This window comes from Citrobacter sp. 50677481, from assembly GCF_001463265.1.
Lineage (GTDB): Bacteria > Pseudomonadota > Gammaproteobacteria > Enterobacterales > Enterobacteriaceae > Citrobacter_A > Citrobacter_A sedlakii.
This window is the reverse complement of sequence record NZ_LNHZ01000048.1, coordinates 1-115343: the sequence shown is the minus strand read 5'-3', so window position 1 is coordinate 115343 and position 115343 is coordinate 1. Positions and strand designations below refer to the sequence as shown.

111 protein-coding genes and 5 tRNA genes (1 of these 116 running past the window's edge) are annotated in these 115343 nt (G+C 55.3%); 31 read left to right on the top strand and 85 right to left on the bottom strand.

All coding sequences use genetic code 11. The annotated features are described in order from the left end of the window. The 4 genes from rhmD to APU02_RS12070 all read right to left on the bottom strand — a co-directional run. Positions 1–778: the 5' portion of an L-rhamnonate dehydratase gene (rhmD, locus tag APU02_RS12085; RefSeq protein ID WP_060570160.1), read on the bottom strand. Its footprint begins 428 nt before the window's first position; only the first 778 of its 1206 coding nucleotides appear in the window; the start codon lies at positions 776–778; its stop codon lies off the left edge, out of view. Positions 779–790: 12 nt separating this feature from the next. Next, positions 791–1573: an IclR family transcriptional regulator gene (locus tag APU02_RS12080; protein ID WP_042290625.1), complete on the bottom strand. Its 783-nt coding sequence runs from the start codon at positions 1571–1573 to the stop codon at positions 791–793. A 298-nt stretch (positions 1574–1871) separates the two neighbouring features. Beyond that, positions 1872–3068, bottom strand: a complete 1197-nt coding sequence (locus tag APU02_RS12075) for a nicotinamide mononucleotide deamidase-related protein YfaY (protein ID WP_060570121.1) — start codon at positions 3066–3068, stop codon at positions 1872–1874. A 93-nt stretch (positions 3069–3161) separates the two neighbouring features. Beyond that, on the bottom strand, positions 3162–3704 hold the full coding sequence (locus APU02_RS12070; protein ID WP_042290635.1) for a YfaZ family protein: 543 nt from the start codon (positions 3702–3704) through the stop codon (positions 3162–3164). 312 nt (positions 3705–4016) lie between these two features. Here APU02_RS12070 and nudI point away from each other — a divergent pair, with 312 nt between their 5' ends. Next, positions 4017–4442, top strand: coding sequence for a nucleoside triphosphatase NudI (nudI, locus tag APU02_RS12065; protein WP_042290638.1), 426 nt, complete (start codon positions 4017–4019; stop codon positions 4440–4442). 55 nt (positions 4443–4497) lie between these two features. On the opposite strand, the gene APU02_RS12060 is transcribed toward nudI, so the two are convergent. The 9 genes from APU02_RS12060 to APU02_RS12020 form a co-directional block, all read right to left on the bottom strand. Continuing rightward, entirely contained in the window at positions 4498–5103 is a 606-nt protein-coding gene (locus tag APU02_RS12060; RefSeq protein ID WP_042290640.1) for a histidine phosphatase family protein, read from the bottom strand. Between the two features lie 260 nt (positions 5104–5363). Next, positions 5364–6734 (bottom strand): o-succinylbenzoate--CoA ligase, encoded by a 1371-nt coding sequence (gene menE, locus APU02_RS12055; protein ID WP_060570120.1) that lies wholly within the window; start codon positions 6732–6734, stop codon positions 5364–5366. Further along, positions 6731–7693, bottom strand: a complete 963-nt coding sequence (gene menC / locus APU02_RS12050; protein ID WP_060570119.1) for an o-succinylbenzoate synthase — start codon at positions 7691–7693, stop codon at positions 6731–6733. The genes menE and menC overlap by 4 nt, the downstream gene beginning before the upstream one ends. Continuing rightward, positions 7693–8550: a 1,4-dihydroxy-2-naphthoyl-CoA synthase gene (gene menB, locus APU02_RS12045; protein WP_060570118.1), complete on the bottom strand. Its 858-nt coding sequence runs from the start codon at positions 8548–8550 to the stop codon at positions 7693–7695. The genes menC and menB overlap by 1 nt, the downstream gene beginning before the upstream one ends. Before the next feature lie 14 nt (positions 8551–8564). Next, positions 8565–9323, bottom strand: a complete 759-nt coding sequence (gene menH, locus APU02_RS12040; protein WP_060570117.1) for a 2-succinyl-6-hydroxy-2,4-cyclohexadiene-1-carboxylate synthase — start codon at positions 9321–9323, stop codon at positions 8565–8567. After that, positions 9320–10990, bottom strand: coding sequence for a 2-succinyl-5-enolpyruvyl-6-hydroxy-3-cyclohexene-1-carboxylic-acid synthase (gene menD / locus APU02_RS12035; protein ID WP_060570116.1), 1671 nt, complete (start codon positions 10988–10990; stop codon positions 9320–9322). Before menD ends, menH begins: the two co-directional genes overlap by 4 nt. Before the next feature lie 84 nt (positions 10991–11074). Then, entirely contained in the window at positions 11075–12373 is a 1299-nt protein-coding gene (gene menF / locus APU02_RS12030; protein WP_060570115.1) for an isochorismate synthase MenF, read from the bottom strand. A gap of 96 nt (positions 12374–12469) precedes the next feature. Further along, positions 12470–12775 (bottom strand): stress response protein ElaB, encoded by a 306-nt coding sequence (gene elaB / locus APU02_RS12025; RefSeq protein ID WP_042290656.1) that lies wholly within the window; start codon positions 12773–12775, stop codon positions 12470–12472. Positions 12776–12829: 54 nt separating this feature from the next. Then, a complete protein-coding gene (locus APU02_RS12020) occupies positions 12830–13291 on the bottom strand; it encodes a GNAT family N-acetyltransferase (RefSeq protein WP_060570114.1) in 462 nt (153 codons plus the stop codon). A gap of 65 nt (positions 13292–13356) precedes the next feature. On the opposite strand from APU02_RS12020, the gene rbn reads away from it, so the two are divergent. After that, positions 13357–14274 (top strand): ribonuclease BN, encoded by a 918-nt coding sequence (rbn, locus tag APU02_RS12015; RefSeq protein WP_060570113.1) that lies wholly within the window; start codon positions 13357–13359, stop codon positions 14272–14274. Between the two features lie 63 nt (positions 14275–14337). Beyond that, positions 14338–15348, top strand: a complete 1011-nt coding sequence (locus APU02_RS12010; RefSeq protein WP_060570112.1) for a chemotaxis protein — start codon at positions 14338–14340, stop codon at positions 15346–15348. 77 nt (positions 15349–15425) lie between these two features. Here APU02_RS12010 and nuoN read toward each other — a convergent pair whose 3' ends face one another. The 14 genes from nuoN to lrhA form a co-directional block, all read right to left on the bottom strand. Beyond that, positions 15426–16883 (bottom strand): NADH-quinone oxidoreductase subunit NuoN, encoded by a 1458-nt coding sequence (gene nuoN, locus APU02_RS12005; protein WP_042290665.1) that lies wholly within the window; start codon positions 16881–16883, stop codon positions 15426–15428. Between the two features lie 6 nt (positions 16884–16889). Then, positions 16890–18419 carry an NADH-quinone oxidoreductase subunit M gene (gene nuoM / locus APU02_RS12000; RefSeq protein ID WP_042290666.1) on the bottom strand — a complete coding sequence of 510 codons (1530 nt, stop codon included), beginning with the start codon at positions 18417–18419 and terminating at the stop codon, positions 16890–16892. Between the two features lie 291 nt (positions 18420–18710). Then, a complete protein-coding gene (nuoL, locus tag APU02_RS11995; protein WP_060570111.1) occupies positions 18711–20552 on the bottom strand; it encodes an NADH-quinone oxidoreductase subunit L in 1842 nt (613 codons plus the stop codon). Beyond that, positions 20549–20851, bottom strand: a complete 303-nt coding sequence (gene nuoK / locus APU02_RS11990) for an NADH-quinone oxidoreductase subunit NuoK (protein WP_000612644.1) — start codon at positions 20849–20851, stop codon at positions 20549–20551. Before nuoK ends, nuoL begins: the two co-directional genes overlap by 4 nt. Then, on the bottom strand, positions 20848–21402 hold the full coding sequence (gene nuoJ, locus APU02_RS11985) for an NADH-quinone oxidoreductase subunit J (protein WP_042290671.1): 555 nt from the start codon (positions 21400–21402) through the stop codon (positions 20848–20850). Before nuoJ ends, nuoK begins: the two co-directional genes overlap by 4 nt. Before the next feature lie 11 nt (positions 21403–21413). Further along, positions 21414–21956 carry an NADH-quinone oxidoreductase subunit NuoI gene (nuoI, locus tag APU02_RS11980; protein ID WP_042290673.1) on the bottom strand — a complete coding sequence of 181 codons (543 nt, stop codon included), beginning with the start codon at positions 21954–21956 and terminating at the stop codon, positions 21414–21416. Between the two features lie 14 nt (positions 21957–21970). After that, entirely contained in the window at positions 21971–22948 is a 978-nt protein-coding gene (gene nuoH, locus APU02_RS11975; protein WP_042290675.1) for an NADH-quinone oxidoreductase subunit NuoH, read from the bottom strand. Then, complete coding sequence (nuoG, locus tag APU02_RS11970; protein ID WP_060570110.1) at positions 22945–25671, bottom strand: NADH-quinone oxidoreductase subunit NuoG; 2727 nt, start codon at positions 25669–25671, stop codon at positions 22945–22947. The genes nuoH and nuoG overlap by 4 nt, the downstream gene beginning before the upstream one ends. Positions 25672–25700: 29 nt before the next feature. Next, positions 25701–27038, bottom strand: coding sequence for an NADH-quinone oxidoreductase subunit NuoF (nuoF, locus tag APU02_RS11965; protein ID WP_060570109.1), 1338 nt, complete (start codon positions 27036–27038; stop codon positions 25701–25703). Further along, positions 27035–27535, bottom strand: a complete 501-nt coding sequence (gene nuoE / locus APU02_RS11960; RefSeq protein ID WP_012131493.1) for an NADH-quinone oxidoreductase subunit NuoE — start codon at positions 27533–27535, stop codon at positions 27035–27037. Before nuoE ends, nuoF begins: the two co-directional genes overlap by 4 nt. Before the next feature lie 2 nt (positions 27536–27537). Further along, complete coding sequence (gene nuoC / locus APU02_RS11955; protein WP_082636826.1) at positions 27538–29340, bottom strand: NADH-quinone oxidoreductase subunit C/D; 1803 nt, start codon at positions 29338–29340, stop codon at positions 27538–27540. 126 nt (positions 29341–29466) lie between these two features. Further along, a complete protein-coding gene (nuoB, locus tag APU02_RS11950) occupies positions 29467–30129 on the bottom strand; it encodes an NADH-quinone oxidoreductase subunit NuoB (RefSeq protein WP_003028075.1) in 663 nt (220 codons plus the stop codon). Between the two features lie 15 nt (positions 30130–30144). Continuing rightward, positions 30145–30588: an NADH-quinone oxidoreductase subunit NuoA gene (gene nuoA / locus APU02_RS11945; protein ID WP_042317806.1), complete on the bottom strand. Its 444-nt coding sequence runs from the start codon at positions 30586–30588 to the stop codon at positions 30145–30147. Between the two features lie 627 nt (positions 30589–31215). Next, positions 31216–32154 (bottom strand): transcriptional regulator LrhA, encoded by a 939-nt coding sequence (gene lrhA, locus APU02_RS11940; protein ID WP_042290686.1) that lies wholly within the window; start codon positions 32152–32154, stop codon positions 31216–31218. Between the two features lie 926 nt (positions 32155–33080). Between lrhA and alaA the strand changes: the two genes are divergently transcribed. Both alaA and yfbR read left to right on the top strand, forming a co-directional pair. Beyond that, the gene (alaA, locus tag APU02_RS11935) at positions 33081–34298 is read left to right on the top strand and encodes an alanine transaminase AlaA (RefSeq protein WP_042290688.1); all 1218 of its coding nucleotides are present in this window, start codon (positions 33081–33083) and stop codon (positions 34296–34298) included. Between the two features lie 100 nt (positions 34299–34398). Continuing rightward, positions 34399–34998: a 5'-deoxynucleotidase gene (gene yfbR / locus APU02_RS11930; RefSeq protein ID WP_042290691.1), complete on the top strand. Its 600-nt coding sequence runs from the start codon at positions 34399–34401 to the stop codon at positions 34996–34998. Between the two features lie 53 nt (positions 34999–35051). On the opposite strand, the gene APU02_RS11925 is transcribed toward yfbR, so the two are convergent. The 4 genes from APU02_RS11925 to yfbV all read right to left on the bottom strand — a co-directional run bounded on the left by APU02_RS11925 (position 35052) and on the right by yfbV (position 38673). Then, positions 35052–36884 (bottom strand): SLC13 family permease, encoded by a 1833-nt coding sequence (locus tag APU02_RS11925; RefSeq protein ID WP_042290694.1) that lies wholly within the window; start codon positions 36882–36884, stop codon positions 35052–35054. 76 nt (positions 36885–36960) lie between these two features. Next, positions 36961–37620, bottom strand: a complete 660-nt coding sequence (locus tag APU02_RS11920) for a sugar phosphatase (RefSeq protein WP_060570108.1) — start codon at positions 37618–37620, stop codon at positions 36961–36963. 10 nt (positions 37621–37630) lie between these two features. Beyond that, a complete protein-coding gene (locus APU02_RS11915) occupies positions 37631–38125 on the bottom strand; it encodes a YfbU family protein (RefSeq protein WP_060570107.1) in 495 nt (164 codons plus the stop codon). Positions 38126–38217: 92 nt separating this feature from the next. After that, entirely contained in the window at positions 38218–38673 is a 456-nt protein-coding gene (gene yfbV / locus APU02_RS11910) for a terminus macrodomain insulation protein YfbV (RefSeq protein ID WP_042290699.1), read from the bottom strand. Positions 38674–39012: 339 nt separating this feature from the next. Between yfbV and ackA the strand changes: the two genes are divergently transcribed. The 3 genes from ackA to yfcC all read left to right on the top strand — a co-directional run bounded on the left by ackA (position 39013) and on the right by yfcC (position 44165). Next, entirely contained in the window at positions 39013–40215 is a 1203-nt protein-coding gene (gene ackA / locus APU02_RS11905) for an acetate kinase (protein WP_042290701.1), read from the top strand. Between the two features lie 78 nt (positions 40216–40293). Next, on the top strand, positions 40294–42435 hold the full coding sequence (pta, locus tag APU02_RS11900) for a phosphate acetyltransferase (RefSeq protein WP_042290703.1): 2142 nt from the start codon (positions 40294–40296) through the stop codon (positions 42433–42435). 203 nt (positions 42436–42638) lie between these two features. Next, positions 42639–44165 (top strand): putative basic amino acid antiporter YfcC, encoded by a 1527-nt coding sequence (yfcC, locus tag APU02_RS11895; RefSeq protein ID WP_060570106.1) that lies wholly within the window; start codon positions 42639–42641, stop codon positions 44163–44165. A gap of 49 nt (positions 44166–44214) precedes the next feature. Here the strand turns inward: yfcC and APU02_RS11890 are convergent, their stop codons facing one another. From APU02_RS11890 to APU02_RS11870, 5 genes are all read right to left on the bottom strand, one after another. After that, positions 44215–45168: a transketolase family protein gene (locus APU02_RS11890; protein WP_060570105.1), complete on the bottom strand. Its 954-nt coding sequence runs from the start codon at positions 45166–45168 to the stop codon at positions 44215–44217. Beyond that, positions 45161–45991 (bottom strand): transketolase, encoded by an 831-nt coding sequence (locus APU02_RS11885; RefSeq protein WP_060570104.1) that lies wholly within the window; start codon positions 45989–45991, stop codon positions 45161–45163. Before APU02_RS11885 ends, APU02_RS11890 begins: the two co-directional genes overlap by 8 nt. Further along, positions 45988–47379, bottom strand: coding sequence for a PTS ascorbate transporter subunit IIC (locus APU02_RS11880; RefSeq protein WP_042290708.1), 1392 nt, complete (start codon positions 47377–47379; stop codon positions 45988–45990). The genes APU02_RS11885 and APU02_RS11880 overlap by 4 nt, the downstream gene beginning before the upstream one ends. A 68-nt stretch (positions 47380–47447) precedes the next feature. Further along, positions 47448–47720: a PTS sugar transporter subunit IIB gene (locus tag APU02_RS11875; RefSeq protein ID WP_042290710.1), complete on the bottom strand. Its 273-nt coding sequence runs from the start codon at positions 47718–47720 to the stop codon at positions 47448–47450. Between the two features lie 80 nt (positions 47721–47800). Then, positions 47801–48244, bottom strand: coding sequence for a PTS sugar transporter subunit IIA (locus APU02_RS11870; protein WP_060570103.1), 444 nt, complete (start codon positions 48242–48244; stop codon positions 47801–47803). Positions 48245–48493: 249 nt separating this feature from the next. On the opposite strand from APU02_RS11870, the gene APU02_RS11865 reads away from it, so the two are divergent. Then, a complete protein-coding gene (locus tag APU02_RS11865) occupies positions 48494–49513 on the top strand; it encodes a LacI family DNA-binding transcriptional regulator (RefSeq protein ID WP_060570102.1) in 1020 nt (339 codons plus the stop codon). 4 nt (positions 49514–49517) lie between these two features. On the opposite strand, the gene yfcD is transcribed toward APU02_RS11865, so the two are convergent. From yfcD to yfcF, 3 genes are read right to left on the bottom strand one after another with little or no spacing between them, the layout of a single operon-like run. Next, positions 49518–50096 carry an NUDIX hydrolase YfcD gene (gene yfcD, locus APU02_RS11860; protein WP_042290714.1) on the bottom strand — a complete coding sequence of 193 codons (579 nt, stop codon included), beginning with the start codon at positions 50094–50096 and terminating at the stop codon, positions 49518–49520. Positions 50097–50152: 56 nt separating this feature from the next. Next, entirely contained in the window at positions 50153–50704 is a 552-nt protein-coding gene (gene yfcE, locus APU02_RS11855) for a phosphodiesterase (RefSeq protein ID WP_042290716.1), read from the bottom strand. A 56-nt stretch (positions 50705–50760) separates the two neighbouring features. After that, positions 50761–51405, bottom strand: a complete 645-nt coding sequence (gene yfcF / locus APU02_RS11850) for a glutathione transferase (protein ID WP_042290718.1) — start codon at positions 51403–51405, stop codon at positions 50761–50763. A gap of 140 nt (positions 51406–51545) precedes the next feature. Between yfcF and yfcG the strand changes: the two genes are divergently transcribed. The 4 genes from yfcG (at position 51546) to APU02_RS11830 (ending at position 54097) form a co-directional block, all read left to right on the top strand. Next, positions 51546–52193, top strand: a complete 648-nt coding sequence (gene yfcG, locus APU02_RS11845) for a GSH-dependent disulfide bond oxidoreductase (protein ID WP_042290720.1) — start codon at positions 51546–51548, stop codon at positions 52191–52193. Positions 52194–52246: 53 nt separating this feature from the next. Next, positions 52247–52609 (top strand): dihydroneopterin triphosphate 2'-epimerase, encoded by a 363-nt coding sequence (folX, locus tag APU02_RS11840; protein ID WP_042290722.1) that lies wholly within the window; start codon positions 52247–52249, stop codon positions 52607–52609. A gap of 20 nt (positions 52610–52629) precedes the next feature. Further along, positions 52630–53523, top strand: a complete 894-nt coding sequence (locus APU02_RS11835; RefSeq protein WP_060570101.1) for a TIGR01777 family oxidoreductase — start codon at positions 52630–52632, stop codon at positions 53521–53523. 70 nt (positions 53524–53593) lie between these two features. Continuing rightward, positions 53594–54097, top strand: coding sequence for a GNAT family N-acetyltransferase (locus tag APU02_RS11830; protein ID WP_042290725.1), 504 nt, complete (start codon positions 53594–53596; stop codon positions 54095–54097). 59 nt (positions 54098–54156) lie between these two features. Here the strand turns inward: APU02_RS11830 and hisP are convergent, their stop codons facing one another. From hisP to pdxB, 15 genes are all read right to left on the bottom strand, one after another. Then, positions 54157–54930 carry a histidine ABC transporter ATP-binding protein HisP gene (hisP, locus tag APU02_RS11825; protein WP_042290727.1) on the bottom strand — a complete coding sequence of 258 codons (774 nt, stop codon included), beginning with the start codon at positions 54928–54930 and terminating at the stop codon, positions 54157–54159. A 13-nt stretch (positions 54931–54943) separates the two neighbouring features. Then, positions 54944–55651 carry a histidine ABC transporter permease HisM gene (gene hisM / locus APU02_RS11820; protein WP_042290728.1) on the bottom strand — a complete coding sequence of 236 codons (708 nt, stop codon included), beginning with the start codon at positions 55649–55651 and terminating at the stop codon, positions 54944–54946. Further along, entirely contained in the window at positions 55648–56334 is a 687-nt protein-coding gene (locus APU02_RS11815; RefSeq protein WP_060570100.1) for a histidine ABC transporter permease HisQ, read from the bottom strand. Before APU02_RS11815 ends, hisM begins: the two co-directional genes overlap by 4 nt. A 184-nt stretch (positions 56335–56518) precedes the next feature. After that, positions 56519–57301: a histidine ABC transporter substrate-binding protein HisJ gene (gene hisJ, locus APU02_RS11810; RefSeq protein ID WP_042290731.1), complete on the bottom strand. Its 783-nt coding sequence runs from the start codon at positions 57299–57301 to the stop codon at positions 56519–56521. A 246-nt stretch (positions 57302–57547) separates the two neighbouring features. Further along, on the bottom strand, positions 57548–58330 hold the full coding sequence (gene argT / locus APU02_RS11805; RefSeq protein ID WP_060570099.1) for a lysine/arginine/ornithine ABC transporter substrate-binding protein ArgT: 783 nt from the start codon (positions 58328–58330) through the stop codon (positions 57548–57550). 288 nt (positions 58331–58618) lie between these two features. After that, positions 58619–59188, bottom strand: a complete 570-nt coding sequence (ubiX, locus tag APU02_RS11800) for a flavin prenyltransferase UbiX (RefSeq protein WP_042290734.1) — start codon at positions 59186–59188, stop codon at positions 58619–58621. Between the two features lie 94 nt (positions 59189–59282). After that, positions 59283–60800: an amidophosphoribosyltransferase gene (gene purF / locus APU02_RS11795; protein WP_042290735.1), complete on the bottom strand. Its 1518-nt coding sequence runs from the start codon at positions 60798–60800 to the stop codon at positions 59283–59285. A 37-nt stretch (positions 60801–60837) separates the two neighbouring features. After that, on the bottom strand, positions 60838–61326 hold the full coding sequence (cvpA, locus tag APU02_RS11790; protein WP_042290946.1) for a colicin V production protein: 489 nt from the start codon (positions 61324–61326) through the stop codon (positions 60838–60840). A gap of 220 nt (positions 61327–61546) precedes the next feature. After that, positions 61547–62221 (bottom strand): cell division protein DedD, encoded by a 675-nt coding sequence (gene dedD / locus APU02_RS11785; protein ID WP_042290737.1) that lies wholly within the window; start codon positions 62219–62221, stop codon positions 61547–61549. Further along, on the bottom strand, positions 62211–63479 hold the full coding sequence (gene folC, locus APU02_RS11780; protein ID WP_060570098.1) for a bifunctional tetrahydrofolate synthase/dihydrofolate synthase: 1269 nt from the start codon (positions 63477–63479) through the stop codon (positions 62211–62213). The genes dedD and folC overlap by 11 nt, the downstream gene beginning before the upstream one ends. A 192-nt stretch (positions 63480–63671) precedes the next feature. After that, positions 63672–64586, bottom strand: a complete 915-nt coding sequence (accD, locus tag APU02_RS11770; RefSeq protein WP_042290740.1) for an acetyl-CoA carboxylase, carboxyltransferase subunit beta — start codon at positions 64584–64586, stop codon at positions 63672–63674. Positions 64587–64735: 149 nt separating this feature from the next. Continuing rightward, a complete protein-coding gene (locus tag APU02_RS11765; RefSeq protein ID WP_042290742.1) occupies positions 64736–65395 on the bottom strand; it encodes a DedA family protein in 660 nt (219 codons plus the stop codon). A gap of 23 nt (positions 65396–65418) precedes the next feature. Beyond that, positions 65419–66231 carry a tRNA pseudouridine(38-40) synthase TruA gene (gene truA, locus APU02_RS11760; protein ID WP_042290744.1) on the bottom strand — a complete coding sequence of 271 codons (813 nt, stop codon included), beginning with the start codon at positions 66229–66231 and terminating at the stop codon, positions 65419–65421. After that, positions 66231–67244: an aspartate-semialdehyde dehydrogenase gene (locus APU02_RS11755; protein ID WP_060570096.1), complete on the bottom strand. Its 1014-nt coding sequence runs from the start codon at positions 67242–67244 to the stop codon at positions 66231–66233. The genes truA and APU02_RS11755 overlap by 1 nt, the downstream gene beginning before the upstream one ends. 61 nt (positions 67245–67305) lie before the next feature. Then, positions 67306–68442, bottom strand: coding sequence for a 4-phosphoerythronate dehydrogenase PdxB (gene pdxB, locus APU02_RS11750; RefSeq protein WP_042290746.1), 1137 nt, complete (start codon positions 68440–68442; stop codon positions 67306–67308). Between the two features lie 103 nt (positions 68443–68545). Here pdxB and flk point away from each other — a divergent pair, with 103 nt between their 5' ends. Beyond that, complete coding sequence (gene flk, locus APU02_RS11745; protein ID WP_042290948.1) at positions 68546–69547, top strand: flagella biosynthesis regulator Flk; 1002 nt, start codon at positions 68546–68548, stop codon at positions 69545–69547. Here flk and APU02_RS11740 read toward each other — a convergent pair. Together APU02_RS11740 and fabB are read right to left on the bottom strand one after the other, a co-directional pair. Continuing rightward, complete coding sequence (locus tag APU02_RS11740; RefSeq protein ID WP_042290748.1) at positions 69544–70722, bottom strand: MFS transporter; 1179 nt, start codon at positions 70720–70722, stop codon at positions 69544–69546. The two genes, flk and APU02_RS11740, sit on opposite strands and share 4 nt — an antisense overlap. A gap of 103 nt (positions 70723–70825) precedes the next feature. Next, positions 70826–72043, bottom strand: a complete 1218-nt coding sequence (fabB, locus tag APU02_RS11735) for a beta-ketoacyl-ACP synthase I (protein WP_060570095.1) — start codon at positions 72041–72043, stop codon at positions 70826–70828. A 158-nt stretch (positions 72044–72201) separates the two neighbouring features. Here fabB and mnmC point away from each other — a divergent pair, with 158 nt between their 5' ends. Next, entirely contained in the window at positions 72202–74202 is a 2001-nt protein-coding gene (gene mnmC / locus APU02_RS11730; RefSeq protein ID WP_060570094.1) for a bifunctional tRNA (5-methylaminomethyl-2-thiouridine)(34)-methyltransferase MnmD/FAD-dependent 5-carboxymethylaminomethyl-2-thiouridine(34) oxidoreductase MnmC, read from the top strand. A 42-nt stretch (positions 74203–74244) separates the two neighbouring features. Here the strand turns inward: mnmC and APU02_RS11725 are convergent, their stop codons facing one another. From APU02_RS11725 to prmB, 6 genes are read right to left on the bottom strand one after another with little or no spacing between them, the layout of a single operon-like run. Beyond that, positions 74245–74523, bottom strand: coding sequence for a YfcL family protein (locus APU02_RS11725; RefSeq protein WP_042290754.1), 279 nt, complete (start codon positions 74521–74523; stop codon positions 74245–74247). Positions 74524–74555: 32 nt separating this feature from the next. Beyond that, positions 74556–75104: an elongation factor P hydroxylase gene (locus APU02_RS11720; protein ID WP_042290756.1), complete on the bottom strand. Its 549-nt coding sequence runs from the start codon at positions 75102–75104 to the stop codon at positions 74556–74558. Then, complete coding sequence (locus APU02_RS11715; RefSeq protein ID WP_042290758.1) at positions 75104–75913, bottom strand: sulfite exporter TauE/SafE family protein; 810 nt, start codon at positions 75911–75913, stop codon at positions 75104–75106. Before APU02_RS11715 ends, APU02_RS11720 begins: the two co-directional genes overlap by 1 nt. Beyond that, on the bottom strand, positions 75913–76737 hold the full coding sequence (mepA, locus tag APU02_RS11710) for a penicillin-insensitive murein endopeptidase (protein WP_060570093.1): 825 nt from the start codon (positions 76735–76737) through the stop codon (positions 75913–75915). The genes APU02_RS11715 and mepA overlap by 1 nt, the downstream gene beginning before the upstream one ends. A 3-nt stretch (positions 76738–76740) precedes the next feature. Then, positions 76741–77826 carry a chorismate synthase gene (gene aroC / locus APU02_RS11705; RefSeq protein WP_060570092.1) on the bottom strand — a complete coding sequence of 362 codons (1086 nt, stop codon included), beginning with the start codon at positions 77824–77826 and terminating at the stop codon, positions 76741–76743. Positions 77827–77852: 26 nt separating this feature from the next. Further along, positions 77853–78785 (bottom strand): 50S ribosomal protein L3 N(5)-glutamine methyltransferase, encoded by a 933-nt coding sequence (prmB, locus tag APU02_RS11700; protein WP_042290764.1) that lies wholly within the window; start codon positions 78783–78785, stop codon positions 77853–77855. Positions 78786–78950: 165 nt separating this feature from the next. Between prmB and smrB the strand changes: the two genes are divergently transcribed. Continuing rightward, positions 78951–79502 (top strand): endonuclease SmrB, encoded by a 552-nt coding sequence (gene smrB / locus APU02_RS11695; RefSeq protein ID WP_042290766.1) that lies wholly within the window; start codon positions 78951–78953, stop codon positions 79500–79502. A 101-nt stretch (positions 79503–79603) separates the two neighbouring features. On the opposite strand, the gene sixA is transcribed toward smrB, so the two are convergent. The 4 genes from sixA to APU02_RS11675 all read right to left on the bottom strand — a co-directional run bounded on the left by sixA (position 79604) and on the right by APU02_RS11675 (position 84215). After that, a complete protein-coding gene (sixA, locus tag APU02_RS11690; protein ID WP_042290767.1) occupies positions 79604–80089 on the bottom strand; it encodes a phosphohistidine phosphatase SixA in 486 nt (161 codons plus the stop codon). A 194-nt stretch (positions 80090–80283) separates the two neighbouring features. Beyond that, on the bottom strand, positions 80284–82443 hold the full coding sequence (gene fadJ / locus APU02_RS11685; RefSeq protein WP_060570091.1) for a fatty acid oxidation complex subunit alpha FadJ: 2160 nt from the start codon (positions 82441–82443) through the stop codon (positions 80284–80286). Next, entirely contained in the window at positions 82443–83753 is a 1311-nt protein-coding gene (gene fadI / locus APU02_RS11680; protein WP_060570090.1) for an acetyl-CoA C-acyltransferase FadI, read from the bottom strand. The genes fadJ and fadI overlap by 1 nt, the downstream gene beginning before the upstream one ends. Positions 83754–83930: 177 nt before the next feature. Beyond that, on the bottom strand, positions 83931–84215 hold the full coding sequence (locus APU02_RS11675; protein WP_024132813.1) for a YfcZ/YiiS family protein: 285 nt from the start codon (positions 84213–84215) through the stop codon (positions 83931–83933). A gap of 371 nt (positions 84216–84586) precedes the next feature. Here APU02_RS11675 and fadL point away from each other — a divergent pair, with 371 nt between their 5' ends. Further along, complete coding sequence (fadL, locus tag APU02_RS11670) at positions 84587–85918, top strand: long-chain fatty acid transporter FadL (protein ID WP_042290772.1); 1332 nt, start codon at positions 84587–84589, stop codon at positions 85916–85918. A 126-nt stretch (positions 85919–86044) separates the two neighbouring features. On the opposite strand, the gene mlaA is transcribed toward fadL, so the two are convergent. Further along, on the bottom strand, positions 86045–86800 hold the full coding sequence (gene mlaA / locus APU02_RS11665; protein ID WP_042290774.1) for a phospholipid-binding lipoprotein MlaA: 756 nt from the start codon (positions 86798–86800) through the stop codon (positions 86045–86047). 289 nt (positions 86801–87089) lie between these two features. Here mlaA and APU02_RS11660 point away from each other — a divergent pair, with 289 nt between their 5' ends. Both APU02_RS11660 and APU02_RS11655 read left to right on the top strand, forming a co-directional pair. Beyond that, complete coding sequence (locus tag APU02_RS11660; protein WP_042290775.1) at positions 87090–88031, top strand: formate/nitrite transporter family protein; 942 nt, start codon at positions 87090–87092, stop codon at positions 88029–88031. A gap of 75 nt (positions 88032–88106) precedes the next feature. Further along, positions 88107–88178, top strand: a tRNA-Arg gene (locus tag APU02_RS11655). Between the two features lie 188 nt (positions 88179–88366). On the opposite strand, the gene APU02_RS11650 is transcribed toward APU02_RS11655, so the two are convergent. From APU02_RS11650 to APU02_RS11635, 4 genes are all read right to left on the bottom strand, one after another. Then, complete coding sequence (locus APU02_RS11650) at positions 88367–89089, bottom strand: amino acid ABC transporter ATP-binding protein (protein ID WP_042290782.1); 723 nt, start codon at positions 89087–89089, stop codon at positions 88367–88369. Further along, positions 89076–89840 carry an amino acid ABC transporter permease gene (locus APU02_RS11645; RefSeq protein WP_060570089.1) on the bottom strand — a complete coding sequence of 255 codons (765 nt, stop codon included), beginning with the start codon at positions 89838–89840 and terminating at the stop codon, positions 89076–89078. Before APU02_RS11645 ends, APU02_RS11650 begins: the two co-directional genes overlap by 14 nt. 66 nt (positions 89841–89906) lie before the next feature. Continuing rightward, positions 89907–90674 carry a basic amino acid ABC transporter substrate-binding protein gene (locus tag APU02_RS11640; protein ID WP_060570088.1) on the bottom strand — a complete coding sequence of 256 codons (768 nt, stop codon included), beginning with the start codon at positions 90672–90674 and terminating at the stop codon, positions 89907–89909. 415 nt (positions 90675–91089) lie between these two features. Next, positions 91090–91332: a YfdY family protein gene (locus tag APU02_RS11635; protein ID WP_060570087.1), complete on the bottom strand. Its 243-nt coding sequence runs from the start codon at positions 91330–91332 to the stop codon at positions 91090–91092. A 421-nt stretch (positions 91333–91753) separates the two neighbouring features. On the opposite strand from APU02_RS11635, the gene lpxP reads away from it, so the two are divergent. Beyond that, entirely contained in the window at positions 91754–92674 is a 921-nt protein-coding gene (gene lpxP / locus APU02_RS11630) for a kdo(2)-lipid IV(A) palmitoleoyltransferase (protein WP_042290789.1), read from the top strand. A gap of 367 nt (positions 92675–93041) precedes the next feature. Beyond that, on the top strand, positions 93042–93113 hold the full coding sequence (gene ypdK / locus APU02_RS26215; protein ID WP_010723117.1) for a membrane protein YpdK: 72 nt from the start codon (positions 93042–93044) through the stop codon (positions 93111–93113). 156 nt (positions 93114–93269) lie between these two features. On the opposite strand, the gene alaC is transcribed toward ypdK, so the two are convergent. Beyond that, entirely contained in the window at positions 93270–94508 is a 1239-nt protein-coding gene (alaC, locus tag APU02_RS11625) for an alanine transaminase (RefSeq protein ID WP_042290790.1), read from the bottom strand. 385 nt (positions 94509–94893) lie between these two features. On the opposite strand from alaC, the gene ypdA reads away from it, so the two are divergent. Next, the gene (gene ypdA / locus APU02_RS11620) at positions 94894–96588 is read left to right on the top strand and encodes a two-component system sensor histidine kinase YpdA (protein ID WP_120714890.1); all 1695 of its coding nucleotides are present in this window, start codon (positions 94894–94896) and stop codon (positions 96586–96588) included. A 14-nt stretch (positions 96589–96602) separates the two neighbouring features. Then, positions 96603–97337, top strand: a complete 735-nt coding sequence (locus tag APU02_RS11615; protein WP_060570086.1) for a LytTR family DNA-binding domain-containing protein — start codon at positions 96603–96605, stop codon at positions 97335–97337. A 42-nt stretch (positions 97338–97379) separates the two neighbouring features. Here the strand turns inward: APU02_RS11615 and APU02_RS11610 are convergent, their stop codons facing one another. The 7 genes from APU02_RS11610 to glk all read right to left on the bottom strand — a co-directional run bounded on the left by APU02_RS11610 (position 97380) and on the right by glk (position 102150). Then, the gene (locus tag APU02_RS11610; protein ID WP_042290793.1) at positions 97380–97862 is read right to left on the bottom strand and encodes a cold shock domain-containing protein; all 483 of its coding nucleotides are present in this window, start codon (positions 97860–97862) and stop codon (positions 97380–97382) included. Positions 97863–97938: 76 nt separating this feature from the next. Continuing rightward, the gene (locus APU02_RS11605; RefSeq protein WP_060570085.1) at positions 97939–98478 is read right to left on the bottom strand and encodes a DUF2058 domain-containing protein; all 540 of its coding nucleotides are present in this window, start codon (positions 98476–98478) and stop codon (positions 97939–97941) included. A 159-nt stretch (positions 98479–98637) separates the two neighbouring features. Further along, positions 98638–99063 carry a glutaredoxin-dependent arsenate reductase gene (arsC, locus tag APU02_RS11600; protein WP_060570084.1) on the bottom strand — a complete coding sequence of 142 codons (426 nt, stop codon included), beginning with the start codon at positions 99061–99063 and terminating at the stop codon, positions 98638–98640. 12 nt (positions 99064–99075) lie between these two features. Then, positions 99076–100365, bottom strand: a complete 1290-nt coding sequence (locus tag APU02_RS11595) for an arsenic transporter (protein WP_060570083.1) — start codon at positions 100363–100365, stop codon at positions 99076–99078. Between the two features lie 41 nt (positions 100366–100406). Beyond that, positions 100407–100727: a metalloregulator ArsR/SmtB family transcription factor gene (locus tag APU02_RS11590; protein ID WP_042290953.1), complete on the bottom strand. Its 321-nt coding sequence runs from the start codon at positions 100725–100727 to the stop codon at positions 100407–100409. Positions 100728–100840: 113 nt separating this feature from the next. Continuing rightward, positions 100841–101098, bottom strand: coding sequence for a hypothetical protein (locus APU02_RS11585; protein WP_131729040.1), 258 nt, complete (start codon positions 101096–101098; stop codon positions 100841–100843). A gap of 86 nt (positions 101099–101184) precedes the next feature. Then, positions 101185–102150, bottom strand: a complete 966-nt coding sequence (gene glk, locus APU02_RS11580; RefSeq protein WP_060570081.1) for a glucokinase — start codon at positions 102148–102150, stop codon at positions 101185–101187. A gap of 204 nt (positions 102151–102354) precedes the next feature. Here glk and APU02_RS11575 point away from each other — a divergent pair, with 204 nt between their 5' ends. Beyond that, positions 102355–103590, top strand: coding sequence for an ion channel protein (locus APU02_RS11575; protein WP_060570080.1), 1236 nt, complete (start codon positions 102355–102357; stop codon positions 103588–103590). Here the strand turns inward: APU02_RS11575 and APU02_RS11570 are convergent, their stop codons facing one another. Then, positions 103591–105246, bottom strand: a complete 1656-nt coding sequence (locus APU02_RS11570; RefSeq protein ID WP_060570079.1) for a thiamine pyrophosphate-binding protein — start codon at positions 105244–105246, stop codon at positions 103591–103593. A 182-nt stretch (positions 105247–105428) separates the two neighbouring features. On the opposite strand from APU02_RS11570, the gene mgrA reads away from it, so the two are divergent. Both mgrA and ypeC read left to right on the top strand, forming a co-directional pair. Further along, positions 105429–106427: an L-glyceraldehyde 3-phosphate reductase gene (gene mgrA / locus APU02_RS11565; RefSeq protein WP_060570078.1), complete on the top strand. Its 999-nt coding sequence runs from the start codon at positions 105429–105431 to the stop codon at positions 106425–106427. A gap of 127 nt (positions 106428–106554) precedes the next feature. Beyond that, a complete protein-coding gene (gene ypeC / locus APU02_RS11560) occupies positions 106555–106887 on the top strand; it encodes a DUF2502 domain-containing protein YpeC (protein WP_042290806.1) in 333 nt (110 codons plus the stop codon). Positions 106888–106933: 46 nt separating this feature from the next. Here ypeC and APU02_RS11555 read toward each other — a convergent pair whose 3' ends face one another. Next, positions 106934–108172: an Nramp family divalent metal transporter gene (locus APU02_RS11555; RefSeq protein ID WP_060570077.1), complete on the bottom strand. Its 1239-nt coding sequence runs from the start codon at positions 108170–108172 to the stop codon at positions 106934–106936. A 343-nt stretch (positions 108173–108515) separates the two neighbouring features. On the opposite strand from APU02_RS11555, the gene nupC reads away from it, so the two are divergent. Next, positions 108516–109718 carry a nucleoside permease NupC gene (gene nupC / locus APU02_RS11550; RefSeq protein ID WP_042290810.1) on the top strand — a complete coding sequence of 401 codons (1203 nt, stop codon included), beginning with the start codon at positions 108516–108518 and terminating at the stop codon, positions 109716–109718. A 45-nt stretch (positions 109719–109763) separates the two neighbouring features. On the opposite strand, the gene APU02_RS26690 is transcribed toward nupC, so the two are convergent. From APU02_RS26690 to APU02_RS11535, 3 genes are all read right to left on the bottom strand, one after another. Beyond that, positions 109764–111962, bottom strand: a complete 2199-nt coding sequence (locus tag APU02_RS26690) for a sensor domain-containing phosphodiesterase (RefSeq protein ID WP_060570076.1) — start codon at positions 111960–111962, stop codon at positions 109764–109766. Positions 111963–112159: 197 nt separating this feature from the next. Next, a tRNA-Ala gene (locus APU02_RS11540) sits at positions 112160–112235 on the bottom strand. 39 nt (positions 112236–112274) lie between these two features. Continuing rightward, positions 112275–112350: transfer RNA gene (locus tag APU02_RS11535), tRNA-Ala, on the bottom strand. Between the two features lie 221 nt (positions 112351–112571). Here APU02_RS11535 and APU02_RS11530 point away from each other — a divergent pair. Next, positions 112572–112934: a YfeC-like transcriptional regulator gene (locus APU02_RS11530; protein WP_060570075.1), complete on the top strand. Its 363-nt coding sequence runs from the start codon at positions 112572–112574 to the stop codon at positions 112932–112934. 2 nt (positions 112935–112936) lie between these two features. Then, entirely contained in the window at positions 112937–113335 is a 399-nt protein-coding gene (locus APU02_RS11525) for a YfeC-like transcriptional regulator (RefSeq protein WP_060570074.1), read from the top strand. A 66-nt stretch (positions 113336–113401) separates the two neighbouring features. On the opposite strand, the gene gltX is transcribed toward APU02_RS11525, so the two are convergent. Next, complete coding sequence (gltX, locus tag APU02_RS11520; protein WP_060570073.1) at positions 113402–114817, bottom strand: glutamate--tRNA ligase; 1416 nt, start codon at positions 114815–114817, stop codon at positions 113402–113404. Positions 114818–115074: 257 nt separating this feature from the next. On the opposite strand from gltX, the gene APU02_RS11515 reads away from it, so the two are divergent. Together APU02_RS11515 and APU02_RS11510 are read left to right on the top strand one after the other, a co-directional pair. Next, positions 115075–115150, top strand: a tRNA-Val gene (locus APU02_RS11515). Between the two features lie 41 nt (positions 115151–115191). Continuing rightward, positions 115192–115267: transfer RNA gene (locus APU02_RS11510), tRNA-Val, on the top strand. Positions 115268–115343 lie beyond the last annotated feature (76 nt).

The window sequence follows — 115343 nt, the reverse complement described above, 5'->3', positions numbered from 1 at the left end:
GGTAGCCTTCATACTGCTGCGGCGGCAGACACTCTTCAATCCATTTCAGATTGTAAGGCGCACAGGCGTGGGCCAGTTTGGTGGCATAGTTCACGTCCTGGCTCATCCAGCAGTCGAGCATCAGCCAGAAGTCCGGGCCGCACTTCTCGCGCATATCGGCGACCATTGCCGCATCTTTACGGATCCCCGCATCGCCGTCATGCGGCCCCCAGTGGGTCGGCATTTTCCCGCCGATAAAGCCCATCCCTTTCGCCAGATCAGGACGGGCGCCAGTGGCATAGAACTGAATTTCGTCCCGCACTGCGCCGCCAAGCAGTTTGTAAACCGGCAGGCCAACGACTTTACCGAACAGATCCCACAACGCCAGATCGACGCAGGAAATCGTGTTCATGACCAGACCGCCGGAACCGGAATAGTACATGGTCGCGCCAAGCATTTGATCGTGTATCAGTTTGATGTCGCTGACACATTTCCCTTCGATAAACCGATTGAGATGCTTTTCAACGATAAAACAGCCCATCTCGCCCGCCGTGGAGACGGCAAAGCCCGTCTGGCCGTTATCGGCTTCGACTTCCACAATCAGCGTGCCCAGTACGTTGATCCCGAAAGACTGACGCGACTGTTCGTACTCGCGATATTTACTCATCGGCGTGGCGATGTGATCGTCAATCCAGTGATTGGCCCCCTGATCGTGATAGTCACCGCCGCCAGCGCCTTTTTCAGCCGTAGCGCCGCCGGTAAACCAGGCGCGAACATGTTTAATTTTAGGTAGGGTCATGATGTTCTCCATTTATGATGCGAGTGAATCGAAGGGACTTTTCCATCCCAGAAGGCGTGAAATATCCTTCGCGCAGGCAATCGCCTTCCCGGCCAGATAATCACGGTTCTCATCGTTGATTTGTAATCGGGTGCCGACCACCGAAATGGCGGCGGCGGGTTCATTGTTGGCATTAAAAACTGGCGCGGCGACGCAACGCACGTCCGGGTAATCTTCACCGTTGTCAAAGCTCCATCCGCGCTGGCGGATGCGCTCCAGTTCGTCGCTAAGCTGTTGCGGGTCGGTAATGGTCGTCGGCGTCGCCTTTTCCCATACCAGTTGCGCAATGATGGCTTTGCGCACTGGCGCCGGTTGCCAGGCCAGCAGACATTTGCCGATACCGGAACGATAAAGCGAAAGGCTTTTACCTTCGTGGGAGCGAACGCTGATGGTGGAGGAAGATTCCACTTTCAGGATGTAGTAAGCACTCTCGTGATCGATGATCCCCAAATGGCAGAGCATGCCGGTTTCATCCATCAACTGTGTCAGGCGCGGGCGTGCCAGTTCACGCAGATCCATTTTGCTAAGCGCATGCCCGGAAAGCTCCACCAGTTTGGTCCACAGGCAAAAATTCTCCTGATGGTCGACGCTGATAAACCGCTGGCGCTTCAGTTCGTTGAGCAGCAGATACGCGGTGCTCTTGGGAATGCCCAGCGTCTCAATGATCGTCGCCGCGCTGCACGGGCCAATCCTCGCGATCAGATTAAGGATGTCGATGGCGCGGGTAAGCGCCGGCACTTTACTTGATTCCAACATACTGGACTCCAGTCTGAGATACTGGAATCAGTGTGATCGGTACGCGGGGGGAAATTTGTGAAGCACATCAAATCGCGCCTCACTTCCAGCAGAATGGAAAAAAAATGAGGAAAAATGTGAATAAACGCACGGATTTTTTCGGCGGAAGTACAACAGGTTGGACAAGCATGACGGCTTATTGCCGGATGGCGACTGACGCCACGGTGGGCATCTTAAAAAGCGCTATCGCCCAGGCCCGGTATGCCGTAACGCAACCGGGCAGTGTGCCGGAAACTTTTTTACAAGCGAGTCAGCGCGATCACAGCGTAAACGACTCGACCACCTCAATCCAGCCGTGCTCTGTCGCGATCTCCTGATTGTTAAGCCAGCGGCGCAGCATATTCAGCGCCATCATCGCGCAGACTTCCTGACGCACCTGCAGGCTATGCCGTGTGACGCTAAAATGAACCCGTAGCGCCCAGGTGCCGTCTGGCGTGGCCAGGGCAAAATTAAGATGCTCGTTTTCCAGGCCGGATACCGCCAGCGCCAGACCGGCATAATGGTTACCGCGACGCTCGTTCGTCCAGTGCGCGGTTTGCGCCAGCGTTTCTTCCTGAGAAGGCACCACTTCACTGGCCAGAAGCGGCGCGCCCGCCCTTGAAAGTTGCAACGCCACCAGCCCTGCGGTGTACTGCTCGCTGAGCGTCAGGCTAAGCTGCCTTTTCTGCAGTTCACGGGCAATTTGCGCAGGCAGGCCTTCCGTGCCTTCAAAGATCAGGCTTTGTCCGGCAACGCGCTTCACCTCCTGCCACAGGGTTTGCATCGCTTCACGCTGGGCGTATGGGCCAGTGAGCTTCAGCTCGATGATCGGCATTGACGAACGGTACCCCAGCGTCACACCTTCCGGCAACGTCAGCGAGTCAAGGCTTTGGGCAAGATCGCTTTCCGAACGTCCAAAGGTCGTCAGACGCAGACACAGCGGTGCTTCGCTCAGCGCGAAGCGTTCACGCAGGCGCGGCAGGATCTCGTGCTCAATCATCACCTTAAATTCAGACGGCACGCCCGGCGTGAAAAACATCAGGCAGCGATTCAACTGAACCGCAAAGCCGCAGGCGGTCCCGACCGGATTGTTGATAAACTCGGCGCTGGCCGGCAGCTCCGCCTGTTTGCGGTTGCTGGGCGCCATCGCCCGACCGCGCTCGCGGAAAAAACGCGCCATTTCAGCAAGCCAGGGTTCATGTAACACCAGCCCCTCCCCCTTTGCCGTCGCCGCCGCCAGGGCGCTCAGATCATCGCTGGTGGGACCCAGCCCACCATTGACGATCAGAACATCTGCGTGCTGGCTGCGCTCGCGCAAAACGGCGACCAGGTCGTCAAGATTGTCGCCCACCGTGTTGCGACGCGTTAAGGGTAATCCCTGATTAAAGAAAAAATCGGCCAGCCAGGCGGCGTTAGTGTCGACAATTTGCCCATGCAACACTTCATCCCCGGTGGATAGCATCTCCACGTGTAACATCGTGTTCTCCTGCTTTTATGATGCAAACACTATAACGCATGAAGAAGGAGGAGGAGAAAAAAACAGGCGCGGCAGGACGCCGCGCCGAAGCGATTAGAAGCTGGCGTTAACCCCAACATACGGACCGTCAGCAATTGCGTTGTCGCGGTTGCCGTCTTTGCCCGCCAGATTCAGATAGCGATAGCCCGCTTCAATGCTCAGCGGACGCAGAAGGGTCCAGCGTGCGCCAGCGTTAGCTTCTTCATAGCTGTCAATACCGCTGGACAGCGAGTCCGGTGAGTAATAGTACTCGCCAAACAGACGGAAGCTGTCGCCAATCGGCCACTGCAGCCCGCCGCCGACCGCCGCCGCGTAACCTTCTTCACCATCCTTGGGATTGGTATAAATGCCTTTGCCGCCGACCGTTGCCAGCATGGGTCCAAGAGGAATATTTAACCCCAGACCCAGACCTGCGGCGTCGCCGTCGTCATCGTTGTGCATCCAGTTACCGCTCAGCGCCAGGCCGCTGGACTCCGTACCAAATCCAACACCGAGATTGGTGTAATCTTCCCCCGCCTGGCCGCTGATACTCATCGCATTCACGGTCGCGGACACGAACAGCATTCCAGCCAGTCCAACTATTACGCTTTTTTTCATTTTTACCCTTTCCAGCAAGCAATTGCGCAAAACGTCCCAAAACCGCCGGATTGTACTGTCATTAACGCAGGAATCAAGGTGTTAAAAAATGGTTAGTTCAGGGTTTTGTAACTAAATAAGATCGGTCTGGTAAGGGGAAACGGTAACGAAATCCGTATAGCCATTAGGGGCTTGCCCAGGATCAATTTTTTATTGATCAATCTTCCTTACATTAATTCCCGGTTTTGTCTGGAAAAGAGACGTTTTTTACTCGTGTTGTCAGGCGATATGCTTTTCGCTGGCACATTTACCTCTGCTTTAAGGAACATTATCGTGCGTCAAAGGACTATTGTTTGCCCCTTAATACAGAATAATGGCAGTTACCTGTTGTGCCAGATGGCCGACGATCGCGGTGTTTTTCCGGGTCAATGGGCCTTATCAGGCGGTGGCGTGGAGCCGGGGGAGCTAATTGAAGACGCCCTGCGTCGTGAGATCCGCGAAGAGCTCGGAGATGAATTGATACTGAGTGATATTAACCCCTGGACGTTCAGCGATGATATCCGTACTAAAACCTATCCGGACGGTAGTCAGGAAGAGATCTACATGATTTACCTGATCTTTGACTGCATTGCCGCTAACCGTGAAGTGCATATTAACGAAGAGTTTCAGGCCTTCGCCTGGGTCAAACCGGAAGATTTACCGAAATATGATCTGAATATCGCCACGCGAAAAACGTTGGGGCTGAAAGGATTACTTTAACAGAACATGACAGCCTTTATGGCTGTCATTGAGACGCTGATGAGATAAGCTTTTATTATTGAATCATCAGTTGACCATCTAAATAAAGCTTACCGTGATCGGCATGCATCACTAAAGCGTCCAGATATCCCGGATCGTATTTAACGCCGCGCATATTTTCCGCCAGCCACGTCAGACAATGATTATGCGTAAAAATAACCGTATTTTTACCCTGTGACTGTTTGGCGAGGCGTAGAATAGCCCGTTGTGTTCCGCCTCCACATGTACGCATCGCGTTATCCACGGTGAGTTTCTTACCGCCGGAAAACCACGTCGCCGACTGAATAGTGCGTACGGCAGGACTGGCAAATAATGAATAATCGTTAATTTGTGCGGCGAACGTCTCTCCACGCGCCCTGGCCTGATGCGCGCCGTATGCGGTAATACCGGTTTTATCTGACAGACAGGGATGTTCGGAACGATCGCAGCGCTCAGCATGGCGAAACAGAACGATGACGGGGTGCTGCTTTGCCAGCAAGGCGAGCGTCGGGGTATTGATGCGCGGCAAACCGTTGCTGCTCCACGCCACCTTGCCGCTAACACCAATCAGAACAACCAGACTGACGATCAAAATAGCGGCATATTTTCGGGAATGAGAAAAATACTGGAAAAAAGCTGACACGTCACTTTCCACGCAATAAAAATAAATAAAATACGGTCTACCTTTCGGTATACCAGTCGAAAATTCGTGTCGTGAAAATGCCTTAAAATCTGAATAAAAGCAAAGGTTATTCAGGCGAACAATCCCTTTTTCGTCTTTATTTTATTTCTTAAGGTTAAATTAATATTCACCTGCTAATATTGCTTTACCCGCTATTTAATAATTATTTCCCGAAGAGTTTAATGACGTTTTTCGGGGAGATTGCTCCCCCCGCGTATTCATTATCGATCCGCGTAAATCTGTCGCACCCAGTCGGTCAACGCCCGGCGTGAAATTTTGATGCCGCCGTTTTTAAGCGTATCCGGCAGGATCAACCACCCCACCGGCTGCTGGAAACGCGCCAGCTTGTCTTTCACCCATTCGCGAAGGTCCGGAACCGCTTCGCTGGCGTCATATTCCACGACCGCAACGGGACGTTGGCCGAACTCGGCATCCGCCACGGGAACAATAAAGACCTGTTGCACCTGCGGATGGGCGGCAATCACCCGCTCAACCTCTTCCGGTTGGATCCCTTCGCCACCGCTAAAAAAGAGATTATCCAGCCGCCCGAGAAGGGTTAATTTATTATTAGACAGCACACCGCGATCGCGTGTAGCAAACCATCCTTCGTCGTTAACCAGCGGCGCCAGTCTGCCGTTTCGCCAGTAACCTGCCGCCATGCTCGCCGCACGCAGCCACACTTCGTCATTAACAACGTTGACTTCGCGTCCCGGTAACGGCCCCCCGACGTCCGCCTGCCCATCGGCCTCTTTGGCGCATACCGTCGAGGCAAATTCGGTCAGTCCGTAGCCGCACCAACAGCGAATGCCCTGCGCGCGCGCCTGCTCCGTTAACGCAACCGGGATCGCCGCGCCGCCGAGCAGCACCGCCTTCAGCGAAACGGGCGTCTGGTTCATCAGCAACCGCCACAGTTGCGTTGGCACCAGCGACGCATGGGTGCATCCGGCCAGCATCTGCTCCAGCGGCTGTTTTTCCCGTACGGTCATCCGCGCGCCGGCAAACAGCCAGCGCCATAAGATGCCCTGACCGGAGACGTGAAACAGCGGCAGGGAAAGCAGCCAGTCGTCGTCTTTGCCGAAGGGTATCAGCGAGAGGACGCCTTCGGCGCTGGCGAGATGCGCCTTGCAGGTATGCACGGCGGCCTTAGGCAAACCGGTAGAGCCGGACGTCAGCGTCATTGAACTCAGACGCTGTGGTTGCCAGGCCACGCCATGATCGCCCGCCTCTTCCCGCATCGTCAGCGTCGTCAAAAAAGCAAAGGGATTGTCGCCTTCGCGATCCAGCGCAAACTGTAACGTCAGATCCGGCAGCAGCGTGGACAGAAGCGACTGCGGAAGCTGCGGGTTGATCGGCAGAACACGCGCGCCGCACTGCAATAGCGCCAGCCACGCCAACAGCGTCTGAGGATGGTTCCAGGCGCGCAGCATTACCCCACTGCCTTCCACCACGCCCTGCGCGGCAAAGCCGCCCGCCAGCGCGTTAATGCGCTGGCAGAGCGCTTGCCAGGTGAGTACCTCATCATTCAGGCGCAGAGCGGGCGCATCCCCTCTTACCTGCCGCCAGTGACGCCACGGCCAGTCAGAAAAGCTCATTGCACCCGTTCCAGCGCATCAAGTTCTGTACACGGTAGTGTGCTGCCCGGCCAGCGGCGAAGCTGCTGCGTCTGCATCAGGTTCAGGGTGTCGAGACCGGGAATGGTCTGCGGCGTCAGCCACGCGGCAATACGCGCCAACTGCGTTAAACCCAGGCTCGATTCAATGGACGAACTGATCACCGCCGTCAGCCCCAGCGCATGTGCGGACTCAACCTGTTGACGAACCTTGTCCAGCGAGCCGGTCAGCGTCGGCTTGATCACCACCGCGCGGACGCCCTCTTCCGCCTCGAAGGCGAAGTCGGCATCGCGCAGGCTTTCATCCCAGGCGATGGCAATACCGGTCTCACGGGCAAATGCCCGGGAATCGTCGCGGGTTTTACACGGTTCTTCCAGGAAAGCGATGCGATGGCGATAGTCCGGGTTGACGTACTTCGCAAATTGTTGCGCTTTCAGCGGTGTCCAGGCACGGTTGGCATCCAGACGCAGATGCAGCTCCGGTATTGCCTCCAGCAGCAGGTTAACCACCATGCCGTCGCGTACCGCTTCGTACAGGCCGACTTTTATCTTCGCCACTTTTTCGCCAGGCATGTCGGCCAGTTGCAGCACCAGATCGTCCGGATCGCCGGTACACAGCGGCGCGGCGCGATAGTCCGCCGCCGCGGGCAGCATTCCCGTCAGTTCCGCCTGCGCGCAGCTGACGCCAAACGCCACCGACGGCATATCCGGCAGTAACTCGCCGCCCAGCAGCCAGTCGTTAACCCAGGCCAGCAGAGCCACCTGCGCATCTTCAACGGTTTCGAGGCTAAAGCCTGGCAGCGGGGAGATCTCTCCCCACCCTTCCCGTTCGCCGTCACGCAGACAGACATACAGCCCGTCGCGGGTTTTTAACCGCCTGTCACGCAGAACCACCCCCGCGTCCATGGGGATCTGCCAGCGGTATACCTGCGCGCTACGCATTACGGATTCCGTTTGAATTTGCTGAAATCAGGCTGACGTTTCTGGTTGAAGGCGTTACGGCCTTCCTGACCTTCTTCCGTCATATAGAACAGCATGGTGGCATTTCCCGCCAGTTCCTGCAGGCCCGCCTGCCCGTCACAGTCGGCGTTCAGCGCGGCTTTCAGGCAGCGCAGCGCCATCGGGCTGTTTTGCAGCATTTCGCGACACCAACGCACGGTCTCTTTTTCCAGATCCGCCAGCGGAACTACGGTGTTAACCAGCCCCATATCCAGCGCCTGCTGCGCATCATACTGACGGCACAGGAACCAGATTTCACGCGCTTTCTTTTGTCCAACGATCCGCGCCATGTAAGATGCGCCCCAGCCGCCGTCAAACGAACCGACTTTCGGGCCGGTCTGGCCGAAAATTGCATTTTCCGCTGCGATGGTCAGATCGCACATCATATGCAGCACGTGGCCGCCGCCGATGGAATAACCGGCCACCATCGCCACTACCGGCTTCGGACAGGTGCGGATCTGGCGCTGGAAATCCAGCACGTTCAGGTGATGTACGCCGGAGTCGTCCTGGTAACCGCCGTAGTCGCCGCGCACCTTCTGGTCGCCACCCGCGCAAAAGGCTTTGTCACCTTCGCCAGTGAGGATAATCACCCCCACGTTGTCGTCATAACGGGCATCCGCCAGCGCCTGGATCATCTCTTTAACGGTCAAAGGACGGAAAGCGTTGCGCACCTGTGGACGGTTAATGGTGATTTTTGCAATACCGTCGCTGGACCTCTCATAGCGAATATCGGTGTAGCCTTCAGAGCAGTCGTGCCATTCAACCGGTGCGTAAAGCATTGTTTCATCAGGATAGATCATAGTGTGTCCTTTAGTCAGAGACGCAGAATCTGCGCCAGACATGCCACCACGCCAGCGGGATTTTCCCGGTGCGCGTTGTGTCCGGCGTTACGAATCACATGGCTTTCCGCCGCTAATTCCGCCGCTAGCGCGCGAAATTTGCTGTCACGTTCACCACATAAATAATAAAACGGAAATGTCCGCGCGGTGAGCGCCGCGCGTAAATCGGGCTGCGCCGCAAGCGAGGTGGCTTCGAGCATCGCCGCCAGCGTGCCGCCGTTATTGTCGCTTCGCAGGGCAACCAGTTCGGCCCTTTGCCCGGCATTTAACGAGGCAAAAACGGGTTGTTGATACCAGTCGCTGAAAACGTCTCGCAGCGCTTCCTGGCGAAAACGCTGCGCCCAGTGAGCATCGGAACGACGGCGCGCGACGCGCGCCGCCTCACTTTGTAGTCCCGGATGACCGCCTTCAACCACCAGGCCACACAGTCCGGTCATCCCCTGACAGGCTGCCGTCATCGCCACTCTGCCGCCGAGCGAGTAACCCACCAGCCAGTAGTTCAGTATGTTGTAACTAATTAAAGTACTGCGCAGTAATTCGATCACCTGCGCAAATCCGCTTACGCGAATCTCAGCGGAACCGCCGTGGCCGGGCAGATCGACATACAGACGGGAAAACGCCGTCAACTGCTCGCCGACCGCCTGCCATTCCCGGCAGTCGCCGGAAAAACCGTGCAGAAAAACCAGCCAGGGCGCGCCGGGCTGAGCGGGTTTCGCCTGCGCGTGCAGGTTCATAGATGGCTTACCTGCGCCAGCAGTTGCTGCAACGTCCGGGTGCCGTCGGTATCGTTAACTACCAGTTCAATCACCGTCGTCGCGGGTGTTCGCCACGCGCCGGCTATCGCCGCGTCCAGTTCATCCCAGGTTTCCGGACGATAATATTTCAGCTCGAACATCGCGGCAGCGTGTTCAAAATGGACATTTTGCGGCATCAGATAAAATCGCTCGCGTTCGCTCTGCGGCGTCGGCAGTAGTGAGAAAATCTGTCCACCGTTATTGTTGACGACAATCAGTACGAACGGCGCGGATACCTGGCGCAGCAGCGCCAGCGCGTTAAGATCGTAGAGCGCCGAAAGATCGCCGACAATCGCCAGCGTTGATTTGGCGCTGGCGCGCTGTACGCCCGCGGCGGTTGACAATAAGCCGTCAATGCCGCTCGCCCCACGGTTGCTGTATACCGGATATCCCGCGGGTAACTGTGAAAACGCATCGATCAGGCGCACCACCAGGCTGTTACCGACGAACAACTGTCCCTGTTCGGGCAAATAGTCGCGGATGCGGTGCGCCAGTTGCGCTTCGCCAAACGCGTCACGACGCGCCGCCACCGCCTGCCAGGCCTGCTCAGCCAGACGCGGGATCGCCACGCACCAGGGCTTGCGTTTTTCCGCCGGATGCAATGCCAGCCAGTCGCCAATTTTCGCCACCAGACGGCGACCGCGATGATGGGCCGGATCCAGCCGCCCTTCGATATTATCGACAATCCAGTATTCGTCCGGCGTGCAGGTTGCCTGCCACTGCAGCAACCGTTTCCCGGTCAGGCTGCTGCCCAACTGTACGACGATCTGCGCCTGTTCCAGTTCGGTGACCGCCTTCGCGTTCCCGAGCCACAGATCGGCACAGGGCAGCGGTTGTCCGGTTTGCGACAGCACATCGCCAATTAGCGGCCAGCCCAGCGTTTGCGCCCACTCGGCAACCTTTTTACCCTCTTCCGCGCTCATGCGCCCGGCAACGACCACCCCTCGCTTCTGGCGCCAGAAAAACCAGTCGCGCTGCTTTTCACTTTCCAGCCGACGCGCTTCGCGCAGCCAGGGCTTGTCATCCTGCCACCAGTCGCCGAGGCGCTGCTGCCAGGCCAGTCCCGTGTCGTCCATATCGCCATACAACGGTTCGGCAAAGGGACAGTTGATGTGCACGGCGCCAGCATGCAGCGACGCCAGCGCGTTATCGATGGTCGAAACCAGCCAGCTTGCCGGAATATCCTGCGTCGGACGCGGCAGCGAGATCGTTTGCGACGGATGGGACGCAAACATCCCTGCCTGGCGAATGGCCTGATTCGCACCGCAGTCGATCAGTTCAGGGGGGCGATCGGCCGTCAGCAGAATCAGCTTTTCACCGGTCAGCCCCGCTTCAATCAGCGCCGGATAGAGGTTAGCCACCGCCGTACCGGACGTGACGATTACCGCCACCGGCTGTTTGCTCGCCTTTGCCAGTCCCAGCGCCAGATGACCAAGTCCACGCTCATCGAAATGCGTGTGGTGAATAAATGCCGCGTTTTCCGCCGCCACCAGCGTGAGGGGCGTGGAACGCGAGCCAGGGGCAATGCAGACATGCCTGACACCGTGGCGAGTTAATGCTTCCAGAATGACCGCCGCCCAGCGTCGGTTAAATGCGCTTACTGACATGAGTTTGTCCGGTATCAATATTGCGACTCAGTATAAAGAATGGAAAAAATGGATTATTGATATGAATCGGAATTAAGTGACTCATTATCCGTCCATCTGTAACAAAGTTCGCAGACCTGCGGCTTTATTGTTGATTTCCTGCCATTCCTGTTCGGGATCGGAACCGCGAACAATGCCCGCTCCGGCATACAGTCTGACCACGTTGTCGGTGATTTTCGCTGAGCGCAGCGACACGCAAAACTCGCTTTGCTGTAACGACAGATAACCCGCCGACCCGGCGTACCATTCGCGTTCGAACGGTTCATGTTGATGAATGAACATCCGCGCGCGATCCCGGGGGATCCCCGCCACCGCCGCCGTCGGCTGGAGTTGCAGTAAGCACAGCGTATCGTCAGGCTGATTCAGCGCCGTCCAGATGCAGCGGCGCAAATGCTGGACCTTTCGCAGCCTCAGTACTTTTGGCGGCAGCACGTCCAGCGAGTGGGTATGTTGTTGTAATCGCTGGCAGATATCTTCGACCACCAGCATGTTTTCGCGCTGATTTTTATCGTCCTTCATTAACCACTCGCCCAGTTGCCAGGCTTTGTAGTCATCAGGATCGTTAGCGACTGTCCCCGCCAGCGCCTCGGTCCGGAGCGCGGTATCCCGCCGCCGCCAGAGTCGCTCCGGGGATGAGCCAAGAAAAGCGCTGTTCGCGCAAAAGGCCATGTAGAAATGATAGCAGTTCAGATTCAGACGACGGCTTGCCGCCATCATCGCGGCCGCATTCACCGGACGAGAAAATTGCAGATCGCTGGCGCGCGCCAGCACCACTTTTTCCAGTTGGTCTTCGGCAATCGTGCGCGTTGCCTGCTGAATCAGCGTCACCCAGCCTGCTTTTTCCGGCCAGTGCTGCTCGCCAACCAGGGTAAGCCGCAGCGCCGCCAGCGGTTTGACGCTCGCCAGTGAAGCGAGAAACGACAGCGCCCGGTCGGCATCCTCACGCAGCGATCTGTCGCTCCAGACATGCAACCGCAGCACCGCCACGCCCGCACAGCGCCGCCATTCCAGACGGGGCAAAAAGAGTTCGCCCGTTTTCGGGTCGAAGGCGTTCAGTCCCCAGACTCGCAGGTCGCTTTGCTGTGGGTGGTCGCGAAGAAAACGCTGCGCGGCATCAAGCGAGGAAAAGCGGGAAACCGAACCGAGCACCGCGGCTTCTTCATCGCCGTTGCGCTGCTGCCAGTAAAATTGTGGGTAAACAGGCTGGCTCGCAAGCCAGCTTAACGCGTCGAAAGCGTCATTGAGGGGGAAAGGGACATCGAAAACCCGCATGCCCGGCGCGGCGGGTAATTCCTGCGATAAAAGGCGCGTCAGGCTTTCCAGCGCAGTAGTGAGTGAATTCACGCGGACCTCTCCCTGTTAAAAACCTCACATTATACGGGGTACTACAGAAAAAATGCAGTACCCCAGTTTAGGGAGTCGATGCGTTTCCGGTGAGGGTTAACGCCGTGCGAGCAGCAAGCCCAGTACCATACCTACCGCTGCGCCCACGCCGATCCCCTGCCACGGTTTTTCATGCACATAGTCATCAGCGCGATACACCGCCTGTTTTGCGCGATAGTAATAGCTGTCGGACGCATGGCTGACGCGATTTTTTACATCTTCCAGCGCTTGTTCTGCGCGCGCTTTGAGTTCGATATACTTTTGATCGGCAGGGTCACCCGAAGAGCGCAGCACCTCTTCCAGCGTCTCGCTCAGCAACGTCAGGTCGTCATCAATACGCGAATCACCAAACTGATAAGACATTCTCGTTCTCCATTTTAGTAAAACCTGTTCCTAACTATAGACAACGACGCGGATTTACGCCTGAATTGCCTCACGGGCCATACCGATATGGGCAATGCCGTCTTCATCATAGACATCGGTCACGGGCGTAAAACCGAATCGCGCGTAGAAGTTTTGCAGATGCGCCTGCGCGCCGAGATACAGCGCTTTTTGCGGCCAGTGCTGCTGGCAGGCGGCGAGCGTCCGGGACATCAGATGTTGGCCAAGCTTTTCGCCACGCAGGGCTTCGCTGACGATCACCCGGCCAATGACCACCGGCTCCAGCGCGTTGTCACTTTTCAGAATCCTCGCATATGCCACCAGCTCATCGTTATGCCAGCCGAGGATGTGGCGGTTTTCACCCACCAGATCGTCGCCGTCAATATCCAGATAAGGGCAGTGCTGTTCGACGACAAACACCGCGCAGCGCAGTTTAAGTAGCGCGTACAACGCGGGAACCGTTAATTGTGAATGATGCAGATCTTGCCAGGTAATCATCGCGCCCTCCTTTTGCTCAAACGTTTTATACTAGCCAGAATAAGTTGAAAAAGTGTAATGAAATAATGGAATTTATCTTTTTAGGTACCTCGGCGGGCGTCCCTACCCGCGCGCGCAACGTCACGGCGATATTGTTGCATCTGCACCATCCCACTCAGCCCGCGCTGTGGCTGTTTGACTGCGGGGAAGGCACGCAGCAGCAGATGCTGGAGACGGCGTTTCATCCCGGCAAGATTGAACGCATTTTTATCAGCCACCTGCATGGCGATCATCTGTTTGGTTTACCGGGTCTGTTGTGTAGCCGCTCGATGGCAGGCAATCCGCATCCGCTGACCCTTTATGGACCCAAAGGGCTTCGTGAATTCACCGAAACCAGCCTGCGCCTGAGCGGTTCGTGGACCGACTATCCGCTGGATATCATCGAGATTACCGCCGGTGAAATCCTTGACGACGGCTTGCGCAAGGTGACCGCCTACCCGCTTGAACACCCGCTGGAATGCTACGGCTACCGCGTTGAAGAACACGACAAACCGGGTGCGCTTGACGCCAACGCGCTGAAAGCCGCGGGGGTTACGCCGGGTCCCTGGTTTCAGGACTTGAAAGCCGGAAAGACAATTACCCTTAATGATGGCCGCACCATCAACGGCGCGGACTACCTTGCTCCGGCAACCCCGGGCAAAGCGGTGGCCATTTTTGGCGACACGGCGCCCTGCGTCGGCGCCCTTGCGCTGGCGAAAGGGGTTGACGTGATGATTCACGAAACCACCCTGGATGCCTCGATGGAAGAGAAGGCCAACAGCCGGGGTCACAGCTCCACCCGTCAGGCGGCGATGCTGGCGAAAGAGGCAGGAGTCGGCAAGCTCATCATGACGCATATCAGTTCACGCTACGATGAAACCGGCTGCCAGCGCCTTCTGGCGGAGTGTCGGGCCATTTTTCCGCACACGGAACTGGCTGCGGATTTCGCCGTTTTCACGGTTTAACGCTCCACTTTTTGTCCCCGGTGCCGATAACAGTAAAAAGGCAGTATTCACACTGAGGACAGAATGGACAATTTCCAGAAAGATATCGATGACAGGGCGAATCTCACCCTGTCCAACCGCTTTGAGCTGCTGCTGTTTCGTTTGGGAACCTCCCTGCACGAGCAAAAGTCTGAGCTGTTTGGCATTAACGTCTTTAAGTTGCGAGAAATTGTGCCAATGCCGACGTTTACGCGTCCGGCAGGCATGAAGGCGCCGCTGCTGGGGATGGTGAATATTCGCGATCAGGTGATCCCGGTGATCGACCTCCCCGCCGTCGCCGGGTGTCAACCGGAAAACGGGTTGAATATCCTGCTGATCACTGAATACGCCCGCAGCGTCCAGGCCTTCGCCGTCGAGTCAGTGGAAAACATCATGCGTCTGGACTGGCAGCAGGTGCATACCGCCGAGAAAGCGGTAAACGGACGTTACATCACCAGTATCGCCTGCCTGGACGAGGACAAAGAGACCAACAACCTGGCGCTGGTGCTGGACGTTGAGCAGATCCTGTATGACATCGTGCCCGCAAACCATGACCTACGCGCCACGGAACTGAAAACCAGTAAATTCAACATTACCCCCGGAGCGGTGGCCATTGTCGCCGAGGACTCTCGCGTGGCCCGGGCGATGCTGGAAAAAGGCTTGAACGCAATGGACATTCCGCACCAGATGCACGTTACCGGGAAAGACGCATGGGAGAAAATCCAGCACCTGGCGAAAGAGGCCGAAGCGGAAGGCAAAGCCATCAGCGAAAAAATCGCCCTGGTGCTTACCGACCTGGAAATGCCAGAGATGGACGGATTCACCCTTACCCGTAAGATTAAAACCGACGAACGCCTGAAGCACATTCCAGTGGTGATCCACTCCTCTCTGTCTGGCAGCGCCAACGAAGATCATGTACGCAAAGTGAAAGCTGACGGCTATGTGGCGAAGTTTGAAATCAACGAGCTGTCGTCAGTTATTCAGGAAGTGATGACGCGCGCGGTGAAAAGAATTGACGGCCCGCTGGTGAGCAGACAGCGGTTAAGCGGATCCTAATAACGCCAGAGAGGCTGGCCGGTATGTCAGCCCACAAAAAAACCCGCCGAAGCGGGTTTTTTAGGTCTGCGTTTCGCTTACATCAGCGGCATCGCTAACTGCACAATGCTGATCAGCGGCTGCGGCCAGACGCCGAGCACCAGCACCAGCAGCGCGGAGATCAGCACCACAATGCCGCCCGCGCTGTACTGCCAGTTCGACGGCGCATCGCGGTTAAGCTGCTGCGGCGCGCTCAGGTACAGGCTGACCGCAACGCGCAGGTAATAGTACAAACCTATCGCGGAACCGACCACCACGGCGGCAACCAGCCACCACAGGCTGGCCTGCACGCCGACCGCCAGCACGTAGAACTTGCCGATAAAGCCGAGCGTCATCGGGATACCCGCCAGCGACAGCATCATTACCGTCATGACCGCGGCGAGAACAGGACGATGCCAGAACAGACCGCGATAGGAGAACAGTGAGTCAGCATCCGGCCCACGGTACGGGCTGGACATCAGACTGACCACACCAAACGCGCCAAGGCTGCTAAAGAGATAGCCGGCCAGGTAGACGCCCACCGCTTCCATCGACATCTCGCCGCTCTGCAGGGCAATCAGCGCCACCAGCAGATAGCCGAGGTGAGAGATGGAGGAGTAACCGAGCAGACGCTTAATGTTGGTCTGGCTCAGCGCCATCAGGTTACCGAAGATGATAGAGGCAAAGGCGATAATGCCCAGCACCACGCGTACCGCTTCGCTGTCGCCTACTGGCGCATAGAGGAACAAACGCATCACCACACCGAAGATAGCGATTTTGCTCGCCGTCGCCAGGAAGGTCGATACCGGCGCAGGCGCGCCCTGGTAGACGTCAGGCGTCCACAGGTGGAACGGCACCAGAGACAGTTTAAAGCCGAGGCCGACAATCATCATCCCGAAGCCCGCCAGCAACAGTGGTTCGCTCAGCATACCGTCGCCGAGGCTCTTGCCGAGGGCCACGAACGACAGGTTGCCGGACTGTGCGTACACCAGCGCCATACCAAACAGCAGGAAGGAAGACGCGGCGGCGGACAGGATAGTGTATTTGATACTGGCTTCCAGCGAGCGCTTCTGGCGGAAGGCATAGCCTACCAGACCAAACAGCGGCAGGGAGATCAGTTCGATACCGAGGAACAGCGCGGCCAGATGGTTAGCGTTCGCCAGCAGGATCCCGCCCAGAGCGGCAATCAGCACCAGCAGGTAGAACTCTTCCCGGTTGTCGTCATAGCCTTCCAGCCACGGGTAGGCAAACGTACAGGTCGCCAGGCTCGCCAGCAGAACCAGCCCGGTGTAGAGCATGGCGAAACCGTCAACCCGCATCAGCGGCGTGACGTCCATGGCGCCCGCCTGGCCAACAAACCAGAGCGAAACCAGCGCAGCGTTAAGCCCAATGACCGACAGCGTGGCATTGAGAAAGTGATTGCGTCGCCACGCAATGGAGAGCATCACAACCACCACCGTCAAGCCGACGATCAGCAGCGGTAGCAGCGCAATCAGGTGTTGTGGAGTTATTGTCATGGCGATTTACGGCCTTGTAGTAGAAACGGAATTAACAAACCACTGCTGGATGTTGCTCATCGCGGAATGCGACGTATCCAGAATCGGCTGCGGATAGAAGCCAAGCAGTACCAGAAGCACGACCAGCAACAGGATGATAAACAGCTCGCGCAGCGACATCCCTGCCAGTTCCTGATTCGCAATCTGGCTTTTGGCTTTACCGAAGTAAGCACGATGCAGCATCGCCAGCGAATAAACAGAGGCAAACACCAGACCAAAGGTGGAGATGACGGTGATCACCGGAACAACCTGGTAGCTGCCGAACAGGATCATAAATTCACCGACGAAGTTACCGGTGCCAGGCATACCGAGCGTTGCCACTGCGAAGAACATCGACAGCGCAGGCAGCCACTTCATTTTGCCCCACAGGCCGCCCATCATGCGCATATCACGCGTATGCAGACGTTCGTACAGCTGGCCGCAAAGGATAAACAGCCCCGCCGCGGACAGACCGTGCGCGATCATCTGGATCACCGCCCCCTGGTACGCCAGCTGGCTGCCAGTGTAGATAGCAATCAGCACGAAGCCCATATGGGAGACGGAGGTGTAGGCAATCAGACGCTTGATGTCGTACTGGGTAAACGCCATCCATGCACCGTAGAAGATGCCGATCACACCCAGCCACATGGCAATCGGCGCGAACTCCGCAGAGGCGTTCGGAAACAGCGGCAGAGAAAAACGCAGCAGACCGTAGGCCGCGGTTTTCAGCAGAATCCCCGCAAGGTCAACGGAACCGGCGGTCGGCGCCTGAGAGTGCGCATCCGGCAGCCAGCCGTGCAGCGGAACCACCGGCATTTTCACCGCGAAGGCGATGAAGAAGCCCAGCATCAGCAAGTATTCGACGCCGTGGGACATCGGGGTATTCAGCAACGCTTCATAGTTGAAGGTCCAGACGCCGGTTGCATTGTAATGCACGAACACCAGCGCCAGGATCGCAATCAGCATCACCAGACCGCTCGCCTGGGTGTAAATGAAGAACTTGGTTGCCGCCGTGATACGCGTTTTACCGTCGGACGCCTTATGGCCCCACAGCGCGATCAGGAAGTACATCGGCACCAGCATCATTTCCCAGAAGAAGAAGAACAGGAACATGTCGATGGCGAGGAACACGCCGATCACACCGCCCAGGATCCACATCAGGTTCAGGTGGAAGAAGCCCTGGTATTTTTCGATTTCTCGCCAGGAGCAAAGTACCGCCAGAACGCCGAGCAGGCCGGTCAGCACCACCATCAGCAGCGACAGACCGTCGATAGCCAGATGAATAGAGATGCCAAAGCGCGGGATCCACGGCAGGACAAATTCAGACTGCCACTGCGGAATGCCAGCGGATTGCGTCAGTGAATAGCCGCCCTGCAACCACAGCTGCAGGCCAAGCGCAAGCGTCAGTCCCATGGTGATCAGCGCGATCCAGCGCGGCACCTTCACGCCAAAGCGTTCGGTCTGCCAGCACAGAAACCCACCAATGAAGGGAATAAGTATTAGCCAGGGTAATAACATGGCAGTATTTGTTCCTTGTTTAAGTCCGGTTCAGGCTATCTTGCTCGTCATAGCGACCCCGGCTGTGCTCGCAATCCGCACGTACTTAAGTACGCTTCGGTTGCTGTGCGCAGGCGGTGTCCACTCTGACTTCGCCGATAACGCCTGTCCTGTCGGACCTGATTTTCAACGAATTTCAACAAATTCACGTTTGAGTGCGGTTTGTTGTGTCGGGTGGCGCTTTGCTTACCCGACCTACGGTCTTGTAGGCCCGGTAAGCGCAGCGCCACCGGGCAAAACCGCGATCTCAAATCAACGTAAAACCATCAACAACGCCAGCACCACAACCGCACCGATGCTCATGGATGCCACATACCAGCGCAGATAGCCGTTCTCGCTGAACAGCAGGCCTTTACCTGCAAAGCGGGAAAGGATTGCCGGTACGTTCATCAGCGCATTCAGCGGATCGCGCTTCAGCAGCCAGGCCACGCCAAGGAACGGCTTCACGAACACTTTGTCGTACAGCCAGTCAAAGCCCCAGGCGTTGTACCACCAGGTGCCCAGCAGACGGCCCGGCGCACTGTTGGCGATGGACGTCACCAGCGTGCGTTTGCCCAGCCACAGCCATGCGGCAATCAGGATGCCCGCGATCGCCACGACACCAGAGGTAATTTCCAGCGTCATTACGCGGCCATGTTCAAGTTCGGTAGTCTGCGGCAGAACCCCCTGCAGCGGCGGCACAATCAGCGCGCCGACAAAGGTGGACAGCACCATCAGGACAATCAGCGGCAGATGGTGGGTGATCCCCTTCCCTGCATGTGCGTGAATTTGTTCTTTACCGTGGAATACGATGAAAATCATTCGGAAGGTATACAGAGAGGTCATGAATGCACCGACCAGACCTGCCACCATCAGATTGATATGACCGTTCGCCATCGCGCCAGCCAGAATCTCATCCTTACTGAAGAAGCCTGCGGTCACCAGCGGCAGCGCCGACAGCGCCGCTCCGCCCACCAGGAAGCAGAGATACACCAGCGGAATGGACTTACGCAGGCCGCCCATCTTGAAGATGTTCTGTTCATGATGGCAGGCCAGGATAACGGAGCCAGACGCCAGGAACAGCAGCGCTTTAAAGAAGGCGTGCGTCATCAGGTGGAAAATCGCCGCATCCCACGCCTGCACGCCGAGCGCCAGGAACATGTAGCCAATCTGACTCATGGTGGAGTAGGCCAGCACACGTTTGATGTCGGTTTGCACCAGCGCGGCGAAACCGGCCATCACCAGCGTGATTGCGCCCACAATCCCAACCAGATGCAGGATTTCCGGGGTCATCAGGAACAGGCCGTGCGTACGTGCGATCAGATACACGCCGGCGGTAACCATGGTCGCGGCGTGGATCAGCGCGGAGACAGGCGTCGGGCCAGCCATCGCGTCGGCAAGCCAGGTCTGCAACGGCAGCTGTGCGGATTTCCCTACCGCTCCCCCCAGCAACATCAGCGTCGCCCAGGTCAGCATATTGTTGCCCGCGTCGAAATGCGCTGGCGCCAGTTCAACCATTTCGCGGAAGTTCAGGGTACCCAGCTCGTTGTAGAGGATGAACAGCGCGAAGGCGAGGAATACGTCACCCACGCGGGTTACGACGAACGCTTTCATCGCCGCGGCGCCATTCTTCGGATCGCCGTAATAGAAGCCGATCAGTAAGTAAGAGCACAGGCCCACGCCTTCCCAGCCGAGGTACATCAACAGCAGGTTATCGGACAGCACCAGAACAACCATGCTGGCGATAAACAGGTTGGTGTAGGCGAAGAAGCGTGAGTAACCCTCTTCGCCGCGCATGTACCAGGAAGCGAACATGTGGATCAGGAAACCCACGCCGGTAACCACGGAAAGCATGGTCAGCGACAGGCCGTCCAGCACCAGGTTGAAGCCGATATTGAAATCACCGACCGACATCCACGTCCACAGCGGCTGGCTGTACGCCTGCTTGCCGTTCGCGAAGAAGTCGATACCGACAAACGCGGTCACCAGCGCCGCCAGACCGATGGAGCCAACGCCCACGGTCGCGGAGAGATTTTCCGACCAGCGTCCGCGAGAGAACGCCAGCAGTACAAAGCCAATCAATGGCAGAATAATGGTTAAGGCAAGCATGTTCATCCACGCATCTCACTTACTGAATCGATGTTCAGGTTCTGGCGACGGCGATGAAGTTGCAGCAGCAGCGCAAGGCCGATGCTCGCTTCAGCCGCCGCAAGGCTGATGGCGAGAATGTACATCACCTGACCATCGGTCTGGCCCCAGTAGCTTCCGGCGACCACAAAAGCCAGCGCGGAAGCGTTGATCATGATCTCCAGCCCAATCAGCATAAACAGCAGATTGCGGCGGATAACCAGACCGGTTAAGCCCAGAACAAATAAGATTGCCGCGAGGATCAGTCCGTGTTGTAAGGGGATCATGCGTGCTCCTCCGTTTTTCTTTTCGCGCTGTCGTCCTTACGGTTGCTCAGCACTTCCCCGGCGCGTTCTTCACGCCCCACGTGGAAAGCGACAACCAGACCGGCCAGCAGCAGCATAGACGCCAGCTCCACCGCCAGAACGTAAGGTCCGAACAGGGTGATACCGACGGCTTTCGCGCTAATCGGCTCACCGTCAATGCCCTGGTCGTTAACGCCAAGAATGGCGTAGACAATCACCACCAGCATGATGGCCGACAGAACCGCCGGGCCAATCCACACCTGCGGCTTCAGCCATTGGCGTTCCTGTTCAATTTCAGACCCGCCCAGGTTGAGCATCATCACCACGAACACGAACAGCACCATGATGGCGCCCGCGTAGACGATGATTTCCAGCGCACCGGCGAAGTAAGCGCCCAGCGAGAAGAACACCCCGGAAATCGCCAGCAGCGAAATAATCAGGTACAGCAGCGCATGCACCGGATTGGTATGGGTGATCACTCGCAAGGTTGCGAGAATGGCTATCAGGCCACAGATATAAAAAGCGAACTCCATTGCCCCTCTCCTTACGGTAACAGGCTCTTGACGTCGATAGGCTTAGCTTCGTTTTCCGCTTCGCCCTTATCTTTGCCGTCGATTGCCATACCTGCCATCCGGTAGAAGTTATATTCCGGATATTTACCCGGACCGGAGATCAGCAGATCCTCTTTCTCGAAAACCAGATCCTGGCGCTTATACTCACCCAGTTCAAAGTCCGGGGTAAGCTGGATCGCCGTTGTCGGACAGGCTTCCTCGCACAGACCGCAGAAGATGCAGCGTGAGAAGTTGATACGGAAAAACTCCGGATACCAGCGACCGTCTTTGGTCTCCGCTTTTTGCAGAGAAATACAGCCTACCGGGCACGCTACCGCACACAGGTTACAGGCAACGCAGCGCTCTTCGCCGTCCGGGTCGCGCGTCAGGACGATACGACCACGAAAACGGGGCGGCAGGTAGACCGGCTCTTCCGGATACATCTTTGTTTCGCGTTTTGCGAACGCATGCAGGCCGATCATCCAGATACTGCGTACCTGGGTGCCGAAACCTACTAACAACTCTTTTAAGGTCATGGTCTTAGTGCCCCTTATTGCGCCTGCCAGAGAATGACAGCCGCCGTTACCAGCAAGTTGATGAGCGTCAGCGGCAGGCAGATTTTCCAGCCGAAGGACATTACCTGGTCATAACGCGGACGCGGTAACGACGCACGAATCAAAATGAACATCATCATGAAGAACGCGGTTTTCAGCGCGAACCAGATGAATGGCGGTAAGAACGGGCCTTGCCAGCCGCCGAAGAACAGGGTAACCATCAGCGCGGAAATGGTGACGATACCGATGTACTCCCCCACAAAGAACAGACCGAATTTCATACCGGAATATTCAATGTGGTAACCGTCGGCCAGTTCCTGTTCGGCTTCCGGTTGGTCAAACGGGTGACGGTGACACACTGCCACGCCCGCGATAGCGAAGGTGACAAAACCAAAGAACTGCGGGATAACGTTCCAGATGTCAGCCTGGTTGTTCACAATGTCGGTCATGTTGAACGATCCGGCCTGCGCCACCACGCCCATCAGGGACAGTCCGAGGAACACTTCATAGCTCAGCGTTTGCGCAGAGGCGCGCATCGCGCCGAGCAGCGAGTATTTGTTATTGCTCGACCAACCGGCGAACAACACCGCGTACACCGCCAGACCCGCCATCATCAGGAAAAACAGGATGCCGATGTTCAGGTCCGCAACCACCCAACCCGGGCTAACCGGCACAATCGCAAAGGCCAGCAGCAGCGAGGTAAAGGCGATCATTGGCGCCAGCGTAAAGATGACGCGATCCGAGAATTTCGGGATCCAGTCCTCTTTAAAGAACATCTTGATCATGTCCGCCACCAGCTGGAGCGAACCGCCCCAGCCGACGCGGTTTGGTCCATAACGGTTCTGGAACAGACCCAGCAGGCGACGTTCGCCAAAGCTCATGAAGGCCCCGCAGGTCACCACGACCAGCAGGATCACCACCGCTTTGAGGATAGTCAGCAGGATATCGATCAGATCCGGTGTAATCCAACTCATTGTTGTGCCTCCTGCAGATCCTCAAGATGCGCACCGGCCAGCACTGGCGCAATGCCTGGCATACCCATCGGCAGACCGACCTGCCCTGCCGTTAACCCTTCCGCGATTTCAACCGGCAGCGTTACCGTGTTGCCATCGTAGCTAAAGGAGACGCGGGTACCGGCATTGACGCCCAGCTTCGCGGCATCGGCCGGGTTGAGCTTGATGTACGGCTGCGGCATCCGGCTCTGGAACACCGGCGCACGCTGGGACAGCTCGTCGCTACCAAACAGATGGTAGTACGGCGCGATACGCCACTGACCGTCCTGCGGCTGGAAGCTCGCCGGAACGGTGGTGAAATAATCCAGCCCCCCTTCGGACGCTTCAATCAAACGCACGCCCGGATCGCCATGACGCAGTTTACCGCCCACTTCATCCTGGAACTTGTTCCACGCCTGTGGCGAGTTCCAGCCTGGCGCCCAGGCAAACGGAATCTGTGAACGCGGCGCCGACGGCTGGTTGTTCCCCTCCATTGAGAAGGCGAACATGGTGTCTTTATCCTGCGGCTGACGTGGCTCATGCACGCTGATATTGGCGCGCATCGCGGTACGACCGCTATAGCGGTGCGGTTCACGGGCCAGTTTCTGACCGCGAATGCGGAAAGAAGCATCCGGCGCGGCGTCTTTAATACCGGCCAGCTCTGGCATCGCGGCCACGACGGCGTCAATGACGTGGTCAAGCTGCGTCCAGTCAACCTGGCGGTTCTGCACGGTGCTGTGCAGCGAGTGTAGCCAGCGCCAGCTTTCCAGCATCACGGCGTTGCTGTCATAGTACGCCGGGTCATAAACCTGGAAGAAACGCTGTGCGCGGCCTTCGTTGTTAATGACCGTACCGTCGCTTTCAGCAAAGCTGGCGGCGGAAAGGACCAGATGGGCGTTTTCCATGATCGCGGTGCGTTGATGGTCAACCACCATCACCAGCGGCGCTTTTGCCAGCGCAGCGTTAACGCGGGTGGCGGAAGCATGACGATGCAGATCGTTTTCCAGCACCACGACAGCGTCAGCACGCCCGGTTTCCAGCTCGGTCAGCGCGTCGTCAAGCGAACCCCCGCCCATAATGCCGAGACCCATACTGTTTACGGAACGGGCAATCATGGTGATACCGACATCCGCGCCGCGACCTTTCAGCGCTTTCGCGACGTTAGCCGCCGCCTGGATCACGTCACTGCTCCCGGCGTTGGTGCCAGAGATAATCAGGGGTTTTTTCGCGCCAGCCAGAGCCTGAACAATCACGTCGATTTTGCTTTTCAGGTCGCTGCTCAGACCGTCCACCGCAGGCGCGGCGGCGTCGAGCGCATGGGCGATGGCAAAGCCCAAACGCGCCTGGTCTTCTACCGGCGCGCGGTAGGTCCATGCGGCAATATCGTCCAGACGGGTGTTGTCGACGTTGGTGACGAACAGCGGATGTTTAGCGCGCTGGCCAATGTTAAGGATTGCCGCAATCTGCCAGTCAGCCACTTTCTGCGCCGCCGCCATTTCACGCGCTTTCCCTTTCACCGCCTGACGAACCGCCAGCGCAACGCGCGCGCCGGTCTGGGTGATGTCTTCACCGAGCACCAGCACGGCGTCGTAAGATTCAATATCGCGCAGCGCAGGGGTATGAACGCCGCTTTCACGCAGCACTTTTAGCGCCAGTTGCAGACGTTCTTGTTCCGACTGCGCGATTCCGGTGTAGAAGTTTTCCGCACCAACCAACTCACGCAGCGCAAAGTTGCTTTCCACGCTGGCGCGCGGAGACCCGATCCCAATGACTTTCTTCGACTGACGTAGAATATCCGCCGCGCCCTGCATGGCCTGTTCGGCATTGAGGGTAATCAGATCGTTTCCACGACGCTGTACCGGCTGACGCGGACGATCTTTCAGATTGACGTAGCCATAGCCGAAACGACCGCGGTCGCAGAGGAAATAGTGGTTCACGGTACCGTTGTAACGGTTTTCGATACGGCGGAGTTCGCCGTAGCGTTCACCCGGGCTGGTGTTACAACCAATAGAGCACTGCTGGCAGATGCTCGGGGCAAACTGCATATCCCATTTACGGTTATAACGCTCGGAGTGCGTTTTATCGGTAAAGACGCCGGTCGGACAGATTTCCACCAGGTTGCCGGAGAACTCGCTTTCCAGTACGCCATCTTCCGGGCGACCAAAGTAGACGTTGTCGTGCGCGCCATACACGCCCAGATCCGTACCGTCCGCATAGTCTTTGTAGTAACGAACACAGCGATAGCAGGCGATGCAGCGGTTCATTTCGTGAGAGATGAACGGCCCCAGATCCTGGTTACGGTGCGTACGTTTAGTGAAACGGTAACGACGGAAGCTGTGGCCGGTCATCACGGTCATATCCTGAAGGTGGCAGTTCCCCCCTTCCTCACAGACCGGACAGTCGTGCGGGTGGTTGGTCATTAACCACTCCACCACGCTTTCGCGGAACTGTTTCGCTTCTTCGTCGTCAATAGAAATAAAGGTGCCGTCGGAGGCCGGTGTCATACAGGACATGACCAGGCGACCACGCGTGTCTTCCGCGTTCTGGTATTGCTTCACCGCACACTGGCGGCAAGCACCGACGCTTCCCAGCGCCGGGTGCCAGCAAAAGTACGGAATATCAAGGCCGAGAGACAGACACGCTTCAAGCAGGTTGTCCGCTCCGTTCACCTCATATTCTTTGCCGTCTACATGAATCGTAGCCATTAGCATGCTTCCAAATTAAAAAATTTAACTCACCAGCGCTCTTTCAGCAGGTTCGGCTGAATACCACCAATTCCGTGGGTATTGCTGAACGGCTGCTTGATGCCAGCTTCGAATTCTTCGCGGAAATATTTAATTGCGCTCTGCAGCGGTTCCACCGCGCCCGGTGCGTGTGCACAGAAGGTTTTACCCGGGCCCAGGAACCGACACAGTTGCTCAAGCGTCTCGATATCCCCCGGCTGGCCTTCGCCACGCTCCAGTGCGCGCAGAATTTTTACGCTCCACGGTAACCCATCGCGACACGGCGTACACCAGCCGCAGGACTCACGGGCAAAGAACTCTTCCAGGTTGCGCACCAGCGACACCATGCCAATTTTATGGTCCACCGCCATCGCCAGCGCCGTCCCCAGACGGCTGCCTGCTTTACCGATACTTTCGAACTCCATCGGCAGGTCGAGATGCGCTTCGGTCAGGAAGTCAGTTCCCGCGCCGCCAGGCTGCCAGGCTTTGAATTTCAGGCCATCGCGCATACCGCCCGCATAATCCTCAAGGATCTCACGCGCGGTAGTGCCAAACGGCAGTTCCCACAGGCCTGGATTTTTCACGCGTCCGGAAAAGCCCATCAGCTTGGTGCCAGCGTCTTTGCTCTTCGAAATGTTCTGATACCACTCGACGCCGTTAGCGAGAATCGCCGGGACGTTACACAGCGTTTCAACGTTGTTCACGCAGGTCGGCTTGCCCCAGACGCCAGAGGTCGCCGGGAATGGCGGCTTGGAACGCGGGTTCGCGCGGCGGCCTTCGAGGGAGTTAATCAGCGCGGTCTCTTCACCGCAGATGTAGCGCCCTGCCCCGGTGTGCACAAACAGTTCGAAGTCAAAACCGGTGCCCATGATATTTTTGCCGAGCAGACCGGCTTCGGTTGCTTCGGCAATGGCGCGACGCAGGTGAACCGCCGCTTCAATATATTCACCGCGCAGGAAGATGTAGCCACGGTACGCTTTCAGCGCAAACGCGGAGATCAGCATGCCTTCCACCAACAGGTGCGGCAGTTGTTCCATCAGCAGACGGTCTTTATAGGTGCCCGGCTCCATTTCGTCAGCGTTACACAGCAGGTAACGGATGTTCATGGATTCGTCTTTCGGCATCAGGCTCCATTTCAGGCCGGTAGAAAAGCCCGCGCCGCCGCGCCCCTTCAGGCCAGCGTCTTTCACCTGGTTGACGATCTCGTCCGGAGACAGACCGGTCAGCGCCTTACGCGCGCCTTCGTAACCGTTTTTGCTACGGTATTCGTCCAGCCAAACCGGCTGTTTATCATCACGCAGACGCCAGGTCAGCGGATGCGTTTCGGGAGTACGGATAATGTTTTTCATTTATACCGCTCCAGCAGTTCTGGAATCGCTTCCGGGGTCAGATGGCTGTGAGTGTCCTCATCAATCATCATGTTCGGCCCTTTATCGCAGTTCCCCAGGCAACAGGTCGGCAGCAGGGTGAAGCGACCATCGAACGTGGTTTGCCCCGGCTTGATGTTGAGTTTTTTCTCCAGCGCCGCCTGGATCCCCTGGTAACCGGTAATGTGGCATACCACGCTGTCGCAATAGCGGATCACGTGTCGGCCAACCGGCTGGCGGAAGATCTGGCTGTAAAACGTCGCCACGCCTTCGACATCGCTCGCCGGGATCCCCAGTACGTCGGCGATCGCGTAGATCGCGCCGTCCGGCACCCAGCCACGCTGTTTCTGGACGATTTTCAGCGCTTCAATGGACGCCGCACGCGGGTCTTCGTAGTGGTGCTTTTCGTGCTCAATCGCCTCACGCTCTGCCGCACTCAGCTCAAAAGCCTCGGTTTGTGGTTGTTGATTCTCGTGCATAATTAGCGGTCCACATCTGACATAACAAAATCGATACTACCCAGATGGACGATCAGGTCGGACACTAGGCTGCCGCGTACCGCCACCGGGATCTGCTGCAGGTGCGCATAGCTCGGGGTACGGATACGGGTACGATAGCTCATGGTGCTGCCATCGCTGGTCAGGTAATAACTGTTAATACCTTTGGTCGCTTCGATCATCTGGAAAGATTCATTCGCTGGCATGACCGGTCCCCAGGACACCTGCAGGAAGTGGGTGATCAGGGTTTCGATATGCTGCAGCGTGCGCTCTTTCGGCGGCGGCGTTGTCAGCGGATGATCCGCTTTGAACGGGCCTTCCGGCATGTTATTGAGACACTGCTCAAGGATACGCAGGCTCTGGCGCAACTCTTCCACTTTCAGCATTACGCGGGTATAGCAGTCGGAGACCCCGCCGCCCACCGGCACTTCAAAGTCGAAGTTTTCATAGCCAGAGTACGGACGCGCTTTACGCACATCGAAATCGATACCGGTGGCGCGCAGGGCAGCGCCCGTACAGCCCCAGTCCAGCGCCTCTTTCGCCCCATAGGCGGCAACGCCCTGGGAACGGCCTTTCAGAATGGTGTTACGCAGCGCGGCTTTTTCGTACGAGGCCAGGCGCTTCGGCATCCAGTCAAGGAATTCACGCAGCAGTTTTTCCCACCCGCGCGGCAGATCGTGCGCAACGCCGCCGATGCGGAACCACGCCGGATGCATGCGGTAACCGGTGATCGCTTCAACCACGTCATAGATTTTCTGACGATCGGTAAAGGCAAAGAAGACCGGCGTCATTGCGCCGACGTCCTGAATAAACGTCGAGATATACAGCAGATGGCTGTTAATGCGGAACAGCTCTGAGAGCATCACACGGATCACATTGACGCGATCCGGCACGGTGATGCCCGCCAGTTTTTCTACCGCCAGCACGTAAGGCATTTCGTTGACGCAGCCGCCGAGGTATTCGATACGATCGGTATACGGAATGTAGCTGTGCCAGGACTGGCGTTCGCCCATTTTTTCAGCGCCACGGTGGTGGTAGCCGATGTCCGGCACGCAGTCGACGATCTCTTCACCGTCGAGTTGCAGAACGATACGGAAAGCACCGTGAGAAGACGGGTGGTTTGGACCGAGGTTGAGGAACATGAAGTCCTCGTTTTCGGTACCACGCTGCATGCCCCAGTCTTCCGGTTTGAAGGTCAGCGCTTCCATCTCCAGATCCTGTTTCGCTTTGGTCAGCTCAAACGGATCGAATTCGGTGGCGCGCGCCGGGTAATCTTTACGCAGCGGGTGCCCTTGCCAGGTCGGCGGCATCAGCAGACGTGTCAGGTGTGGGTGACCGTCAAACTCAATACCAAACATGTCCCAGGTTTCACGCTCGTACCAGTTCGCGTTCGGGAACACTTTGGTAAATGTCGGCACGTGCAGGTCGTTTTCAGACAAGGCCACCTTGAGCATGATGTCGCGGTTGCGTTCAATGGAAATCAGGTGGTAGAAAACGGAAAAATCCGCGGCGGGTAACCCTTCGCGGTGCGTGCGCAGACGTTCGTCCATGCCGTGTAAGTCAAACAGCATGACGTAAGGTTTCGGCAGTTTCTTTAAGAAATCACCCACTTCCAGTAATTGTTCACGCTTGATCCAAACAACGGGTACCCCGGTGCGAGTCGCCTGAACGGTAAAGGCATCCGGCCCAAAACGGTTGCGCAGTTCGCCAATGACCGGGTCATCAAGGTGGTCCCGGGTCTGCCATACGGCGTCTTGCGCGGTTAAGTCGGTCATATTGTTCACCATTGCAAATGGTCCGTGGTGACTGTCGACAGAGCTTCGCGCGATTTATCCACTCATCTTTCAGACCTGAACGATTTTGTGTCTATCTAATAATTAGCGAAGTCATACGCTGCTGCCGACAGGCGCAAATTAAATCTCGTCTGGTGTACGCAGATTGGTTACTGCAATGCGTTCGCCGCGCTTACGCTCGCGCTCTGACTGCATGTTGGCGCGATAAACGCCCTGATCGCCCACCACCCAGGAGAGCGGACGGCGCTCTTTGCCGATCGAATCCTGTAACAGCATTAACGCCTGCATGTACGCTTCCGGACGAGGCGGGCAACCCGGGATGTAAACATCCACAGGGATAAATTTGTCGACCCCCTGCACAACCGAATAAATATCGTACATACCGCCGGAGTTAGCGCATGCGCCCATGGAGATCACCCATTTCGGCTCCAGCATCTGGTCATAAAGGCGCTGAATCACCGGTGCCATTTTGGTAAAGCAGGTGCCTGCCACTACCATCAGGTCAGCCTGACGCGGCGACGCACGCAATACTTCCGCGCCAAAACGCGCCACGTCATGCACGGCGGTAAACGAGGTCACCATTTCAACGTAGCAGCAGGAAAGGCCGAAGTTGTACGGCCAAATAGAGTTTTTACGCCCCCAGTTAACCATGTCATGCAGTTTGCCCATGAACACGTTTTTGTTGACTTCTTGCTCCAGGGGGTCGGTTACGATCTCCTGTTTTTGCAGGGGGTAACGGTCATTCTCACCGTTAGGATCTATGCGGGTGAGCGTATAATCCATCTTAATGCCTCGCGGTTAGCGTTGACGATTAGCGATACTGTTCGTTTCCGGGTTCATACGCTCGCGGCGTGAACGCGCGGGCGTCCAGTCCAGCGCGCCAATACGCACCAGATAAACCAGACCTGCCAGTAACACAAAAATAAAAATTGCGGCTTCCACAAAGCCAACCCAGCCGCTTTCGCGAATAGAAGTTGACCATGCGAACAGATACAGCGCTTCAACGTCGAAGATAACGAAGAACATGGCCACCAGATAAAACTTGGCGGACAGGCGTAAGCGGGCGGTGCCGACCGAGTCGATACCTGATTCAAACGGGGTGTTTTTTGACCTCGCGCGTGCGCGACCGCCTAAAAACCAACCGCCGATGAGCATCAGGCAGCACAGGCCAATGGCAACAATAAGAAAGATAGCGAATGCCCAGTGATGAGCGATGACTTCAGTGGATGTTGACATACTCATTGCTTACTCATCAAAAGTAGCGCCAAATTCTCTGCTCTTATCGGCAGATGAACGCCACATCGATTCATGGGGAGGAATAAAAAAAACCTTACAATCACTGTAGAAAATCGTTTTACACAGCCAATTGATGGGGTTTTTTACTCCTTTCTATAACCTTTTGTCAACTTTAACAAAAGTTTCCTCACATTAATTTACATGACCACAACAACCTTAACATTTAATGCGTTTTAGCGCCGTGTCGATCGACTCACTGCCTAAAATCGCGGTTGTTGAATCGTGTCCGTAGTGAGGTAAAGGAAAAAAGCGCGCCTATTTTGACAGGAATTAGGGCAAATGCCTTCCCCTAAAAGGGAGTATTTTCTTGATCTGTGACACGCTTTTGTTAATTCACCATAAAAAACAGCAACAATTTCTCGCTTTTTTTAACATGCAAAAACAGCGGTTCGGTTTTAGCGTGTTTTTTGCGCAATGGTTAAGCGTGATTTCTACTCGCTGATTTTTGAGGAATTTTGCCCTTTTTCTCCTGCCCGTTAACGATATTAGTACAAAAAAAGAACCACTGGATGTTTTTTCATCATCAGTGGCTCTTTTTTACAAACACAATTTTTAACCGTTGAACGCAAAGCGTTACTCGAAATCCCCTTCGACCAGCACCGAGTCATCTCCCCCTTCCGGGGTAATCGAACTGTATTGCCAGGGATTTTGCCAGGAATCCATCGCCTGAAAGATAACCTGCGCCAGCTCATTCTGACTGGCCGGATCGCGACAGAGCAGATACTCGGTGTCGGGCAGCGGCGGTAAACCGTCCACGGCGCCAAGCACACGCAGATCCGGGCTCATCATTTCAACCGGACGCGCCGTTACGCCAAGACCGGCCTTCACCGCCGCGCGAACCGCCGGCAGCGTAGAGGCCACATAAGCCAGACGCCAGGGAATGTTCGCGGCGTTCAGGGTCTTTAGCACCACGTCGCGAAAAGGGCTGGGATCGTCCAGTAGCACCAGCGGTACCGGTTCGCCTTTTTGCAACACATATTCCGCCGCGCAATACCAGTGGGTAGGTGAAGTGCGTAACGTCAGAAAGTCCACAGAAGTGGGACGATTGGTGGTCACGATCAGATCGACTTCCTGCGATTGCAGCATGTCGACGACATAGGCATTACGCTTCACCCTGACATCCAGCGCTAATTTCGGATAAACCGAACTAATGCGATTCAGAAGAAAAGGCAGAATGGTGTCGGCAGATTCATCAGAGGCGCCGATTGTTAATACCCCCTGAAGATTGCTGAACATCAAAGATGAGCACGCCTCATCGTTGAAACGTAAGATTTTCCGGGCATAACCCAGAAGCTGAATGCCGTGTTCCGTCAACAGTTTGTTACGACCGTGACGAGCGAAAAGTTCTTTCCCTACGAGTTGCTCAAGACGCTGCATCTGCTGGCTCACCGCCGACTGCGTACGACACACCGCAGCAGCTGCTGCTGCAAAAGTGTTCAGATCGGCAACAGCAACAAATGTTCTCAGCAGATCGAGGTCGAGGTTAATTATCGGACGATTTGCGTTTATCATAATTTTTCACTTACTGGCGGCTCATTTTGAGCTCGTTAATGCTGTGCATACAAAAACAAGCAATTCCTTTTGTAATGCGCTTCCTTAGCAGGATATCCCGATGTAACAGGGTGAAAGTAAATATGTATATCATGTGACGGGTGAAATGCTACTCCCTTTCTTCAGTAATAATACCTGACGCAATTTCTCAGGATATTTCATCAAGAACGGCCTCACCTATTAAGTGAACGCGGATTTCTACCCGAGCTGATGCCAAAATGGTAAGAACAAGAAAAGAGCCGAGCATACATCAACGAGAAATAAGCATATATGGCAGTAAGTTAGCCACATTTATCCGTCCTGAATATTAGCAAATAATGCGGACCGCACGTCATTCGTCCCTTGTATCTTAACCTAAAACCACTTTATTTATAAGCCTTAATGCGAATAATCTGATGCAAAGATTTGTTAGGTTCGGCAAACTACCTCATTAATAATAACGCGTTACGTAAAGCCTTTTTAAATATTAAATAATAATTAATATGAATTGGAGGCAATCATAAACCTTGCTTAACATTAGTTTTACAGCTAACGGTATCACCCGCTGGCCATAAACACGCTTCAGGATTAATCGTTCACTATTTACGAATTATGCAAATAACAGAGACGCAACGTTTTTCCTCTTCACGCCGTCGCGTTATTTTTCAGACAACAGAATCAGCCCCATAACAGCCAACAATTTAGCTTGTAAAACCACATACAAATAAAAATTCAGAATATAAAACCACAAAAACAGGTAATTCCAGTCATTGGCAGTAGATTCTCACTTCACAATTTTGCAAAATCTTCTTCTGCAAAGCCTTCAAAACGCACCGCTGGGGGAGTACATTGTTTCAAGCTGACTTCCACGGCAGGGAGTGGCGATAACAGCTTAAAGGTCAAGATTCATGTCCCCCATAGAAAAATCCAGCAAATTAGATAATGTCTGTTACGACATCCGCGGTCCGGTTCTGAAAGAAGCGAAACGTCTTGAAGAAGAAGGCAATAAGGTTCTTAAACTGAACATTGGCAACCCCGCCCCTTTTGGTTTTGACGCGCCCGATGAAATTCTGGTCGACGTGATCCGCAATTTGCCTACCGCACAGGGCTATTCCGACTCAAAAGGCCTTTACTCCGCGCGTAAAGCCATCATGCAGCATTATCAGGCGCGCGGGATGCGTGACGTTACTGTTGAAGATATCTACATCGGTAACGGCGTCTCTGAATTGATTGTTCAGGCGATGCAGGCGCTGCTGAATAGCGGGGATGAAATGCTGGTGCCCGCGCCGGATTATCCGCTGTGGACGGCGGCGGTCGCGCTCTCCGGCGGTAACGCCGTGCATTATCTTTGTGATGAATCTTCTGACTGGTTCCCGGATCTTGACGACATCCGCGCGAAAATCACCCCGCGCACCCGAGGCATCGTCATCATTAACCCAAACAACCCCACCGGCGCTGTCTATTCGAAAGCGTTGTTGATGGAGATCGTCGAGATCGCCCGCCAGAACAACCTGATCATTTTTGCCGATGAGATCTACGACAAAATTCTCTATGACGATGCAGAGCATCACTCCATTGCCGCCATGGCGCCGGATCTGCTGACTGTCACCTTTAACGGCCTGTCCAAAACCTACCGCGTTGCCGGTTTCCGTCAGGGCTGGATGGTGCTCAACGGGCCGAAAAAGCACGCTAAAGGGTACATTGAAGGACTGGAAATGCTGGCCTCGATGCGTCTTTGCGCCAACGTTCCGGCCCAGCACGCCATTCAAACCGCGCTGGGCGGTTATCAGAGCATCAGCGAATTTATCATGCCCGGTGGTCGTCTTTATGAGCAGCGCAACCGCGCATGGGAACTGATCAACGACATTCCAGGCGTCTCCTGCGTGAAGCCGCGCGGCGCGCTGTACATGTTCCCGAAAATCGACGCAAAACGTTTCAATATTCATGACGACCAAAAAATGGTGCTCGATTTCCTGCTGCAGGAAAAAGTGCTGCTGGTGCAGGGGACCGCATTTAACTGGCCGTGGCCGGATCACGTGCGTATTGTCACCCTACCGCGCATCGATGACATCGAAATGTCGCTAAATAAATTTGCCCGCTTCCTGTCAGGTTATCACCAGCTGTAATCCGCCCGGGCCGGATGCAATGCCTCGTTGAAGAGTATTTGCATCCGCCCCCTTTCTCTGCACACAATGACGTTCAGGTTGTTAACTCGAAAAGGTCGCTATGAAGCAGAGTCATTTTTTTGCCCACCTCTCCCGCCTCAAACTTATTAACCGCTGGCCTTTGATGCGCAATGTGCGTACGGAAAACGTCTCTGAGCACAGTCTACAGGTCGCGATGGTGGCGCATGCGCTGGCGGCGATCAAAAATCGCAAATTTGCCGGTCAGGTGAATGCCGAACGTATTGCGCTGCTGGCGATGTACCATGATGCGTCAGAGGTACTCACTGGCGATCTGCCGACGCCGGTTAAATATTTCAACTCGCAGATTGCGCAGGAATATAAAGCCATTGAAAAAATTGCCCAGCAGAAACTGGTGGATATGGTGCCCGACGAATTGCGGGATATCTTCGCGCCGCTGATTGACGAACACGCTTACAGCGATGAAGAAAAATCGATAGTTAAGCAGGCCGACGCCCTTTGCGCCTACCTGAAATGTCTGGAAGAACTGTCGGCGGGAAATAATGAGTTTCTGCTGGCGAAAACGCGGCTGGAAAAAACGCTTGCGTCCCGTCGCAGCCCGGAAATGGATTATTTTATGGCGGTCTTCGTGCCGAGTTTCCATTTGTCGCTGGATGAGATCAGTCAGGATTCACCGTTGTAAGGTTTGCCGGATGGCGCGGTTATTGACCGCCATCCGGCATGACGGGCTTGCGGTTAAAACGGGAACAGCATGGGGATCATCACCACGCACACCGCCATAACGATAACGGTAAACGGTACGCCGAGCTTCACGAAATCGCTGAAGCTATAGTTCCCCGGTCCTAACACCAGCGTGTTGACCGGCGAAGAGACCGGCGTCATAAATGCCGCGGATGCCGCCATCGCCACCACCATCGCAAACGGATAGGGTGATACGCCCATTGATTTCGCCGCTGCCAGCGCGATAGGCGCCATCAGCACCGCGGTTGCCGTATTCGAGATAAACAGGCCAATGGTGGCGCACAGTACAAACAAGCAGCCCAACATCATATACGGCCCGTAGCCGCCGCCCACGTCCATCAATCCTTTCACCACCAGATCGACGCCGCCGGTTTTTTGCAGCGCCAGCGCGAAAGGCATCATGCCGACAATCAGGATAATGCTTGGCCAGTGAATCGCTTTATAGGCGCTTTCGGCGTCAATACAGCGAAATTTGCCCATCAGCAGACAGGCGATAATCGCCGCGATGGGGTTCGGGATTTCATCGGTCAGCATCAGTGCGACCATCAGCACCAGACAGAAAATAGCGTGCGGCGCCTGGCTGTGCGCGGGCGATGCTTCGCTCACCTCTTCCGGCAGGTTCAGCGCCACAAAGTCTCGTCCCTGCTTTGCCAGCATCCCGATCAGTTTCCAGTTACCGACCACCAGAATAATGTCGCCCATCAGCAGCGGTTCGTCGACCAGCGATCCTTCGATTGCCACGCCGTCACGCTTCAGGCCAACCACGTTCAGCCCATAGCGGGTACGAAAGCCGATCTCTCGTACCGACTTGCCGATCAGCTCCGATTCTGGAATCAGCGAGATCTCCGCCATGCCAACGTCCAGCGCCTGATCGGAGAAATATTCGCCGCGCAGCACCATCGGCTCCAGAAGTTGTTCACTACAGAACTCCCGCAGATCGACATCGGCGGCGGACATATCAATTAACAAAACGTCACGCGCACGAAATTCAGATACCCCATTGACGTTGACGATCACCCGGCGAAAACGCCGCCAACGCTCGACGCCAATCACGTTAGCGCCGTAGCGTTCGCGCAGTTTGAGATCGTCAAGGCGCTGACCAATCATCGGCGACCCGGGGCGGATCGCCAGCCGGCGCGCTCGCCCGGTCAGACGGTACTCTTTGATCAGATCGCGGAAGGTGCGGCGTTTCCAGCCATCACGCTGCTGCGCCTGTGGATCGCCTTTCAGCATGAAGCGCATCAGCAGCATATAGAAAATACCCAGTACCAAGACCACCAGCCCGATGGGGGTGACGCTGAAAAAACTGAATCCGCTAAACCCTTCACGCAGAAGTTCGCTGTTCACCACCAGGTTTGGCGGCGTCGCCACCAGCGTCATCATGCCGCTGATAAGCCCGGCAAAACTGAGCGGCATCATCAGGCGCGACGGCGAGGTTTGCATACGCATGGAGACGCTTAACACCACCGGGATAAAAATGGCAACCACTCCGGTGGAACTCATAAAGGCGCCCAGCCCGGCCACGGTCAGCATCAATAGCACCAGCATTTTGATTTCGCTGCTGCCAGCCATTTTAACCAGCCAGGTGCCCATAACAGTGGCGACGCCGGTACGCACCAGCCCGTCGCCGATAATAAACAGCGCGGCAATCAACACCACGTTCGGATCGCTAAAGCCAGAAAAGGCTTCGCTGAGGGTCAGCGTTCCACTCAAAACAAACGCCACGATGACCAGCAAAGCAACCGCGTCCATACGCACTCTGCCCGTCGCAAATAACACTACGGCAATAGCCAGTAATGAAAGAACCCAAATCAATTCACCGTTCACAACCTATCCTTGTCAGATGAGAAGATGGCATGATTCTGCCATAAAAAAGCCCCGACAAGCCGGGGCGAAATCATGATCAGGTATTGCTGAGTACAACCACATTGCCCTTCGGCTGTTTCGTCACCGAAAGCTGCTCGAGGCTGGTCAGCGCAAAATCGACGTCCGCCAGACGTGGGGTGTCTACCGGAGCATTAACGGCGATAACATGGCAGCCAGCCGCTAAGCCCGATAACACGCCCGCAGGCGCGTCTTCCACCACCGCACATTCATGGGGCGCCAGGCCCAACAGCTGCGCGCCCAGCAGATAGGCGTCCGGTTCCGGCTTGCCGCGTTTGACACGCTCGGCGGTCACAAAAACCTCCGGTGCGGGGAGCCCTGCCACCTGATGGCGGGCGCGGGCAACGGGCATAGAGCCAGAGGTGACAATCGCCCACGGGATCCCGGATTTATTCAGATGGTTGAGCAAGGCAATCGCCCCCGGCAGCGCAGTGATGCCGGCCGTTTCCGTGGCTTCAATTTGCTCCAGACGCGTAAACTCAGCGGCGATTTCCGCTTCAGGCTTACCTGCCATAAAATGACGCAGCGAGGTAATCGCCTGCTTGCCATGAATAAAACCGAGCACCTCATCGTGCGCCAGGCCAAAACGATCGGCCCAGTTACACCATGCTCGCTCGACGGCGGGGAGTGAATCGACCAGCGTTCCATCCAGATCAAACAGAAAGCCTTTACACTGCACGTGTACCTCCTCAGCCGTTGATAATTTGATTAATTTCGTTGGCGCTCAGGTGGTATTGACGCGGGCAGGCGTGCCATGCGCTCAGCATGCGCTGGTACTTCTCCCACATGGGGGTTTGCGCGTTGAAGCCGTGCGTGCCGGCGTCAAAATGGGTATAGCGTCCTTCGACATTGACCATAAAACGAACATAGCCGAGGTAACGCGCCTCTGTGGCGGCGTCGAAGCCGAGGAAGGTCACGCGACGTTCGTCGATGCTTTGCGCATCTTTCAGGTTAGCCCAGGAAACATGCAGCGCGTGGTACATCTCCATGATGTCGATCACCGTGCGGCAGGTCTCTTCTTTAAGCTCGCCAAACTCGCGATCCAGTTCGCGCATTTGCAGGCCATAACCGCGTTCAATAATGGTTTGCAGGCGACGATAACGCTCGGCGTTGGTCGGGTCGAGCATGGTCATCATTTTGTACTGGTTAGACAAAATAAGACGTTGAGCGTTGGTCATTTCCATTTGGGACTCCTGTATCACTCTACTGCGGTGAAAAAAGTGAAAAAAAAGAAGGCATCAATATGCCTTCTTTTATATGCGTAATCCGGGGTCAATTACAAATCATCAAGGAAAGTTTTATCCAGTTGTTTGAAGGCGCGCTTAAGCGTGTCAGCCAGCGCCTGGTAGTCCGGCTTGCCTTCAACCGGGGCCAGCGCCTGTCCGGCTTCCTGTAATTTGCCCCTGACTTCGTAAAACCAGTTCAAAATTGTGGGCGGTAGCGGCGTGACGGAACGTTTACCCAGCCACCACAGCCCCTGCATGGGTAAACTGAGCGCGAACAGCGCGGTGGCGACGGCCGGTCCCAATTGACCGCCGAGGGCGATTTGCCAGCACAGGGTAAAAACGGCAATCGGCGGCATAAAGCGGATGGCGTAGCGGGTCATCCGAATAACGCGATTCTCCACAAAGACGGGCGCAAGGCGCTTTTCCATCGGCCACGTCTTCGAGTAGTGCTGCCCCCGGCGAAAAAGGCTGAAAAAATTTACGGAGCGGTGATCCGGCGTCGACATGGCTTACCTCAACTTCACATATAAAAATTCAAAAAATTGTGCAAAACAACAACTATGAGGGACAACGTTCAAAACATTTTGTCATTGCTACCCACTATCAGGTATCCTGTAGCGGCCTGTCATTGGCCTGTAGTCCAAAAGTATTGAGTCGTCAAATTGACATATAGTATGCCATTGGCTGAAAAATACGCAAAATGGCATAGACTCATAGGTATTTCTTCCATCATGCCAAAAAAGACAACTGCGCATGATGTTAATCATAAATGTCAGCGTCACACTGCGCTACGCTCTATGGCTCCCTGACGTTTTTTTAGCCACGTATCAATAATAGGTACTTCCATGTCGAGTAAGTTAGTACTGGTTCTGAACTGCGGTAGCTCCTCACTGAAATTTGCAATCATCGATGCAGTTAATGGTGAAGAATACCTTTCTGGTTTAGCCGAATGTTTCCATCTTCCAGAAGCCCGTATCAAATGGAAAATGGACGGCAGTAAACAAGAAGCGGCTTTAGGCGCAGGCGCCGCTCACAGTGAAGCGCTGAACTTTATCGTTAATACTATTCTGGCACAAAAACCAGAACTGTCTGCGCAGTTGACTGCAATCGGTCACCGTATCGTACACGGCGGCGAGAAGTACACCAGCTCCGTCGTTATTGATGACTCCGTGATTCAGGGTATCAAAGATTCCGCCTCTTTTGCACCGCTGCATAACCCGGCCCACCTGATCGGTATCGCCGAAGCACTGAAATCCTTCCCGCAGCTGAAAGACAAGAACGTCGCCGTGTTTGACACCGCGTTCCACCAAACGATGCCGGAAGAATCTTACCTGTATGCCCTGCCGTACAGCCTGTACAAAGAACACGGCGTTCGTCGTTATGGCGCACACGGCACCAGCCACTTCTTCGTGACTCAGGAAGCGGCAAAAATGCTGAACAAGCCGGTTGAAGAACTGAACATCATCACCTGCCACCTGGGCAACGGCGGTTCCGTTTCCGCTATCCGTAACGGCAAGTGCGTTGATACCTCTATGGGTCTGACTCCGCTGGAAGGTCTGGTGATGGGTACCCGTTCCGGCGATATCGATCCGGCGATTATCTTCCACCTGCACGACACCCTGGGCATGAGCGTTGACCAGATCAACAAGATGCTGACCAAAGAGTCCGGCCTGCTGGGTCTGACCGAAGTGACCAGCGATTGCCGTTATGTCGAAGACAACTACGCGACCAAAGAAGACGCCAAGCGCGCGATGGACGTTTACTGCCACCGCCTGGCGAAATACATCGGCTCCTACACCGCGCTGATGGAAGGTCGTCTGGACGCTGTCGTGTTCACCGGGGGCATTGGTGAAAACGCCGCGATGGTTCGCGAACTGTCTCTGGGCAAACTGGGCGTGCTGGGCTTTGAAGTCGATCACGAACGTAACCTGGCCGCACGCTTCGGTAAATCTGGCTTCATCAACAAAGAAGGCACCCGTCCTGCAGTGGTGATCCCAACCAACGAAGAACTGGTTATCGCGCAAGACGCGAGCCGTCTGACTGCCTGATACCACACCGCCAGCCACCATGCTGGCGGTGCTGTTTTGTCACCCGCCGATGTCGGCGGTAACGAAAGAGGATAAATCGTGTCCCGAATTATTATGCTGATCCCTACCGGAACCAGCGTCGGCCTGACCAGCGTCAGCCTCGGCGTCATCCGTGCTATGGAACGCAAAGGCGTTCGTCTGAGCGTCTTTAAGCCCATCGCTCAGCCGCGTGCTGGCGGCGATGCGCCAGACCAGACCACCACTATCGTTCGCGCGAACTCCAATCTGCCAGCGGCTGAACCGTTGAAGATGAGCCACGTTGAATCTCTGCTTTCCAGCAATCAGAAAGATGTGCTGATGGAAGAGATCATCGCGAACTACCACGCGAACACCAAAGACGCGGAAGTCGTGCTGGTTGAAGGTCTGGTTCCGACCCGTAAACACCAGTTCGCGCAGTCTCTGAACTACGAAATCGCAAAAACGCTGAACGCGGAAATCGTTTTCGTCATGTCTCAGGGTACCGACACCCCGGAACAGCTGAACGAGCGTATCGAACTGACGCGCAGCAGCTTCGGCGGCGCTAAAAACACCAACATCACGGGCGTTATCGTTAATAAACTGAACGCGCCGGTGGATGAACAGGGCCGTACCCGTCCGGACCTGTCCGAGATTTTTGACGACTCTTCCAAAGCGCAGGTGATCAAAGTTGATCCGGCTAAACTGCAAGAATCCAGCCCGCTGCCGGTTCTGGGCGCGGTGCCGTGGAGCTTTGATCTGATCGCCACCCGTGCGATCGACATGGCGCGTCACCTGAACGCGACCATCGTCAACGAAGGCGATATCAACACCCGTCGCGTGAAATCTGTGACCTTCTGCGCGCGCAGCATTCCGCACATGCTGGAGCACTTCCGCGCCGGTTCTCTGCTGGTCACATCCGCAGACCGTCCTGACGTGCTGGTTGCCGCCTGCCTGGCCGCGATGAACGGCGTGGAAATCGGCGCCCTGCTGCTGACCGGCGGCTACGAAATGGACGCGCGCATTTCTAAACTGTGCGAGCGCGCATTTGCGACCGGCCTGCCGGTATTCATGGTGAACACCAATACCTGGCAGACCTCCCTGAGCCTGCAGAGCTTCAACCTGGAAGTGCCGGTTGACGATCACGAGCGCATCGAGAAAGTTCAGGAGTACGTGGCTAACTACATCAACGCTGACTGGATTGACTCTCTGACCGCGACTTCCGAGCGTAGCCGCCGTCTGTCTCCGCCGGCGTTCCGCTATCAGCTGACCGAACTGGCGCGTAAAGCCGGTAAGCGTGTGGTCCTGCCGGAAGGCGACGAGCCGCGTACCGTGAAAGCGGCGGCGATCTGCGCTGAACGCGGTATCGCAACCTGCGTACTGTTAGGTAACCCGGATGAAATCAACCGCGTTGCCGCTTCTCAGGGCGTTGAGCTGGGTGCCGGCATTGAAATCGTTGACCCGGAAGTGGTTCGCGAAAGCTATGTCGCTCGTCTGGTCGAACTGCGTAAGAGCAAAGGCATGACCGAAACCGTTGCCCGCGAACAGCTGGAAGACAACGTGGTGCTCGGTACGCTGATGCTGGAGCAGGATGAAGTTGACGGTCTGGTGTCCGGTGCGGTTCACACCACCGCGAACACTATCCGTCCGCCTCTGCAGCTGATCAAAACCGCACCGGGTAGCTCCCTGGTTTCTTCCGTGTTCTTTATGCTGCTGCCGGAACAGGTATATGTTTACGGCGACTGCGCGATCAACCCGGATCCGACCGCTGAGCAACTGGCTGAGATCGCCATTCAGTCCGCTGAATCGGCAATTGCTTTCGGTATCGAACCGCGCGTGGCGATGCTCTCCTACTCTACCGGTACCTCTGGTGCAGGTAGCGACGTAGAGAAAGTCCGTGAAGCGACCCGCATTGCGCAGGAAAAACGTCCTGACCTGATGATCGACGGTCCGCTGCAGTACGACGCGGCGGTAATGGCTGACGTGGCGAAATCCAAAGCGCCGAACTCCCCGGTTGCCGGTCGCGCTACCGTGTTTATCTTCCCGGATCTGAACACGGGTAACACCACCTACAAAGCGGTACAGCGTTCAGCCGACCTGATCTCCATCGGGCCGATGCTGCAGGGTATGCGCAAGCCGGTGAACGACTTGTCTCGTGGCGCGCTGGTAGACGATATCGTCTACACTATCGCACTGACCGCGATTCAGTCTTCCCAGCAGGGCTAATCGCTTTCCCCCTCTCGCCACTTAAGCGAGTAACGGGGCTCATACCGTCCGGATGTGCAAGCATCCGGATTTTTTTTGCCTAAAAATCCCCCACTGTGCGGTAGCAAATTCTGAAACCGGCATAAAAAACGCGCTTACAAATTGCATTTATATTCATCAAAATGCATACTTATTCCATTAAAACGCTACATGGAAGGTATGCTATGTCCTCGGTTTCATCCTCTCACCCCACGCAACGCAGAAAATTCGCTATGCCCGATACGCTGGTGATCATTTTTTTCGTGGCGATTTTTACCAGCCTCCTGACTTGGCTGATCCCAGCCGGGCAATTTGACACGCAGAAAATTCACTATCAGGTGGAAGGCGTTGAGAAAAGCCGCCAGGTTGTCGATCCTGCGTCGTTTCGCATCGTGACCGACGCGTCAGGTGAAGCGCAGTATAACCGGGTACAGTTCTTCTCGACCGGCGACGCCGGAGCGGGACTCATGAACTTTCCCTTTGAAGGGCTCACGGCAGGCGATAAATACGGTTCCGCCATTGGTATTATCATGTTTATGCTGGTGATTGGCGGCGCTTTTGGCATCGTCATGCGCACAGGCACCATCGATAACGGTATCCTCGCGCTAATTAACCGGACCAAAGGCAATGAAATCCTGTTCATACCGGTGCTGTTTATGCTCTTTTCCCTCGGTGGCGCAGTGTTCGGTATGGGAGAAGAGGCGGTCGCCTTCGCTATTATCATCGCCCCGCTGATGGTTTGCTTAGGGTATGACAGTATTACCACGGTACTGGTGACCTATGTCGCAACCCAGGTCGGCTTCGCCACGTCATGGATGAACCCGTTCAGCGTGGTCATTGCGCAGGGGATTGCCGGTGTTCCCGTACTTTCCGGCTCGGGGCTGCGCATTATCATCTGGCTGCTGGCGACACTGCTGGCGATGGCCTTCACGCTGCTTTACGCGTCACGGATCCGTAAATCGCCGGAGCGCTCTGCCTGCTGGCAGTCTGACCGTTTTTTCCGCGAACAGCAGCAGCAGATTACACAGCGCAAGCTGGGCGCGGGAGACTGGCTGGTATTAGCGATCCTAACCGCCGCTATCGGCTGGGTGATATGGGGCGTTATCGTCCACGCCTGGTTTATTCCTGAAATCGCCAGTCAGTTCTTCACGATGGGCATCGTTATCGGCCTGATCGGCGTGGTGTTTCGTCTCAACGGCATGACGCTAAACGATATGGCGAACGCCTTCACCGAAGGGGCGAAAATCATGATTGCCCCCGCGCTGCTGGTCGGCTTCGCCAAAGGCATTATGCTGTTGCTGGGTAACGGCGACGCCAGCACGCCGAGCGTGTTGAATACTCTCCTTAACGCTATCGCTGGCGGCATTGGCGAGCTGCACACCGCGGTCGCCGCCTGGTTTATGCTGCTGTTCCAGACGCTGTTCAACTTCTTCGTCACCTCGGGTTCAGGCCAGGCGGCGCTGACCATGCCGCTGATGGCTCCGCTCAGCGATCTGGTCGGCGTTAATCGCCAGGTAGCCGTGCTGGCGTTTCAGTTAGGCGACGGGTTCAGCAATATTATTTACCCTACCTCGGCATCGTTAATGGCGACGCTTGGCGTTTGCCGGGTCGATTTCCGCAGTTGGATTAAGCCCGCGCTGGCCCTGGCTGGTCTGCTGTTTGCCTTCTCCAGCGTGCTGGTGGTTGGCGCGCAGATCATGGGCTACCAGTAACGAAACATGCCGGATGGCGCTGTCGTCATCCGGCATCAACCTCACGCCATCACAGCAGTGATTTTGCGGCTTCGACAATCGCGGCGGCAGTCAGCCCGTATTCCTCCTGCAAAAAATCCTGCGTGCCAACCTGGCCGTAACGTTCTTTTACGCCGACCCGACGCATGGGCACCGGACAGGTTTCCACCAGCACTTCCGCCACCGCCGACCCCAGTCCGTTGTGTATACTGTGGTTCTCGCAGGTCACGATGCGTCCCGTTTTCTCGGCGTAGTTTTTCACCAGCATCCGATCGATAGGTTTCAGGGTGAACATGTCGATCACCGCGGCGCTGACCCCGTTTCTCTCCAGCTGCCGCGCCGCCTCCAGCGCTTCGGCCACCATGATTCCGTTAGCAATCAGGGTGATATCATTACCTTCCCGCAGCACGTTGCCTTTACCGATGGTAAACGTCGAGCCGGGCGCGTAGATACTCGGCGCCTGTTTACGAATGGTGCGGACCCAGTAGAATCCCTCAAGGTCGATGAGCTGACGCAGGATATCCTCAAACATCACCGCATCCGTCACCTCCAGCACAATGGCGTGCGCCAGTCCACGCACGATCCCCATATCTTCAAACGACATGTGCGTACCGCCGTTATGACAGGCGGTGACGCCCGCATCCGAGGCGATCACCTTGACGTTATTTCGCTGGTAGTCCAGCGACATAAACAGCTGATCGAAACAGCGGCGGCTGGCAAACGCAGTGAAGGTATGCACGAACGGCTTGCGCCCGGTTAACGCCAATCCCGCGGCGGTGCCAATCACGTTAGCTTCCATAATGCCGCAGTTAATCACATGCTGCGGGTAATCACGGGCTACGCCATCCATCGCCATTGAACTCATCAGGTCTGCTTCCAGCGCGATGATCGGGCTGCCGTCTTTTATCTGCCGGGCCACGAATCCGGCGTACACCTTGCGCATCTCCACGCGATCTTTTTGTCCTGTGGGCGCGAGATTAATCATGCGTGACCTCCAGTTGGCGAATGGCGTTATTCAGGGTTTGCTTCATGTCCTCTGTCAGGCGCAGGTGATGAGAATTGCTCAACTGTTCAAGACATGGCACCCCTTGCCCTTTAATGCTGTCAAGAATGATTACCCGTGGGCGGGCCTGCGCCTCGGGAACAGGCTGGACGGCAGCCAGTAGCGCCGGTATATCATCGCCCTTCACCGTGATGGTATCGAAGCCAAACGCGCGGAATTTTGCATCAAGGCTGAACGGGCGAATAATTTCATCTAACTCGCCGTCCAGTTGCTGCTTATTCCAGTCAACAAACACCGTCAGGTTGTTGAGGCAATGATGAGCAATAAACTGAAACGCTTCCCAGCACTGTCCTTCGTTCAGCTCACCGTCGCCGACAATACAGAAGACCCGGTTCGGACGCTGCGCCAACTTATGCGAGAGCGCCATTCCGGCGGCGATGGAGATCCCCTGCCCCAGCGATCCCGTGGTCGCGTCCACGCCACGGGTTTTCAGCCGATCCGGATGACTGGGCAGCCGGGTGCCGTTCTGATTCAGCGTGTTCAACTCGTCGATCGGGAAATAGCCTTTGATCGCCAGCGTGCTGTAAAGCGCCGGTCCCGCGTGCCCTTTCGAGAGAACAAAGTTATCGCGTTCCGGCCAGTCCGGATCGGCCGGATCGATTTTCATTACCGCGCCGTACAGTACCGCGAGGGTTTCCACCACCGACATACTGCCGCCATAGTGGCCGAAGCCCAGATGGGTGAGTGATTTCAGGGTAGCAACGCGAATATCCCGCGCCAACTGCGTCACTTCTTTTACATTCATGGTTTGGCTCCGTTATTTTCCGCTGAGTGACCTGTCGCCGTCTTGTTCTTTGCGAACAGATTCCAGAGGACCAGTACAACAAACAATCCGACCACCAGCCCGGTGATCGCCAGAGGCGACAGGTAGCGGGCCAGGTTACCGAGCACAATGCCAATCGCGCCAAAGTCGGCATCCGAGAAGGTGGTGTTGGCAAAGCCGATAGCGCCGAGTACCGGCAAGAGCAGCACCGGGAGGAAGGTAATCAACAGACCGTTGGCGAACGCGCCGAGCATAGCGCCACGACGGCCGCCGGTGGCATTACCGAACACCCCCGCCGTCGCTCCCGTGAAGAAGTGCGGCACGACGCCTGGCAATATCAGCACCAGCTTCATTTGCCCGAGCAGAAACAGCCCCACCAACCCACCGAGGAAGCTAAACAGAAAGCCGATCAGCACAGCGTTGGGGGCATAGGGATACACCACCGGGCAATCCAGCGCTGGACGCGCGTTGGGCACCAGTTTTTCAGAGAAGCCGGTGAACGCCGGAACAATTTCCGCAAGGATGAGGCGAACCCCTTGCAGGATAATGAACACCCCGGCGGCAAAAGTAATCGCCATGATGATGGCGTAGACCAGATAGTTCTGCCCGCCGCTGAAGGTGCTTTCCACATACTCCCGACCGGCGCTAACCGCCATGATCAGATAGATGATCATCATGGTCAGCGAAATGGAGATCGAACTGTCGCGCAGGAAGCTTAAATTCTTCGGCAGATTCATTTCTTCGGTCGAACGGGAGCCTTTACCGCACACGCTGCCGATCCAGCCTGACAGCACATACCCCAGGGTACCGAAGTGACCAAAGGCAATGTCGTCGCTACCCGTGATGCGTTTCATGTAGCGTTGCGCCAATGCCGGGAAGAAGGCCATCACCAACCCGAGGATCAGCGAGCCGGTAAAGACCAGCCCCGCCCCCTCAAAACCGGCGACGGTCAGGATCACGCCGATCATACAGGCCATGTAAAAGGTGTGGTGCCCGGTTAAAAATATGTATTTCAGCCGCGTAAAGCGCGCGACAATAATATTCGCCACCATTCCGAACGCCATAATCAGTGCGGTAGCGGCACCGTATTTTTCCAGTGCAATCGAGACAATCGCTTCATTATTCGGAATAATCCCCTGGATAGTAAAAGCGTGTTCAAACATACCGCCTAACGGATTTAATGAGCCGACCAGAACGGTAGCCCCGCCGCCAAGAACAATAAACCCCAGAATTGTTTTAATGGTTCCCTTTACGACATCCGAAAAGGCTTTCTTTTGCGCCACCAGGCCAATAAGCGCAATTAAGCCGACCAGTACCGAAGGCACTTTAAGAATATCAACAACAAAATTCAGCGTTTCAAGGATAAACATAGCCACCTCGATGCATATTTGCGGTCACGCTGTGGTGAGACAGCGCGAAGGATTGGGTGCAGACAGAATTATTGTTTATCGAACCATGCCCGTAGCTGTGTTTCGAGTTCATTGATATCGATAATGTTATTGATTACCACCAGTTGCGCCTCGGGCACGCTGGCGCTGGCGGCAATATCTTTCGCCATCACAAAGAGATCGGCGGCGCCCGGCGTCGCCGAGGAGAGATCGGAATGTTCCACCTCAGCGTCAATATTGAGTTTTTTGAGCACCTTTTTAATATTCATTTCGACCATAAAACTGCTGCCCAGGCCGGAGCCACAAATAGCCATAATTTTCATTGTTATTACCTTTTTTAAGTAGAGTTTGTTCGCATCACGCGCAGGCGTAATGTTTCATCAATACAGGGGCATGCGTAAAATTAATAACGTGAAATTATTTTTTTAATCTCCTCCAGGGTGGCTGCCTGATGTAATTTCGCCAGATCGTCATCGTTTGAAAATAATTCAGCCAGGGCCGAAATCATTTCGATATGGCTGTGTTTATCCGCTGCGGCTAATAAAATAATAATATCAACCGGATCATTTTCTCCTGCGCCAAACGACACGCCGTCCGAAAGCTTCAGCAACGATAAGCCGATAGCCTTTGCGCCTTCCTCCGGGCGGGCATGCGGCATCGCCAGCCCGGGCGCCAGCACATAATACGGCCCCAGCTTCTGATGTTGTGCGACGATAGCGCTAACATAATCAGGCGTAATGACGCCCGCCTTCAGCAGCGGCCCGGCGCAAATCCCAAGCGCTTCCCGCCAGTCGCTCACCTGCTCGCGCAGTTGAATCGTGTTATCCGTTAACCAGGTTTCAAGCACGATCGTCCCTCTCTCTTGGCTTAACATGAGCAAACTTTATTCAACCCCAACCACCTTATCTGCGATCGCAATCACAAAGATAGCGCTATCAAACGCTATCGTTCAGATATGTGATAGCGCTATCAAAAACAGATTGCTGTGTGAAATCAGAGCAAACAAGGACAATTAAGGCGTATACTGCGCTAAACGTGACGCAAAGAACGATCATAAAAAAGCGTCTCAACTGGTTGTAATTGCGCAGGAATTTGTATGTCTCTAACCCGAAAACGGCGTAGTACCGGTAAAGTGACCATCGCCGATGTCGCACAGCTTGCGGGTGTCGGCACCATGACCGTCTCGCGTGCCTTGCGCACGCCGGAGCAGGTTTCCGATAAACTGCGGGAGAAAATCGACGCGGCTGTCCACGAGCTGGGATATATGCCGAATCTCGCCGCCAGCGCGCTGGCGTCAGCATCGTCACGTACCATTGCGATGGTGGTGCCAAATCTTGCCGAAGCAGGATGTTCAGAAATGTTTGCCGGATTGCAGCATATTCTGCAACCCGCCGGATACCAGATCATGCTGGCGGAATCCCGTCACCGTCTTGAGCAGGAAGAAAAACTGCTGGAAACGCTGCTGGCTTCCAATATCGCCGCGGCGATATTGCTCAGCGTCGAGCACAGCGACACCATCCGACACTGGCTAAAGAACGCGTCGATTCCGGTCATGGAGATCGGCGCGATCCGTACCGATCCCATTGATATGAATATCGGGATTGATAACGTGGCCGCCATGTTTGAGCTGACGGAGATGCTGATTCAACGTGGCTACCAGAACATTGGCCTGCTGTGTGCGAATCAGGAACAGTGGATCTTTCAACAGCATTTGCAGGGCTGGTATAAAGCGATGCTGCGCCATCATATGTCGCCCAACCGGGTGATTAACGCCGCCCTGCCGCCCAATTTTTCCACCGGGGCTTCGCAACTGCCGGAGTTTATCCTGGCGTGGCCGGAACTGGATGCGCTGGTCTGCGTGTCGGATGAACTGGCCTGCGGCGTCCTGTATGAATGCCAGCGCCGACGGATTAAAGTCCCTGACGACCTGGCGGTTGTGGGGTTTGGCGACAGCGACGTCAGCCGGGTCTGTCAGCCGCCGCTGACCACGATGGCGGTTCCGCACCGCAAAATCGGTCTTGAGGCCGGACGGGCCTTACTGGAAAGAATTCAGGATGGAAACTGGCGCGATCAACAGCCGATCGCCTCCAGTTTATGTCTGCGGGACAGTTGCTGAGGCGTTATTCCGCCTCTTCCTGTTTTTCTTGCTGTTCTTCTTGTTGCCGCTCACCTTTTGCAGACTCGTTTTTGGCGTTGCGGGTCATCCACAGCGCCAGCGCTTTTAGTGAGTCCGGGGTGAATTCGTCACAGCGGGCGGTAATTTCCTCCGGCGTCAGCCAGCATACTTCGCTGACCTCTTCCTCCTGCAAGGCGAAGGGGCCATGCGACACGCAGCTAAACAGCGCGCCCCAGACGCGGCAATGCTCATCTTCAAAGTAGAACTGACCGTGTTCAGCGAACGGAACGCCCGCAATGCCCAGTTCCTCCTCCGCTTCGCGGCGGGCAGAGTCTAACAGTTGTTCGTCTGCCTGAACGACGCCACCGGCCGTGGCGTCTAACATGCCAGGTAAAAAGTCCTTTGTCTCGGTACGACGCTGCACCAGAATTTTGCCCATCCCATCGTGTACCACGATATAGGTTGCACGATGACGCAGGCACTGCGCTCGCATCTGTTCCCGGCTGGATTGTGCGATGACTTCGTTGTCTTCATTCACAATATCCACCCATTCCGTACTTGCCAAACGACGCTGTTCCACCATCAGGAAACCTTCTTTTTCTTAGCACTCTGCGGCGCATTTACATATGTGGGGGTAAATTACGAATTAATCGCCACCTGCGCAATGATACTTTGATCATTGAGTGCGATTACGCTCAATACATTATCGTCCAGCATTCCGTAGCTCGCCGGATGGCCGCCCTTCGGTATGCTCACGGAGCCAGGATTGAAATGGTATATATCGCCCCGCTTTTCTGCCACCGGCAGATGAGTATGTCCATACACCAGCACATCGTTGGACTGCAGCGCTGGCAGATTTTCCGCTCCAAAAAGATGACCGTGGGTCAAAAAGAGCCGCTGGTTTTCCAGTAACGCCTGCTGCCACGGCGCGGTGAGCGGAAAGTGGAGCAACATCTGATCCACTTCGCTGTCGCAGTTGCCGCGCACGGCGATAATCCGCGACGCATATTCGTTCAACCGCCCGGCGACCTCAGCAGGCGCGTAGCCTTCAGGTAAGGCGTTACGCGGCCCATGATTCAGTATATCACCCAGTATCACCAGCCATTGCGCGCCGCTGCGAGCAAACAGCGCCAGCACGCGCTCAGTGGCCGGTAAGGAACCGTGAATATCGGATGCAAACATCAGTTTCATCACGTCCTCCGCATCATAAAAAAACCGCACTATGATACTGGATTGTAGACCCTTTTTCAGCCCGTACGCTTAGCGGAAAGCGCAATATATCGCTGGACAGAAGCGCGCTGCCATTGAAACGCGGCATATTCCGCCAGCGGCGTCGGCACGTCGTCACCGTTGAGCGCCAGACGGTTGATCATCAGCGCCAGATCGGTGTCCGCCAGACACCATTCACCGAACAGGTTCGGCGTCCCGTCAGCCAGCAGATGGCTCGCCGTGGCAAACAGCTTTTCCACGCTGGCTTTCCCGGCGTCGCTTAATGGCCCTTTCTTGACGCCGCCGAACACCACATCCGTCGGGCGCTCCTCGCGGACAGGCATCAGGTCGCTTCGGAGCCACGCCTGAATCTGCCGCGCCCGGGCGCGTTTCTCAAGATCGAGAGGATAGATGCGCTCCCATGTCGGCGGCGCAAAGCGATCTTCCAGATATTCCGCAATAGCTGACGACTCGCTAAGTTCGAACCCGTCAATCTCCAGCAGCGGTACCCGACGCGTCTGGGCGTAACCCTGCCAGCCAGGCGCGAGATGTTCACCGCGATCCAAATCCACCGTTTTCAGGGTAAAAGGAAGCCCCTTTTCCTGGAGCGCGACGTAAGCAGACAGCACGTAAGGGGAGAAAAAATTGGCGTCTGACCAGAGGGTAATCACAGGTTTACTCATAGCTTCCTCGATGTTGATGGTTTTTTTTCTTTCAACATAAAGCGTCTTTCGTTCGCTGTCACCTGATGAAATCTCACACAACACGCCAGGCTTTCTATACTTGTGGTTGTCTCGTAGATAAAACGCTTGCTGGAGCTGAAATGATCGATCTCTATTACGCCCCTACGCCCAATGGACACAAGATTACGCTCTTTCTTGAAGAAGCCGAAATGGACTACCGACTGATCAAAGTCGATATCAGTAAGGGCAACCAGTTTCGTCCCGATTTCCTGGCGATATCGCCCAATAACAAAATTCCCGCGATTGTCGATCGCGCCCCTGCGGACGGCGGCGCGCCGCTTAGTCTTTTTGAGTCTGGCGAAATTTTGCTTTACCTGGCGGAAAAAAGCGGCATGTTACTGAGCGGCGAGCTGCGCGAGCGTCATATTACGCTGCAGTGGCTGTTCTGGCAGGTTGGCGGGCTTGGGCCAATGCTGGGGCAAAATCATCATTTCAATCATTTCGCGCCGCAGGCCATCCCGTATGCTATCGAGCGTTACCAGGTGGAAACTCAGCGGCTGTATAACGTGCTCAATAAACGTCTGGAAGCTTCTCCGTGGCTGGGCGGCGAGCATTACAGCATCGCGGATATTGCCTGCTGGCCGTGGATCAATGCCCATCAGCGTCAACGCATCGATCTGGAAATGTACCCGGCGGTAAACAACTGGTTCCAGCGTATCCGCTCGCGTCCGGCCACCGAACGTGCGCTGATGCAGGCGCAACTTAATCCTGAGACGTTGAAAGGATAACGCGCGGCGGTTCTCGTGTATGATGCGAAGGTTCATATATGGAGAACTCTGCAATGTCTCAACCTGACGCTATTATTCGTATAAAAAACCTTCGCTTACGCACCTTTATCGGTATCAAAGAAGAAGAGATCACTAACCGCCAGGATATTGTGATCAACGTTGCGATTCATTATCCGGCAGAAAAAGCGCGGGTCAGCGAAGATATTAACGATGCGTTGAATTACCGTACCATCACGAAAAGCATTCTTCAGCACGTCGAAAACAACCGTTTTTCGTTGCTGGAAAAATTAACGCAGGATGTGCTCGACATCGCACGCGAACACCACTGGGTCACTTATGCTGAAGTGGAAATCGATAAGCTTCACGCGTTACGTTATGCCGATTCGGTATCTATGACCTTAAGCTGGCGGCGTTAGTCGCCTTTACGGGAGGCTGCATGAACATACTGGTTACCGGAGGAACAGGTCTTATCGGCGGACACCTTATCCCGCGTCTGTTGGCGCTCGGGCATCAGGTGACGGTTCTCACTCGCAGCCCCGAAAAAGCCCGGGATCGGCTCGACAGTCGGGTGGCGCTCTGGACCACCCTGGACGATAAAAAGCAGCTTGATGATGTCGACGCGGTGATCAATCTTGCGGGTGAGCCGATTGCCGACAAGCGCTGGTCGAGCGCACAAAAGGAGCGTCTTTGCCAGAGTCGCTGGCGCATCACGCAGAAACTGGCGGATCTGGTTAATGCCAGCGAGACGCCGCCCTCGGTACTGATTTCCGGCTCCGCTACCGGCTATTACGGTGATTTGGGTGAAGTGGTGGTGACCGAGGAAGAGCCGCCGCATAATGAATTCACGCATAAGCTGTGCGCGCGCTGGGAACAAATCGCCTGTACCGCCCAAAGCGATCGCACCCGCGTTTGCCTGCTGCGTACCGGCGTCGTGCTGGCGCCCAAAGGCGGTATTCTCGGTAAAATGGTTCCGCCGTTCCGGCTGGGGCTGGGAGGACCGATTGGCAATGGCCGCCAGTATTTACCGTGGATCCACGTTGATGACATGGTGAACGGCATCCTTTGGCTGCTGGATAACGATCTGCGCGGCCCCTTCAATATGGTTTCGCCCTATCCCGTGCGTAACGAGCAGTTCGCCCATGCGCTTGGACATGCGCTACAGCGCCCTGCTTTCGTTCGCGTCCCGGCGACGGCGATTCGCCTGCTGATGGGCGAGTCCTCGGTGCTGGTATTGGGTGGCCAGCGCGCGCTGCCGAAGCGTCTGGAAGCCGCAGGCTTCGCCTTTCGCTGGTATGACCTCGAAGAAGCGCTGGAAGATGTGATTCGCTAACCCTCCGGCCTGTGCATGCTCGCCGTTCCGGTGGTAAGGTAATCAGGATGACTTCCGGAATGGCGATTTTATGGCTTTACTGACGACCCCGCGACTGACGCTCTCCCCTTTTCAGGCGACCGACTGGCCTTTCTTTCTCGCCCTGCGAGAGAACCCGGATATTATGCGGTATATGGGCGAACGCTGCCCGGAACGCGATATCCGTTTACTGTTCGCGCGTCGTCTGGTTTCGAAACATATGTTCGTTATTCGCCAGCATCATGACGCAACCCCGCTAGGGGACGTCGGTCTGCAAATCAGCCATCAGTTTCCCCAGGAAGCGGATATCGGCTATTGCCTGCTCCCTGATGTGCAGGGGCGCGGCTTTGCCAGCGAAGCCGTTCGCGCCGTGTGCGAGTATGGCTTTCACGATGCGGGGCTACAGGCGATCAACGCCTGGGTGCTGGCAGAAAACCGGGGGTCCGTAAGATTGCTGGAAAAGCTCGGATTCGCGCGCACGCAGGTGCTGGAAAAAGCATTCACGATCAATGGCATTCGCTATGACGACTGGGGTTACCGGCTGGAAAGCGCCTGAAGGCGCGGCGCTTATCCAACCTGTAAGAAACGCGATTTGCCACCCGGCGAAACCGGTGACTATTTCAACGAACCTTTAAGAAACTGCTGCAATCGCGGGCTTTGCGGATTGCCAAACAGTTGCTCTGGCTCCCCTTCTTCTTCAATCTTCCCCTGATGCAGGAAAATCACGTGGCTTGACACATGGCGAGCAAAACCCATTTCGTGGGTCACCACTACCATGGTTTTGCCCTCTTCCGCCAGTTGCTGCATGATGCGCAACACTTCACCCACCAGTTCAGGATCCAGCGCAGAGGTCGGCTCATCAAACAACAGCACCTCCGGTTCCATCGCCAGCGCGCGGGCAATCGACACGCGCTGCTGCTGCCCGCCGGAAAGATGCACCGGATATTTCCCCTGGGCACGCTCATCAATGCCCACTTTCGCCAGATACTTGATCGCCCGTTCGCGGGCTTCCTGCTTGCTCAGGCCCAGTACCTGAACCGGCGCTTCCATGACGTTTTCCAGCACCGTCATGTGGCTCCACAGGTTAAAGTGCTGAAACACCATCGTCAGACGCGTGCGCAACAGGCGGAGCTGGGTTTTATCCGCCACCTTCAGTTGACCGTCTTTGTCGCGTACCAGCGTGATATTTTGGCCGCTGACCACAATCGATCCTTCGCTCGGCTTCTCAAGAAAGTTAATGCAGCGCAGAAAGGTACTTTTCCCCGAACCCGATGAGCCGATAATACTTATCACATCCCCGGCGTTGGCCTGCAGCGATACCCCTTTCAGCACTTCATGTTCGCCGTAGCGTTTGTGCAGATCGATAACGTTTAATTTATTCTCAGACATCGTGTTACTCGAATTATTTAGAGGAAACATGCTGCAACCAGCGCCTTTCCGCCCTGCGGAACAGACTGATCAGGACATACGAAATGATTAAATACAGCACGGCGGCAAGCCCGAAAGCGGTAAAGGGCTGATAAGTCGCTGAATTGATATCGCGGGCGATTTTAAGCAGATCCGGCACCGTCGCGGTAAAAGCCAGGGCCGTGGAATGCAGCATTAAAATAACCTCGTTGCTGTACGCCGGAAGCGCAATACGCAGCGCCGAGGGCAAAATAATGCAGCGGTACATTTTAAACGAAGAAAAGCCATAGGCCCGCGCGGCCTCGATTTCACCATGCGGCACCGAGCGAATGGCGCCGGCAAAAATCTCGGTAGTATAGGCGCAGGTGTTAAGGGTTAACGCCAGAACGGTACAGTTCAGGCCGCTACGAAAGAAGGCGTTGAGGAAATCGGTGCCTTTGACGATTTCCAGGGTATACATCCCCGAATAGAACACCAGGAGTTGCACATACAGCGGCGTCCCGCGAAAGATATAGGTAAATAACCAGATGGGGAACTGGATAAACTTATTGCTGGAAACGCGGCCAATCGCGAGGATCACCGCCAGGATGCCCCCCATCACCACTGATGAGATCAGCAGCCACAGGGTAATCGCCACGCCGGTAAAGCGATAGCCGTCGGTCCAGAGCAGGGATTTCCAGTACTCCTGAATAATGTCTATCACAGGTCAGCCCTCTTTACACCCACGGAGTAACGGCGCTCGAGGAACAGCAGCACACCATTGGACACAGTCGTAAATACCAGATAAATCAGCCCGCACACCACTGCGAAATAAAAGGGCTCCCAGGTGCTCTTACCGGCCAGTTGCGTGGCTTTTACCACATCTTCCAGACCGAGCAGCGAGACCAGCGCCGTGGCTTTCAGGATAACCTGCCAGTTGTTGCCAATGCCGGGCAGCGCATAGCGCATCATTGCCGGAAACATTATGCGGCGAAACGTCTGCGATGACGTAAAACCAAAGGCGGTCGCCGCTTCGATATGACCTCTCGGCACCGCCATGAACGCACCGCGGAAGGTTTCCGTGAAATAGGCGCCGTAAATAAAGCCGAGAGTAATAATACCGGCAACCATTGGATCAATATCGATTTGGCCGACCCCCAGCGCGTCGGTGACCGTATTCAGCGCAATCTGCAGACCGTAGAAGATCAGCAGCATCAGCACCAGATCCGGCACACCGCGAATCAGGGTGGTATACCCTTCGAAAATAAGCCCCGTCACCCGGTTTTGCGAGAGTTTAGCCCCCGCCCCGACGAGGCCGATCAGCACCGCCAGCACGACGGAACTGAGCGCCAGTTCCAGCGTGACGATCGCGCCCTGTAAAATAACACCTGAAAAGCCGTACAACATGCTGCCTGTCCTGTCGTGAGTGGTGAGTAAGCGCCTCTTTTGACGTCACGTCCTTCGTATGCCGGATGGCGGCATTGACCTTATCAGGCCTAAGACAACTGTCTGCAGGCCGGATAAACGTTGCGCCATCAGGCTGAAAAAAGGATCATCACGCCGTTTCGGGCTTTATCTGCACCGGCGGGAATTAACCGCCATAAACATCAAAATCAAAGTACTTTTTCGCCAGCTTTTCGTAAGTCCCGTCAGCGCGCATATCGGCAAACGCTTTATTAAGGGCTTCACGCAGTTCGTTGTCTTCTTTACGCAGACCCATACCGGTCCCGACGCCGAACAGTTTCTCGTCTTTCACAGACGGGCCGCCGAATTTGTAATCTTTGCCAACGGGTTGCTTCAGAAAGCCTTCGCTTGCCGCGACTTCGTCCTGGAATGCCGCATCAATACGTCCCGCAGTCAGGTCAGAGTAGATGTTGTCCTGCCCCTGGTAAGAGACAATCTCAATGCCCTTCGGCGCCCAATGCTCGTTACCAAACGTCTCCTGAGTGGTGCCCTGAAGTACGCCGACGCGCTTGCCTTTCAGCGACTCGACGGTCGGCTGAATATCGGAATCTTTGGCCACCACCAGACGCGAATCAGCGGCATACAGTTTGTCAGTGAAAGCGATCTCCTGCTGGCGCTTTTCCGTGATGGAAAGCGAAGACATGATGGCATCGATTTTCTTCGCTTTTAACGACGGGATCAGCGCGTCCAGCGGGTTCTCAACGAAGGTGCATTGTGTATTGATACGTTTGCACAGCTCTTTCGCCAGATCGATATCAAAACCCACCAGTTCACCCTGTGCGTTTTTCGATTCAAAGGGGGCATAAGTAGGATCGGTACCAATGCGAATTTTTTGCGGAATGGCGGCAAAAGCTGCGGTAGCGCTGGAGAAGGCCAGCACCAGGGAAAGAGATAACACCAGTTTTTTCATAGCTATCCTCAACAGACTGTCTTTATAGGGGATCTTTACAGGACCAGGTGCGGTTATCGTGCCATTAATCGGGTCGGCAAGGCAAAGCATTCTACCCAAACAGCCGGTTTATTTTGCATGAAAAGCGCTTAAGTATGCATATTTCCGCCAGCCGATCCAACCACTGCACTGTTATGGTGCATTTCTGCCTGACTGCACCGCGAAAGGTTACCCAAACGGTGCAGCCAGATCCCCTCACTGGCGCGATCAGTCGCCGTAGACGTTAAAGTCGAAGTACTTTTTCGCCATCTTGTCGTAAGTACCGTCCTTACGCAGATCGCCCAGCGCCTTGTCAAAGGCCGCTTTCAGCTCAGCGTCGTCCTTACGTAAACCGACGCCCGTCCCGTCGCCAAAGTACTTCTTGTCTTTCACGGAAGGACCGGCAAACGCATAGTCTTTACCAGCAGGTTGTTTCAGGAATCCTTCGCTGGCGGCCACTTCATCCTGCAGAGCAGCATCAAGGCGGCCCGCCGTCAGGTCGGAGTAAATCAGATCCTGATTGGCGTACGCCACCACATCTACACCTTTACTGCGCCAGTTGTCATTGGCATACGCTTCCTGGGTGGACCCCTGCAGAACGCCGACGTGTTTGCCTTTCAGCGCATCCAGCGTCGGTTGGATCGGCGAACCTTTCGCCGCAATCAGTCGTGAGTCAGCCGCGTAGAGTTTGTCAGAGAAGGAAATTTCCTGCTGACGCTTATCGGTGATGGAAAGCGAAGAGATGATGGCATCGATTTTCTTCGCCTTGAGCGACGGGATCAGCGCGTCGAAATCGCTGGCGACCCAGGTACATTTGACCTGCATACGCTTGCACATCTCATTGCCCAGATCGATATCAAAGCCGACAAAATCGCCTTTGGCGTCTTTCGAAGAGAATGGCGCGTAGGTGGTGTCCGTACCGATACGAACCGTTTCCGGTAACGCGGCATAGCTGGATGCGCCAACAGAAAGACCTATCAGTAATGACAGAGCGAGAACTGACTTCTTCATACATAACCCTCAAGTGGAATGACTTTATTATGTTTTGCGTTGTGTTGTGTGTTTGCAGGCTTTTTCATGCAGGTCTTATGCCATTTTCGCGTCGATGAGGATATTCGACGTTAAATATGTTAATAAAACGTTGCAATATTGTCCTGATGTTGAAGATAGCAGGTCTGGCGGATGAACCGCAGCGTTTCGGTGGCTTTTAGCGAATTAAATGTCGAGGATATGATCGCGGTTACAAAATTGCCCTATAACAGGGCAACGGTTGCCAAAAGGCGCGCTAAGCAGGCAGCGCTATGCGCCCTGCCAGCGGGCAAAGAGATCCTGCGGTAGTGCAATGTCAAACTGATCAAGAACGCGGTTAACGGTTTGATTTATCACATCATCCAGCGACTGCGGACGATGATAAAACGCCGGAACCGGCGGCATAATCACCGCGCCAATTTCCGCCGCCTGGGTCATTAATCGAAGATGCCCCAGATGCAGCGGTGTTTCCCGCACACAGAGCACCAACGGACGGCGCTCTTTCAGCACCACGTCGGCGGCGCGGGTGAGCAGACCGTCGGTATAGCTGTGCACAATGCCGGACAGCGTTTTAATCGAGCATGGCAGGATGACCATTCCCGTGGTCTGAAAAGAGCCAGAGGAGACGCTGGCGGCAATGTCACGCGCGTCGTGGGTGACATCAGCAAGCGCCTGCACGTCGCGCAGCGATAAGTCGGTTTCCAGCGACAACGTCTGTCGGGCGGCCTGACTCATAATCAGGTGCGTTTCAACATCCGGCACGTCGCGTAAAACCTGCAACACGCGCACGCCGTAAATGGCGCCGCTGGCGCCGCTAATTCCTACGATGAGTCGTTTCATGATATATCGCCCTGTCTGACTTCTGGGCTGACTTTGCAGGATTTCAGGGGGAGTTGCAAGCAGGGTGCGGAAACCGCACCCTGGGAGGAAGAGATTACCCTTCGTTGTGCATTTCGAGATTTTCCACTTCGTTCTGCCGCTGCACCGCTTTGGCGTCGTCATTGCGCAGGGAATCGAGAAAATCAAGATACTGCTGGTCAACGTCTTTCGTCACGTACACGCCGTTAAATACCGAGCATTCAAACTGTTGGATATCCGGGTTCTCGGCGCGTACGGCTTCGATCAGATCGTTCAGATCCTGGAAGATTAGGCCGTCTGCGCCGATAATCTGGCGGATCTCATCCACTTCACGCCCGTGGGCGATCAGTTCGTTAGCGGTAGGCATGTCAATGCCGTACACGTTCGGGAAACGAATTTCCGGCGCGGCTGACGCCAGATAGACCTTTTTCGCCCCGGCTTCACGCGCCATCTCAATGATCTGCTCAGAGGTGGTGCCGCGCACGATAGAGTCATCGACCAGCAGAACGTTTTTATCCCGGAACTCCGCGCGATTAGCGTTCAGCTTGCGGCGCACCGATTTACGGCGCAGCTGCTGACCCGGCATGATAAAGGTACGTCCCACGTAGCGGTTTTTGACAAACCCCTGGCGGTACGGCTTACCCAGAATACGGGCAATTTCCAGCGCGATATCGCAGGACGTTTCCGGGATCGGGATCACCACGTCGATATCCAGGTCTTCCCACTCACGGGCAATTTTTTCACCCAGCCTGGTCCCCATATTAACGCGGGCGCTGTAGACGGAAATTTTGTCAATGAAGGAGTCCGGACGCGCGAAGTAGACGTACTCAAACAGACACGGGTTGCTGACCGGGTTTTCCGCACACTGGCGGGTAAACAGCTGGCCTTTTTCCGTGATGTACACCGCCTCACCGGGCGCGACGTCACGGAGGAATTCGAAGCCCAGCGTATCAAGCGCCACGCTTTCTGAGGCCACCATGTACTCGGTACGGCCATCGCCAATATCGCGTTTGCCCAGCACCAGCGGACGGATCCCGTTCGGATCGCGAAAGGCGATCATCCCGTGGCCGATAATCATCGCCACGCAGGCATATGCCCCGCGAATCTGGCGGTTAGTCGCGGCGATAGCGGCAAAAATGTTATCGGCTTCCAGCGGATAGTGACGAAAGTTATCCAGCTCGCTGGCAAAGATATTCAGCAGGATCTCTGAATCGGAGGTGGTATTGATGTGGCGACGCTTTTCTTCGAACAGCTTTTTACGCAGCTCGTGGGCGTTGGTCAGATTGCCATTGTGGGCAAGCGTGATGCCATACGGTGAGTTGACGTAGAATGGCTGAGCCTCTGAGGCGCTGGAGCTGCCAGCCGTTGGGTAGCGCACATGACCGATACCCATGTTGCCCTGCATACGCTGCATGTGACGCGCTTCGAACACGTCGCTCACCAGGCCGTTCGCTTTACGCAAGCGGAAGCAGTTGTTCGCATCAATGGTGATGATGCCTGCGGCATCCTGGCCACGATGCTGGAGCACCGTTAAGGCGTCATAAATCGACTGGTTGACCGGCATAACACCGGCGATACCGACAATACCGCACATACGTCTTTTTCCTCGTTAACCACATCTCAGAACCCAGTCAGGTTCTGGGCAAGAAACTTGACGAGCTTTGCAGATAGTCAAAAAACCATCTGATGATGAAACTGAACTCCGGGATAAGCCGTGACTGACTCCAGTCCTCACTTTTCGACAAACCGGTAAAGGTATCGAGAAAGAACAGAATGGCGGCAACAATCAGTACACCACGCAGAGCCCCAAAACAGATCCCCAGCACCCGGTCAGTACCGGACAACCCGGTTTTTTCGACCAGTTGCCCGATAACAAAGTTGACGACCGCGCCGACAATGAGCGTCGCGATAAACAGCACCGCGATGGCAATCCCGTTTCGAACCAGTTCGTCTTCAAAGCCCGAAAACCAGACAGACAGATAAGTGTAGTAATGGCTGGCGACAAAGAAAGCACAACCCCATGTCACCAACGATAACGCTTCACGTACAAAGCCACGGATCAGGCTAACCAGACAGGAAAAACCAATCACCGCGATAATGGCGTAATCAATCCAGACCATAAGTGTCCCACGATTTAACGCCCTGCCGTCCTGTTCGGGGCGCATTCTAACAGAAAAAGAAAACGTTTGCGTAGGGATTTCCTTCCCGCGCGTAAATAAAAATGGCGCTGAAAAAATATTCAACGCCATCATACTTTTTGGCCGTTTTTGGCCTTGCCGGATGGCGTCGTTAACGCCTTATCCGGCCTGAAAAACCGCGTCGCGCCTGGCGACAGGGGACTTAGTTCGGACTGTATCCCATCACCACTCCGCTTAGCCCGGAGAGCTGTTTCAGTTCACCAAGCGAGCTTTTCAGCTTGTCGCGAGACGCGTCCGGCCCGACCAGGATGCGGGTGATTTTTCCCTGCACTGGCGTCGACGGCACAGTATATACCCGGTAACCCGCGCCGCGAAGTTTACCCACAATCTCATTGACCTTGTCGGCGTTTTTCAACGCCCCTAACTGAACAACATAGGCTTTCCCGGTCGGTGCCGGTTTTTCTTCTGCCGCGGGCTTAGGCGCAGGCGCTGTCGGCTCTACCACCGGCTGTGGTTTCGGCTGCGGCTTCGGTTTTTCAACCGGTTTTGGTTTTGGCTTTTCAACCGGCGCTGGCGCCGGATCAATCGCCGGATTGTTGGTCGACGCATAGCGCGAAGGATCCAGCGACGGCGCCGCCGCATCGCCTGCGCGCACTTCTTCCGCAGCGCCTTCCGGCGGCTGGGTCGGCAAAGCCTGCGTGGCGGCGGGCATCATATCAGGCTCATCGCGATCGCCCGGTTTCGGCACCAGCGGGATAGCGGCAAACTCATCCTGATAATGCTTTTTTTGCCCGTCGAGCAGGCCTGGAAGCACAATCACGCCCAGTGCGACCAGCACAATTGTGCCAACTAAACGATTCTGAAATTTACTCGCCACCGATTCTCCCCGCGTCCATCACTTCCATGACATGTGCCACCGTGTGGAATGATCCACATACCAGTACGGTATCTTCTGGTTTCGCCTCCGCCAGCGCCGCCTGCCATGCCTGCGCGACACTGTCATAGACAGTGCCCTGGCCCAGATGTTCCAGCAGTTGTTCCGCCGTCGCGCCGCGCGGCCCTTCCAGCGGAGCACAATACCAGTCGTCGACCACGCTTTTCAACCAGGCTAACGTTCCCGCAATATCCTTATCATGTAGCATACCGATAACCGCCAGCACGCGCCCTTGTTTCGGTAACCCTTTCAGTCGCCCGGTCAGGTATTCCGCCGCATGGGGATTATGCGCGACATCGAGAATGACCCGTGGGGACTCGCTCACAATCTGAAAACGTCCGGGTAGAATCGCCCCGGCAATACCGTCGCGGATCGCCTGCTCGCCGATCATAAGCCCGCTTGCGCGTAGCGCCGCCAGCGCCGTCGCCGCGTTTGGCTGCGGCACCTGCGGCAACGGCAAACCGGTTAACGTACCGTTGGCGTCGGTAAAACGCCAGCTGTCGCCCGACACCGCATAATGCCAGTCTACACCGCGTCGCTGGAGCAAAGCCCCTTTTTCCTGCGCGACGTCGGCGATGGTATACGGCATTTCCGGTTCGCCAACAATTGCCGGTTTTTCAGCGCGGAAGATCCCGGCTTTTTCCCGGCCAATGCTTTCGCGATCCGGTCCCAGCCAGTCGGTGTGGTCAAGCGCGATACTGGTGATCACCGCGACGTCAGCATCCACCATATTGGTGGCGTCCAGCCGACCGCCTAACCCCACCTCCAGAATAACGACATCAAGATTCGCCTGCTTAAACAACCACAGCGCGGATAGCGTACCGTACTCAAAATAGGTCAGGGAAATCTCACCGCGCGCAGCTTCAATTTCCGCAAAAGAGGCGGTATGGGCCGATTCCGGCAGTTCTTTACCCGCAATGCGCACGCGCTCAGTGTAACGGACCAGATGCGGCGAACTGTAAACGCCCACGCTGTAGCCTGCCGCCGTCAATACGGACTCCAGCGTGCGGCAGGTTGTGCCTTTGCCGTTCGTTCCGGCGACGGTAAAGACAAATGGCGCGGGCTTTAACACGTCCAGTTTCGCTGCCACCTGACTTACGCGCTCAAGACCCATATCAATCGTTTTGGCGTGGAGATTTTCCAGATAAGAAAGCCACGAGGCCAGGGGCGACGCGGCTTGGGGAATGCGTTTGTTATCCATGATGCCCGTAAATTGGTTACATTGAGAAAAGCAAAAGGCAGCGCCAACTGGCCCTGCCCTTTTGTACTCGTCGTTTTTCAAGCTGCAGGCTTGTTGGCTGCTCTCGTTCACCCGAATCACTTGCCTGTGCAAGCTCATCGGGATGAACGCTCTTGCCGCCTACCTGCAACTCGAAATCCATAGAGTAAATTATCAGGCCTCGGGTTCCTGATCCGGTACCGGAGGTACCACCACGCCTTCACGTGGAGCATCCGGATTCGGCGCGGGTAAGTTCATCAGCTTCGCCAGAATGCTGGCCAGTTTCAGGCGCATTTCCGGACGGCGGACAATCATATCGATAGCGCCTTTTTCGATCAGAAACTCACTGCGCTGGAATCCCGGCGGCAGTTTCTCACGGACGGTTTGCTCGATCACGCGCGGACCGGCGAAGCCAATCAACGCTTTCGGTTCAGCGATATTAAGATCGCCCAGCATCGCGAAGCTTGCGGATACGCCACCCATTGTCGGGTCAGTAAGCACCGAAATGTACGGCAGACCGCGTTCCTGCATTTTCGCCAGCGCAGCGGAAGTTTTCGCCATCTGCATCAACGACATCAGCGCTTCCTGCATACGCGCGCCGCCGGACGCGGAGAAGCAGATCAGCGGGCAGTTATCTTCCAGCGCCTGCTCAACGGCGCGGACGAAACGCGCACCGACAACAGATCCCATGGAACCGCCCATAAAGGCAAACTCAAACGCCGCCGCGACAACCGGCATGCCGTGAAGCGTACCTTTCATGACCACCAGCGCGTCTTTTTCGCCGGTTTCCTTCTGCGCGGAAGCCAGACGATCTTTATACTTCTTGGAGTCACGGAACTTCAGCACGTCTTTCGGCTCAAGTTCGCTACCCAGCTCCACAAGAGAACCTTCATCTAACAGGCTATGCAGGCGATTGCGCGCCGACATGCGCATGTGATGGTCACACTTCGGACAGACCTCAAGATTACGTTCCAGCTCAGCGCGATATAAAACCTGACCGCAGCTATCACATTTGGTCCACACCCCTTCAGGAATGCTTGCCTTGCGGGTTGGAGTAATGTTGCTTTTAATTCGTTCAATCCAGCTCATTGGTGACCTTTCTGCCTGAACCCTGGTTAGCTTTGTTATAAGGGGCGCATGATGCCATTTTTGCCCCCAACAGACCATGAATGTTGCACATTAAAACATAACAGCCCGTAACTTTGGATAAAAAAGTGGTCGAACCGCTGTGTTAGTTTCTATTTTGTTACACGCGACGCAGCACGTTTATGACGAATAATTTCGTAAACGCCGGGCAATATGGACACCACGATAATGCCGACGATCAACAGCTTCAGGTTATCCTGGATCATCGGGAGAGTGCCGAAGAAGTAGCCCGCGTAGGTAAACAGCAATACCCACAACAGCGCGCCAATCACGTTGTAAGCGGCAAAATGACGATAAGACATATGCCCCATTCCCGCCACGAACGGCGCGAACGTTCTGACGATCGGCACAAACCGGGCGAGAATGATGGTTTTGCCGCCATGCTTCTCGTAAAACTGGTGGGTTTTGTCGAGGTAACTGCGGCGGAAAATTTTCGAGTCCGGGTTGCTGAAAAGCTTATCGCCGAACAGTCGGCCAATGGTGTAGTTAACCGCGTCGCCAACAATTGCGGCAATCAGCATTAATACCACCATCATATGGACGTTGAGATCGTTATTGGGCAGCGACGCCAGCGCTCCGGCAACAAACAGCAGGGAATCTCCCGGCAGGAACGGCGTGACCACCAGACCCGTTTCACAAAATAAAATCAGGAACAAAATGGCGTATACCCAGATGCCATATTCGGCAACCAGCTCTGCCAGATGCACATCGATGTGCAGGATGAAATCAATAAGAAAGTAAATCAGGTCCATAATTATGCCTTTTACGACGCGAATTAGTCCGCCAGGAACAGCGGGCCCATAGGCGGTTTCGGAAGATCAAACCGGTCCGGATAATCCACCGCGACCAGATACAGCCCTTCCGCTTTCGCCGTTGCCGCTGCAAGCGTTCTGTCCTTTGCCGCTAACAGCTCTGCTATCCAGCTCTCCGGCTGGTTGTTGGCGCCCACTTCCATCAGGCTGCCGACAATATTCCTGACCATATGATGTACAAAGGCATTGGCTTTGATATCGACCACCACATATGCGCCGTAACGCGACACGCTAATATGCATCACGTTACGCCACGGCGTGCGCGACTGGCACTGAACAGCGCGAAACGAGGTAAAATCGTTCTCGCCAATCAGGCATTGCGCCGCGCGGTGCATCCGCTCGGCATCCAGCGGCTCATAGTAATGCGTGACGCCTTTGGCTAAAACCGCCGGACGCAGCCGATGATTGTAGATGATGTAACGATAACGACGAGCCGTGGCGCTAAAGCGGGCATGAAAATCGTCAGGTACAGCTTTCACCCAACGCACGGCAATGTCACCAGGTAAATTCGCATTTACGCCTAACGTCCACGCCGCGTCTTTTCGCTGTGCGGTCGTTTCGAAATGGACGACCTGCCCGGTGCCGTGAACGCCCGCATCGGTACGGCCGGCGCAGAAGACGGTAATCGGCTCATTGGCAACCTGGGAGAGTGCTTTTTCCAGCTTTTCCTGCACGCTGCGCACTTCGTTCTGACGCTGCCAGCCATAATATTTGCTGCCGTCATACTCAATGCCCAGCGCAATTTTATACACCGGCGGCTGTAGCTGGTCGGACATTAGTAGAGATACTCCTGCACCAGCTTCTCGGCAATTTTCACCGCCATCAGGGCGCCGCCAAAGCGAACGTTATCGGCCACCGACCAGAACTGTACTTGCTCCGGCATACCGTAGTCGTTACGCACACAGCCTACGGAAAGCTGCGCGTTGCCAGACGCATCGCCGACCTGAGTGGGGAAATCCGTTTCGTCGGACAGCATGATATCCTCGCCCCGGGCGAAGGCGTCACGGGCCTCTTCTGCCGCCAGCGGACGCAGAGCTTCAAACGCGACCATCTGCGCGTGGCCGTAAAACACCGGCGACCGCACGCAGCTTATGGAGATCATCAGCCCGTCATCCTGCATAATTTTGCGCACTTCATCGACGATACAGCGCTCTTCGCGCACGCTGCCTTCCCGGTCCGGCAACAGCGGTAACATGTTGAAGGCCAACTGGCGACCAAAGAAATCGTCCTCATCGATCGGGATCCCGTTCAGCAGCTTCGCGCTCTGCCCGGCGAGAGCATCGACCGCCTTTTTGCCCTGTGCGGAGGCCGAAAGCAGGCTGGTCACACTGATGCGGGACAAACCGCCCTGGTCGATCAGCGGCTTCAGCGACGCCAGCAGTTGGCTGGTCAGGCTGTTCGGGACGGCGATAACGTTACGGTTACGGTAGTCCGCCAGCACGAACGGGTTCACTTCCGGCACCACCAGCGGCACGTCCGGCTCAAGGGCGAACAGACCGCTGGAGTCAATCACCAGGCATCCTGCGTTGGTGGCGTCGTCCACCCACGCCGCCGTAGCCTCTACGCCCGCGACAAAAAACGCCAGCTGCGCCTGCGTCCAGTCGAACTCTGCCGCATCCTGCACCGTTACCGTTTTTCCGGCAAAACGCAGATGTTCACCCGCGCTTTCTGGCCGCGCCAGCGCATAGATCTCACCGACCGGGAACTGGCGTTCTGCCAGAGTTTCAAGCAACGCTTCGCCAACGGCGCCCGTCGCGCCGAGAACGGCAATATTCCAGCCTTCAGACATGGTGGTTTACTCCAGAAATAGCAAAGCTCCCCACTGCGGGCAGGGAGCGACAAAAAGAATGTTAGCGAGCCGGATGATGAACGGCGTTAAACCCGAGCTGATGCAATAGCGCGGCGGCGCTGGCGTCGTCGCACATCACATACAGTGACGACCATTCGCGGCGCTCAAGGTAAGTCTTGCGCAGTTTATCGAATTCACCCGGTATCCCGGCGACGTGACGCAGCGGCGCATCGTCGCGGCGCACATCATACACCAAATGCGCCAGTCTTTTCAGCGTTGGCTGATCTAACGGGCCGTGGAGCGTGATACGGCCAAATTCCGGGGCGGGCAGCAGCGTATCAAGCGCGACATGTTGGGCGCGCCCGATAAACGCGCTAAACGCTTCAAAGACCTGGGTGGTTCCGCGCGCTTTGCCTTCCAGCGTATAGCCCGCAATATGCGGCGTACCGATATCCACTTTACTGAGCAGTTCTACGTTCAGGTCCGGCTCCCCTTCCCACACGTCCAGCACTACGCTCAACTGCTGTCCCGCGTTCAGGCGCGCCAGCAGCGCCGCGTTATCCACAACCGCGCCACGACAGGCGTTGATCAGGATCGTCCCTGGCTTCAGACGGGCGATCAGCGCTTCATCCGCCAGATGCAAAGTCTTGTACGGACCGTCTTTAAACAGCGGCGTATGGAAGGTCAGGATATCCGCCTCCCGCACCAGCTCGTCAAGCGAGCGGAAATCGCCTTCGTCGCCCCGGTCCGCCCGCGGCGGATCGCACAGCAGCGTACGCACGCCGAACGCTTCCAGCCGCGCCTGTAAACGGCGGCCAACGTTACCGACCCCCACAATACCTACGGTACGATCGCGCAGGGCAAAGCCGTCGCGTTCGGCCAGCATCAGCAGCGCGGAAAAGACGTACTCGACGACCGCAATCGCGTTACAGCCAGGCGCCGCCGAAAAACCAATACCGGCCTGCGCAAGCCAACGGTCATCCACGTGATCGGTTCCCGCCGTTGCCGTGCCGACAAATTTCACCGGTTTCCCCGCCAGCAGCGCTTCATTCACTTTGGTGACCGAACGCACCATGAGGGCGTCCGCATCGTCCAGTTCAGCAACCGGGATTGGGCGGCCAGGAACCGCTTTTACCTCGCCCAGTCGGCTAAACAATTCGCGGGCATAAGGCATATTTTCATCAACGAGAATTTTCACGTCTTTCGTACCTGTTTGAGAACGAGTGTTAACCGGGCAAGTGTGCCATAATCTGGCCGCCAGGCATACTTTGCTAAGATTGATGGTTTAAGGATACGTGATGATGCAACCCATTTCCGGTACTCCCGCGCGCCCTCCGGGTGAAGGGCAACCCGCTTCTTCCGCTGCGGGCGAACAACCGCTCTCTACTCAACAGCGGACGGTACTGGAGCGACTGATAACCCGCCTGATTTCACTGACGCAACAGCAAAGTGCGGAAGTGTGGGCCGGAATGAAACACGATCTTGGCGTGAAAAGCGACACACCGTTGTTGTCCCGCCATTTCCCCGCCGCAGAGCACAATCTCAGCCAGAGACTGAGCGTCGCCCAGCAAAATCATGCCAACCGACAGGTGCTGTCGCAGCTAACGGAATTATTGAGCCAGGGGAATAACCGTCAGGCGGTGAGCGATTTTATTCGCCAGCAATATGGACAAACGGCGCTCAGCCAGCTCACGCCGGATCAGCTAAAGAATGTACTGACGCTGCTCCAGCAGGGACAATTGTCTATTCCGCAACCACAACAGCGCCCGGCAACCGATCGCCCGCTGCTGCCTGCGGAACACAACACCCTGAACCAGTTGGTGACCAAACTGGCCGCCGCGACGGGAGAGTCCGGTAAGCTTATCTGGCAATCCATGCTGGAACTGTCGGGCGTGAAAAGCGGCGAGCTGATCCCGGCGAAGCATTTTACCCATCTGGCGACCTGGCTTCAGGCGCGGCAAACGCTCAGTCTGCAACACGCCCCGACCCTGCAATCGCTGCAGGCGGCGTTGAAGCAACCACTGGAGCCGGCAGAACAGGCATCGCTGAAAGAGTATGCCCAGCACACCTGGCAGATCCAGCCGCAGACGGTGTTGACCACCGCCCAGGTTCAGGATCTGCTGAATCAGATCTTCCTGCGCCGCGTTGAGCGCGACAAAGCGCTCAGCGATCCGCTTCATATTCAGCCAATCTACAGTCCGTTTACCCCGGTGATCGAAACCTTCAAAGCGGCCGCCGCCCGTCCCGGACTGCTGTTTCTCGCCCTTATGGTTGCGCTGCTGATTTTCTGGCTGGTGGTTTAACCCCGGCGAAACGACAGGATCGTCACCAGAATCCCTACCACGGCGGAAATCGCCCCCGCAAGGAAAACTGACGGATAGCCACAGGATGTGGCCAACACGCCCGCCAGCGGGCCAGTGATGGCGTAGGAGATATCCTGAAACGCGGCGTATCCCCCCAGCGCCGTCCCGCGTACCTGCGCCGGGACACGCTTGACCACCTCAACGCCCAGCGCGGGGAAAATAAGCGAGCAGCCCGCCCCGGTTAACGCCGCGCCAAGCAGAGCAATCCACGCGGTTGGCGCCAGCCATAGCAGCACCAGACCCACGGTCTCGACCAATAAAGAAGCGATAGCGACTTTAACACCGCCAAAGCGATCCGGCATCCAGCCAAACAGCACGCGCATGAGGACAAACGCACCGCCGAACGCGGTGAGGGTAAAACCCGCCATTGCCCAGCCGTGGCTGGCGAAATAGAGCGAAATAAAGGTGCCGATAACCGCAAAACCCACCCCCTGCAACGCAAGGCCGAGACCGGGTTTCCAGATAAGCCCGACCACGCTCCACAGAGAAGGTCGTTCTCCCGTCTGCGCGGGCACTTTACGTACCGTGCCGTTAAATGCCCATGCCAGCAGCGGCAGCGCCATGGTGGTTCCTGCCAGCGCGGCAAAACCAAAGTGACTGTGGATGAGTAAACCCAGCGGCGCCCCTGCCGCCAGCGCGCCGTAAATCGCCATCCCATTCCAGGACATCACTTTACCGGAACGCGTTGGCCCCACCAGACCCAGCCCCCAGGTCAGCGTACCGGTAAGCAACTGGCTTTCTCCAAAGCCGAGGATCAGGCGACCTGCGATCAGCAGCGCAAATTTCACCGGCGCAGAGACGGGCAACAGCGCCGCCAGCAGCCATGCCCCGCCCGCCAGCGCGCAGGCGAACATGCCCTGCAACGCCGAGCGCTTGGCGCCGTACTGATCGGCGAGCCGTCCGGCATAGCCGCGCGTTAACACGGTGGCGAGAAACTGGATCCCGACGGCGATCCCCACCATCGTATTGCCATAGCCCAGTTCATGGTGGACAAAAAGTGGAATCACGGGCAGCGGCAATCCAACCGTCATGTAGGTCAGGAACACCGCAAAGGCGATACGGAACAGTGAGAAATTGGCAGAAGATGTGGATTCTTTTTCAGCTACGACAGCCATGCATGACTCCAGGCAGCAGAACAAAAAAGGGAGCCTGAAAGCTCCCCTTTGAAATCATCAGGTTCTGCCGGATAGCGGCGATACGCCTTATCCGGCCTGTCACTTACGCTTTCAGCTTGCGCATAACCAGCGTGGCGTTGGTGCCGCCGAAACCAAAGCTGTTGGACATGACGGTGGTCAGTTCGCGCTCGGTGGTTTCTGTCACGATGTTCAGTCCGGCAGCCTGCTCGTCCATCTCTTCAATGTTAATGCTCGGCGCGATAAAACCGTGTTCCAGCATCAGCAGAGAATAAATCGCTTCCTGCACGCCAGCGGCGCCCAGAGAGTGACCGGTCATGGCTTTCGTCGCAGAAATAGCCGGGCTGTTATCGCCAAACACTTCACGAATGGCGCCCAGTTCTTTCACATCACCAACCGGCGTAGAGGTGCCGTGGGAGTTCAGGTAGTCGATGGGGGTGTCCACGCCGTGCATCGCCATCTGCATGCAGCGAACCGCGCCTTCACCGGACGGCGCGACCATGTCTGCGCCATCGGAGGTTGCGCCGTAGCCGACGATCTCCGCATAAATGCGTGCGCCACGGGCCAGCGCGTGCTCCAGTTCTTCAACCACAACCATCCCGCCGCCGCCAGCGATAACGAAACCGTCACGGTGCGCATCATAAGTCCGGGACGCTTTAGCGGGTTGATCGTTGTACTTAGTGGACAGCGCGCCCATCGCGTCGAACTCACAGGCCATTTCCCAGCCCAGCTCTTCGCCGCCGCCGGCAAACACGATGTCCTGTTTGCCCAGTTGGATCTGCTCTACCGCATTCCCAATGCAGTGCGCGGAGGTCGCACAGGCGGAGCTGATCGAATAGTTTACGCCGTGAATTTTAAACGGCGTCGCGAGGCAAGCGGAAACCGCAGAACCCATCGCTTTGGTGACGACGTACGGCCCCACCGCTTTCAGGCCGCGCGGGCTACGCATAGCGTCCGCACCGAATACCTGCGCTTTGGAGGAGCCGCCGGAACCGGCAATCAGACCCACGCGCGGGTTGTTCTGATACACCTCATCGCTCAGGCCCGCGTCAGCGATAGCCTGCTGCATGGAAAGAAAGGCATAAATAGAGGCATCGTTCATGAAACGAACCACTTTACGGTCGATCAAACCGGTTGTATCCAGCTTGACGTTACCCCATACGTGGCTACGCATTCCCGCATCTTTAAACTCTTCGGAGAAGGTGATCCCTGAACGTCCTTCACGCAGAGATGCCAGGACTTCCTGCTGGTTATTACCGATGCTGGAAACGATGCCCAAGCCAGTAATCACTGCACGTTTCATTCAATACCTCTGTAAGTCGCACTATAGTAAGTTTCGACTGGCACAATAGCGTACACTTGTACGCCGAACAAGTCCGATCAGCCATTTTGTCCGGAAATTTGCGCCGCCTGGCACACATCGCTAAGATCGTGGCACTGCCCGTCAGACGAGTAACTTACGTGAAACAAAATGCCATACAACCCGCCAACCTCGAATTCAACGCTGAGGGTACACCTGTTTCCCGAGATTTCGACGATGTGTACTTTTCTAATGATAATGGCCTTGAAGAGACACGTTACGTCTTTCTCGGCGGCAACCGGATCCCTGAGCGTTTTCCGGAACATTCCGACCCGCTGTTTGTGGTCGCAGAGAGCGGCTTCGGCACTGGCCTGAACTTTCTGACGCTCTGGCAGGCGTTTGCCGCGTTTCGCGCCACGCACCCTGAGGCTACGCTACAAAGATTACATTTTATCAGTTTTGAAAAATTTCCCCTGCACCACGACGATCTGGTCGCCGCGCACCAGCGCTGGCCTGAGCTGGCGGCGCTTGCAAAGCAACTCCACGCCCAGTGGCCGTTGCCGCTGGCGGGCTGTCATCGCCTGCTGCTGGATGAAGGACGCGTCACGCTCGATCTGTGGTTTGGAGATATTAACGAACTTACCGACCAACTGGATGACAGTCTGCATCAGAAAGTGGACGCCTGGTTTCTCGACGGCTTCGCGCCCGCCAAAAACCCGGACATGTGGACCCCGGGACTGTTTAACGCTATGGCGCGACTGGCGCGACCCGGCGGTACGCTGGCAACCTTTACCTCCGCGGGATTTGTGCGCCGGGGTTTACAGGAAGCCGGTTTCACCATGCAGAAATACAAAGGTTTTGGCCGCAAGCGTGAAATGCTGCGCGGGGCGATGCTTCAAAGACTTACGCCTGTCGCCAGAGCGCCGTGGTTTGTCCGCCTGGGCAGCCTTAAGCGTGAAACGGCTATTGTTGGCGGCGGTATCGCCAGCGCCCTGCTGTCCCTGGCGCTGCTGCGTCGCGGCTGGCGGGTCACGCTCTATTGCGCGGACGAAAAACCTGCCCAGGGCGCATCGGGAAACCGTCAGGGTGCGCTTTATCCCCTGCTCAGCAAGCACGATGCGGCGATAAATCTCTTTTTCCCCGCCGCCTTTACCTTTGCCCGCCGTCAGTACGATGCTCTCCCGGTTGTTTTCGATCATGACTGGTGCGGCGTCACGCAGGCCGGCTGGGACGAAAAAAGCCAGCAGAAGATCGCGCAACTGTTGTCGCTGGAACTCCCCGACGCGCTGGCGCAGGCGGTAAAAAGTGGACACATGGAAGCATTAACCGGCGTTGATATCGACTGCGCTGGCATTTCCTATCCGCTGGGCGGCTGGCTGTGTCCGGCGCAATTGACTGCCGCAGTGCTGGCGCTGGCTGAACAACAGGGGCTACGTTGCCATTACCGTCATTCGGTCGACGCGCTAAGCGCGACGGCGCACGGCTGGTCCCTGCGCTTTGCCGACGGCACGCAGGCTGAACATGACGTCGTGGTGCTGGCGAACGGCCATGCGATTAACCACTTCACACAGACACAGCCGTTACCCGTTTACCCGGTCGGCGGTCAGGTCAGTCATATTCCCGCCACGCCTGCCCTTTCCGCGCTTCGCCAGGTGCTGTGCTATGACGGTTATCTTACCCCGGTAAATCCGGCTAACCAGCACCATTGTATTGGCGCCAGCTATCATCGCGGCAGTGACGCAACGGAATATCGTGAGGACGATCAGCAGCAGAACCGGCAGCGGTTAATTGACTGCTTCCCGACGGCGAAATGGGCGCAAGAGGTGGATATCAGCGGGAAAGAGGCGCGCTGCGGCGTGCGCTGCGCTACTCGCGACCATTTACCGATGGTCGGCAATGTACCGGATTACGCCGCCACGCTAACGCAGTACGCCAGTCTGGCCAGGGATCCTTCTTCAGCGGCAAACGCGCCCGTACATGAGGATCTCTTTATGCTCGGCGCGCTGGGATCACGCGGCTTGTGCTCCGCGCCTCTGTGTGCGGAAATCCTGGCGTCGCAAATGAGCAATGAACCCCTTCCGCTGGATGCGGGTACGCTGGCGGCGCTCAATCCGAATCGTTTATGGGTCAGGAAATTACGGAAAGGGAAAACGGTGAAATAATGGAATGATGCCGGATGGCGACGCCATCCGGCAAAGGCGCGATTATTGGCTGGTCGCCTTCTGGAACAACGCATCCCACATCTCTTTGACTAACGCCTGATCGCGTGGTGACAGTTCACCCGCACCGATCGCTTTCTCGAGACTGCTGGTGACGTTGGCGTAAACGGCGTCCGCGGAATGGTCATCACGCCCTTCCAGCTCCGCCACGGCTAACGTCAGGTGGCCACGCAAATACCCACTGGCAAACAGCTCATCGTCGCTGGCGTGTTCAACCATGTCGTCGATTAATGCCAGAATGCGTGCTTCAAACTCCGCGATCATCTTCTTTCCTCATTGTAAACGTGGCGCTGGCTTTAGTTTAGCGCTTCCGGCCACGGGAACTGTTCCGCCTTAAGGTCGGGCGTGTGATAATAATCTTGTAACGCTTTGATAAAGCGAGCCGGCCGTTCAGGAATGCCCTTTTCCAGATACTCCATCACCTGCGCATGAACCCGACGCTGAAACACCACGCGGTCCGGTTCGACGTCGCCTTCCAGGTTGTCGCAACTGACGTTGAACGGATACCCCGCCGCCACGCAAAACAACCAGTCAAACGCTTGCGGTTTCACTTCCACATCTTCGAACTTGCTTTGGGTCGCCGCGTCCCGTCCGTCCGGGCAGTACCAGTAACCAAAATCAACCTGTTCACGGCGCGCTTTCCCGGCAATACACCAGTGCGAAATCTCATGCAGGGCGCTGGCGTAAAAACCGTGAGCAAAGACGATCCGGTGATACGGCACCTCTGCATCAGCAGGAAGATAGATCGGTTCGTCATCGCCTTTAATCAGACGGGTATTAAAATCGTCAGCAAAGCAGTCGTTGAACAGGGTAATTAACTGTTCATAGTGGTGTGTACTGTTCATTAATTCATCCCCAGCCAGTGGAGAATCTCCTGTCCATGGTTATCATAAAGTAGTTTGGCGCTCATCACCGCCGAGACGATGACGATCATAGGCCGAATCAGCTTTTGTCCCTTGCTCAATACCAGGCGTGAGCCCATGCGCGCGCCGAGAAACTGCCCAATCAACATAACGAACCCGGTTGCCCAGATCACTTTACCGCCAATCATAAACAGCAGCAGGCCGCCGATGTTCGACGTGGCGTTCAGCACTTTGGCGTGGGCGGTGGATTTGGCGAGGTTGTAGCCGCAAAGCGTGACAAACGCCAGCGCGTAAAACGACCCGGCGGCAGGGCCGAAGAAGCCGTCGTAAAACCCGACGCAACCCCCCGCGACCAGCGCAAACGGCAAGCCGTACAGGCGACGCTGGCGATCATCTTCACCCAGCTTTGGCATCAGCAAAAAATAGAGACCGATGCAGATCACCAGCACCGGGAGGATCTGACGAAGCACGTCTGCCTGCACGTGCTGCACCAGCAGCGCGCCGCTCATCGAGCCAATAAAGGTCATCGCGATATTCAGTTTCTGATCGGCAAGATCCACCACCTTACGGCGAATAAAGTAGATAGAGGCGGAAATTGAGCCGCCGCAGGCCTGCAATTTATTGGTGGCCAGCGCCTGAGCGGGAGACATGCCTGCCGCCATCAGCGCGGGGATGGTCAGCAGTCCGCCGCCCCCCGCCAGTGAATCGATAAAACCAGCCAGCATCGCAACAAAAAACAGCACAACCAACAGCAGCGGGGAGACCATAAACAGGTCGGCGAAATTATCCATTAGAGTACATGCTCATCCAGTAGCGCCTGGCAGGAAGGCGGCAACGGTGGCGGTGTCTTCTTCTCAGGCTTTGTTGTTCCAGGTTTTGGGGGTTCAAACCAGCTTTGCAGTTCAGCGCCACAACCGTCGCCTGGCGGAGGCAAAGGTTGATCTTCGCACTCCAGGCTGTCAGCAGGGCACCGTAATCGTACATGCATATGCGCGCGATGCTGGAACCAGGGTCGCACTTTACGCAACCAGTCGCGATCGTTTCCTGCGTCCAGGCAAAGCTGTTGTTTGATCGCCGGATTCACGAAAATGCGGGTGACGTCATTATCTTCCGCCGCGAGCTTAATCAGGCTAAAGATTTCCGGCTTCCACAGTGAAGGCACAACGTGCTTTCCGTCGCGGGCCACCAAATCCAGCGCCTGCGGTCGCAGCAACTGCGCCTGAGTCCAGCGTGTCTTTGGTAATTGCAGGAAAATGTCCACATCCAGACCGCTCTGATGGCTGGCGTGGCCGCCGTTAAACCGGCCACCGGCCGGCATGCCCATATCGCCAATCAGCACCGTTCCCAACCCCAGGTTATTCACCCGGGTGCTCAGACGCTGAATGAACAGCACCAGATCGGGGTGACCAAAATAACGGCGTTGGTCGGTACGCATGACCTGATAGTGTTCCGACTGGACCGGAAGCGTATCGGCGCCAACGATACAGCCGTTCGAAAAGCTGCCGATCGACTGCGCGCTGCCCGCTATGGGCTGGGTTATTTTCTGCCACGGCGTCGCCGCCTGGCTGACGCTGCCGGCAAGCAGTGCCAGCAGCGCAATCGCGGTTTTTATCATCTCTTACCAGCGTGGAATATCTGTTTTGACATCCGCATTTTGCGCCCGCTGGCGCAGCAAGTGGTCCATGAGCACGATCGCCAGCATCGCCTCAGCGATCGGCACCGCGCGGATCCCGACACACGGATCGTGACGGCCTTTGGTGATCATCTCGACTTCTTCGCCAAAGCGATTAATGGTACGACCCGGAACGGTAATACTGGAGGTTGGCTTCAGCGCCATGTGGGCAATAATTTGCTGCCCACTGCTGATCCCACCCAAAATGCCGCCCGCATGGTTGCTCTGGAAGCCCTGCGTCGTTATTTCGTCACGGTTTTGGCTTCCGCGCAGCGCCACCACGTCAAAACCGTCGCCAATCTCAACGCCTTTCACGGCGTTAATGCTCATCAGCGCATGGGCGATATCGGCGTCAAGACGATCAAATACCGGCTCGCCGAGACCGGCGGGAACGCCGCTGGCTACCACCGTTACCTTAGCGCCGATAGAATCACCCTCTTTTTTCAGTGCCCGCATCAGTTCGTCAAGGGCGTCGATTTTGTCCGGATCCGGGCAGAAAAAAGGGTTCCGTTCCACCTGCTCCCAGTCTTTGATCGCCAGCGGAATATCGCCCATCTGGGTCAGGCAGCCCTGGATGCGGATGCCGTATTTTGCCGCAAGGTATTTCTTGGCAATCGCGCCCGCCGCCACGCGCATCGCGGTCTCGCGCGCGGACGAACGCCCGCCGCCGCGGTAATCGCGCAGGCCATATTTCTGCTCGTAGGTGTAGTCGGCGTGTCCCGGACGAAACACGTCCTTGATGGCGCTGTAATCCTGCGAACGCTGATCGGTATTTTCGATCAGCAAACCGATGCTGGTGCCGGTGGTGACGCCTTCAAACACGCCAGACAAAATTTTCACCTGATCCGGCTCACGGCGCTGGGTCGTGTAGCGAGACGTGCCAGGACGCCGCCTGTCGAGATCGTGCTGCAGGTCAGCTTCGGTCAGAGGAATGCCCGGCGGCACCCCGTCAACAATGCAGCCCAGCGCCAGCCCGTGCGATTCGCCAAAGGTGGTTACCCGAAAGAGTTGTCCAATTGTATTTCCTGCCATTGCGATTCCGTTGTCGTCGTTGTGATTTAGTCTTTATAGAGGCTGAAATGCTCGCGGGCGGCCAGTAACTCGGCTTTGGTCAGCATAAAGACGCCATCGCCGCCGTTGTCGAATTCCAGCCAGGTAAACGGCACATCAGGATAGTGTTCCATCAGATGTACCATGCTGTTCCCGACTTCACAAATCAGAATACCGTTATCTGACAGGTAGTCCGGCGCGTTGCCCAGAATACGGCGGGTCAGTTTCAGGCCATCTGTCCCTGACGCCAGCCCCAGTTCAGGCTCGTGACGATACTCATTCGGCAGATCGGACATATCTTCCGCGTCCACATACGGCGGGTTAGTCACGATCAGATCGTACTGGACTTTTGGCAGGTCGCGGAACAGGTCCGAACGAATGGGGGTGACATGGTGCAGCAGGCCGTGCTCTTCAATATTGTGCTCAGTGACCGCCAGCGCGTCGGCGGAGATATCCACCGCGTCGACTTCCGCTTCCGGAAACGCATAGGCGCAGGCAATAGCAATGCAACCGCTGCCGGTACACATGTCGAGAATATGCTGCGGCTGTTGGCGAATCAGCCCTTCAAAACGGTTGTTGATCAGCTCGCCAATCGGCGAGCGCGGCACCAGCACGCGTTCATCGACGTAAAATTCATGGCCGCAGAACCAGGCTTTATTCGTCAGATAGGCCACCGGAATACGCTCGTTCACCCGGCGGATCACCCGCTCAACAATGCGGTGGCGTTCGCTGGACGTCAGACGCGCGGTGCGCATGTCTTCGGGAATATCCAGTGGAAGATAAAGTGACGGCAGCACCAGTTGAACGGCTTCATCCCACGGGTTGTCGGTGCCGTGACCGTACCAGATATTCGCCGCGCTAAAACGGCTGACCGCCCAACGCAACATGTCCTGAATGGTATGCAGATCACTTACTGCTTCATCAACGAAAATTTTATCCACCTGTTCCTCCAGGGCATGTACGCAATAATTTCGGCGGCTAGTTTGCCACGAAGCCAGCGATAAATCAGCATTCACACAGGGGACAGGCGCGAAAATTGCGTTTTACGCATTCGCATCGCCGGTGAGTCGGGTAAACTAACGGAAAATGAAAAATGAGACAGCAGAATGAAAAAGAAAACATCGCTCAGCGAGGAGGACCAGGCGCTGTTCCGGCAACTGATGACCGGCACCCGGCAGATTAAGCAGGACACGATTGTCCATCGCCCGCAACGTAAAAAAATCAGCGACGTTCCCGTTAAGCGGCTTTTGTCGGAACAGGCGGACGCCAGCCACTATTTTTCGGACGAATTTCAGCCGCTGTTGAATACCGAAGGCCCGGTAAAATACGTACGTTCCGACGTCAGCCACTTCGAGCTGAAGAAAATGCGGCGCGGAGATTATTCACCGGAACTGTTTCTCGATCTTCACGGCCTGACGCAGCTGCAGGCGAAGCAGGAACTCGGCGCGCTGATTGCCGCCTGTCGCCGGGAGCACGTTTTTTGCGCCTGCGTCATGCATGGTCACGGTAAGCATGTACTGAAACAACAGACGCCGCTGTGGCTGGCGCAGCACCCACACGTGATGGCTTTTCATCAGGCCCCAAAAGAGTACGGCGGCGACGCCGCGTTGCTGGTGCTGATAGAGGTGGAAGAGTGGCAACCGCCCGAACTGCCATGATGTAAGGTTGCCGGTGGGTGGCGCAAGCGCTATATCTGGCCTACGAAACAGTCAGCACCGCCGTAGGCCGGATACGCGAAGCGCCATCAGGCAGCGGATGTTTACATCGCTTTTGCCATTTTGAGGTTGCACGGGCTCATCTGCCAGTTGAACACCCCTTTGCCGCTTTCGTCCAGCGTGACGCTGGCGATCGCTGATGTGGTAAACATAGGCGGCGTTTCTCCCGGGCACAATTCAGACACCAGGTAGCCGACTAACGGCAGGTGGGAGATCACCAGAACGCCGGAGACGCCTTCATTGGCCAGCGCCTGAAGATACGCGCTGACGAGGCCGACATCGCCGCAGGGCGTCAACTCCGGCAGAACGTCAACGTTACCCGGCAGGTTCATGCACTCCCCTACCTCGTCCAACGTTTGCTCGGCTCGCAGGAACGGGCTCACCAGAACACGTTCGATATCCACTTTTTGACCTTTCAGCCAGTTCGCCATAAGGCGCGATTCGTCACAACCACAGACGGTTAAGGGACGAACCGAATCACTGGCGGCGTCGAGGGCCGCGTCGCCGTGACGCATGATAAAAACTTGCATATTGCACCGCTTTTGTTAACCAGAATCACCCGCATTCTTGCTGAAACCGTCTGAACGGTCGCCGAAATGCGGTGGCCGGCATTGTGCCTTATCCGTTCACCGAATGAAACGCTGTTTTTTACCTCAACGCTGTAAGTATAGTCAATCTGTGTTTACAATTTAACCAACTCACGGCCATTCGTTGCGGATTCACCCTACATTTGACCTTTAAAATTCAGGCCAGTTGCATCTGCTTTCCAGAAACTTTCACCCCGCTCCGCCATCTGCAATAACGCATCGCACGGCGTAAACCGTGGACCGTACTGCGAAGCCAGGCGTTGCAATACCGCAACCACTTCACCCGCGCCGAGAGAATCCATATAACGGAACGGACCACCGAGAAACGGCGGAAATCCAATGCCGAATACCGCGCCAATATCACCGTCGCGAGCGCTGCGGATCACCTGTTCATCGAAGCAACGCGCGGCCTCATTGAGCATCAGCATCACGCACCGTTCAGCCATTTGCCGGGCGGAAAGCCTGCTCTGCCCCTGAACGCCAATAAGCGTATAAATCGCAGGGTCGACCTGTTTTTTGCTTTTACGCCCTTTTGCACCATAAAGATAGAAACCGCGACCATTTTTTCTGCCTTTGCGATCGTCGTTCAAAATTGAGGAAACAACATTTGCAGGGGCGCTAAAACGCTCGCCATAAGCGGCTTCCAGAACGGGAATAATTTTCGTGCCGGTATCGATTCCCACTTCATCCAACAGTTGGACAGGCCCCACCGGAAAACCAAATTTCACCAACGCGCTGTCGATAGCGTCGACCCGCTCCCCCTCAGTCAGCATGCGTATGGCTTCGTTGATATAGGGTGCGAGAATACGGTTTACATAGAATCCGGCCTTGTCGCGCACCACGATAGGTGTTTTACCCTGTTTCTTCGCCAGCTTAACGGTGGTGGCGATGGTCTGCTCAGAGGTGGCGGCATGGGGAATGACCTCGACCAGGGGCATTTTTTCAACCGGGCTGAAAAAATGCAGACCAATCACCTGCCCCGGCCTGGCGGCATGGGCGGCGATGTCGCTAATCGGTAAAGATGAGGTGTTAGAGGCAAAAATGGTATGGGACGCGCAGTTTTGCTCAACTTCCGCCACCATCTGCTGTTTTAGCGCCAGATCTTCAAAGACAGCTTCTATGACCAGGTCACGATGGGAAAATCCGCGATAGTCGGTGGCGCCTGAAATCAACGCCAGCTGTTTGTCCCGTTCGCTGGCTTTGATATGGCGACGACGTACCTTTGTTTCAAGCTGATCCCAACTGTACTTCAGCGCATGATTGATGCCGTGAACATTAATGTCTTTAATGCGAACCGGTAAGCCGCCTTTACAGGCCGTCACGTAGGCAATTCCTCCACCCATCAGCCCGCCCCCCAGCACGCCAACGCTGTTAAGTGGCCCCGGCGGGGCATCGCTACCGGGATCTTTTTTCACCTCGGTACTGGCAAAGAAGATATTGCGTAACGCCTGCGATTGCGGCGTCATCGCCAGCTCGCCAAAAGCGCGGGCTTCCGCGTCGTAACCGCTGCTGCTGCCCTGCGCCAGGCCAGTTTCGATCACCTGAAGAATACGTTCTGTCGCCGGGAAGTTACCGTGTGTTTTCTGTTCGGTTTTTTTACTGACCATACGGAACAACAGCGCGCGCCCCAGCGGCCCCGCCAGAACGCGTTCGCGCACCGGCAGCGTTCGCGACGTTGACCGATCCTGTTTAGCCCGTTCAACCGCAGCCTCGAGCAGAATCGACAACGGAACCACATCGTCCACCAGTCCCATCTTTAACGCCTGCTTCGCACGCAGTTGTTTGCCGGTGAGGATCATCTCCAGCGCCGTACTGACTCCGACCAGCCGCGGCAAACGCTGTGTGCCGCCGGAACCCGGCAGCAGCCCCAGTTGTACTTCCGGCAGGCCCAATACCGTTTTGCTGTCATCGGTACAGATTCGCTCATGACAGGCCAGCGCCAGTTCCAGTCCGCCGCCCAGACAGGCGCCGTGAATAGCGGCGATGACGGGCACCGGAAGACCGTTGATTTCCGCCATCAGTTGTTGTCCCTGACGCGCCAGCGCCTCCGCTTCCTGCGCGCTTGCGCAGTTGCCAATCATGTTGATATCCGCGCCAGCAATAAAATTATCCGCTTTCGCGGAAATAAAAACGACGCCGCGCAGTTCCCTGTTTTCGCGAAGCTGTTTCAGGATCGCGCGTACCTGACTCGCAAACTCCGCTTTCAGGGTGTTCATCTTTTCACCGGGTACATCTATGGAGATAACCGCCACATTGTCCGGACGCAGATTAAGCGTAAAAGCCGATGTCATTTCCATTATTCTGCCTCCAGAACCATCGCCGCACCCAGACCGCCTGCCGCACAGGCAGTGACTAAACCGAAGCCGCCTCCCCGACGGCGCAATTCGTGCAGAGTCTGGGTGATCATCCGGGCGCCGGTGGCGGCAAACGGGTGCCCGTAAGCAATCGAACCACCGAGTACGTTGAACTTGCTGTCATCCACCTCACCGGTGGCATGGGCGCGTCCCAACACCTCGCGGGCAAAACGCTCACTGCCCAGCAGTTGCAGATTCGCCAGCGTCTGAGCGGCAAAGGCTTCGTGCATATCAATCAGCGTCAGATCGCTCAGGCTTAAGCCCGCCCGATCCAGCGCCAGCGGCGTTGACCAGGCCGGTCCCAGCAGCATGTCCTGCCAGACATCGATAGCGGTAAAGGCGTAGCTGCGTAAATAGCCGAGCGGAATCAGCCCCAGCTCTTTCGCGCGGGATTCGGTCATCAGGATCACCGCTGCCGCCCCGTCTGTCAGCGGCGTACTGTTGGCGGCGGTCACCGTACCATGTTTACGGTCAAAGGCCGGACGCAGTCTGGCGTAATCCGCCAGCGTCGAGTTGCCGCGAATATTGTTATCTTCAGACAGCGGCGCCTTGAACGGCGGCGTCCAGGCGGTCATCACTTCATCGGCTAACTTTCCTTCCGCCCACGCCTGCGCCGCGCGCTGATGTGAACGGTGGGCCAGCGCATCCTGCTGCTCACGGGTGATTCCGTAGGTTTTCGCCATCTGTTCCGCCGTATCTCCCATCCGCAGGCCAGTCGAATATTCGGCGACGGCGGGCGGCACGGGCATCAGATCGCGTAAGCGCAGGCGGGAAAAGAGTTTCAGACGTTGCCCCATCGTCCTCGCTTTATTCACATCCACGAGGACTCGCGCCAGTTTTTTACTGACGCCAATGGGCAATACCGACGAGGAATCCGCGCCACCGGCAATCCCCGCGCGGATCGTACCCGCCATCAGGCTTTCCGCTACGTTAGCGACCGCCTGAAAGCTGGTCGCGCAGGCGCGGCTTACGCTGTAAGCGTCGGTATGCACGCTCATACCGGTGCCGAGGACAATTTCACGTGCGATATTTGGCGCTTCCGGCATCTGGACAACCTGACCAAAGACCAGTTGCTCTATGACGTCTACGGGGATCTCACTGCGGGCCAGCAGTTCGCCCACCACCATTTTGCCAAGATCGACAGCGGGAATACCATGAAAGGCGGTAGCCTGGCGGGCAAAAGGGGTACGTAACCCGCTCACAATGGCAATGCGATCGCCCTGGCGGGTGACCAGCGGTATAGCCTGACTCATAACACTCCCCTGTAAAAATAAAATAAGTGGTCTGACCTGATCATAGTCTTAACCAATTTTTTACATTTAGCCAAGCAGGGGCGGATGAAAGTGAGAGCTGTGACACAGTGAATAATGACGGGATGAAACGAAAAAGCCCCGACAAAAGGTTGTCGGGGCAGATAAATAATGAAGGGATTAACGCAGACCGAGCTGGAAGATCAGGGTTTCGGCTTCGCAGGCAAAGACAAAATCGATGTCCAGGCGCACGCCGTCAGATTCTTCCGTGAAAGTCGGAGTAATTTGGCAAGGCTCGGACTCCACGTTCCGCGCTTTTTCGGTCAGCGCCGCCAGCGTTTCTTCCGCTTCTGCGCGGTTAGCGAACACACGGCTGTATGACGCGGTGCAATCGGAGTTGTCCATGATGGTACCAACGTCCATACAGCAGCAAACCGGGGTTTCATCAGCACTGCATTTACTCATTGTAGATTTCCTCTGTATTCGCACCCAGGGTGCCAGATAAACGATAGCGATATTTTACGCCTCCGACTTTCGCCTCTCCAGTCGTTAATGGTGGGAAATGCGAGAAGTGACCGAAATCACACTTAAAAATGATCTAAAACAAATTCAACCCAAACGGCTATGTGCGCTCCCCGGCAAAATTGCCAGCTGGATCGCGTTTCTGAGATCACAATTGAAAAAACTTATAAACATACTTGCAACATATCAGCTGGTCAGACCTATACTCACGCCACTGGTCTGATTTCTATGTCGTACCGCAGACCCTACACTTCGCGCTCCTGTTACAGCATGTAACATAGTTTGTATAAAAATAAATCATTGAGGTTATGGTCATGAGCCAGAAAACCCTGTTTACAAAGTCTGCTCTCGCAGTTGCAGTGGCACTTATATCTACCCAGGCCTGGTCTGCAGGCTTTCAGCTAAACGAATTTTCTTCCTCTGGCCTTGGCCGGGCCTATTCAGGTGAAGGCGCTATCGCGGACGACGTGGGTAACGTTAGCCGTAACCCGGCGCTGATCACCATGTTCGACCGCCCAACCTTCTCGGGCGGCGCAATCTTTGTTGATCCGGACGTGGATATCTCCGGTCGCTCGCGCATTGGTAATGATGCCAGCCAGGATAACATTGCGCCGACGGCGTGGGTGCCAAACCTGCACTTTGTGGCCCCGATTAACGATCAGTTTGGTTGGGGGGCATCTGTCACCTCTAACTACGGCCTGGCGACGGAGTTTAATAACAACTACGCCGCGGGCTCCATGGGTGGAAAAACCGATCTGGAAACGCTCAACCTGAACCTGAGCGGCGCCTATCGTCTGAACAATCATTTCAGCTTCGGCCTCGGGTTTAACGCCGTTTATGCCAAAGCTAAGCTCGAGCGTTATGCCGGCGACTTGCCGCAGCAAATCGTGGCAGGCTCCGGCGGACGTATTCCTCCGGCACTGGCGGCGCAATACCCGGCGGATACCCAGATTGCGCGTCTGAAGGGCGACGAATGGGGCTTCGGCTGGAACGCCGGGATCCTTTATGAAGTCGATAAAGACAACCGTTACGGTTTTACCTACCGTTCAGAAGTCAAAGTTGACTTCGACGGCGATTACCGCAGTAGCCTGCCATCGACTGACCGTATTCCGCCGCAACTGCGTCCGGTCTTTGCCAGCCTGCCTGCTGGAACTAACGGCGGGACGATCGACGGTTCACTTAACCTGAACCTGCCGGAAATGTGGGAAATTTCAGGTTACAACCGCGTCGCGCCACAGTGGGCGGTTCACTACAGCATGGCTTATACCAGCTGGAGTCAGTTCGAAGAGCTGAAGGCGAAAGGCAGCAACGGTCAGACGCTGTTTTATAAAGAAGAGGGCTTTAAAGACTCTTATCGCATCGCGCTGGGTACAACCTATTACTATGACGATACCTGGACGTTCCGCACCGGTATCGCCTTTGATGACAGCCCGGTTCCGGCCAACCGTCGTTCCATTTCTATTCCGGATCAGGACCGCTTCTGGCTGAGCGCTGGCGCTACCTATGCCTTCAATAAAGATGCCTCAGTGGATGTTGGCGTGTCTTACATGCACGGCCAGAAAGTGAAGTTTGAAGAAGGCCCGTACTCTTTCGAATCTGAAGGGAAAGCCTGGCTGTACGGTATGAACCTGAACTACGCATTCTGATCATGGTCAGATGAAAAAAAGGGGGCGCCTTCTGGCGTCCCCTTTTTTATGCATCCAAAAAATCATCGTACCCGCTAACGGCGCGAACGCCAGGCCCGGCCAGACGCTTCGCGGTCCGGTATTCATTTATTCTGAGTCGATCTCTTTTAAATCGTCCTGGATCGCCTGCGCGTTCGGGTTTTCTTGCGGCTTGAGCTTCCCGCCGTTGGCAATGAAGTCGTGACGCTGGAAATAAGCCTCACGCACCAGGATGTACGGATCGGAAGACTGACGCAACAGGCCGTCGGAGTCCAGCAACTGAGCACGCGTTTCAATCCCTTCGAGGGTCCACTTACCGATCGACATCGGCCAGGTCAGCCATGAAAGGACTGGATATAGCGTATCGGCCATATCGCCGCCATCCTCACGCAGCGTCCAACTGCCATAGAACGGTAACTGGACGTAAGGGCCATAGCCTACACCGTAATGTCCTAAGGTGCTGCCGAAGCGATGCGGCTCAACGCGCTGCAGTTTCGGGTTCGCCATACCGGCGACGTCAATAAAGCCGCCCATGCCGAGAAGGGTGTTCAGGAAGAAACGGGTGAAATGCACCATCCCCTGATACGGATCGCCCTGCAGAAAATAGTTCACCATGACCGCAGGTTCTTCGAGGTTGCCGGTGAAGTTGCTTAAACCATTACGGGCTGGCTGTGGGACATAATCACGCCAGGCGACAGCCACCGGTCGAACGACATACGGATCCAACACGTTAAAGTTGAAATTGTACATGGTGCGGTTAAACCCTTCTAACGGATCTGAACGCCCCTGTTGTTCTGTACCGGAACTCGCACACCCCACCAGCAGTGTGGTTCCCAGCGCAAGCGCCGACAGGCGAAGCTTCATAAATGTCTCCCTGTTAATTATGGCTATCGCGGATTGCCATCCATGACGGAACGCTAACGTATCCGCCTGTTAAGGTGTGAGCGATTGTAACAGCACGTCAAACGATGTCTATATCACCGCGCCTGTTGAATTGATCATAGCCTGGCTATGCACTCGCGTAGCGCTTCTATTCTAGCCGGAAGCAGAAAAACAAACGTTACCATTTTTGCGATTTCAGAGTTTCTCACCCAGGTATCCAGCGAAAAGCCGCTACGCTTTATCTGACAGGCGCGCATCCAGGAGGCGAATTATGGATAATCTCGAAGACGATAAGATCGACAAGCATAGCGATGAACTGGAAGTAGAAAGCGAGGAAAAACAGAGCGGGAAAAAGATAGAAGTGGATGAGGACCGACTCCCCTCACGGGCAATGGCCATTCACGAACATATCCGCCAGGATGGAGAGAAAGAGCTGGAGCGTGACGCGATGGCGCTGCTGTGGTCCGCTATCGCGGCCGGACTGTCGATGGGCGCCTCGCTGCTGGCAAAAGGCATCTTCCACGTGCAGCTTGAGGGCGTGCCGGGCAGTTTTTTACTTGAGAATCTCGGTTATACCTTTGGTTTTATCATTGTCATTATGGCTCGCCAGCAGCTGTTTACGGAAAACACCGTGACGGCGGTTCTGCCCGTCATGCAAAATCCCACGGCGGGCAATTTTGGCCTGCTGATGCGTCTGTGGGGCGTGGTGCTGCTGGGTAACGTGCTCGGTACCGGCATTGCCGCCTGGGCGTTTGAGTATATGCCCATTTTTGATGAAGAAACCCGTGACGCGTTTGTCAAAATCGGCATGGACGTGATGAAAAACACGCCGACCGAAATGTTTGCCAACGCGATCATTTCCGGTTGGTTAATCGCGACCATGGTGTGGATGTTTCCGGCAGCCGGCGCGGCGAAAATTGTGGTCATCATCCTGATGACGTGGCTGATTGCCCTGGGCGATACCACCCATATCGTCGTGGGATCGGTGGAGATCCTTTACCTCGTCTTTAACGGCACCCTGCACTGGAGCGACTTCTTATGGCCGTTTGCCCTGCCAACACTGGCGGGTAATATCTGCGGCGGTACCTTTATTTTCGCCCTGATGAGCCACGCGCAGATCCGTAACGACATGAGCAATAAGCGTAAAGAAGAAGCGCGACTTCACGCCGAGCGGTTCAAAAAACAGCAGAAAGAGCAGGAAAAACAATCCTGAATGGCGATGGTTTGAGCAGTCAGGCGGCACCGTACTTACTCCGGCGAACAAAAACCGCTATACTCGTGCCGCTTCGTCCCCTTAGTTAAATGGATATAACGAGCCCCTCCTAAGGGCTAGTTGCAGGTTCGATTCCTGCAGGGGACACTTTCTCATTCACTTCCCCCTTCCCTGTTTATGCCCTAATAGTTCTCTCAGCGGCTTGCCGATTCATGGTATGACGGAAATGCGTGCGGGCGCAGCATGGGCAGAAAATCACTGTCCCTGACTCAGCCCGCACGTTGAGTGGTGCGACGACGCAGAGGGCGTTGATGCCGTTCCGCAGGTTTCCGGCCTTACAGCACTTTACTCAGAAATTCGGCGGTGCGGGGATTAGCCGGCGAAGTAAAGAGCGTCTCCGGCGAGCCTTCTTCCTGAATAACGCCGTGGTCGATGAAAATCACCCGATCCGCGACCTCCCGGGCGAAGCCCATTTCATGGGTCACGATGACCATCGTCATCCCTTCATCGGCCAGTTTTTTCATGACCTCCAGCACATCACCGACCAGTTCCGGGTCCAGCGCCGAGGTTGGCTCATCAAAAAGCATAATTGACGGGTTCATCGCCAGCGCGCGGGCAATCGCGACGCGCTGCTGCTGTCCACCGGATAAACGGGACGGCCAGGCATCGCGTTTATCACTCAGTCCGACTTTTTCGAGCAGCATTTCAGCCCGGCCGATCGCCTCTTTACGCGACACCCCCTGAAGCATTTCTGGCGCCATGATCAGGTTTTCCAGCACCGTCATATGCGGAAACAGGTTAAAACGCTGGAACACCATTCCGACGCTTTCACGCATTTTGTTGAGATCGGTTTTACGATCGTGTACCGCAAAGCCGTTCACCACCACTTCGCCTTCCGTCACCGATTCCAGCGCGTTCATGCAGCGCAGAAATGTACTTTTGCCTGACCCTGAAGGCCCAATGATGCACACCACCTCTTGCGGCTGAATGTCACAATCAATGCCGCGCAGCACAGGGTTGTCGCCAAAGTGTTTATGTAAATTTTTAATGTGGATCACTTTTACCGAACCTCTTTTCCAGACGATTAACCAGTTGCGCGAGCAGGAAGGTGAGCACCCAATACACCAGCGAAATGGTCAGATAGGGTTCCCAATAAGTGGCGTAGGCGCCCGAGACCGTACGCGCCGCATACGCCAGATCGGCAAGCCCGATGGCCGACGCCAGAGAGGAGTCTTTGACAATCGCGATAGCGTTATTGCCCAGTGGCGGAAGAATACGGCGAAAGGCCTGTGGAAGAATCACTTTGCGCATGGTTTTCCACCATGGCATTCCGAGCGCGCGTGAGGCTTCCATTTGTCCAGGGTCAATCGACTGGATCCCCGCACGAAAGATTTCAGAAACGTAAGCGCCTGCGTTCAGCGTAATGGCGACGATACAGGATAAAAACGCGCCATAGCCCGACCGCAGTTCGCGGGCAACGTCCGCGCTCATGATTCCGCTGGTCACCAGTATCCCATCACGCGGGTTAATGAACAGGGGAACCAGCGCAAAATGGACCACCATGATCTGTACAAACAGGGGCGTGCCGCGAAACGCGCTGACGTAAAAGCGCACCGGAAACTGAACCAGATAGCGCAATGCATACTTCCAGAAGCCATGTTCGGCCTTCGCCATTCGGCCAAGGCCCAGCGTCAGACCCCAGAGCGTGCCGAGACAGACGCAAATGATTGTGCATTTAATTGTCATCCACGCGCCTTCCATAAAGAGCGGCGCATACTCCTGGATGATTTCCCAACGAAATCCCGTCATGGTATTCCCCTGCAAAAAGGCTGACACTCACTGTGTGTCAGCCTAAAAAGAAAGAAAAAGAAAATGTTACTCAGCGGGAAGCGTCGGCACTTCGCTGTCGAACCAGGTTTTGTAGATTTTATCGTAGGTGCCGTCAGCGATAATCTTCTTCAGCCCGGCATTGATTTTTTGTTGCAGCTCGGTATTACCTTTGGCAACCGCAATGCCAAAATACTGACGTTCGAATTTTGCATCGGGTACCAGCTTGAACTGTTTTTCCGGGTGCTGCTTGATGTAATACTTCACCACGCCAACATCGCCCACCGCCGCGCTTACGCCATCTTCAAACAGCTCCTGTAGCATCAACGGGGTGTTGTCAAAGCGTTTAATCGCCGTGCTGTTTTTACCCAGTACACCGGATACCACGATGTCGCCGGTGCTGGAGTTCACCACCCCGACCTTTTCCTCTTTTAGCGATGCCAGAGAGGTCACAGTGGAATCAGCAGGAACAACTATCGACTGCTCAGCCGGGAAGTAAGGATGGGAAAAATCGACCATCTGCTTGCGCTTATCGGTGATGGTGATGCCTGAAATGATAATGTCGCGATCCCCGGAATTTAGCGTGGCGAAAATGCCTTCCCACGGCGTGTTGACCAGTTTGACCTCAAAATTTTCCGCTTTGGCGATGGCTTTAATGATGTCGATATCAAAGCCTTCCAGTTGTTTCTGGCTGTTTTCAAACTCAAACGGGCGATACGTTCCGCCAGCACCCACGACGTATATCTCTTGCGCCGCCATCGCTGCGCCCGTCAGGGCGATCATCAAACAGCCTGCTTTCATCCACTTACTGAACATCTGACGCTCCTTCATTGTTTTTATGCACATTTATTGCATAAAAATACACACACAACGGTTCTGATGCAAACACTATCTGGGCAGGGTGTTTATCAATGGAGAATGAGGATCAAGGGAGACTAAAAAAGACGGAAAACGGCGCGCCAATATGTGTAGATGACGATAATGAAGAATTTTCCGAGTACTGCTTAAGGTTAATTTAAGCCAACCTGCGACTGGCCTAAAGATTATTATTAGGATAATTGTCATTAAAAAAGCAGATTCTGAAAAAGATAGCCACGGCTATGTTCCATTTACGCGATCAATCTGAAAATGGCATTCGCACTCTCAGATTATTATGCGCATGAATGCGAATGCCGGTGAAATAAAAATAACAATGCCGCATACAAATGAAAGTACATTACCTTCAGATTAATTAACGTTTTCCGTAGCCCACCATAAAACGAATCATCAGGCCGCAGGCGGGAGAAAGGAAAAGAAACAATCCCGTGACCATTTCGTCACCAACGGTCAACCACATCGTCAGATAGTAAATGATAGCGGCGAGCACAACCATCCCGATGAAGGCGCAGACGGCGGAACCCCAGCCTAAAACCTGGCCGACATAGCCGCTAACGCCCAGTATACTTACCGCCAGAAACGCCCAGAAAAAGATCATCGCCGTGCCTCCTTTTGCGTGTAGCCGTAGCGTAAGCCCTTACTCTCCTTACACTTTCCATCTTATGCCAAAGCGATAGCCTCGGCAAATATTGCAACTTTTATTTAACAACCGTACGTTATGCGAATATTCCGTATTGTTCTTTTTTAACATCCTTAAAAACAACAAATTATAAACAGCGTAATTATTTTATCCTCACCATAAAAATATTTACGCTTCTTGATTAATTATTTGTAGCTGACGTTGATCGGGTGATGGTACATTATGTGTCCAGCATTCATGCCCCTCGTGGTTTTATCCTGAAGCAGTTTTACACTCTTTACGGGAACCATTGTCGTACATGATGGACTAAGAATTGAGTGTACCGCGTTGGACTCCACATCTTCTGCGATACAACATTTATTATCGGCAGAAGGTCTCTATGTTCCCAACATGCAAATTTTCCCGCGCGTTTTTGCATCCGCGCTACTGGCTCACCTGGTTTGGTCTGGGTGTTCTCTGGTTACTGGTGCAATTGCCTTACCCTGTCCTGCGCGCGCTTGGTACCCGTACCGGTACGCTCGCCCGTCCGTTTCTGAAACGCCGCGAATCCATTGCGCGTAAAAATCTTGAGCTTTGCTTTCCGTCTTATACCGCCGAACAGCGGGAAACGATGATCGTTGAAAATTTCCGCTCGCTCGGTATGGCGCTGCTGGAAACCGGCATGGCCTGGTTCTGGCCCGACCGTCGCGTGCGTAAATGGTTTGACGTTGAAGGCCTGGATAACCTGAAACGCGCCCAGATGCAGAACCGCGGCGTTATGGTTGTGGGCGTGCACTTTATGTCGCTGGAGCTGGGAGGACGCGTCATGGGTCTTTGCCAGCCGATGATGGCGACCTACCGTCCGCATAACAATCCGCTGATGGAGTGGGTGCAAACCCGGGGCCGTATGCGTTCCAACAAAGCGATGATTGGCAGAAACAACCTTCGCGGTATTGTCGGCGCGCTGAAAAAAGGCGAAGCCGTGTGGTTTGCGCCGGATCAGGATTACGGCCCGAAAGGCAGTTCCTTCGCACCTTTCTTCGCCGTGAAGAATGTCGCTACCACGAATGGTACCTATGTGCTGTCACGACTGTCGGGGGCGGCAATGCTCACCGTCACGATGGTGAGAAAGGCCGACAACCACGGTTATCGTCTGTATATCACCCCACAAATGGAAGGCTATCCGACGGATGAAAGCCAGGCGGCAGCCTACATGAACAAAATCATCGAAAAAGAGATCATGCGCGCGCCGGAGCAGTATCTCTGGATCCACCGCCGCTTCAAAACCCGTCCGTTAGGTGAAGCATCCCTCTACGTTTAAAAAGGCCGCAAGGCCTTTTTTATTGCTGCAACCAGAATAACCTTGATTTTATTCCGGTTTTATTGCGTCTCTTCTGCCCTGATATTGGCGTCGCTGAAGTGCAATTTATTACTGGCGGAAATTAAACTGTCGCCGAATCACGACACTTGTAAGTTACTAAAAGTAAATAAGAAAATGCCACTTGTCTCACTCCATTTTTAGGCGTACATTAGCGCCGTCTGGAGCAAAGAAGCACAGAATTCTGAGGCGGTGCCAGAGGTCAGTTCGGGAACATTCCGAGTTTCCGTGTTGCGGGTACCGGCTCTCTATAATCAAATGAGATGAAAATTCATTCAGGCGTATCAGTCACGACGCGGAGAGATGAAACGTGAAATATTTCTTTATGGGCATTTCTTTTATGGTCATCGTTTGGGCCGGTACGTTTGCCCTGATGATCTAAAGACAGCAATGCAGCAAAAAAACAGGAGCCGCCAGGCTCCTGTTTGCTTTTGTCGGCGTTATGTCATTGCTCTATGAGTTTACTGCTAAAGGCCTGATAAACGCAGCGCCATCAGGCAAAATGTCCACCCGCCCGGTACACCGCTAAAACGGTGGTTTAGCTGGCGGATTCAGAAACGGACTTTGCCGCAGCAGGCAACAGCCCGTCCGCGCGGAACATTGCTTTGATACCTCTGATAGCCTGACGAATACGATCGCGGTTCTCAATGAGCGCAAAGCGCACGTGCGTATCGCCATAGTCACCGAAACCGATGCCCGGCGACACGCAGACCTTTGCGTCATTCAGCAGTTTTTTGGCGAACTCCAGCGACCCCATTGCCGCATACTGTTCCGGGATTTTTGCCCACACATACATAGACGCCCTGGGCATATCAACCATCCACCCGGCTTCATGCAGCCCTTTCACCAGAACGTCACGGCGGCGCTTGTACTGCTCAGCAATGTCTCGCACGCACTGCTGGTCTCCTTCCAGCGCCGCAATCGCCGCGACCTGCAGCGGCGTAAAAGTGCCGTAATCATGGTAACTTTTAATTCTCGCCAGCGCGCTGACCAGCGTTTTGTTGCCGACCATAAAACCAATGCGCCAGCCCGCCATGTTGTAGCTTTTCGACAAGGTGAAAAACTCCACCGCCACGTCGCGCGCACCGGGCACCTGCATGATCGACGGCGCTTTCCAGCCGTCATACACGATGTCGGCATAGGCCAGATCGTGAACCACCAGCACGTCATACCGCTTCGCCAGCGCCACGACCCTCTCAAAAAATTCCAGTTCCACGCACTGGGCGGTTGGGTTCGATGGAAAACCGAGAATCATCATCTTCGGCTTCGGATAACTTTCGCGGATCGCACGCTCAAGCTCGTTGAAGAAATCGACGCCTTCCACCAACGGCACCGATCGCACCTGGGCACCGGCTATCACCGCGCCGTAAATATGGATGGGATAACTGGGGTTGGGTACCAGCACGGTATCGCCATGATCGAGCGTAGCCAGCATCAGGTGCGCCAGCCCCTCTTTCGAACCGATGGTAACAATAGCCTCAGATTCCGGATCGATATCGACCGCATACCGTTCCTGATACCAGCGGGAGATCGCCCGGCGCAGGCGCGGTATACCGCGAGAGGTGGAATAACCGTGCGTATCCGGGCGCTGGGCTACGGTGCACAATTTTTCGACAATGTGAGGCGGCGTCGCGCCGTCCGGGTTTCCCATACTGAAATCGATAATGTCTTCGCCGCGCCGACGCGCAGCCATCTTCAGTTCAGCTGTGATGTTAAACACATAGGGAGGGAGACGATCGATACGCGTAAAGCGACGTTCAGGGCGAGAGTCAGCCATAATTTCCTCAGATTAACGTTAGCGCCCGGACCGTCCGAGCGACGCTGCCACGATGGTGGCACGCTTAGAAAATAGCCTGAATAATTTCTCGCTGTCGAGAGGGAAAGGAAAATATTTTTCACCCACAAAAAGGGGAAGTACTATTTTAAACGGGGAAACATCGTAGTTTTACTGGTTTCGAAGGTTACTTTTTAATAACATTTTGTCCTTAAACTAATAACCAATCTGCCCACTGTTTTTGCAAGGGCCCTGTCATTAAACCGCTTTATTAACTATCCCCTTTTGAAAACAGGGTTTTTCCTCATTAGAAAGGTTGATGAGTACGCTGGTGATCGGCGCCACGGTTACCTATCATAGTGTTTTCCCCTTTTGGCCAGAGTCCTCCGTGCACGAAATATTTACTATGCTGCTGGCGGTGTTTGATCGGGCAGCGCTGATGCTTTTCTGCTTGTTCTTTCTTATCCGCATCCGACTGTTTCGCGAACTGCTGCATAAGTCGGCCCATACGCCCAAAGAGCTACTCGCCGTCACCGCGATTTTTTCGCTGTTCGCCCTGTTCAGCACCTGGTCAGGCGTTCCGGTAGAAGGTTCGCTGGTGAACGTGCGGATCATCGCCGTGATGTCCGGCGGGATTCTGTTTGGTCCCTGGGTAGGCATCATCACCGGCGTGATTGCCGGTACCCACCGCTATCTGATCGATATCGGCGGCGTCACCGCCGTCCCCTGCTTTATCACCAGCATACTGGCAGGCTGCATCGCAGGCTGGATCAACCAGCGGGTCCCTAAAGCGCAGCACTGGCGCGTGGGGATATTAGGCGGCATGCTGTGCGAAACGCTGACCATGATTCTGGTGATCGTCTGGGCGCCGACGACCGCTCTGGGGCTGGATATCGTTTCCAAAATCGGTATTCCTATGATCCTCGGCAGCGTCTGCATTGGCTTTATTGTGCTGCTGGTGCGAAGCGTTGAAGGGGAAAAAGAGGCCAGCGCGGCGCGCCAGGCCAAACTGGCGCTGGACATCGCTAACAAAACCCTGCCCCTGTTTCGCCACGTGAACAGCGAATCGCTACGTCAGATCTGCGAAATCATTCGCCATGATATTCATGCCGACGCCGTGGCGATCACCAACACTCAGCATGTACTGGCCTATGTAGGCGTCGGTGAAACAAACTACCGCGATCGCGACGACATGATTAGCCCCACCACCCGGCAGGCGATCAATTACGGAAAAATCATTATTAAAAACAATGATGAAGCGCACCGAACGCCGGAAATTCATTCGATGCTGGTGATTCCGCTTTGGGAAAAAGGTGTGGTGACCGGTACGCTGAAGATTTACTACTGCCATGCGCACCAGATCACTTCATCCCTGCAGGAGATGGCGGTGGGACTGTCGCAGATCATTTCGACCCAACTGGAAGTGTCGCGCACTGAACAACTGCGGGAAATGGCAAATAAGGCAGAGCTTCGCGCGCTACAAAGTAAAATTAATCCTCATTTCCTGTTTAATGCGCTGAACGCGATATCGTCGTCGATCCGACTGAATCCGGACACCGCCCGTCAGCTGATTTTTAACCTGTCGCGATACCTGCGCTATAACATCGAATTAAAAGACGACGAACAGATCGACATAAAGAAAGAGCTGTATCAGATAAAAGATTATATCGCCATTGAGCAGGCCCGCTTTGGCGATAAGTTGACGGTGATATATGACATCGACGAAGAGGTTAACTGCGCGATTCCCAGCCTGCTGATTCAGCCGCTGGTGGAAAACGCTATTGTCCACGGTATTCAGCCCTGTAAAGGGAAAGGCGTGGTGACCATCAGCGTGGCGGAATGCGGCAATCGGGTGCGCATCGCGGTGCGCGATACGGGTCACGGCATCGACCCGAAAGTGATCGCGCGCGTCGAATCCAATGAAATGCCTGGCAATAAAATCGGTCTGCTTAACGTCCATCATCGCGTTAAGCTGTTATACGGGGAGGGCCTGCATATACGGCGTCTGGAACCGGGCACCGAGATTGCCTTTTATGTTCCCAATCAGCGGACTGCCGCCTCACCGGCCACGTTATTGCTTTAATCCGGAGGAATACAGTGAAAGTCATCATTGTTGAAGATGAATTCCTTGCCCAGCAGGAACTGAGCTGGCTGATTAAAGAGCATAGCCAGATGGATATTGTCGGCACGTTTGACGACGGGCTGGACGTGTTGAAGTTTTTACAGCATAACCGCGTCGACGCCATTTTTCTGGATATCAACATCCCGTCCCTCGACGGCGTGCTGCTGGCGCAGAATATCAGTCAGTTCGCGCATAAGCCCTTTATTGTGTTCATCACTGCCTGGAAAGAGCATGCGGTGGAAGCGTTTGAACTGGAAGCATTTGACTATATTCTCAAGCCGTATCAGGAGTCCCGCATTGTTGGAATGCTGCAAAAACTGGAAGCAGCCTGGCACCTGCAGCAGTCCGGCGCGGCAACGGCGGGCGCGGTTATACGGGAAAATGACACCATCAATCTGGTTAAAGACGAGCGGATCATCGTCACGCCGATCAACGATATTTATTACGCCGAAGCGCATGAAAAAATGACGTTTGTCTATACGCGGCGTGATTCATACGTTATGCCTTTCAACCTCACGGAGTTCTGCAATAAGCTGCCGCCTGCCCATTTCTTCCGCTGCCATCGTTCGTTCTGCGTTAACCTGAACAAAATTCGCGAGATCGAACCCTGGTTCAACAATACCTATATATTGCGGCTAAAAGATCTGGAATTTGAGGTGCCGGTGAGCCGGAGTAAGGTGAAAGAGTTCAGACAGCTTATGCATCTGTGAAGGGGTAACCGGGCGCATCGCGCCCGTTTGCACGCCGCAATGTTAGATTTTGAGCAACTTCACCGTGGCGTCCACGTCAATCTCATCTTCGGAAAAGATCAACGTCGTTCCCTGAAAGGTGGTGATCGCCAGCTTTTTCACGGTCCGCATCTCGCCCGGCTTCACGGCAGATTTTGGACGGATATTGCTCATCAGAACACCGACCGACAACACCGCATTTTCTTTATCGATGGGGGCATCGACAGGCACTTCTTCGCTGAAGACCACAAACGATTTGATCGAGGTAAGCTTAAGCCGCTCGCCCGCAATGTAAATATATTTACTGTCCGGAATGACCTTCACCGCATACGCCGACAGCCCTTTGTTGTTGGTGGTGGGTTCGAAGGTGACCTGAGCATCTTTCTTAATCAGCTCCGGATTGGCGACCTTAATCACATGAAAGTAGCGATTATCGCCATTTTCATCTTTGATAAATCCGAAGCCTTTATCTTTAAACCACGTTGTGATTGTTCCGTTCATCGCCATTACCGCCTGTTGTTCATACCGGATTATTTTAACGCGCGCAGTGTAAAGCCTAAAGGCCGGGATGAATAGCCGTTCATCACCACATCAAATCATCAGGCACTTTGAAATCAGCATACGGATCGTCTTCTTCAGCTTCTTCCGCACTCAACGCGCTGTTCAGGACAATACAGCTCGCATCACGCTGGGCAATCTTATCGGCAACGCTCGCCGGAATAATCGCGTATTCATTTTCGCCGTTGCTGTCGTTGACCAAACGGGCAATGGCCAGACGACCATTGATCAGCTGCGTCTGAGTGAGCTTATCAACGTCGATTTTCTTGATCAGATTATTGTCGGTGAAGTTAAAACCAATATTACCTTTGGCCACGGTGATCCTGTTCATTTCGATGAGCTGCTTCACCTGCGCTTTCAGTTCCTTCGCCAGAACGGCCTGTTTCTGCTGCTCGCTGAGTTGCTTGTCACGCTCAAGCTGGGCTTTTTTATTTTCTTCCACCGCTTCTCTGGCTTCCCGCGCCTGAACACGTGATTTCTTCGCCGTTCTCTGGACCTTAGCCATCTTTTTACTGCTGACCAGTCCCGCTTTGAGCATTTGCTCCTGTAAGGTAAGTTTTGTCATCTTGCCGTCTGAATCTGTTAGGGAGTTTTTGTGATTATACCTGCAAGCTGACGTAGCGCAGACCGATTTTTCGGGATGACGATAATCAGCACGAGGAACGCCGCTGACATTGCCGCTTAAAACGGGTTGTTCCCCTGGATAACGTCACGCGGCGGCAGATTACTTCAGCCGTTTCCCTGTCTCGTCAATCACCTTTTCTCCATCTTCTTTGGTAAATGCGCCTTTCTGACCGTCAGGAAGAATATCCAGCACACGTTCCGAAGGCCGGCACAAACGGGTGCCAAGCGGCGTGACCACGATCGGTCGATTAATCAGGATCGGATACTGAAGCATAAAATCGATCAACTGCTCGTCGGTAAAGCGGTCTTCTTCAAGGCCCAACAGGGCATACGGTTCAACGTTCTGACGCAATAACCCACGCGCCGTTATCCCCATATCGGCAATGAGCTTACTCAGTTCATTACGGGTGGGCGGGGTATCAAGATAATAAATAATTGTCGGTTCGTGACCGCTGTTACGGATCATCTCCAGCGTGTTACGGGAAGTGCCGCAGGCCGGGTTGTGATAAAGGGTAATGTTGCTCATTTCAGTATCTCATTAAAAAGTGACAGAGAGCCGCCAGGCCAGCGCGGCGAGCGTCACAAACAGCACAGGCAGGGTCATGACGATCCCCGTGCGGAAGTAATAGCCCCAGGTAATGGTCATATTCTTTTGAGCCAGCACATGCAGCCACAGCAGAGTCGCCAGGCTGCCAATAGGCGTGATTTTTGGCCCTAAATCGCAGCCGATCGCATTGGCATAGATCATCGCTTCTTTGACGATGCCATTCGCGGCGCTCCCGTCAATCGACAGCGCGCCAATCAGCACGGTCGGCATATTATTCATGACCGACGAAAGAAACGCCGTCAGGAAGCCGGTCCCAAAGGTTGCGGCGAGGATCCCTTTGTCCGCCAGCAGATTCAACACGCCAGACAGATACAGCGTCAGTCCCGCATTGCGCAGTCCGTAAACCACCAAATACATGCCCAGCGAGAAAATCACGATCTGCCAGGGAGCGCCGCGCAGGACGTTGCCAGTATTAATCACACGGCCTCTTTTCGCCACCGCAAACAGCACTGCCGCGCCCACTGCCGCTATCGCACTGACGGGGATCCCCAACGGTTCCAGAACAAAGAAACCGACAAGCAGGGACAGAAGAACCATCCAGCCTGCTCTGAAGGTCGCCGGATCTTTAATCGCACTGGCGGGAGCGTTGAGTCGGGAGATCGCATACGTTGCCGGAATATCCCGGCGAAAGAAAAGGTGCAACATCACCAGCGTCGAGGCAATCGCGGCCAGATCCACGGGGATCATAACCGAGGCGTACTGCGTAAAGCCCAGACTGAAGAAATCGGCCGAAACGATATTCACCAGGTTAGAAACAATCAGCGGCAGACTGGCGGTATCCGCGATGAACCCCGCCGCCATGACAAAGGCCAGCGTGGCGCCTTTGCTGAAGCCCAGCGCAAGCAGCATCGCAATAACGATCGGCGTCAGGATCAGCGCGGCGCCGTCGTTGGCAAACAGCGCGGCAACGCTGGCGCCGAGCAAAACTATCCAGGTGAACAGCAAGCGCCCACGTCCCTTCCCCCATCGGGCGACGTGTAGCGCGGCCCATTCAAAGAAACCGGACTCATCGAGTAACAAACTGATAATGATCACGGCGATAAAAGCGGCGGTCGCGTTCCAGACGATATTCCAGACTACGGGGATATCATCGAAATGAATGACGCCCGTGCCCAGCGCCAGAACTGCCCCGATCGTCGCGCTCCAGCCGATACTGAGCCCCCTGGGTTGCCAGATAACCAGTACCAGCGTAAGTAAAAAAAGACTCCCTGCCAACAGCATTTCAGGCTCCAACATATGTTTATACGTATATGATATTTGATTTAACAGGAGGTGCGGGCAGACTTCGCCAACCCGTCACGCACGTCGTCGCGCAGACACTGCCAGGAGATCGCGATCGTCTCGGCCGCCCACGCCGGCATATGCGGTGACAGACGATAGTGGATCCATTTACCTTCACGACGGTCAAGGACAAGCCCGGCCTCGCGCAGAATCGCTATATGCCGCGAGATCTTAGGCTGTGAGACGGCGGTAGCCGCGCAGATTTCGCAAACGCACATCTCCCCGGATTCCCGAAGTAGCATGACAATGGCGAGTCGGGTTTCGTCCGAGAGAATTTTGAAAAGTTGAACAGGTTGCCGCATTTCTCGCTCCATAAGCCTTTCCAGACACATATGGTAAATCATATTTGTTCGCATTGAAATGATGGGGCTGTCACAGCACTAAATTAAGGCGCGTCAGGGGGGAGAAGATATGGTTACGACAAGGCCTTCGAAAACGGTGTCCCTAATGCGCAACATACCCAGTCGGACGTAAAACCGATTAGCGTGGTCATTGTCCTCAGGCCCTTCCAGCCATCAATAATTTTTTTGGCGGCCACGGGCAAGTTCGATGATTTTTCAAATATACGCTGACCATAATGCGTATGGGTCTCGCGGCTATCCAGAGAGAGTTTGTTGAGAAGAATGTCCTGACTATCTGTGGCAGGAAGCGTGTTTTCCCATGTCAGCTTCATATAGCCAATCGACAACATTCAGGTCATGTTGACAAAGAGAATGGGTATCCGGCGCCGGACAGCGCAAGCGGCCGTCCGGCATCCGACTAAAGAATTTGCCCTAACGTCTGGCGCAGATGCGCGCCTGCGCCAAGCAGACCGGGATTATCATGAACAATCAAATAAACCGGAATATCCTGCACATAAGCCTTAAAACGTCCTTTATCTTCAAAAGCGCCGCGGAAGCCGGAGGCTTTGAAAAATTCAAGGAAACGCGGCACGATGCCGCCAGCGATGTACACGCCGCCAAAGGTACCAAGGTTCAACGCCAGGTTGCCGCCAAAGCGCCCCATGATCACGCAGAAAAGCGACAGCGCGCGACGGCTGTCGATACAGCTGTCCGCCAGCGCCCGCCCGGTGATGTCTTTTGGCTGTAGATTTTCCGGCAGACGGCCATCTGCTTTGACAATCGCCCGGTACAGATTCACCAGACCCGGTCCGGAAAGTACGCGTTCGGCGGAAACGTGACCGATTTCGGCGCGCAGCACTTCCAGGATGATCCCCTCTTCTTCACTGTTAGGGGCGAAATCCACATGCCCCCCTTCACCCGGCAGGCTGATCCAGCGCTTGTCGACGTGTACCAGATGCGACACGCCCAGCCCGGTTCCGGCGCCATACACCGCAATAGGCTTACCTTCAACCGGCTCCGCCCCGCCAAACTGGATTAAATCCTCTTTCTTCAGCATCGGGATCGCCATCGACACCGCGGTGAAATCATTGATGATTTCGAGATGGCTGAAGCCGAGGTTCTTTTTCATTTCCGCAATAGAAAATGCCCAGGTATGGTTGGTCATAGCGACCCAGTCGCCGGTGATCGGACAGGCGATCGCGATACACCCATCTTCCACGCTCGCCTGATGTTCGTTGAGGTAAACCCGGACAACGGCTTCGAGGCTGGGATAATCGAGGCCGGAATACGTTTTGGCCTGCGAGATTTCACCGCTGTCGACGTTACACAGAGCAAGGCGCGCGTTGGTGCCGCCCACATCGCCCACTAAAGCATACTTTGTCATTCTTCTACTGCTCCGCTAAAGTCAAAATAAGTCTTTGCCACACTGTAAATTCACAGGGGCATAACAACAACGCCAGAAAGGCAAGTCCCCTGAAAATATCGATCCCGGTCACACAATAACTTTATCGTTTCAGCACCATTTGCCGCGTCGCTGAAAGGCAACTGCGGCAAACTGAGCGCGAGATTCGGCATTAAGGAAAAAACCATGCTCCATCCGCGAGCCAGAACCATGCTGTTATTGTCGCTTCCCGCGTTAATTCTTGGGATAGCGTCAAGTTTAGTCCTTATTGTAGTAATGAAATTTGCTTCAGTATTGCAGCTTGTCCTGTGGCAGCGCCTGCCGGGCAGTTTCGGACTTGTCCCGGATTCCCCAGCCTGGATAATGCTTATCCTGACGCTGACCGGCGTACTGGTGGGACTGGTGATCCGCTACAGCCCGGGTCACGCCGGACCCGATCCGGCGACCGAGCCGTTGATCAGCGCCCCGGTCGCGCCTGGCGCGCTGCCAGGCCTGATTGTGGCGCTGGTGCTGGGGCTGGCAGGCGGGGTTAGCCTCGGGCCGGAACATCCCATCATGGCCGTGAATATTGCGCTGGCGGTAGCGTTGGGCAGTCGTTTAATGCCGCGGGTAAACTCACTCGACTGGACGATACTGGCTTCCGCAGGCACGATTGGCGCGTTGTTTGGCACCCCTGTCGCTGCCGCGCTGATCTTTTCGCAAACGCTGAACAGTTCTGACGATGTTCCGCTCTGGGATCGTCTTTTCGCCCCGCTGATGGCCGCAGCGGCAGGGTCTTTGACCACCAGTCTGTTCTTCCATCCTCATTTTTCGCTGCCCATTGCCCATTACACGCAAATGCGGCTAGTGGATATTTTCAGCGGCGCGGTGGTCGCGGCGATCGCCATAGCCGCAGGGATGGTGGCGGTATGGTGCCTGCCGCGTCTGAATTTTTTGCTACATCGGCTAAAAAACCCGGTGCTTATTCTTGGCGTCGGCGGATTCATGCTCGGCGTACTGGGGGTGATTGGCGGTCCCCTGTCGCTGTTTAAAGGCCTGGATGAAATGCAACAGATGGCGTTCAGTCAGACCCTTAGCGCTACGGACTTTTTCCTGCTGGCGGTGATCAAACTCGCGGCGCTGGTAGTGGCGGCCGCCTGCGGGTTTCGCGGCGGGCGAATCTTCCCGGCTGTCTTTGTCGGCGTCGCATTAGGATTGATGCTGCACGCGCATGTCGACGCGGTACCGGCGGCGATTACCGTCTCCTGCGCGATTCTCGGCATGGTGCTGGTTGTTACCCGCGACGCCTGGCTCAGTTTATTTATGGCCGCCGTGGTGGTGCCCGACGCCAATCTGCTGCCGCTGTTGTGCATCGTTATGCTGCCGGCCTGGCTGCTGCTGGCCGGCAAACCGATGATGCTTGCTCACCGACGGGAAAAATAGTCATCCGCTGTTGCGTGACTCCAGCGCCCGGGTCACCGCGCGCAGCAACGCCGGTACGTCGGCTTTTGGCAGTATCACTTCAACCAACGACAGCCGCTGTGGCTGCGACAGGCGCGCCAGCACCTCTTTCAGTTGGATAGCCTGACTGACCTGCCAGCACGCCGCGCCTTCCTTCAGGCTGAAAGCGCGGGGTATCTGGGTCCAGTTCCACGGCGCAATGTCGTTATAACGCTGTGTTTCACCGTGGATCGCCCGTTCAACGGTATATCCGTCGTTGTTAAGCAGCAGAATGACAGGCGACAATGCTTCCCGCAACATCGATCCTATTTCCTGAATCGTCAGTTGTGCCGCGCCATCGCCGGTTATCAGTATCACCCGCCGCCCGGGCGCCGCCAACTGCGCGCCAAAGGTCGCCGGGAGCGCATAACCAATCGATCCCCACAGCGGTTGCACCAGCAGTTCCGCGCCGGTCGGCAGTGACAGACTGGCTGCGCCAAAGGCTGCCGTTCCTTGATCCGCCACAAGGATATCCCCTGGCTGGAGGGCCTGCTGCACGGTATGCCAGAAGTTTTCCTGGGTCAGCGGTCCTTTTTCGTCCCTCGCTGATTCGCCCGCGGGCTTCACGGGTAGCGGCGCAAACGACAGCTCCAGGCACAGCTCTCGCAGGGTGGTCACGGCCTGTTCCATCGATAAACCGCTGAACCAGGTCTGGCCGACCCGGGCGCCCTGCGGCTGAATGTCTATCGTGCGCTGCGCCGCAAACTGTTGGGTAAATCCGGCAGTAAGCGTGTCGACAAAACGCGTCCCCACGCAAATGGTGGTATCCGCGCCTTCGATGATCTCACGAACATATTCGCTGCTGGCTCCTGCGCTGTAGGTGCCAACAAAACCCGGCTGCTGTTCGTCAAACAGCCCTTTGCCCATGAGCAAGGTCGCGTGAGGCATGGGCGTCTCGGCCATCCAGCGTTGCAGGATTGGCTGTAAATCGAATCGCCAGGCAAGAAAGTCAGCCAGCAACGCCACACGACTGCTGTTCATCAGCATCTTGCGAGCCTGATAGCGGAACGCGGTGACCACGCTCTCCTGCGATTCTGGCAACGTCAAAGAGAGCGCTCTGGTCGGCGGGAACGCCGGGCGCTTCGCCACGTCTGCGGGTAACATCAGGTAGCCAGGACGACGAGAGGTCAGCATAATTTGCATTACGCGATCAATTTCATAGCAGGCGTTGTGTTCATCCAGCACCGCGCTGGCGGCAGAGATAGCCTGGCTCATACGGTAAAAGTGCTGAAAATCCCCATCCCCCAGCGTGTGGTGCATCAGTTCTCCCCGGCGCTGCGCCCCGCTACAGGGAGCGCCGACGATGTGCAATACGGGCACGTATTCAGCATAGCTGCCTGCCAGACCGTTAATCGCGCTCAGTTCCCCAACGCCAAAGGTAGTGAGCAGCGCCCCAGCCCCCGCCACGCGGGCATAACCGTCGGCGGCGTAAGCGGCATTCAGTTCATTCGCACACCCCACCCAGCGGACAGCCGGGTGGTCAATGACATGATCAAGGAACTGCAAATTGTAATCGCCCGGTACGCCAAACAGATGTTCAATCCCACAGCCTGCCAGTCGATCAAGCAGGTAATCCGCAACGCTATAGGGATTTTGCATGGCAGCTTTCCTTTTGAAGGTCATCACATGTTGAGTATTGAATAACCGTGTGGCCTGTCCAGAAAGTACCCGCGATGGGAGTGGAAAGCAGCCTTTACAGGCGGCGCGGCGCAGAATGTGATTGAAAAAGAGGCAGTGTAAACGTATACACTGTAAAGCTGAACTCACCGCGAGGAAACACAATGGTTTACCAGCCTGATGAAAATCGCTATCAGAATATGATGTTCCACCGCTGCGGTCAGAGCGGCCTGAAGCTGCCTGCCATATCGCTCGGACTGTGGCATAACTTCGGTGATACCACCCAGGTAGAGAACAGTCGGGCGCTGCTACAACGGGCGTTTGACCTCGGCATCACGCATTTCGACCTTGCCAATAACTACGGTCCTCCGCCGGGGTCGGCTGAGCGTAACTTTGGCCGCATTCTGCAGGAAGATTTTCTTCCCTGGCGCGATGAGCTGATCGTCTCCACCAAAGCGGGCTACACCATGTGGGACGGCCCGTATGGCGACTGGGGTTCCCGCAAATACCTGATTGCCAGCCTCGATCAAAGCCTGAAACGCATGGGGCTGGAGTACGTGGACATTTTCTACCACCATCGTCCGGATCCCGACACGCCGCTGCTGGAAACCATGAAAGCGCTGGACCATGTGGTGCGTCAGGGCAAAGCGCTGTACGTAGGGCTATCGAACTACCCTGCCGACCGCGCCCGTGAAGCCATCGATATCCTCAATGATTTAGGCACACCGTGTCTGATTCATCAGCCTAAATACTCCCTCTTTGAGCGCTGGGTTGAAGACGGATTACTCGCGCTATTGCAGGAAAAAGGGGTGGGTAGTATCGCCTTTTCACCGCTCGCAGGTGGACAACTCACCGATCGTTACCTTAATGGTATTCCAGCCGACTCCCGCGCGGCGAGCGGAAGCCGTTTCCTCAGACCGGAACAATTGACAGAGGCAAAGCTGGAAAAAGTGCGTCAGTTAAACGCGCTGGCGGAAAAGCGTGGACAAAAGCTGTCGCAAATGGCGCTCGCGTGGGTGCTGCGTAACGATAACGTCACTTCGGTGCTGATTGGCGCCAGTAAGCCCGCGCAGATCGAAGATGCCGTTGGAATGCTGGCGAACCGGGCGTTCACCCCGCAGGAGTGCGCCGCGATCGACAGCATACTGAAGGGCGAAGATTAACGACGCCTTTAGCATTTCGTGCTCTCCTTCATCATTTAAGAGTTAAGGCGATAAAACGCAACTTTACTACCTCGTAAAATTGCGTTAACAGGCCGATTACGGCTTCGATCGTGAAGGAGAAAAAAGTATGTTCAGGTCACTGATTCTCGCGGCAGCCTTGCTGGCTTTTGCACCGCTGGCCGCAAACGCGGGAGAAATCACCCTGTTGCCATCGATAAAATTACACATTGGCGATCGCGACGACTATGGCAGATACTGGGACGGTGGCTACTGGCGCGACCGTGATTACTGGCATCGTCACTATGAATGGCGTGGCGACCGCTGGTGGCGACATGATAACGGCAAACACCGCGGCTGGGATAAACGCAAAGCTTACGAGCGCGGATACCGTGAAGGCTGGCGCGACCGTGACGACCATCGCGGACGTGGACGCGGCCACGGTCACAGACACCACGATTAAGCCGTTCAATACCTCACTAAGCCGGGTGGTTCACCCGGCTTATTCTTTACCGTCCCAGCGCCGTTCCCACCAGCAGCCAGATATTCAGCACCACAACCAGCACGACAATCATCCAGCCTATTAATTTCACTCTGCGGGTATTCACCAGCTCACCCATCAGCGCGCCATCACTGGTAAAGATCAGCAACGGCACCAGCGCCAGCGCGATACCAAAACTCAACAGCACCTGGCTCATCACCAGTATCCGCGTCGGATCCAACCCCAGTAAAATGACAATAAATGACGGCATCATGGTGATGACACGGCGAACCCATAAAGGAATATGGAAACGCACAAAACCCTGCATGACCACCTGTCCGGCCAGCGTCCCCACAACCGTTGATGACAGCCCTGCAGCGACCAGACTCAGTCCGAAAACCGTTGCCGCCGCATGACTGAGCAAAGGTTCAAGGGTCAGATAGGCCTGATCGAGGTCGGCTACCCCGGTATGACCACTGAAGTGAAACGCCGCAGCCGCGGTCGCCATCATCGCCAGGTTGACGAATCCGGCAATCGTCATCGCAATCGCGACATCCCATTTCGTTGCAGCATAGCGCTGCTGGCGCGTTCCACCGTGTAAATGCTGGGTAAGAGACGAGTGTAGATAAATGACGTGCGGCATTATCGTTGCGCCCAACACCCCGGCGGCCAGAAAAACCGCCTCGCCGTTCGGCAAGCTGGGAATGATCATCCCTTTACTTAATTGCGTAAGGCCTGGCCGGGAAAAAATCAGTTCGACAATATACGCCACTGCCACAAACAGCAGCAGGCCGCCGATCACTTTTTCCAGCGGCTTTTGCCCCCGACGCTGCAGCATCAGGATCAGAAACGTGGCAATACCGGTTAGCACCGCCCCTTGCAGAAGCGAGACGCCAAGGATCAGTTTGAAGCCAATCGCCGCGCCGATGAACTCCGCGAGATCGGTCGCCATCGCAATAATTTCCGCTTGCACCCAATAAAACCACACCACCGGACGGGGATAATGGTCGCGAATCTGTTCGGCCAGATTCTTGCCGGTCGCGATGCCCAGCTTCGCTGACAACACCTGAATCAGCATTGCCATCAGGTTTGCCCAAACCACTACCCACAGCAACGTATAACCAAAGCTGGCGCCCGCCTGGATGTTAGTGGCAAAGTTGCCCGGATCGATATATCCGATAGCTGCGATGAACGCAGGTCCCATTAATGCGAGCCTTAACTTGCGCGCTGCCCTTCCACTGCTACGCTCAACGCGATCGTCTGTCATCTTGTGCCCCGGAAATATAGCCTTTGCTATGTTTAATGCTACGCCTAATGAGAATGGTTATCAAATGCAACAGCGACAGGTGATAATGATTTCTCAGATAGGCTGGAACGATAAGGTCTGCGGATACGGAAAATGCCCGCGGCATGTTTAACAATCGTAATAAGATTAGCACAAGGACGTAACTATTCACTTCGGTACTAGCCATAACAGAAGTGTATGCGTGATCACTATTTTTGAATCTCGTCACAGGTCCTGATTATAGTGTGTGTTAGATCTCGTTTTCTTTGTATCTGTTACATAGAATGTGCACGGAAATTAAACCTGCCTCATATTTGGAGCAAATATGGACCGCGTCCTTCATTTTGTCCTGGCGCTAGCCGTTGTTGCGATCCTCGCATTGCTGGTAAGCAGTGACCGTAAAAAAATTCGCATTCGTTATGTTATTCAGTTGCTTGTTATCGAAGTTTTACTGGCGTGGTTCTTCCTGAACTCCAACGTCGGGCTGGGCTTCGTGAAAGGCTTTTCCGAAATGTTCGAAAAACTGCTCGGATTCGCCAATGAAGGTACCAACTTCGTCTTTGGCAGCATGAACGATCAGGGTCTGGCTTTCTTCTTCCTGAAGGTGCTCTGCCCAATCGTCTTTATCTCCGCTTTGATTGGTATTCTTCAGCACATCCGCGTGCTGCCGGTGATCATCCGCGCGATCGGCTTCCTGTTATCCAAAGTCAACGGCATGGGTAAACTGGAATCCTTTAACGCGGTAAGTTCGCTGATCCTCGGCCAGTCTGAGAACTTTATCGCCTATAAAGATATTCTCGGCAAAATGTCCCGCAACCGTATGTACACCATGGCGGCGACAGCGATGTCGACCGTTTCCATGTCTATCGTTGGCGCGTACATGACCATGCTGGAGCCGAAGTATGTGGTGGCTGCGCTGGTGCTCAACATGTTCAGTACCTTTATCGTTCTGTCGCTGATCAACCCGTACCGCGTTGATGCCAGCGAAGAGAATATCCAGATGTCTAACCTGCACGAAGGCCAGAGCTTCTTCGAAATGCTGGGTGAGTACATCCTGGCTGGCTTTAAAGTCGCGATTATCGTTGCGGCCATGCTGATCGGCTTTATCGCCCTGATCGCCGCGCTGAACGCCCTGTTCGCTACCGTGACCGGCTGGTTCGGCTACAGCATCTCCTTCCAGGGCATCCTGGGCTATATCTTCTACCCGGTTGCGTGGGTGATGGGGGTACCGTCTAACGAAGCGCTGCAGGTGGGCAGTATTATGGCGACCAAACTGGTTTCCAACGAATTCGTCGCAATGATGGATCTGCAGAAAATCGCCTCTACGCTCTCTCCGCGCGCGGAAGGGATCCTGTCGGTGTTCCTGGTGTCCTTCGCTAACTTCTCATCCATCGGGATTATTGCCGGCGCCATCAAAGGTCTGAACGAGGAACAAGGTAACGTTGTTTCCCGCTTTGGTCTGAAACTGGTCTACGGTTCTACGCTGGTGAGCGTGCTCTCTGCGTCTATCGCCGCGCTGGTTCTGTAAGGCAACAGCGTAATGAAAAAGCCGGAGACGCTTTCTCCGGCTTTTTTACGTCTGCGACGCGTCAAGCGGCAGAGGCCGCCCAATCAAATAGCCCTGCAAATAATTCACGCCCATACTTAACAGCAGATCCCGCTGCGCTGGTGTTTCAACGTATTCGGCGACCACGCTCAAGGATTTTGCTTTCGCCAGATCGGTTATCGACTTCACAATCATGGCATCCAGCGAATCGTTCAGGATGTCCTTCACAAACACGCCATCAATTTTAATGATGTCAGCCTGCAGGCGCTTCAGGCGCTCATAGTTGGCGTATCCGGTACCGAAATCATCGATAGCGATTCTGAAGCCAAACTTATGCAGTTGTTCAATATTTTGCATACTGACTTCCGAGTTAGAGAACGCTTGTTCTTCGGTAATCTCGATAATCACGGTTTGCGGCGCGATGCCGTAGCGATTAAACAGGCGAATGATCCGCGGGGCGGTCTCTTTTTGCAGCAGCGTTAGCGGCATTAAATTAACCGAGAAGCGTGGCCCTGGTTCACTGGAAGGATGCGCTGAAAGCCACGTCAGCAAGGCTTCAACCACCAGCAGATCAAAGCGTGCGCTGAGGTTAAACTGAGCGATCAGCGGAATAAACTGATCCGGCGTCATAACCCCGTCATCGCTTTTCAGCCGCGCCAGAATTTCATCATAGCCTTTGCCTTCACAGTCGCGGATCGGCTGCGCGTAAAGCAGCAGATCGCCGTCATCCAGCGCTTTACGAATTTTATTGAGCAACAGTACGCGTTCGGTCGTCTGTCCAGTGGCGACTTCAAGGCTGTTGGTGAGCGCCATCACCCGGTGATGCGCACAGGACTGCTCGGCCAGCCAGCTTAGTTGCCCAAGCAAAGGCTGTAAGGTCTCCGCCTTTCCGTCCCAGCCGCCCCAGGAAGCGCCGTACCCCATATCCAGCCCGGTATTGTTCCAGATAATTTTGCGGCTGTTGAGCAGGTCGAGCATATGCTGCAAACGCGCATCCATTTCGGGGCCGTTCAGCACCAGTAATAACTCGCTGCCAGGCAACTGGAAGATCTTTTCGTTATCCAGCAGCAGAGGTTCGAGGGTGCGGTATACCGTCCGTTTACAGTGTACGCGCATCAGCATGCCATAGTGCCGGCTCAAAAATTCCAGGTTATCCAGTCGCAGGCAGCACACGCTCTGCCCCGCCTCGTTTTGCAGAAATTGCTCCAGCGCGCGCAAATTCGGCAGGCGGGTTAGCGGGTCGGTCAGCGCCTGCTGGTGCCAGCGGCGATTGAGCCAACTGCTGCGCTGATAAATGCGCGTCATATACAGCAAACAGATACTGAACGAGATCAGCGCGGAAAGAATGAACGCCAGCGAATACTCTGAGCCGACGCCCTGCAGGAAATTTCGGTTATAGGTCAGCAGGCACAGCGTCGACACCGCCCAACTGAGGTTCAACAGCGGGTAGCTGAGTTTGCCGACGCCGATGGTAAAGACAATGAAAAAGACCGGCACCATATACCCCGCGATGTAATCATTGTCGAAGGGAGCGCACATGATCGCCAGCAGCGCAGCCAGGACTGCCAGCCAGCATAGCGTGAACGCGCGCTGTTTTTTCTCAAGGGCCGGGGCGATGTCTCTGCGCCAGAAGATTCGCGCATAACGGGGGTTCACTATCATCCGCATCGGATAATAGAAAAGCATCGTAAAAATCAGCGCGGCAGAGATCAGGCTCAGGATGTCGACAATGGTAAATATCGCCACTGCGGTGCCAAAAAAGGTGGAAACAGCGACCGGAAAGTCGAGGTAATAACCCGCCAGATACATACTCAGCTTCATCCCTATCGGGGCGACAAAACCTAGCCATATTACCCGACGCCAGATATTCCGGTTTGGTAAACCATGTCGCCAGCGCGAGCCCAGCCGCCAACGCACCAGCGCGCACACGCCCAGAACAGACAGCATCTGGCAAAAGAGCAGCACCAGGCTTTGGGTAAACGGCAGGTGCAAATTCCATTCGTTGGTGATTAACATGCCGAGCACAATCGGCGCCACGCCGCGTCTGCCAAAAATAAGCAGAATGGCCAGCATCACACACAGCGGTAACCAGGAGAGATAGATATAGCTGGCGTCAACGATAGCAAGAGGAGAAATAAGGCGTGAAAACTGAATGGCAGCAATGGAGAGCGTTATCGCAAGCGCGAATATTCTTATATTATTTATCAGGTTATGCTTAACTGGCATGGATTGACTGCTCTCACGAAACGCACGATTAATCACATAAATGATAAGTTTATTCACACCGCGAAGCAAACCTATGGCGACCAGAAAACGAGGCAACCTTGTGTCAAACAGGCTCTGTCTCATCAGAAACTGTATTACAAAACAGGAAGAATTGCTGAGATAAAAAAACCCCCGCTTCGCAGCGAGGGTTCGGAATGTGGTGGAGCTAAGCGGGATCGAACCGCTGACCTCTTGCATGCCATGCAAGCGCTCTCCCAGCTGAGCTATAGCCCCACGATCTCTTTACGTACCAAAATTGTTGGGTGCAATTTTTGGTGGAGCTAAGCGGGATCGAACCGCTGACCTCTTGCATGCCATGCAAGCGCTCTCCCAGCTGAGCTATAGCCCCGTCACGTAAAGCTTGTCGAGTTGACGGGCGGCATCATATGAATTCCCTTCGCACGTGTCAACGGCAAATTAAAGCCCCTGACGCTAATCGCTGAAAAAGCAAACAAATGAAGAACATTGCGTATCAACTCGCATTCAGTAGTTAAACGCGTCACGGTTTCTACTAAAATGGTGCTATAAAATGAACCACTAATTAACCACACGACTATTCAGGGAATTGTTATGTTCAAGGAGCGGATGACGCCGGAAGAACTCGCCAATCTGACCGGTTACAGCCGACAGACCATCAATAAATGGGTGCGTAAAGAGGGATGGGTGACATCGCCGAAACCGGGCGTTCAGGGCGGTAAAGCGCGTCTGGTGCACGTAAACGAACAGGTTCGTGAATATATCCGCAGCGCAGAGCGTTCGGCGGAGGGGTTATCGGACGCATTGTCGTCCCCTGGCGATGCGTCGCTTGAAGCTTTGCTGATCAAGCTGGCGAAAGAAATGACGCCTGCGGAACAGAAAAAAATCACTTCCTTGCTACTTCGGGAAGGGATTACCGGTTTGTTACAACGCTTAGGGATCCGCGACAGCAAATAATTATGAAAAGATTACGCAGCAAGATGACCACCGAAGAGCTGGCGGACTGCCTCGGGGTCGCCAGACAAACCGTCAATCGTTGGATCCGTGAGCAAAAATGGGAAACGGAAAAATTTCCTGGCGTGAAAGGCGGTCGGGCAAGACTGGTACACATCGACAGCCGCGTGCGGGAATTCATTCTGAACATCCCTGCGTTTCGCAATCATTACGCATTTTATCAGGCCGAAGAACCGCTGGCCGATTACCATCCCGGCGCACGCAGTCATGCCTTTCGGCAGATCGTTGATGCCGTAGAGAATATGTCAGAAACGGAACAGGAAAAGCTGGCGTTATTTCTTTCGCGCGAAGGTATTCGTTGTTTTCTCGCCCGTCTGGGCATTGAGGAATCGGAAGCGCAATAAGCGCAACGTCAGCAGATAACAGGCCGGGAGGCATAACCGCCCTCTCCGGCCTGGTTCCATAACGGATTACTGTTGTGCTTCACGCTCAGCAATAAACGCCAGCGCTTTATTGATACGCTCGATGCTACGGGTTTTACCGATCGCGTGTACCGTAACGTCTAAGCCTGGAGACTGACCCGCGCCGGTGACGGCGACGCGCAACGGCATCCCCACTTTGCCCATCCCGACGTCCAGCTCATCGGCAGTAGCCTGAATCGCATGATGCACGTTCTCAGCCGTCCAGTCGCTAATTGCCGCCAGTTTGTCACGCACCACTTCCAGCGGCTGACGCGCAACCGGACGCAGGTGTTTCTTCGCGGCATCGGCGTCGAACTCAGCGAAATCCTCATAGAAATAACGGCAGCTTTGAGCCATCTCTTTCAGCGTTTTGCAACGTTCGCCCAGCAGTTTCACCAGTTCAGCCAGCTGCGGGCCGTTGCGGGTATCGATATGTTCTTGTTCGATATGCCACTGAAGGTGCGTAGCCACATATTCCGGCGCCAGCGTATTGATATAGTGGTGGTTCAGCCACTGCAATTTCTCAGTATTAAACGCACTGGCGGATTTGCTGACCGCCCCCAGGGAGAACAGTTTGATCATCTCTTCACGGGTGAAGATTTCCTGATCGCCACTGGACCAACCGAGACGTACCAGATAGTTCAGCAATGCTTCCGGCAAGTAGCCGTCGTCACGATACTGCATGACGCTTACCGCGCCATGACGCTTGGACAGTTTTTTTCCGTCGTCGCCGTTGATCATGGAAACGTGCGCATACACCGGCACCGGCGCGTTCAGCGCTTTCAAAATGTTGATCTGGCGCGGCGTGTTATTGATATGGTCTTCACCACGAATAACATGCGTGATTTCCATATCCCAGTCGTCCACAACGACACAGAAGTTATAAGTCGGAGACCCGTCGGTACGACGGATAATCAGATCGTCCAGTTCAAGGTTGCTGAACTCGATTGGTCCACGGATCTGATCGTCGAAAATGACAGAGCCGTCCTGCGGGTTTGCGAAACGCACGACGCACGGCTCATCGTCAGCATGGTGCTCGTGACCGTGGCGGCAACGACCGTCATAACGCGGCTTCTCGCCTTTTGCCATCTGCTCTTCACGCAGCGCGTCCAGACGCTCTTTCGAGCAATAGCATTTATAGGCGGTGCCCGCTTCCAGCATCTCATCAATCACGGCGTTATAACGATCAAAACGTTTAGTCTGGAAATACGGGCCTTCATCCCATTCCAGGCTCAGCCAGTTCATGCCATCCATAATGGCTTCGATAGCTTCCGGGGTAGAACGTTCGAGATCGGTGTCTTCAATACGCAGCACAAACTCACCGCCGTGGTGACGTGCAAAAAGCCAGGAATAGAGAGCAGTACGCGCACCACCGACGTGCAGATAGCCTGTCGGGCTTGGCGCGAAGCGAGTTTTGATTTTCATGAAATGGCCTTACGTTGATAAAGATGCCGACAGCCGGCAAATCCGGGAAAAATTGACGTTCGGTATTCTATCACTCCCACCTGATTCCTCAATGTTGTTACGGCCCGAACCGTGGGCTTTGCTATTTTCGTATAGAAATCATACCTGATGGATCGATTTGCGATCGTTTTGCTTAAATTTACGACGAACGAACAATTTCTTTAGAAAATGCGTTGACTCATTTTCAACTCTCCCTATAATGCGACTCCACACAGCGGGGGTGATTAGCTCAGCTGGGAGAGCACCTCCCTTACAAGGAGGGGGTCGGCGGTTCGATCCCGTCATCACCCACCACTTTCTCGCCAGCTAAATTTCTTATTGTGAAGTACCGAAGTGGGTGATTAGCTCAGCTGGGAGAGCACCTCCCTTACAAGGAGGGGGTCGGCGGTTCGATCCCGTCATCACCCACCACTTTCTCGCCAGCTAAATTTCTTATTGTGAAGTACCGAAGTGGGTGATTAGCTCAGCTGGGAGAGCACCTCCCTTA

Bases quoted from the DNA above. Each gene is read 5' to 3' on its own strand.
- APU02_RS12080 (WP_042290625.1), bottom strand. From the start codon at position 1,573: ATGTTGGAATCAAGTAAAGTGCCGGCGCTTACCCGCGCCATCGACATC.
- APU02_RS12075 (WP_060570121.1), bottom strand. From the start codon at position 3,068: ATGTTACACGTGGAGATGCTATCCACCGGGGATGAAGTGTTGCATGGG.
- APU02_RS12070 (WP_042290635.1), bottom strand. From the start codon at position 3,704: ATGAAAAAAAGCGTAATAGTTGGACTGGCTGGAATGCTGTTCGTGTCC.
- menE (WP_060570120.1), bottom strand. From the start codon at position 6,734: ATGAGCTTTTCTGACTGGCCGTGGCGTCACTGGCGGCAGGTAAGAGGG.
- menC (WP_060570119.1), bottom strand. From the start codon at position 7,693: ATGCGTAGCGCGCAGGTATACCGCTGGCAGATCCCCATGGACGCGGGG.
- menB (WP_060570118.1), bottom strand. From the start codon at position 8,550: ATGATCTATCCTGATGAAACAATGCTTTACGCACCGGTTGAATGGCAC.
- menH (WP_060570117.1), bottom strand. From the start codon at position 9,323: ATGAACCTGCACGCGCAGGCGAAACCCGCTCAGCCCGGCGCGCCCTGG.
- menD (WP_060570116.1), bottom strand. From the start codon at position 10,990: ATGTCAGTAAGCGCATTTAACCGACGCTGGGCGGCGGTCATTCTGGAA.
- elaB (WP_042290656.1), bottom strand. From the start codon at position 12,775: ATGTCTTATCAGTTTGGTGATTCGCGTATTGATGACGACCTGACGTTG.
- APU02_RS12020 (WP_060570114.1), bottom strand. From the start codon at position 13,291: ATGATTACCTGGCAAGATCTGCATCATTCACAATTAACGGTTCCCGCG.
- rbn (WP_060570113.1), top strand. From the start codon at position 13,357: ATGGAATTTATCTTTTTAGGTACCTCGGCGGGCGTCCCTACCCGCGCG.
- APU02_RS12010 (WP_060570112.1), top strand. From the start codon at position 14,338: ATGGACAATTTCCAGAAAGATATCGATGACAGGGCGAATCTCACCCTG.
- nuoN (WP_042290665.1), bottom strand. From the start codon at position 16,883: ATGACAATAACTCCACAACACCTGATTGCGCTGCTACCGCTGCTGATC.
- nuoM (WP_042290666.1), bottom strand. From the start codon at position 18,419: ATGTTATTACCCTGGCTAATACTTATTCCCTTCATTGGTGGGTTTCTG.
- nuoL (WP_060570111.1), bottom strand. From the start codon at position 20,552: ATGAACATGCTTGCCTTAACCATTATTCTGCCATTGATTGGCTTTGTA.
- nuoK (WP_000612644.1), bottom strand. From the start codon at position 20,851: ATGATCCCCTTACAACACGGACTGATCCTCGCGGCAATCTTATTTGTT.
- nuoJ (WP_042290671.1), bottom strand. From the start codon at position 21,402: ATGGAGTTCGCTTTTTATATCTGTGGCCTGATAGCCATTCTCGCAACC.
- nuoI (WP_042290673.1), bottom strand. From the start codon at position 21,956: ATGACCTTAAAAGAGTTGTTAGTAGGTTTCGGCACCCAGGTACGCAGT.
- nuoH (WP_042290675.1), bottom strand. From the start codon at position 22,948: ATGAGTTGGATTACACCGGATCTGATCGATATCCTGCTGACTATCCTC.
- nuoG (WP_060570110.1), bottom strand. From the start codon at position 25,671: ATGGCTACGATTCATGTAGACGGCAAAGAATATGAGGTGAACGGAGCG.
- nuoF (WP_060570109.1), bottom strand. From the start codon at position 27,038: ATGAAAAACATTATCCGTACTCCCGAAACGCATCCGCTGACCTGGCGT.
- nuoE (WP_012131493.1), bottom strand. From the start codon at position 27,535: ATGCACGAGAATCAACAACCACAAACCGAGGCTTTTGAGCTGAGTGCG.
- nuoC (WP_082636826.1), bottom strand. From the start codon at position 29,340: ATGGTGAACAATATGACCGACTTAACCGCGCAAGACGCCGTATGGCAG.
- nuoB (WP_003028075.1), bottom strand. From the start codon at position 30,129: ATGGATTATACGCTCACCCGCATAGATCCTAACGGTGAGAATGACCGT.
- nuoA (WP_042317806.1), bottom strand. From the start codon at position 30,588: ATGAGTATGTCAACATCCACTGAAGTCATCGCTCATCACTGGGCATTC.
- lrhA (WP_042290686.1), bottom strand. From the start codon at position 32,154: ATGATAAACGCAAATCGTCCGATAATTAACCTCGACCTCGATCTGCTG.
- alaA (WP_042290688.1), top strand. From the start codon at position 33,081: ATGTCCCCCATAGAAAAATCCAGCAAATTAGATAATGTCTGTTACGAC.
- yfbR (WP_042290691.1), top strand. From the start codon at position 34,399: ATGAAGCAGAGTCATTTTTTTGCCCACCTCTCCCGCCTCAAACTTATT.
- APU02_RS11915 (WP_060570107.1), bottom strand. From the start codon at position 38,125: ATGGAAATGACCAACGCTCAACGTCTTATTTTGTCTAACCAGTACAAA.
- yfbV (WP_042290699.1), bottom strand. From the start codon at position 38,673: ATGTCGACGCCGGATCACCGCTCCGTAAATTTTTTCAGCCTTTTTCGC.
- ackA (WP_042290701.1), top strand. From the start codon at position 39,013: ATGTCGAGTAAGTTAGTACTGGTTCTGAACTGCGGTAGCTCCTCACTG.
- yfcC (WP_060570106.1), top strand. From the start codon at position 42,639: ATGTCCTCGGTTTCATCCTCTCACCCCACGCAACGCAGAAAATTCGCT.
- APU02_RS11890 (WP_060570105.1), bottom strand. From the start codon at position 45,168: ATGATTAATCTCGCGCCCACAGGACAAAAAGATCGCGTGGAGATGCGC.
- APU02_RS11885 (WP_060570104.1), bottom strand. From the start codon at position 45,991: ATGAATGTAAAAGAAGTGACGCAGTTGGCGCGGGATATTCGCGTTGCT.
- APU02_RS11880 (WP_042290708.1), bottom strand. From the start codon at position 47,379: ATGTTTATCCTTGAAACGCTGAATTTTGTTGTTGATATTCTTAAAGTG.
- APU02_RS11875 (WP_042290710.1), bottom strand. From the start codon at position 47,720: ATGAAAATTATGGCTATTTGTGGCTCCGGCCTGGGCAGCAGTTTTATG.
- APU02_RS11865 (WP_060570102.1), top strand. From the start codon at position 48,494: ATGTCTCTAACCCGAAAACGGCGTAGTACCGGTAAAGTGACCATCGCC.
- yfcD (WP_042290714.1), bottom strand. From the start codon at position 50,096: ATGGTGGAACAGCGTCGTTTGGCAAGTACGGAATGGGTGGATATTGTG.
- yfcE (WP_042290716.1), bottom strand. From the start codon at position 50,704: ATGAAACTGATGTTTGCATCCGATATTCACGGTTCCTTACCGGCCACT.
- yfcF (WP_042290718.1), bottom strand. From the start codon at position 51,405: ATGAGTAAACCTGTGATTACCCTCTGGTCAGACGCCAATTTTTTCTCC.
- yfcG (WP_042290720.1), top strand. From the start codon at position 51,546: ATGATCGATCTCTATTACGCCCCTACGCCCAATGGACACAAGATTACG.
- folX (WP_042290722.1), top strand. From the start codon at position 52,247: ATGTCTCAACCTGACGCTATTATTCGTATAAAAAACCTTCGCTTACGC.
- APU02_RS11835 (WP_060570101.1), top strand. From the start codon at position 52,630: ATGAACATACTGGTTACCGGAGGAACAGGTCTTATCGGCGGACACCTT.
- APU02_RS11830 (WP_042290725.1), top strand. From the start codon at position 53,594: ATGGCTTTACTGACGACCCCGCGACTGACGCTCTCCCCTTTTCAGGCG.
- hisP (WP_042290727.1), bottom strand. From the start codon at position 54,930: ATGTCTGAGAATAAATTAAACGTTATCGATCTGCACAAACGCTACGGC.
- APU02_RS11815 (WP_060570100.1), bottom strand. From the start codon at position 56,334: ATGTTGTACGGCTTTTCAGGTGTTATTTTACAGGGCGCGATCGTCACG.
- hisJ (WP_042290731.1), bottom strand. From the start codon at position 57,301: ATGAAAAAACTGGTGTTATCTCTTTCCCTGGTGCTGGCCTTCTCCAGC.
- argT (WP_060570099.1), bottom strand. From the start codon at position 58,330: ATGAAGAAGTCAGTTCTCGCTCTGTCATTACTGATAGGTCTTTCTGTT.
- ubiX (WP_042290734.1), bottom strand. From the start codon at position 59,188: ATGAAACGACTCATCGTAGGAATTAGCGGCGCCAGCGGCGCCATTTAC.
- purF (WP_042290735.1), bottom strand. From the start codon at position 60,800: ATGTGCGGTATTGTCGGTATCGCCGGTGTTATGCCGGTCAACCAGTCG.
- cvpA (WP_042290946.1), bottom strand. From the start codon at position 61,326: ATGGTCTGGATTGATTACGCCATTATCGCGGTGATTGGTTTTTCCTGT.
- folC (WP_060570098.1), bottom strand. From the start codon at position 63,479: ATGGATAACAAACGCATTCCCCAAGCCGCGTCGCCCCTGGCCTCGTGG.
- accD (WP_042290740.1), bottom strand. From the start codon at position 64,586: ATGAGCTGGATTGAACGAATTAAAAGCAACATTACTCCAACCCGCAAG.
- APU02_RS11765 (WP_042290742.1), bottom strand. From the start codon at position 65,395: ATGGACCTGATTTACTTTCTTATTGATTTCATCCTGCACATCGATGTG.
- truA (WP_042290744.1), bottom strand. From the start codon at position 66,231: ATGTCCGACCAGCTACAGCCGCCGGTGTATAAAATTGCGCTGGGCATT.
- APU02_RS11755 (WP_060570096.1), bottom strand. From the start codon at position 67,244: ATGTCTGAAGGCTGGAATATTGCCGTTCTCGGCGCGACGGGCGCCGTT.
- flk (WP_042290948.1), top strand. From the start codon at position 68,546: ATGCAACCCATTTCCGGTACTCCCGCGCGCCCTCCGGGTGAAGGGCAA.
- APU02_RS11740 (WP_042290748.1), bottom strand. From the start codon at position 70,722: ATGGCTGTCGTAGCTGAAAAAGAATCCACATCTTCTGCCAATTTCTCA.
- fabB (WP_060570095.1), bottom strand. From the start codon at position 72,043: ATGAAACGTGCAGTGATTACTGGCTTGGGCATCGTTTCCAGCATCGGT.
- APU02_RS11725 (WP_042290754.1), bottom strand. From the start codon at position 74,523: ATGATCGCGGAGTTTGAAGCACGCATTCTGGCATTAATCGACGACATG.
- APU02_RS11720 (WP_042290756.1), bottom strand. From the start codon at position 75,104: ATGAACAGTACACACCACTATGAACAGTTAATTACCCTGTTCAACGAC.
- APU02_RS11715 (WP_042290758.1), bottom strand. From the start codon at position 75,913: ATGGATAATTTCGCCGACCTGTTTATGGTCTCCCCGCTGCTGTTGGTT.
- mepA (WP_060570093.1), bottom strand. From the start codon at position 76,737: ATGATAAAAACCGCGATTGCGCTGCTGGCACTGCTTGCCGGCAGCGTC.
- aroC (WP_060570092.1), bottom strand. From the start codon at position 77,826: ATGGCAGGAAATACAATTGGACAACTCTTTCGGGTAACCACCTTTGGC.
- smrB (WP_042290766.1), top strand. From the start codon at position 78,951: ATGAAAAAGAAAACATCGCTCAGCGAGGAGGACCAGGCGCTGTTCCGG.
- sixA (WP_042290767.1), bottom strand. From the start codon at position 80,089: ATGCAAGTTTTTATCATGCGTCACGGCGACGCGGCCCTCGACGCCGCC.
- fadJ (WP_060570091.1), bottom strand. From the start codon at position 82,443: ATGGAAATGACATCGGCTTTTACGCTTAATCTGCGTCCGGACAATGTG.
- fadI (WP_060570090.1), bottom strand. From the start codon at position 83,753: ATGAGTCAGGCTATACCGCTGGTCACCCGCCAGGGCGATCGCATTGCC.
- APU02_RS11675 (WP_024132813.1), bottom strand. From the start codon at position 84,215: ATGAGTAAATGCAGTGCTGATGAAACCCCGGTTTGCTGCTGTATGGAC.
- fadL (WP_042290772.1), top strand. From the start codon at position 84,587: ATGAGCCAGAAAACCCTGTTTACAAAGTCTGCTCTCGCAGTTGCAGTG.
- mlaA (WP_042290774.1), bottom strand. From the start codon at position 86,800: ATGAAGCTTCGCCTGTCGGCGCTTGCGCTGGGAACCACACTGCTGGTG.
- APU02_RS11660 (WP_042290775.1), top strand. From the start codon at position 87,090: ATGGATAATCTCGAAGACGATAAGATCGACAAGCATAGCGATGAACTG.
- APU02_RS11645 (WP_060570089.1), bottom strand. From the start codon at position 89,840: ATGACGGGATTTCGTTGGGAAATCATCCAGGAGTATGCGCCGCTCTTT.
- APU02_RS11640 (WP_060570088.1), bottom strand. From the start codon at position 90,674: ATGTTCAGTAAGTGGATGAAAGCAGGCTGTTTGATGATCGCCCTGACG.
- APU02_RS11635 (WP_060570087.1), bottom strand. From the start codon at position 91,332: ATGATCTTTTTCTGGGCGTTTCTGGCGGTAAGTATACTGGGCGTTAGC.
- lpxP (WP_042290789.1), top strand. From the start codon at position 91,754: ATGTTCCCAACATGCAAATTTTCCCGCGCGTTTTTGCATCCGCGCTAC.
- alaC (WP_042290790.1), bottom strand. From the start codon at position 94,508: ATGGCTGACTCTCGCCCTGAACGTCGCTTTACGCGTATCGATCGTCTC.
- APU02_RS11610 (WP_042290793.1), bottom strand. From the start codon at position 97,862: ATGGCGATGAACGGAACAATCACAACGTGGTTTAAAGATAAAGGCTTC.
- APU02_RS11605 (WP_060570085.1), bottom strand. From the start codon at position 98,478: ATGACAAAACTTACCTTACAGGAGCAAATGCTCAAAGCGGGACTGGTC.
- arsC (WP_060570084.1), bottom strand. From the start codon at position 99,063: ATGAGCAACATTACCCTTTATCACAACCCGGCCTGCGGCACTTCCCGT.
- APU02_RS11595 (WP_060570083.1), bottom strand. From the start codon at position 100,365: ATGCTGTTGGCAGGGAGTCTTTTTTTACTTACGCTGGTACTGGTTATC.
- APU02_RS11590 (WP_042290953.1), bottom strand. From the start codon at position 100,727: ATGCGGCAACCTGTTCAACTTTTCAAAATTCTCTCGGACGAAACCCGA.
- APU02_RS11585 (WP_131729040.1), bottom strand. From the start codon at position 101,098: ATGAAGCTGACATGGGAAAACACGCTTCCTGCCACAGATAGTCAGGAC.
- glk (WP_060570081.1), bottom strand. From the start codon at position 102,150: ATGACAAAGTATGCTTTAGTGGGCGATGTGGGCGGCACCAACGCGCGC.
- APU02_RS11575 (WP_060570080.1), top strand. From the start codon at position 102,355: ATGCTCCATCCGCGAGCCAGAACCATGCTGTTATTGTCGCTTCCCGCG.
- APU02_RS11570 (WP_060570079.1), bottom strand. From the start codon at position 105,246: ATGCAAAATCCCTATAGCGTTGCGGATTACCTGCTTGATCGACTGGCA.
- mgrA (WP_060570078.1), top strand. From the start codon at position 105,429: ATGGTTTACCAGCCTGATGAAAATCGCTATCAGAATATGATGTTCCAC.
- ypeC (WP_042290806.1), top strand. From the start codon at position 106,555: ATGTTCAGGTCACTGATTCTCGCGGCAGCCTTGCTGGCTTTTGCACCG.
- APU02_RS11555 (WP_060570077.1), bottom strand. From the start codon at position 108,172: ATGACAGACGATCGCGTTGAGCGTAGCAGTGGAAGGGCAGCGCGCAAG.
- nupC (WP_042290810.1), top strand. From the start codon at position 108,516: ATGGACCGCGTCCTTCATTTTGTCCTGGCGCTAGCCGTTGTTGCGATC.
- APU02_RS26690 (WP_060570076.1), bottom strand. From the start codon at position 111,962: ATGCCAGTTAAGCATAACCTGATAAATAATATAAGAATATTCGCGCTT.
- APU02_RS11530 (WP_060570075.1), top strand. From the start codon at position 112,572: ATGTTCAAGGAGCGGATGACGCCGGAAGAACTCGCCAATCTGACCGGT.
- APU02_RS11525 (WP_060570074.1), top strand. From the start codon at position 112,937: ATGAAAAGATTACGCAGCAAGATGACCACCGAAGAGCTGGCGGACTGC.
- gltX (WP_060570073.1), bottom strand. From the start codon at position 114,817: ATGAAAATCAAAACTCGCTTCGCGCCAAGCCCGACAGGCTATCTGCAC.